The sequence below is a fragment of the Enterobacter sp. 04-C-12-SI-ECC genome, from assembly GCF_047530715.1.
Taxonomy (GTDB): domain Bacteria; phylum Pseudomonadota; class Gammaproteobacteria; order Enterobacterales; family Enterobacteriaceae; genus Enterobacter; species Enterobacter bugandensis.
In genome coordinates, this window is sequence record NZ_JBLKDI010000001.1 from 340706 (window position 1) to 455238 (window position 114533).

At 55.3% G+C, this 114533-nt stretch carries 109 protein-coding genes and 2 pseudogenes (2 of these 111 running past the window's edge); 66 read left to right on the plus strand and 45 right to left on the minus strand.

The window, feature by feature from the left end:
* The 5 genes from pgpB to yciH form a co-directional block, all read left to right on the plus strand.
* Positions 1–282, plus strand: partial view of a phosphatidylglycerophosphatase B gene (pgpB, locus tag ACMWL8_RS01695; protein WP_028013400.1) — the end only. 486 nt of this gene lie to the left of the window's left edge; only the last 282 of its 768 coding nucleotides appear in the window; its start codon lies beyond the left edge, outside the window; the stop codon is at positions 280–282.
* Positions 283–430: 148 nt separating this feature from the next.
* Positions 431–739, plus strand: a complete 309-nt coding sequence (locus ACMWL8_RS01700; RefSeq protein WP_028013399.1) for a LapA family protein — start codon at positions 431–433, stop codon at positions 737–739.
* Between the two features lie 6 nt (positions 740–745).
* The gene (lapB, locus tag ACMWL8_RS01705) at positions 746–1915 is read left to right on the plus strand and encodes a lipopolysaccharide assembly protein LapB (RefSeq protein WP_041909646.1); all 1170 of its coding nucleotides are present in this window, start codon (positions 746–748) and stop codon (positions 1913–1915) included.
* Between the two features lie 186 nt (positions 1916–2101).
* Complete coding sequence (gene pyrF, locus ACMWL8_RS01710) at positions 2102–2842, plus strand: orotidine-5'-phosphate decarboxylase (protein WP_045260660.1); 741 nt, start codon at positions 2102–2104, stop codon at positions 2840–2842.
* Entirely contained in the window at positions 2839–3165 is a 327-nt protein-coding gene (gene yciH / locus ACMWL8_RS01715; RefSeq protein WP_045260659.1) for a stress response translation initiation inhibitor YciH, read from the plus strand. The genes pyrF and yciH overlap by 4 nt, the downstream gene beginning before the upstream one ends.
* A 104-nt stretch (positions 3166–3269) precedes the next feature.
* Here the strand turns inward: yciH and osmB are convergent, their stop codons facing one another.
* The 9 genes from osmB to ACMWL8_RS01760 form a co-directional block, all read right to left on the minus strand.
* Positions 3270–3488: an osmotically-inducible lipoprotein OsmB gene (gene osmB / locus ACMWL8_RS01720; protein WP_008501216.1), complete on the minus strand. Its 219-nt coding sequence runs from the start codon at positions 3486–3488 to the stop codon at positions 3270–3272.
* Between the two features lie 261 nt (positions 3489–3749).
* Positions 3750–4502, minus strand: a complete 753-nt coding sequence (locus ACMWL8_RS01725) for a DNA-binding transcriptional regulator YciT (RefSeq protein WP_041909650.1) — start codon at positions 4500–4502, stop codon at positions 3750–3752.
* A 43-nt stretch (positions 4503–4545) separates the two neighbouring features.
* Positions 4546–4728, minus strand: coding sequence for a hypothetical protein (locus ACMWL8_RS01730; RefSeq protein WP_045260688.1), 183 nt, complete (start codon positions 4726–4728; stop codon positions 4546–4548).
* A gap of 118 nt (positions 4729–4846) precedes the next feature.
* Positions 4847–6838, minus strand: a complete 1992-nt coding sequence (gene pdeR / locus ACMWL8_RS01735; protein ID WP_045260658.1) for a cyclic di-GMP phosphodiesterase — start codon at positions 6836–6838, stop codon at positions 4847–4849.
* A gap of 320 nt (positions 6839–7158) precedes the next feature.
* Positions 7159–9093 (minus strand): exoribonuclease II, encoded by a 1935-nt coding sequence (locus ACMWL8_RS01740; protein ID WP_045260657.1) that lies wholly within the window; start codon positions 9091–9093, stop codon positions 7159–7161.
* 88 nt (positions 9094–9181) lie between these two features.
* A complete protein-coding gene (locus ACMWL8_RS01745) occupies positions 9182–10168 on the minus strand; it encodes a CMD domain-containing protein (protein ID WP_414751539.1) in 987 nt (328 codons plus the stop codon).
* A 154-nt stretch (positions 10169–10322) separates the two neighbouring features.
* Complete coding sequence (gene fabI, locus ACMWL8_RS01750) at positions 10323–11111, minus strand: enoyl-ACP reductase FabI (RefSeq protein ID WP_003856831.1); 789 nt, start codon at positions 11109–11111, stop codon at positions 10323–10325.
* A 270-nt stretch (positions 11112–11381) separates the two neighbouring features.
* Positions 11382–14477, minus strand: coding sequence for a multidrug efflux RND transporter permease subunit (locus tag ACMWL8_RS01755; protein WP_045260655.1), 3096 nt, complete (start codon positions 14475–14477; stop codon positions 11382–11384).
* Between the two features lie 136 nt (positions 14478–14613).
* A complete protein-coding gene (locus tag ACMWL8_RS01760; protein ID WP_045260687.1) occupies positions 14614–15000 on the minus strand; it encodes a hypothetical protein in 387 nt (128 codons plus the stop codon).
* Between the two features lie 271 nt (positions 15001–15271).
* Here ACMWL8_RS01760 and ACMWL8_RS01765 point away from each other — a divergent pair, with 271 nt between their 5' ends.
* Both ACMWL8_RS01765 and ACMWL8_RS01770 read left to right on the plus strand, forming a co-directional pair.
* Positions 15272–15976, plus strand: a complete 705-nt coding sequence (locus tag ACMWL8_RS01765; protein WP_028013388.1) for a response regulator — start codon at positions 15272–15274, stop codon at positions 15974–15976.
* The gene (locus ACMWL8_RS01770) at positions 15973–17037 is read left to right on the plus strand and encodes an ATP-binding protein (RefSeq protein WP_045260654.1); all 1065 of its coding nucleotides are present in this window, start codon (positions 15973–15975) and stop codon (positions 17035–17037) included. Before ACMWL8_RS01765 ends, ACMWL8_RS01770 begins: the two co-directional genes overlap by 4 nt.
* A 14-nt stretch (positions 17038–17051) precedes the next feature.
* On the opposite strand, the gene ACMWL8_RS01775 is transcribed toward ACMWL8_RS01770, so the two are convergent.
* From ACMWL8_RS01775 to pspF, 7 genes are all read right to left on the minus strand, one after another.
* Positions 17052–17966 carry an ATP-grasp fold amidoligase family protein gene (locus ACMWL8_RS01775; RefSeq protein WP_045260653.1) on the minus strand — a complete coding sequence of 305 codons (915 nt, stop codon included), beginning with the start codon at positions 17964–17966 and terminating at the stop codon, positions 17052–17054.
* Positions 17967–18127: 161 nt separating this feature from the next.
* The gene (gene sapF / locus ACMWL8_RS01780; RefSeq protein WP_028013385.1) at positions 18128–18934 is read right to left on the minus strand and encodes a putrescine export ABC transporter ATP-binding protein SapF; all 807 of its coding nucleotides are present in this window, start codon (positions 18932–18934) and stop codon (positions 18128–18130) included.
* A gap of 1 nt (position 18935) precedes the next feature.
* Positions 18936–19928: a putrescine export ABC transporter ATP-binding protein SapD gene (gene sapD, locus ACMWL8_RS01785; RefSeq protein WP_028013384.1), complete on the minus strand. Its 993-nt coding sequence runs from the start codon at positions 19926–19928 to the stop codon at positions 18936–18938.
* Entirely contained in the window at positions 19928–20818 is an 891-nt protein-coding gene (sapC, locus tag ACMWL8_RS01790; RefSeq protein ID WP_028013383.1) for a putrescine export ABC transporter permease SapC, read from the minus strand. Before sapC ends, sapD begins: the two co-directional genes overlap by 1 nt.
* Positions 20805–21770, minus strand: a complete 966-nt coding sequence (gene sapB, locus ACMWL8_RS01795; protein WP_028013382.1) for a putrescine export ABC transporter permease SapB — start codon at positions 21768–21770, stop codon at positions 20805–20807. The genes sapC and sapB overlap by 14 nt, the downstream gene beginning before the upstream one ends.
* Positions 21767–23407, minus strand: a complete 1641-nt coding sequence (sapA, locus tag ACMWL8_RS01800; protein WP_028013381.1) for an ABC transporter substrate-binding protein SapA — start codon at positions 23405–23407, stop codon at positions 21767–21769. The genes sapB and sapA overlap by 4 nt, the downstream gene beginning before the upstream one ends.
* An 88-nt stretch (positions 23408–23495) precedes the next feature.
* A complete protein-coding gene (pspF, locus tag ACMWL8_RS01805; protein WP_162196521.1) occupies positions 23496–24488 on the minus strand; it encodes a phage shock protein operon transcriptional activator in 993 nt (330 codons plus the stop codon).
* 151 nt (positions 24489–24639) lie between these two features.
* On the opposite strand from pspF, the gene pspA reads away from it, so the two are divergent.
* The 15 genes from pspA (at position 24640) to ACMWL8_RS01880 (ending at position 39067) form a co-directional block, all read left to right on the plus strand.
* Positions 24640–25308 carry a phage shock protein PspA gene (gene pspA, locus ACMWL8_RS01810; RefSeq protein ID WP_028013379.1) on the plus strand — a complete coding sequence of 223 codons (669 nt, stop codon included), beginning with the start codon at positions 24640–24642 and terminating at the stop codon, positions 25306–25308.
* Positions 25309–25361: 53 nt separating this feature from the next.
* On the plus strand, positions 25362–25586 hold the full coding sequence (gene pspB, locus ACMWL8_RS01815) for an envelope stress response membrane protein PspB (RefSeq protein WP_028013378.1): 225 nt from the start codon (positions 25362–25364) through the stop codon (positions 25584–25586).
* On the plus strand, positions 25586–25945 hold the full coding sequence (gene pspC / locus ACMWL8_RS01820; RefSeq protein ID WP_028013377.1) for an envelope stress response membrane protein PspC: 360 nt from the start codon (positions 25586–25588) through the stop codon (positions 25943–25945). Before pspB ends, pspC begins: the two co-directional genes overlap by 1 nt.
* A gap of 12 nt (positions 25946–25957) precedes the next feature.
* Positions 25958–26182, plus strand: coding sequence for a phage shock protein PspD (gene pspD / locus ACMWL8_RS01825; protein ID WP_028013376.1), 225 nt, complete (start codon positions 25958–25960; stop codon positions 26180–26182).
* A 184-nt stretch (positions 26183–26366) separates the two neighbouring features.
* Positions 26367–28064, plus strand: a complete 1698-nt coding sequence (locus tag ACMWL8_RS01830; RefSeq protein ID WP_045260652.1) for a sugar phosphorylase — start codon at positions 26367–26369, stop codon at positions 28062–28064.
* Between the two features lie 13 nt (positions 28065–28077).
* The gene (locus ACMWL8_RS01835; RefSeq protein WP_045260651.1) at positions 28078–29370 is read left to right on the plus strand and encodes an ABC transporter substrate-binding protein; all 1293 of its coding nucleotides are present in this window, start codon (positions 28078–28080) and stop codon (positions 29368–29370) included.
* 22 nt (positions 29371–29392) lie between these two features.
* Positions 29393–30274 carry a carbohydrate ABC transporter permease gene (locus ACMWL8_RS01840; RefSeq protein ID WP_028013373.1) on the plus strand — a complete coding sequence of 294 codons (882 nt, stop codon included), beginning with the start codon at positions 29393–29395 and terminating at the stop codon, positions 30272–30274.
* Entirely contained in the window at positions 30261–31103 is an 843-nt protein-coding gene (locus ACMWL8_RS01845; protein ID WP_028013372.1) for a carbohydrate ABC transporter permease, read from the plus strand. The genes ACMWL8_RS01840 and ACMWL8_RS01845 overlap by 14 nt, the downstream gene beginning before the upstream one ends.
* Positions 31104–31132: 29 nt before the next feature.
* A complete protein-coding gene (locus ACMWL8_RS01850; RefSeq protein ID WP_041909681.1) occupies positions 31133–32185 on the plus strand; it encodes a zinc-dependent alcohol dehydrogenase in 1053 nt (350 codons plus the stop codon).
* A 17-nt stretch (positions 32186–32202) separates the two neighbouring features.
* Positions 32203–32991, plus strand: coding sequence for a sugar phosphate isomerase/epimerase family protein (locus tag ACMWL8_RS01855; protein ID WP_045260650.1), 789 nt, complete (start codon positions 32203–32205; stop codon positions 32989–32991).
* An 11-nt stretch (positions 32992–33002) separates the two neighbouring features.
* Entirely contained in the window at positions 33003–34061 is a 1059-nt protein-coding gene (locus tag ACMWL8_RS01860; protein WP_028013369.1) for a Gfo/Idh/MocA family protein, read from the plus strand.
* Entirely contained in the window at positions 34055–36334 is a 2280-nt protein-coding gene (locus ACMWL8_RS01865; RefSeq protein WP_045260649.1) for a glycoside hydrolase family 65 protein, read from the plus strand. Before ACMWL8_RS01860 ends, ACMWL8_RS01865 begins: the two co-directional genes overlap by 7 nt.
* A complete protein-coding gene (gene pgmB / locus ACMWL8_RS01870) occupies positions 36324–36989 on the plus strand; it encodes a beta-phosphoglucomutase (protein WP_045260648.1) in 666 nt (221 codons plus the stop codon). The genes ACMWL8_RS01865 and pgmB overlap by 11 nt, the downstream gene beginning before the upstream one ends.
* Positions 36990–37002: 13 nt before the next feature.
* A complete protein-coding gene (locus ACMWL8_RS01875) occupies positions 37003–38085 on the plus strand; it encodes an ABC transporter ATP-binding protein (RefSeq protein ID WP_041909689.1) in 1083 nt (360 codons plus the stop codon).
* A 67-nt stretch (positions 38086–38152) separates the two neighbouring features.
* A complete protein-coding gene (locus ACMWL8_RS01880) occupies positions 38153–39067 on the plus strand; it encodes an OmpG family monomeric porin (RefSeq protein WP_028013365.1) in 915 nt (304 codons plus the stop codon).
* A 33-nt stretch (positions 39068–39100) separates the two neighbouring features.
* Here ACMWL8_RS01880 and ACMWL8_RS01885 read toward each other — a convergent pair whose 3' ends face one another.
* Positions 39101–40111, minus strand: coding sequence for a LacI family DNA-binding transcriptional regulator (locus ACMWL8_RS01885; RefSeq protein ID WP_045260647.1), 1011 nt, complete (start codon positions 40109–40111; stop codon positions 39101–39103).
* A gap of 155 nt (positions 40112–40266) precedes the next feature.
* Here ACMWL8_RS01885 and ACMWL8_RS01890 point away from each other — a divergent pair, with 155 nt between their 5' ends.
* From ACMWL8_RS01890 to tyrR, 3 genes are all read left to right on the plus strand, one after another.
* Entirely contained in the window at positions 40267–41664 is a 1398-nt protein-coding gene (locus ACMWL8_RS01890) for a YcjX family protein (protein WP_045260646.1), read from the plus strand.
* On the plus strand, positions 41661–42713 hold the full coding sequence (locus ACMWL8_RS01895; RefSeq protein ID WP_045260645.1) for a YcjF family protein: 1053 nt from the start codon (positions 41661–41663) through the stop codon (positions 42711–42713). Before ACMWL8_RS01890 ends, ACMWL8_RS01895 begins: the two co-directional genes overlap by 4 nt.
* A gap of 112 nt (positions 42714–42825) precedes the next feature.
* Complete coding sequence (gene tyrR / locus ACMWL8_RS01900; protein ID WP_028013361.1) at positions 42826–44367, plus strand: transcriptional regulator TyrR; 1542 nt, start codon at positions 42826–42828, stop codon at positions 44365–44367.
* A 33-nt stretch (positions 44368–44400) separates the two neighbouring features.
* Here the strand turns inward: tyrR and ACMWL8_RS01905 are convergent, their stop codons facing one another.
* Both ACMWL8_RS01905 and tpx read right to left on the minus strand, forming a co-directional pair.
* The gene (locus ACMWL8_RS01905; RefSeq protein ID WP_045260643.1) at positions 44401–45609 is read right to left on the minus strand and encodes an aldose 1-epimerase family protein; all 1209 of its coding nucleotides are present in this window, start codon (positions 45607–45609) and stop codon (positions 44401–44403) included.
* Between the two features lie 275 nt (positions 45610–45884).
* Entirely contained in the window at positions 45885–46391 is a 507-nt protein-coding gene (gene tpx / locus ACMWL8_RS01910) for a thiol peroxidase (RefSeq protein WP_041909703.1), read from the minus strand.
* Between the two features lie 108 nt (positions 46392–46499).
* On the opposite strand from tpx, the gene ycjG reads away from it, so the two are divergent.
* Positions 46500–47465 carry an L-Ala-D/L-Glu epimerase gene (gene ycjG / locus ACMWL8_RS01915; protein ID WP_045260642.1) on the plus strand — a complete coding sequence of 322 codons (966 nt, stop codon included), beginning with the start codon at positions 46500–46502 and terminating at the stop codon, positions 47463–47465.
* Here the strand turns inward: ycjG and mpaA are convergent.
* Entirely contained in the window at positions 47456–48169 is a 714-nt protein-coding gene (gene mpaA / locus ACMWL8_RS01920; protein WP_028013357.1) for a murein tripeptide amidase MpaA, read from the minus strand. The genes ycjG and mpaA overlap by 10 nt on opposite strands.
* 185 nt (positions 48170–48354) lie before the next feature.
* Between mpaA and ACMWL8_RS01925 the strand changes: the two genes are divergently transcribed.
* Entirely contained in the window at positions 48355–49971 is a 1617-nt protein-coding gene (locus tag ACMWL8_RS01925; RefSeq protein WP_028013356.1) for a peptide ABC transporter substrate-binding protein, read from the plus strand.
* A 100-nt stretch (positions 49972–50071) separates the two neighbouring features.
* Here ACMWL8_RS01925 and ACMWL8_RS01930 read toward each other — a convergent pair whose 3' ends face one another.
* Positions 50072–51001 (minus strand): aromatic alcohol reductase, encoded by a 930-nt coding sequence (locus ACMWL8_RS01930; RefSeq protein ID WP_045260641.1) that lies wholly within the window; start codon positions 50999–51001, stop codon positions 50072–50074.
* Between the two features lie 142 nt (positions 51002–51143).
* Between ACMWL8_RS01930 and ACMWL8_RS01935 the strand changes: the two genes are divergently transcribed.
* Positions 51144–52043 (plus strand): LysR family transcriptional regulator, encoded by a 900-nt coding sequence (locus tag ACMWL8_RS01935; protein ID WP_028013354.1) that lies wholly within the window; start codon positions 51144–51146, stop codon positions 52041–52043.
* A gap of 190 nt (positions 52044–52233) precedes the next feature.
* Here ACMWL8_RS01935 and ACMWL8_RS01940 read toward each other — a convergent pair whose 3' ends face one another.
* The 3 genes from ACMWL8_RS01940 to ACMWL8_RS01950 form a co-directional block, all read right to left on the minus strand.
* Entirely contained in the window at positions 52234–52374 is a 141-nt protein-coding gene (locus tag ACMWL8_RS01940; protein WP_032644880.1) for an Ecr family regulatory small membrane protein, read from the minus strand.
* A gap of 74 nt (positions 52375–52448) precedes the next feature.
* On the minus strand, positions 52449–53681 hold the full coding sequence (locus ACMWL8_RS01945) for a sensor domain-containing diguanylate cyclase (RefSeq protein WP_045260640.1): 1233 nt from the start codon (positions 53679–53681) through the stop codon (positions 52449–52451).
* A gap of 92 nt (positions 53682–53773) precedes the next feature.
* Positions 53774–55903: a putative bifunctional diguanylate cyclase/phosphodiesterase gene (locus ACMWL8_RS01950; protein ID WP_045260639.1), complete on the minus strand. Its 2130-nt coding sequence runs from the start codon at positions 55901–55903 to the stop codon at positions 53774–53776.
* Positions 55904–56357: 454 nt separating this feature from the next.
* On the opposite strand from ACMWL8_RS01950, the gene ACMWL8_RS01955 reads away from it, so the two are divergent.
* From ACMWL8_RS01955 to dbpA, 4 genes are all read left to right on the plus strand, one after another.
* Positions 56358–57500 carry a methyl-accepting chemotaxis protein gene (locus ACMWL8_RS01955; protein WP_063437906.1) on the plus strand — a complete coding sequence of 381 codons (1143 nt, stop codon included), beginning with the start codon at positions 56358–56360 and terminating at the stop codon, positions 57498–57500.
* A gap of 142 nt (positions 57501–57642) precedes the next feature.
* Positions 57643–58626: a zinc transporter ZntB gene (zntB, locus tag ACMWL8_RS01960; RefSeq protein ID WP_028013350.1), complete on the plus strand. Its 984-nt coding sequence runs from the start codon at positions 57643–57645 to the stop codon at positions 58624–58626.
* A 291-nt stretch (positions 58627–58917) separates the two neighbouring features.
* A complete protein-coding gene (locus ACMWL8_RS01965; protein ID WP_305143948.1) occupies positions 58918–59082 on the plus strand; it encodes a hypothetical protein in 165 nt (54 codons plus the stop codon).
* A gap of 27 nt (positions 59083–59109) precedes the next feature.
* The gene (gene dbpA / locus ACMWL8_RS01970) at positions 59110–60483 is read left to right on the plus strand and encodes an ATP-dependent RNA helicase DbpA (RefSeq protein WP_045260637.1); all 1374 of its coding nucleotides are present in this window, start codon (positions 59110–59112) and stop codon (positions 60481–60483) included.
* A 42-nt stretch (positions 60484–60525) separates the two neighbouring features.
* On the opposite strand, the gene ttcA is transcribed toward dbpA, so the two are convergent.
* Complete coding sequence (ttcA, locus tag ACMWL8_RS01975; RefSeq protein ID WP_045260636.1) at positions 60526–61461, minus strand: tRNA 2-thiocytidine(32) synthetase TtcA; 936 nt, start codon at positions 61459–61461, stop codon at positions 60526–60528.
* Between the two features lie 20 nt (positions 61462–61481).
* Positions 61482–61655: pseudogene (locus ACMWL8_RS01980) on the minus strand (site-specific integrase); the annotation flags it as partial.
* 214 nt (positions 61656–61869) lie between these two features.
* Here ACMWL8_RS01980 and ACMWL8_RS01985 point away from each other — a divergent pair.
* The 5 genes from ACMWL8_RS01985 (at position 61870) to ACMWL8_RS02005 (ending at position 63572) form a co-directional block, all read left to right on the plus strand.
* Positions 61870–62214 (plus strand): DUF1294 domain-containing protein, encoded by a 345-nt coding sequence (locus ACMWL8_RS01985; RefSeq protein WP_045260635.1) that lies wholly within the window; start codon positions 61870–61872, stop codon positions 62212–62214.
* 95 nt (positions 62215–62309) lie between these two features.
* Positions 62310–62738 carry a VOC family protein gene (locus ACMWL8_RS01990; protein WP_028013318.1) on the plus strand — a complete coding sequence of 143 codons (429 nt, stop codon included), beginning with the start codon at positions 62310–62312 and terminating at the stop codon, positions 62736–62738.
* 64 nt (positions 62739–62802) lie between these two features.
* Positions 62803–63000 (plus strand): hypothetical protein, encoded by a 198-nt coding sequence (locus ACMWL8_RS01995; RefSeq protein ID WP_028013317.1) that lies wholly within the window; start codon positions 62803–62805, stop codon positions 62998–63000.
* Between the two features lie 3 nt (positions 63001–63003).
* A complete protein-coding gene (locus ACMWL8_RS02000) occupies positions 63004–63426 on the plus strand; it encodes a GFA family protein (protein WP_041909734.1) in 423 nt (140 codons plus the stop codon).
* Positions 63427–63494: 68 nt separating this feature from the next.
* Positions 63495–63572 (plus strand): hypothetical protein, encoded by a 78-nt coding sequence (locus tag ACMWL8_RS02005; RefSeq protein ID WP_120266872.1) that lies wholly within the window; start codon positions 63495–63497, stop codon positions 63570–63572.
* 331 nt (positions 63573–63903) lie between these two features.
* On the opposite strand, the gene ompC is transcribed toward ACMWL8_RS02005, so the two are convergent.
* Both ompC and nifJ read right to left on the minus strand, forming a co-directional pair.
* On the minus strand, positions 63904–65043 hold the full coding sequence (gene ompC, locus ACMWL8_RS02010) for a porin OmpC (protein WP_028013315.1): 1140 nt from the start codon (positions 65041–65043) through the stop codon (positions 63904–63906).
* A gap of 389 nt (positions 65044–65432) precedes the next feature.
* Complete coding sequence (gene nifJ, locus ACMWL8_RS02015; protein WP_045260634.1) at positions 65433–68957, minus strand: pyruvate:ferredoxin (flavodoxin) oxidoreductase; 3525 nt, start codon at positions 68955–68957, stop codon at positions 65433–65435.
* 271 nt (positions 68958–69228) lie between these two features.
* Between nifJ and ACMWL8_RS02020 the strand changes: the two genes are divergently transcribed.
* On the plus strand, positions 69229–69495 hold the full coding sequence (locus ACMWL8_RS02020; protein WP_028013313.1) for a DUF333 domain-containing protein: 267 nt from the start codon (positions 69229–69231) through the stop codon (positions 69493–69495).
* Here the strand turns inward: ACMWL8_RS02020 and hslJ are convergent, their stop codons facing one another.
* The 4 genes from hslJ to ACMWL8_RS02040 form a co-directional block, all read right to left on the minus strand.
* Positions 69496–69933, minus strand: coding sequence for a heat shock protein HslJ (gene hslJ / locus ACMWL8_RS02025; RefSeq protein ID WP_045260633.1), 438 nt, complete (start codon positions 69931–69933; stop codon positions 69496–69498).
* A 126-nt stretch (positions 69934–70059) separates the two neighbouring features.
* Positions 70060–70188 carry a DUF2474 domain-containing protein gene (locus tag ACMWL8_RS02030; RefSeq protein WP_008501283.1) on the minus strand — a complete coding sequence of 43 codons (129 nt, stop codon included), beginning with the start codon at positions 70186–70188 and terminating at the stop codon, positions 70060–70062.
* The gene (gene cydB, locus ACMWL8_RS02035; protein WP_045260632.1) at positions 70188–71198 is read right to left on the minus strand and encodes a cytochrome d ubiquinol oxidase subunit II; all 1011 of its coding nucleotides are present in this window, start codon (positions 71196–71198) and stop codon (positions 70188–70190) included. Before cydB ends, ACMWL8_RS02030 begins: the two co-directional genes overlap by 1 nt.
* Entirely contained in the window at positions 71198–72598 is a 1401-nt protein-coding gene (locus tag ACMWL8_RS02040) for a cytochrome ubiquinol oxidase subunit I (RefSeq protein ID WP_028013310.1), read from the minus strand. The genes cydB and ACMWL8_RS02040 overlap by 1 nt, the downstream gene beginning before the upstream one ends.
* A 393-nt stretch (positions 72599–72991) precedes the next feature.
* Here ACMWL8_RS02040 and ACMWL8_RS02045 point away from each other — a divergent pair, with 393 nt between their 5' ends.
* From ACMWL8_RS02045 to patD, 7 genes are all read left to right on the plus strand, one after another.
* Positions 72992–73180: a hypothetical protein gene (locus ACMWL8_RS02045; RefSeq protein WP_028013309.1), complete on the plus strand. Its 189-nt coding sequence runs from the start codon at positions 72992–72994 to the stop codon at positions 73178–73180.
* 81 nt (positions 73181–73261) lie between these two features.
* Complete coding sequence (locus ACMWL8_RS02050; protein WP_045260631.1) at positions 73262–74671, plus strand: PLP-dependent aminotransferase family protein; 1410 nt, start codon at positions 73262–73264, stop codon at positions 74669–74671.
* Positions 74672–74941: 270 nt separating this feature from the next.
* The gene (gene ydcS, locus ACMWL8_RS02055; RefSeq protein ID WP_028013307.1) at positions 74942–76087 is read left to right on the plus strand and encodes a putative ABC transporter substrate-binding protein YdcS; all 1146 of its coding nucleotides are present in this window, start codon (positions 74942–74944) and stop codon (positions 76085–76087) included.
* A 17-nt stretch (positions 76088–76104) separates the two neighbouring features.
* Positions 76105–77118: an ABC transporter ATP-binding protein gene (locus tag ACMWL8_RS02060; protein WP_241276878.1), complete on the plus strand. Its 1014-nt coding sequence runs from the start codon at positions 76105–76107 to the stop codon at positions 77116–77118.
* 1 nt (position 77119) lies between these two features.
* Entirely contained in the window at positions 77120–78064 is a 945-nt protein-coding gene (locus tag ACMWL8_RS02065) for an ABC transporter permease (RefSeq protein ID WP_041909766.1), read from the plus strand.
* Complete coding sequence (locus tag ACMWL8_RS02070) at positions 78054–78860, plus strand: ABC transporter permease (RefSeq protein ID WP_041909768.1); 807 nt, start codon at positions 78054–78056, stop codon at positions 78858–78860. The genes ACMWL8_RS02065 and ACMWL8_RS02070 overlap by 11 nt, the downstream gene beginning before the upstream one ends.
* Positions 78861–78884: 24 nt before the next feature.
* Positions 78885–80309 (plus strand): aminobutyraldehyde dehydrogenase, encoded by a 1425-nt coding sequence (gene patD / locus ACMWL8_RS02075; protein ID WP_045260630.1) that lies wholly within the window; start codon positions 78885–78887, stop codon positions 80307–80309.
* A gap of 39 nt (positions 80310–80348) precedes the next feature.
* Here patD and ACMWL8_RS02080 read toward each other — a convergent pair whose 3' ends face one another.
* The 3 genes from ACMWL8_RS02080 to ACMWL8_RS02090 are packed head-to-tail and all read right to left on the minus strand — an operon-like array spanning position 80349 to position 81243.
* Positions 80349–80531, minus strand: coding sequence for a DUF1869 domain-containing protein (locus ACMWL8_RS02080; protein ID WP_003856955.1), 183 nt, complete (start codon positions 80529–80531; stop codon positions 80349–80351).
* Between the two features lie 4 nt (positions 80532–80535).
* A complete protein-coding gene (locus tag ACMWL8_RS02085) occupies positions 80536–80889 on the minus strand; it encodes a DUF1971 domain-containing protein (RefSeq protein ID WP_045260629.1) in 354 nt (117 codons plus the stop codon).
* Between the two features lie 27 nt (positions 80890–80916).
* Positions 80917–81243: a DUF1971 domain-containing protein gene (locus ACMWL8_RS02090; protein WP_045260685.1), complete on the minus strand. Its 327-nt coding sequence runs from the start codon at positions 81241–81243 to the stop codon at positions 80917–80919.
* A gap of 244 nt (positions 81244–81487) precedes the next feature.
* On the opposite strand from ACMWL8_RS02090, the gene ACMWL8_RS02095 reads away from it, so the two are divergent.
* Positions 81488–81661 (plus strand): GhoT/OrtT family toxin, encoded by a 174-nt coding sequence (locus ACMWL8_RS02095; RefSeq protein ID WP_014883956.1) that lies wholly within the window; start codon positions 81488–81490, stop codon positions 81659–81661.
* Between the two features lie 86 nt (positions 81662–81747).
* Positions 81748–82503, plus strand: a complete 756-nt coding sequence (locus ACMWL8_RS02100) for an alpha/beta fold hydrolase (protein ID WP_045260628.1) — start codon at positions 81748–81750, stop codon at positions 82501–82503.
* Positions 82504–82559: 56 nt separating this feature from the next.
* Here the strand turns inward: ACMWL8_RS02100 and ACMWL8_RS02105 are convergent, their stop codons facing one another.
* Genes ACMWL8_RS02105 through ACMWL8_RS02115 form a run of 3 tightly spaced genes read right to left on the minus strand, consistent with a single transcriptional unit; the run spans position 82560 to position 89057 of the window.
* Complete coding sequence (locus ACMWL8_RS02105; RefSeq protein WP_045260627.1) at positions 82560–84734, minus strand: virulence factor SrfC family protein; 2175 nt, start codon at positions 84732–84734, stop codon at positions 82560–82562.
* A complete protein-coding gene (locus ACMWL8_RS02110; RefSeq protein ID WP_045260626.1) occupies positions 84731–87712 on the minus strand; it encodes a virulence factor SrfB in 2982 nt (993 codons plus the stop codon). Before ACMWL8_RS02110 ends, ACMWL8_RS02105 begins: the two co-directional genes overlap by 4 nt.
* Positions 87713–87716: 4 nt before the next feature.
* Positions 87717–89057: an SrfA family protein gene (locus tag ACMWL8_RS02115; RefSeq protein WP_045260625.1), complete on the minus strand. Its 1341-nt coding sequence runs from the start codon at positions 89055–89057 to the stop codon at positions 87717–87719.
* 283 nt (positions 89058–89340) lie between these two features.
* Here ACMWL8_RS02115 and ACMWL8_RS02120 point away from each other — a divergent pair, with 283 nt between their 5' ends.
* Together ACMWL8_RS02120 and ACMWL8_RS02125 are read left to right on the plus strand one after the other, a co-directional pair.
* Positions 89341–90939, plus strand: coding sequence for an ABC transporter substrate-binding protein (locus ACMWL8_RS02120; protein WP_028013296.1), 1599 nt, complete (start codon positions 89341–89343; stop codon positions 90937–90939).
* 56 nt (positions 90940–90995) lie between these two features.
* Positions 90996–91229: a YdcY family protein gene (locus ACMWL8_RS02125; protein ID WP_041909781.1), complete on the plus strand. Its 234-nt coding sequence runs from the start codon at positions 90996–90998 to the stop codon at positions 91227–91229.
* Here ACMWL8_RS02125 and ACMWL8_RS02130 read toward each other — a convergent pair whose 3' ends face one another.
* Positions 91230–91679: a DMT family transporter gene (locus ACMWL8_RS02130; RefSeq protein ID WP_028013294.1), complete on the minus strand. Its 450-nt coding sequence runs from the start codon at positions 91677–91679 to the stop codon at positions 91230–91232.
* Complete coding sequence (locus ACMWL8_RS02135; RefSeq protein ID WP_414751540.1) at positions 91676–92194, minus strand: N-acetyltransferase family protein; 519 nt, start codon at positions 92192–92194, stop codon at positions 91676–91678. Before ACMWL8_RS02135 ends, ACMWL8_RS02130 begins: the two co-directional genes overlap by 4 nt.
* 135 nt (positions 92195–92329) lie before the next feature.
* Between ACMWL8_RS02135 and ACMWL8_RS02140 the strand changes: the two genes are divergently transcribed.
* The 3 genes from ACMWL8_RS02140 (at position 92330) to ACMWL8_RS02150 (ending at position 94935) form a co-directional block, all read left to right on the plus strand.
* Entirely contained in the window at positions 92330–92905 is a 576-nt protein-coding gene (locus ACMWL8_RS02140; RefSeq protein WP_045260623.1) for a helix-turn-helix domain-containing protein, read from the plus strand.
* Positions 92906–92970: 65 nt separating this feature from the next.
* The gene (locus tag ACMWL8_RS02145; protein WP_028013291.1) at positions 92971–94011 is read left to right on the plus strand and encodes an NADP-dependent oxidoreductase; all 1041 of its coding nucleotides are present in this window, start codon (positions 92971–92973) and stop codon (positions 94009–94011) included.
* 255 nt (positions 94012–94266) lie between these two features.
* Complete coding sequence (locus ACMWL8_RS02150) at positions 94267–94935, plus strand: GntR family transcriptional regulator (protein WP_045260622.1); 669 nt, start codon at positions 94267–94269, stop codon at positions 94933–94935.
* 119 nt (positions 94936–95054) lie between these two features.
* Here ACMWL8_RS02150 and pqqU read toward each other — a convergent pair whose 3' ends face one another.
* Positions 95055–97169: a TonB-dependent receptor PqqU gene (pqqU, locus tag ACMWL8_RS02155; protein ID WP_241276880.1), complete on the minus strand. Its 2115-nt coding sequence runs from the start codon at positions 97167–97169 to the stop codon at positions 95055–95057.
* A gap of 243 nt (positions 97170–97412) precedes the next feature.
* On the opposite strand from pqqU, the gene ACMWL8_RS02160 reads away from it, so the two are divergent.
* The gene (locus tag ACMWL8_RS02160; protein ID WP_045260621.1) at positions 97413–98474 is read left to right on the plus strand and encodes a YncE family protein; all 1062 of its coding nucleotides are present in this window, start codon (positions 97413–97415) and stop codon (positions 98472–98474) included.
* A 51-nt stretch (positions 98475–98525) separates the two neighbouring features.
* On the opposite strand, the gene ansP is transcribed toward ACMWL8_RS02160, so the two are convergent.
* Positions 98526–100022 carry an L-asparagine permease gene (gene ansP / locus ACMWL8_RS02165; protein WP_028013287.1) on the minus strand — a complete coding sequence of 499 codons (1497 nt, stop codon included), beginning with the start codon at positions 100020–100022 and terminating at the stop codon, positions 98526–98528.
* A gap of 331 nt (positions 100023–100353) precedes the next feature.
* Positions 100354–101241 carry a LysR family transcriptional regulator gene (locus tag ACMWL8_RS02170; protein ID WP_045260620.1) on the minus strand — a complete coding sequence of 296 codons (888 nt, stop codon included), beginning with the start codon at positions 101239–101241 and terminating at the stop codon, positions 100354–100356.
* A 108-nt stretch (positions 101242–101349) separates the two neighbouring features.
* Here ACMWL8_RS02170 and ACMWL8_RS02175 point away from each other — a divergent pair, with 108 nt between their 5' ends.
* The gene (locus tag ACMWL8_RS02175; RefSeq protein ID WP_045260619.1) at positions 101350–101748 is read left to right on the plus strand and encodes a cupin domain-containing protein; all 399 of its coding nucleotides are present in this window, start codon (positions 101350–101352) and stop codon (positions 101746–101748) included.
* Here ACMWL8_RS02175 and ACMWL8_RS02180 read toward each other — a convergent pair.
* A complete protein-coding gene (locus ACMWL8_RS02180) occupies positions 101745–101888 on the minus strand; it encodes a hypothetical protein (protein ID WP_154818592.1) in 144 nt (47 codons plus the stop codon). The two genes, ACMWL8_RS02175 and ACMWL8_RS02180, sit on opposite strands and share 4 nt — an antisense overlap.
* Before the next feature lie 62 nt (positions 101889–101950).
* On the opposite strand from ACMWL8_RS02180, the gene ACMWL8_RS02185 reads away from it, so the two are divergent.
* The 11 genes and pseudogenes from ACMWL8_RS02185 (at position 101951) to ACMWL8_RS02235 (ending at position 112230) form a co-directional block, all read left to right on the plus strand.
* The gene (locus ACMWL8_RS02185; RefSeq protein ID WP_028013284.1) at positions 101951–102490 is read left to right on the plus strand and encodes an AAA family ATPase; all 540 of its coding nucleotides are present in this window, start codon (positions 101951–101953) and stop codon (positions 102488–102490) included.
* A 110-nt stretch (positions 102491–102600) separates the two neighbouring features.
* A complete protein-coding gene (locus tag ACMWL8_RS02190) occupies positions 102601–103602 on the plus strand; it encodes an MsnO8 family LLM class oxidoreductase (protein WP_045260618.1) in 1002 nt (333 codons plus the stop codon).
* A complete protein-coding gene (locus tag ACMWL8_RS02195; RefSeq protein WP_045260617.1) occupies positions 103599–104720 on the plus strand; it encodes an amidohydrolase in 1122 nt (373 codons plus the stop codon). Before ACMWL8_RS02190 ends, ACMWL8_RS02195 begins: the two co-directional genes overlap by 4 nt.
* A gap of 16 nt (positions 104721–104736) precedes the next feature.
* Positions 104737–107000 (plus strand): annotated as a pseudogene (locus ACMWL8_RS02200) (NtaA/DmoA family FMN-dependent monooxygenase).
* A 9-nt stretch (positions 107001–107009) separates the two neighbouring features.
* A complete protein-coding gene (locus ACMWL8_RS02205) occupies positions 107010–107519 on the plus strand; it encodes a GNAT family N-acetyltransferase (protein WP_045260614.1) in 510 nt (169 codons plus the stop codon).
* A 9-nt stretch (positions 107520–107528) separates the two neighbouring features.
* Positions 107529–108455, plus strand: coding sequence for an amino acid ABC transporter permease (locus tag ACMWL8_RS02210; protein ID WP_028013278.1), 927 nt, complete (start codon positions 107529–107531; stop codon positions 108453–108455).
* Positions 108439–109212, plus strand: a complete 774-nt coding sequence (locus tag ACMWL8_RS02215) for an amino acid ABC transporter ATP-binding protein (protein WP_045260613.1) — start codon at positions 108439–108441, stop codon at positions 109210–109212. The genes ACMWL8_RS02210 and ACMWL8_RS02215 overlap by 17 nt, the downstream gene beginning before the upstream one ends.
* Positions 109213–109221: 9 nt before the next feature.
* Positions 109222–110109, plus strand: a complete 888-nt coding sequence (locus ACMWL8_RS02220) for an ABC transporter substrate-binding protein (protein ID WP_045260612.1) — start codon at positions 109222–109224, stop codon at positions 110107–110109.
* 41 nt (positions 110110–110150) lie between these two features.
* Positions 110151–110768 (plus strand): glutathione S-transferase family protein, encoded by a 618-nt coding sequence (locus ACMWL8_RS02225; RefSeq protein WP_045260611.1) that lies wholly within the window; start codon positions 110151–110153, stop codon positions 110766–110768.
* Between the two features lie 37 nt (positions 110769–110805).
* A complete protein-coding gene (gene pptA, locus ACMWL8_RS02230) occupies positions 110806–111036 on the plus strand; it encodes a tautomerase PptA (protein WP_414751541.1) in 231 nt (76 codons plus the stop codon).
* A gap of 192 nt (positions 111037–111228) precedes the next feature.
* On the plus strand, positions 111229–112230 hold the full coding sequence (locus ACMWL8_RS02235) for a Kdo(2)-lipid IV(A) acyltransferase (protein WP_045260610.1): 1002 nt from the start codon (positions 111229–111231) through the stop codon (positions 112228–112230).
* A gap of 25 nt (positions 112231–112255) precedes the next feature.
* Here ACMWL8_RS02235 and ACMWL8_RS02240 read toward each other — a convergent pair whose 3' ends face one another.
* On the minus strand, positions 112256–112570 hold the full coding sequence (locus ACMWL8_RS02240) for an ArsR/SmtB family transcription factor (RefSeq protein WP_045260609.1): 315 nt from the start codon (positions 112568–112570) through the stop codon (positions 112256–112258).
* Positions 112571–112730: 160 nt separating this feature from the next.
* Between ACMWL8_RS02240 and fusA the strand changes: the two genes are divergently transcribed.
* On the plus strand, positions 112731–114533 hold the 5' portion of the coding sequence (gene fusA, locus ACMWL8_RS02245; RefSeq protein WP_045260608.1) for an elongation factor G. 297 nt of this gene lie beyond the right edge of the window; 1803 of the gene's 2100 nt are visible here — the first part of the coding sequence; it begins with the start codon at positions 112731–112733; its stop codon lies beyond the right edge, outside the window.

Sequence of the window (114533 nt, forward strand, 5' to 3'; positions counted from 1 at the left end):
CATACGATGTTTGCAGCCAGCTGGGCGTTGCTGGGCGTTGGGCTGCTTTGGCCTCGACGTCGCACCATGACCATCGCGATTTTACTGGTTTGGGCGACAGGGGTGATGGGCAGCCGCTTGCTGCTGGGGATGCACTGGCCGCGGGATCTGGTGGTCGCTACGCTGATCTCCTGGATGCTAGTGACGCTGGCAACCTGGCTTGCAGAACGGTTCTGCGGCCCGCTCACGCCACCGCCTGAAGAGAAAGAAGAGATCGCCGAAAGGGAGCAAAGCGACGCCTGACGGTTGATATTGTGCATTTTGCCCATAAATCCATGACGTGCGCGTTACTTTTTCCGTTTCGCGCCCGTCGCTAAAATGGTAGTTTATAAGGCTGATTGCGGTGAGTTGAACACACTTTATTCGCTTGAACCACATAACGGGAAGTAATGTGAAATATTTACTCATTTTCTTACTGGTATTGGCGATTTTTGTCATTTCAGTCACATTGGGTGCACAAAACGATCAACAGGTGACGTTTAACTATCTGCTGGCGCAGGGTGAGTATCGGGTCTCCAGCCTGCTGGCGGTCTTATTTGCTGCAGGCTTTGCCATCGGCTGGCTGGTTTGCGGTCTTTTCTGGTTGAAAGTTCGTGTTTCTCTTGCGCGCGCTGAACGTAAAATTAAACGACTTGAACAGCACATTGCGCCTGCGTCCGACATGCCGGAAAGTTCAGGTGTGCCGGTCGTGAAGGAATAATCGACTATGCTGGAGTTGTTGTTTCTGCTTTTGCCTGTAGCCGCAGCCTATGGCTGGTATATGGGCCGCAGAAGTGCGCAACAAACGAAACAGGATGAGGCTAACCGACTCTCCCGCGACTACGTTGCGGGGGTGAACTTCCTCCTGAGCAATCAGCAGGACAAAGCGGTAGACCTGTTCCTCGATATGCTGAAAGAGGATACGGGGACCGTCGAAGCCCACCTCACTCTCGGCAACCTGTTCCGCTCGCGCGGCGAGGTTGACCGCGCTATCCGTATCCACCAGACCCTGATGGAAAGCGCCTCCCTGACCTACGAACAACGTCTCCTGGCGGTACAACAGCTGGGCCGAGACTATATGGCCGCGGGGCTGTACGATCGCGCTGAAGATATGTTCACACAGCTGGTGGATGAGACGGATTTCCGTATCGGCGCGTTGCAGCAGTTACTGCAGATTTACCAGGCCACCAGCGACTGGCAGAAAGCCATTGATACGGCCGAACGTCTGGTGAAGCTGGGCAAAGACAAGCAGCGCGTTGAAATTGCGCATTTCTACTGCGAGCTTGCCCTTCAGCAGATGGGCAACGACGACATGGATAAAGCCATGGCGTTGCTCAAGAAAGGCGCCGCCGCAGACCGCAATAGCGCGCGTATCTCTATCATGATGGGGCGCGTTTTTATGGCCAGCGGCGACTACGCTAAAGCCGTTGAAAGCCTGATGCGGGTGATTGACCAGGACAAAGAGCTGGTCAGCGAAACGCTTGAAATGCTGCAAACCTGCTATCAGCAGCTGGACAAGCAGGAAGAGTGGGTGGCATTTCTGCGCCGTTGCGTGGAAGAGAATACCGGCGCGACCGCTGAGCTGATGCTCTCTGACGTGGTTGAGCAGTATGAGGGGAGCGACACCGCACAGGTTTATATTACCCGTCAGCTGCAGCGTCATCCCACGATGCGCGTATTCCACAAGCTGATGGACTACCATCTGAACGATGCGGAAGAAGGGCGCGCGAAAGAGAGTCTGATGGTACTGCGCGACATGGTTGGCGAGCAGGTGCGCAGCAAGCCGCGCTACCGTTGCCAGAAGTGTGGTTTTACCGCCTACACGCTCTACTGGCATTGTCCGTCCTGCCGGGCCTGGTCCACCATCAAGCCAATTCGCGGCCTGGATGGGCAGTAATTTTTTTAAAAGCCTTCATTTTAGTTACAACATACTGATGGCTTTTACCGCTTTCTCAACAGCGTGCGGCTTGCTGGCCTGGCAGGGGCATAAATGGATTCTGTCAATTTGCGGCGACGGCAGGTAGAATGCAGGCCGTTTATCTGTTCCGCGCCGCTGCGCGCCCATAGACGAAAAGGGCTGGTCATGACGTCTGTTACTTCCTCCACTTCCCGCGTTATTACGGATTCTCCTGTTGTTGTTGCGCTTGATTACAATAAGCGTGACGCAGCGCTGGCCTTTGTCGACGGTATCGATCCTCGCGATTGTCGTCTGAAAGTTGGTAAAGAGATGTTCACGCTGTTTGGACCGCAAATCGTCCGCGATCTGCAGCAGCGCGGTTTCGATGTCTTCCTCGATCTCAAATTCCATGATATCCCGAACACCACGGCGCACGCGGTTGCCGCCGCTGCGGAACTGGGTGTATGGATGGTCAACGTCCACGCGTCGGGCGGGGCGAGAATGATGACAGCCGCTCGCGAAGCACTCCTGCCGTTCGGCAACGATGCGCCATTACTGATTGCGGTTACCGTGCTGACCAGCATGGACGACAGCGACTTGCGCGACCTTGGTGTGACGTTGTCACCTGCCGGGCACGCCGAGCGTCTCGCGCGTCTGACGCAGAGCTGTGGTCTTGATGGCGTCGTTTGCTCCGCGCAGGAAGCGGTACGCTTTAAGTCAGAGTTGGGCAAAGATTTTAAACTGGTCACGCCAGGCATTCGTCCTGCTGGCAGCGACGTGGGCGATCAGCGACGCATTATGACGCCTGAGCAGGCGCTGGCAGCAGGCGTTGACTACATGGTTATCGGCCGGCCGGTGACGCAGTCTGCGAACCCGGCAGAGACGCTTAAGGCTATCAACGCATCACTGAAAAAGGGGGCGCAATGACTGATTCCAACAGTCGGCTGGTCTACTCGACGGAAAGCGGGCGCATAGACGAACCGAAAACGAAAGCAGAACGTCCGAAAGGTGACGGTATTGTTCGTATCCAGCGTCAGACCAGCGGGCGAAAAGGAAAGGGGGTCTGCCTGATCTCCGGGATTGATCTGGATGATGCGGAGCTGAACAAGCTGGCAGCAGAGTTGAAGAAAAAATGTGGCTGCGGCGGCGCCGTGAAGGACGGCATTATCGAAATTCAGGGTGATAAACGCGATTTTATTAAATCGCTGCTTGAAGCCAAAGGCATGAAAGTTAAACTGGCAGGCGGCTAAAATAAATAAGCCACGGCAAATGCCGTGGCTCGTGTTATATACGTGCGTTAGTCAGACCTGAAATGCGATGCTAAATCGCCTTAACGGGAAGGCTGATAGAATAATTATTTGCCAACCTGGTGACCGATAATACCACCGACAGCAGCGCCGCCTAATGTACCCAGCGTACTACCATCCGTTAATACTGCACCACCGAGCGCACCAGCACCGGCGCCAATTGCGGTGTTACGGTCACGTTTAGACCAGTTAGAGCACGCGCTCAGGGACATTGCTACAGTGATTGCCAGAACAGCGGCGGCTAATTTTTTGCTGGTTAAGGTCATAATACTTTCTCCTGAATTATCGATTCACGGAAAGATGTACACATTAAGTATAGTCAAAATGAATACTCAATTCTTTTTTCCGTGAAAGCTGGTCGCGCAGGCGTTACGTAATCACGCAGGTGATAGTCACTTCCTGTTATATCGCTAACATTAATTTTACGACTTTACGCCAGGTTAAACAGGTAAAAACTCTTAAAGGATGGATAGGAATCCTCTCAGACGAAGGGGGCATATGCGCCCGGAATACGGGCGCAAATGGACTCAGGCGGGCGTTTTAATAATATCGACAATGAGACCGTCATCTTCCAGTTTATTACGATGTTCGTCGCTTAACCTTTCGTCGGTAATTACGCGGCTAAAGCGTGAGGCTGGACCCATGGTGTAAGGATGGACGGCGCCAAATTTAGAGCTGTCGGTCAGCACAATGGCTTCACACTCTTTTTCCAGAACGGCATTCACAACGTCAGATCGCATCATATCCCGGCCGGTGAAGCCTGTCTCCGGCTGCCAGCCGTCAATACCGATAAACGCCTTACTGAAATGAACCTGCTGGACATACTGCCGGGTTAGCGGGCCTACCATGCTCTCACTTTTTTTCTGGTAAATGCCGCCCAGCAAAATCACCTCACAGCGCGTCTCTTTGAGCAAATGGGCGATATAGCTACTGACGGTGATGATGGTAACGTCTTTTTGTTCGGCGAGCGTACGTGCCAGAAGAGCGTTGCTGCTGCCGTTTTCAATAAAGACCGTCTCGCCAGGGTTTACCAGCGATGCAGCAAATTCTGCCAGTTCTCGTTTAAGCGCGTAGTTATTCATCATGCGCGTCTCAACGTCGTCGCTGTCCAGCGGCACGGCATAGCCATGCGCACGGCGCAGGTAGCTCTGTTTTTCCAGCAGATTAAGATCCTGACGGATGGTCACTTCTGAAACGCCGGTGGTTTTAGCCAGCTCAACGACGCTTACGCGCCCCTGATCGATGACCATCTGCAAAATGAGTTGTTGTCGGGAATTCATAGCATCCAATTAATAAAGCGAAACGAGGTCTGAGACAGTGGGTTTAGACTTCCCACGGCGCTTTAGGCTGTCGGTTTTCGGGGGCATTGTCAGCGCCATCCTGAGCGAGAAGTTCAGACTTCAGGATCTCGAGATTACGGATTGCAGAGTGATAATCACCCGCCACCAGGATATCCAGCACGGTATCAATACGTTGTGCTATAGCTTGTGGATCAATAGTAGACATCATCTCTCCCCAGGAGCGAAAAGTTAATAATTTCAATGATGCAGAAAATAGGTTCAAAAGAGAAGGGAAAAAACGCCATAACGAAATTACCTATACGAAAGTGAACCTCTGTATGACGTTAACGTTGTTGTCGCGCTTGATATCGTTTTAGCCAGCGCTCGAATGCGGCAGCGGGCATCGGCTTAGCGAAAAGAAAACCCTGCCGTTCGTTGACGCCGTTTTTGGTCAGAAAGGCATCTTCTTTTGCGTTCTCCACCCCTTCGGCAATCACCTGCAGGTTTAACGCCTGCGCCACTGCGACAATGGCGCGTACCAAAGACTGGGAGACAGAGTGCTTATGAATATCTCTGACAAAAGCCTGATCGAGTTTAATGGCATCAATAGGAAAACGCGCCAGCTGGGAAAGGGAAGAGTAGCCGGTACCGAAATCGTCCAGATGAATTTGTGCCCCGAGCCGACTGAATTGCTGGATCACCGAGAGCGCCAGCTCTTCGTTTTCGATAAGACAGCTTTCGGTTAACTCAACGTCGATAGGGCAGTACTCAAAATGCAGATCCTTAAGCGCCTGCTTTAGCTCGCTGAAAATCGTCTGGTCGGCCAACTGACGTGCAGAGACGTTCACGGCCACGCGCAGGTTAATTCCCTTGTCACGCCATTTTGCCACCTGGCGAACCACATCAAGCATCACCCAGCGACCCAGCGGCACAATCAAACCGGACTCCTCGGCATAAGAGATAAATTCCAGAGGGGGGATCAGCCCGCGCTCGGGCGACTGCCAGCGGACCAGCGCTTCAAGGCTTCGGACTTCGCCGCGCCAGGTCATTTTCGGCTGGTAGTGGATCAGGAGCTGATCGTTATCCAGCGCTTTACGCAGGTTGGTGTCCAGCCACAGGTACTCAAACACGCGCTGGTTCATCTCGGGGGAGAAGACGCAGAATTTGCCACGGCCATTCTCCTTGGCGGTGTACATGGCGATGTCGGCATTGCGAATCACGCTTTCCCGATCGTTCCCATGCTGCGGCGCGAGGGCGATTCCCAGGGAGCAACCGGTGTAAACCTCAATGAGACCGATTCTGAACGGCTGGCGCAGGCGGGTCAGAATACGCGACGCCATCGCTTCCAGCGAGCCCTGAGAGGTATTGGTGGCCATAACGATAAACTCATCGCCGCCGAGCCGCGCTAAAACCTGCTCCTCATCCAGACAACTCAGAAGGGCAAGTGCAACCGCCTGCAGGAGCTGATCGCCGAACATATGCCCGTAGGCATCGTTAACCTTTTTGAAGTTATCGAGGTCGAGGTACACCACGCCAACCTGCGTGTCGCCGCGGCTATTGATGGCGTCTGAAATCAGCTCATGGATCGCATTGCGGTTGGGCAGGCCGGTGATGGTATCGGTATTGGCCAGCACGCGCAGGCGCTCCTGTGCACGCCGTTCTTCGGTAATGTCGGTCCCGGAGCAGATAAGGAAAATTTCATTTTTACCGCTGCCGCTGTGAACGAATTTATTTCTGAACAGAAACAAGCGTTGCCCTTTTCGCGTTTTAATCCAGCGTTCGACTTCGTAGGAGCTGCCGTTGCGAAAGAAACCCGCAATGTTGCGCTTCGAGGCTGCCGCTTCGCTGCGGCTCATGAACAGTTCAAACACGTTTTGACCAATGACTTCATGTTCTTTCAGACCGGTATACTCTTCGCTCAGACGGTTAAAGCGCTGAATATTGCCGTTTTGATCGAGAATGACAATGACGGAATTCGCTTCAGAAACAACCTGTTCCGCAAAGGAGAGTCCCTGAGCCAGATCGCGTGCCACGGAGGGCGTATCGTTCCAGGCGGAAGCCGTTCCGGCCCACTCGTTTCGGGTGATTTTGCGTCCGACAAGATGGACGGGAACTTGCTCGCCGTAAAGAGAGAGGTTCAGGGAAATGCTGGTGGTCATTACCGTTAGCTGACGGATCTGTGCGGCCTGTTCATCATCCAGTACGATCTCCTGAGTCACGTCAGCATTTTCGCTGGCGGCAAGGTGCAGAGCGTTGCTGTCAGCCGACAATCGCCACCACGGGCTGTGAGTACCCATGTAACGAAACAGCAAATTTTGCTCAAGTTCGTCGATCATGATTTCTCCCGCCGCGACGCATTAGCGAACAAATTATTCATTAGTCGTCGACTTTTCCGTTGAAAATAGCGGCAAAGCCGCAGTGAAGGTATTGTTTTTCAGAGCTTTTTTATAATAAAACGCATCAGGCAGATAAAAATGCTGAGCGTATAAAATCCACGTGCCCGAACAGGGCAACACTCTTTAACTGTAGATAATTATGGCTGTTTTGGGCGGGCTGGGGCGGAAAAAGTAAGAAAAATGATGCTTTTGCGAGGGGAAAGACAGGGAGAAAATTGTCGGCCTTTCTGAACGGAAATGACCGACAATTGAGCAGGTTATCAGGCGACAGGGCGCGCAATAATACTGCGGGTTTCCATGCGAACTTCAGCGATAGTTACATCAATCACGTCAGTGACTTTGTAAACCGTCTCGCCTTTAATTTGCACGGTGCCGCTTTCCTGACTGCAGACCAGTTCGTCACGAACGGCGTGCAGGAACGGGGCAGGGATAAAGGCGACCGCACCGTTATCCACCAGACGTACGCGCATTCCCCCGCGGCTGATATCAATAATTTCTGCCGCGAAGCGGGTATCGGTACCGGCTTTATCCTGCAGGAAGCGCGCGTATAGCCAGTCTCCAACGTCACGTTCCGCCATGCGGTTCAGACGGCGACGCTCGGCCATCTGTAGGGTGGTGTCGTCCTGTGGACGGGCAATGGTTTCGCCCTTAATAATCGCTTTCAGCAGGCGATGGTTAACCATATCGCCATACTTACGGATCGGGGAGGTCCAGGTGGCGTAGGCTTCCAGACCGAGGCCAAAGTGCGGGCCTGGCTCGGTGCTGATTTCCGCGAAGGACTGGAAGCGGCGAATACGGCTATCCAGGAAACCGGACGGCTGAGCGTCCAGCTCGCGGCGAAGCTTGCAGAAGCCCGGCAGTGTCAGCACTTCTTCCGGATCAACATGCACATCGTGATTCTTCAGCAGGGCCGCGAGCGCTTCGGTATTGGCCGGATCGAATCCGGTATGAACGTTGTAAATACCGAAGCCCAGCCTGTCGCGCAGCACGCGCGCGGCACAGATGTTGGCGGAAATCATCGCTTCTTCGACGATGCGGTTAGCAATGCGTCGCGGCTCGGCCACGATATCCAGCACTTCGCCTTTTTCACCGAGAACAAAACGATAATCCGGACGATCCTTGAAGACCAGGGCGTGAGTCTTACGCCACTCGCCGCGGTTCAGGCAGATGCGGTGCAGCAGACGAATCTGTGCTGCGATAGCATCGGATTCAGGTTTCCAGCTGCCGGTGTTTTCCAGCCAGTCGGAGACATTGTCATAGGCCAGCTTGGCTTTGGATTCGATGGTGGCGGCAAAGAATTCGATATCGTCTTCAATCGTGCCATCTGCGGCAATGGTCATGCGGCAGGCGAGAACCGGGCGCACCTCATTTGGACGCAGCGAGCAGAGGTCGTCAGACAGTTCGCGCGGCAGCATCGGGATGTTAAAGCCCGGCAGGTAGTTGGTGAACGCGCGGATTTTCGCCGTTTCGTCCAGCTTGCTGCCTTCCACAATCCAGGCGGTTGGATCGGCAATGGCGACGGTCAAATGCAGTTTGCCATCGGCGCTCTCTTCAGCGTAGAGCGCATCGTCCATATCTTCTGTGCTGGCGCTGTCGATGGTGACAAACTCCAGCGCGGTAAGATCGCGGCGCGCCAGGCCTTCATCCTGCATCTCAGTTGCCACGCCGTTCGGCGCTTCTTTTTCAAGATTATGGCGCGCCAGCGTGACCCACCACGGGACGAAATGGTCGTCGCCAAAGGTGATGAACTGAGTCAGTTCAGCATAGAAACCGCGGTCGCCTTTCAGAGGATGACGGCGCATTTCTGCTACGGCCCAGTCACCTTCTTTAAAATCATGCTCAACGCCGCGGGCGGCGCGGCAGGGAATGGCATCTTTCAGCAGGGGGTGATCCGGCACGACAGAAAGACGATCGTCCTTTCTCTGCACTTTGCCCACAAAGCGGGTCAGGAACGGCTCGATCAGTTCTTCCGGCTCGGCGGATTCACGTTCCTTCTCGGTATGGATGACGGCCATGACGCGATCGCCATGCATCACTTTCTTCATCTGCGGTGGCGGAATGAAGTAGCTTTTCTGCGCGTCAACTTCAAGGAAGCCAAAGCCCTTTTCCGTGGCTTTCACGACCCCTTCTGCACGCGGCGTCTGGGAATGCAGTTGCTGTTTAAGCTGCGCTAGCAGCGGGTTGTCCTGAAACATAATGTTCTATTTTCGTAGCCATTGAGCGGCTGACAGTTTTACGCGATTCTCACTGCTACAGCAAGCGCTCTTTGGGGAAAGAGTGTGGTTATTCCGCTTTGCCGGACGCGACTTTTAGTCGATTGATCCAGCCCTCCAGCGCGCATTGGCTGAGCAGGTTGATCGCCTGAACGGCAGTAAGTCCTTCTTCCGTGAGCGGGGTAAATTGTGCGGCGCTGAAGCGGTCCGGCGAGCGTGTCAGCAATTCGGCTGCTGCCGAAAGCGCCGGAGGAGGCAGCGAAACCGTTTCCCGGCTGTTTATCAGGATCTCCCCCATCAGATCGAGCAAGGTCGGTTCATGGCACAGGACCGGCGTCAGCGCGTCAAGCGCGGGCTCTGCCTGCCAGCGGGAGAGGGACTCAAGCTGATGCGCACTGGCATAGCGAAGCTCGACCACGGGCAGAAGCGAGATCCACGCGTCGGAGGACGTTGGCAGGGTGTGCGGCTGAATATGATGGCCCGGCAGCCTGCGGACGGGATGGCCGAGCAGTGCCTGAAAGACGGCGACCACGCGCGCCTGAAAACCGATAAAGCCGATTATCTGGTTAATCACCACAACGTCATAGATAGACAGACCTACCTCATCAAGCTGGTTTCGCGCCTTATCATCAATGACGTCAGGTGAGCTGGCGAGCTGGCGGGCGTACTGCGTGATTTGCGCCAGCCGTCGGTTACTTTCGCGGGAGGAGTCAGGGCCCGGCAGCGGGGCGAGGAGGGCGGCGTAGTGATTGCACAGCCGCTGAACGCCACAGGCCTGCGCCACCGTCAGCGCGGTACTTAACCGATCGTAGGCGCTAAGCGTTCGCAGGCGGTTTACGGGAAGTGAGAGCGGGAACAGCTGGTGACATAAGGATCTGGCAGGAGCGAGCCAGCCGGTACAGGCGGCGACAATCTCATCTGGCAGGGCTAAATCGAGCAAAAAACGATCGTCGACGTTAGCGGCTTCGGGCACCAGGGGCAGCACATCCGGCTGCGCGTGATTTGACTGGGTTTCGTGATACCAGTGGCCTTTGCCGGAAAAACGGCGTTGTTCCATGGGCGTTCCTTGATCTCAAAATGGCGATCAATATCCTGGCGTAAGGCAGATAAAGGGAAAAATATTGTTAGGTGATAACAAATAGCAGAACGGAATAACGAAGGGGAGTGCGGAGGGGGAAAGCTCTCTTCCCGTGCGGGAAGAGAGCCACAGCTTATTTAATTTCCAGCTCGTTCATTGCAGCGATGTTGAAGCCGCCGTCAACGTGAACCACTTCGCCGGAGATACCTGCGGAAAGGTCAGAGCACAGGAATGCAGCAGAGTTACCCACATCTTCAATGGTAACGGTACGACGAATCGGGGTAACCGCTTCGCAGTGTGCCAGCATTTTACGGAAATCTTTGATGCCGGACGCCGCCAGGGTGCGAATAGGGCCAGCAGAGATGGCGTTAACGCGCACGCCTTCTGGACCCATTGCGTTCGCCATGTAGCGCACGTTGGCTTCCAGAGATGCTTTCGCCAGGCCCATAACGTTGTAGTTAGGGATAGCACGCTCTGCGCCCAGGTAGGACAGGGTCAGCAGCGCTGCGCCCGGGTTCAGCATTGCGCGACAAGATTTCGCCATTGCAACGAAGCTGTAGGAGCTGATGTCGTGCGCGATTTTAAAGCCATCACGGGTTACCGCGTTCACGTAGTCGCCGTCCAGCTGGTCGCCAGGAGCGAAGCCGATGGAGTGAACGAAACCGTCGAATTTCGGCCATGCTTTTGCCAGTTCAGCAAACATGCCGTCGATGCTTTCGTCTTGTGCAACGTCACATTCCAGAACAATGCTGGAACCCAGCTGCGCGGCAAACTCTTCAACACGGCCTTTCAGCTTGTCGTTCTGGTAGGTGAACGCCAGCTCAGCGCCTTCGCGATGCATTGCCTGTGCGATGCCGTATGCGATGGACAGTTTGCTGGCAACGCCAGTCACCAGAATGCGCTTACCGGAAAGAAAACCCATAGCTTTAATCCTTATATTCATTGCTAATTTTGCCTTGTAATTCATAGCGTTACAGGCAGTATTTCAAAATCATTCGAAATTAGCTCGAAATTATAGCCCACTCACGGCCCCTTGTGTCACGATATTTCTCGTCGATCTCCGAAGAGGAATGCCCCAAAAGGTGAGGCGCGGGCTGGCGGGGGCTCAAAATTTCAGCATTCGTCCAGTATATCACCCGGCAGCAGCTTCGCCTCATCCAACCAGCAAGGTTCCGCGATCCATCAGCGGTATTCACACTTTCCTGGCGTTTTCAACGAAACGCGCAACGACAATAAAGAATACCGGGACGAAAAAGATCGCGAGAAGCGTGCCGCTGATCATGCCGCCAAACACCCCGGTGCCGATAGCGTGCTGCGTGCTGTCACTCGCGCCACGCGCCAGCATCAATGGCACCACGCCTAACGTAAAGGCTAACGATGTCATCAGAATAGGGCGCAGACGCTGGCTTGCGGCCTGTATCGTAGCCGCCAGCAGGGGTTGTCCTTCCCGGTGGAGCTGCCTTGCAAACTCGACAATCAGAATGGCGTTCTTGGCGGAAAGGCCTATCAGGGTGATAAGACCGACCTTAAAGAAAACATCATTCGTCATGCCCGCAACGGAGACGGCAACCACCGCACCGATAAGCCCCAGGGGAACGACCAGCATGACCGCAAAGGGAATTGACCAGCTCTCATACAGGGCGGCGAGCACCATGAACACGACCAGTATCGACAGAACGATCAGACCCGGGAGCTGAGATTCGGATTTTCTCTCCTGCAATGAGCTCCCGGCCCACTCGCCGGCCATCCCCTGCGGTAAATCCCGTGACAACGTCTCCATGGCCTTCATTGCAGTGCCGCTGGATTTGCCTGGGGCCGCACTGCCGGTAATGCGGATAGCAGAATATCCCTGATAACGCGTCAACTGCTGCGGCGCAACGTTCCAGGAAAGCGTCGTAAACGTAGATACTGGCACCATCTGCCCCATACGGTTTTTTACCGATAATTTCAGGATCTGCTCAGGCTGCATGCGGTAAGGGGCGTCGGCCTGAATAATGACCTGCTGAACACGGCCCTTGTTCGTGTAGTCATTAACGTAGTTCGACCCCATGGTGACCGAGAGCGTCTGGTTGATTTCATCAAATGAAACGCCCAGCGCTTCCGCTTTTTCCCGGTCAATCTGAAGGGCCAGGCTTGTTCCTTCCGGCAGACCGTCTATATACACGTCACTCAGTTCAGGACGTTGATTAGCTTTCACAACCAGCGCATCGGCCGCTCTCTTTAACGCCTCGTAGCCCAGTCCCGCCCTGTCCTGCACGTACCAGGTGAAGCCCGAGGAGGTGCCCATATCCGAAATGGCCGGCGGGAGAAGGCTCATCGTGACGGCATCAGAGACGTTAGCCATGCTGGCCTGTATATGGTCGGCTTCATTCTGTGCGGTCGTACCCTGCCGATCTTTCCAGTCCTTCAGCGTGGTGAAGGCCATGGCCGAATTCGGTCCCGAGCCTGAAAACCCAAATCCCAGAATCATAATGTTGCTTTCAATATCCGGCCGGGCCGCAATTTCCTCTTCAAATTTTTTAACCACTCTCAGGGTGCGCTGCATTGTGGCATCGGAAGGCAGCTGAATTGAGGACATAAAATAGCCCTGATCTTCATCCGGAAGAAAGGACGAGGGCAGCGAAGAAAGCCCCAAACATAGGGCAGCACATAGCGCAACGTACAACAGCAGCATCCGCCCGGTACGTCTCAGCACCGCGCCCAGCCCGGATTCGTACCACGTCGTGAGGGTACGAAAGCGGGCGTTAAACCCTGCTGCGAACCTGCCACCAACGTGCTTTGCTGCGCTGTGAGGCTTAAGTAGCGTCGCGCATAGCGCGGGGGTAAGCGTGAGGGCAAGAAATGCCGACAACAGTATGGAGACCGCCATGGAAATACAAAATTGTCGATAAATAATCCCGACGGATCCTTCGGCGAAACCCATGGGAATAAAGACGGCGGTAAGCACCAGCGTGATCCCGATAATTGCCGGCGTGATTTCATTCATGGCCTCCCGGGTCGCGTCGCGCGGAGAGCGTTGTTTTTCTTCCATCAGGCGCTCGACGTTCTCCACGACCACAATAGCGTCATCTACGATAATCCCTATCGCCAGAACCATGCCGAACATGGTCAGAATATTGATGGAGTATCCACTCAATAGCATCACCGTGAAGGTGCCAAGCAGTGCGACGGGGGCAACAATCGCCGGGATAAGCGTACAGCGTATCTTATGCAGAAACAGCAGCATTACGAGGAAGACCAGAACCATCGCTTCCACAAATGTCTGCACCACCTTCATGATGGAGAGCTTCACAAAAGGCGCGGTATCGAAGGGAACCGTAAACGTCATTCCTTCCGGCAACACCTGAGAAAGTTCGTCGATGCGTGCGCGTACGCCTGCAGCCGTGCTCATCGCATTGGCGCCAGGCGATAGCTGGACTGCCGCAGCCGTTGCGGGAACCCCATTTTCGCGGATACCGAAAGCGTAGCTTTGCAGGCCGGACTCAATGCGCGCGACGTCGGACAGCTTCAGCCTTGCGCCGGACGCCTCTGATTTCAGAGTTATATTACTGAAAGCCTCTACGGAAGTGAGTTGCCCCTTCACGGTGATCGGATACGTTACGCCTTGCCCTTCAGATGCTGGTTCATCTCCCGTTTTGCCGGGCGAAACCAGGGCATTTTGCTGGCCAACGGCGGTAAGCACCTCGCTCACCGAAAGTCCGTAGCTATGAAGCTTCATCGGGTCCAGCCAGATGCGCAACGCTTTTTCGCCACCAAACAGCTGAATTTTCCCTACTCCAGGTACGCGGCGAAGCTCGTCGCTGACATGCCGGGCAAAGTAATCGCTTAAATCGGCTTCCTCAAATTTACCGGTTGCGGACTTCAGCCCCACCATCATTAAAAAACCGGAATTGGCCGCCTCGACGTTGATGCCATTTTGCCTGACCGCCTGTGGCAAACGCGGCTCCACAATTTTAATCTGGTTCTGAAGGTCCATCTGCGCCAGCTTGATGTCCGTGCCGGGCTTAAACGTCACGGTAATAGACGCAGAACCGGTTGTGTCACTGGATGATTCGAAGTAAAGCAAATTATCGACGCCAGATATTTCGCGCTCAAGTAACGACACCACCGACGTATTCATAATATCGGGGCTGGCGCCCGGGTAGGTAACAGAAATAATAATCCCAGGCGGTGCCACCGCCGGATACTGCGCAACCGGCAGCCGCGGGATAGACAATACGCCCGCCAGGACGATAAAAAGCGCCACGACCCAGGCGAAAATGGGACGTTCAATAAAGAAATGAGGCATTAATTTAACTTCCAGATACGTGACTATTTCAGTGAGTTATTTTGTACAAGATGGTGTGATGGAGAGTCTACAACTCGCCTGTTTAGCGGACATGGGCGGTTTATGGAGAGAGTGTGGAGCGAAACAACACGGTTGTTTAAATCATTCTCACGATGAGGTACAACGGTGAACCGCCAAAAAAGAGAATTAAATAACACTCATAGTAAAACACCAAATCGTTAAAATCTGGCGTAGCGTTCAGCAGCACAGTGAACGTAATAATGAGATAAACAAAAATCACCATTAGCCAGAAGGCGATGAGAAGTAATTCAGTGAACGCGCCTGCTTTGTTTTGTATTATCAGAGAGAAAACCGACAAGGCGATGCAGCCATAGATCATGGGGGAGGAGAGTAGCGTTGCGGCGACTTTCTCATCCATTATATGCATCAATACCAGCCAGGTATAAAGTAATCCCCACGATAGCAGCAGGAAGAGAGAAAATATGCCGATTTTTTTAGGAGAGAAGTATTTCGAAAGTTCCATGTTCATTATCTCAGCCAAATTCAGAAAGCCTTTAAGCGACAGGGGTATTTACCACGTTAAACGAAAGACGGTTTAACTCCGAATAACTATTGTGGACTGACATTGTCGAGTCTTTATTGACTGAATGTGTAGGCTGTATGGAGAAATTGCCGGGCACTTAAATTAATCCAGGAAATTTTCGCGGCCACGGCACTTTTTCCCGGAGCCTGTGTCTTATTGTGCTAAAGATATCTGATAGCGTGCTCAAAGGGATTTCACCCGCGGAGATAAAATGAACAAAAATACTCTAATCCTTGTTGTTGAAGATGAAAACGAAATTGCCGATATACTGATGAGTTACTTAGAGCGTTCTGGGATGAAAACGCTGAGAGCCCGGCAGGGCGAGCAGGCGATAGCGCTTAATCGGCTCCATAAACCGGATCTTATATTGCTGGATATCCATCTGCCCGTATGCGATGGCTGGAGCGTACTCACGACGCTCCGTCAGGAAAGTTCTGTGCCCGTCATTATGGTGTCCGCACTCGATCAGGACGTGGATAAGCTGATGGGGCTGAGGCTTGGCGCGGATGATTACGTCATCAAACCTTTCAACCCTTCCGAAGTGGTCGCGCGAGTTGAAGCCGTGCTGCGCAGAACCAGACCCGCTCTCCAGCAGGCGGGTGCCGTGCCTCTCAGGACGCCTTTTATTACGGTCTACCCGGACGATTTCTACGTTGAGGTCACCGTGGGCGAAGAGGTAGTCTCCCCAGTATTAACGACGACGGAATTTAAACTTCTTACTTACCTGGTGAGATACCCGCGAAAGGTCTGTTCCCGGGAAGAGTTACTTAACGCGTGTCTGCCGGAAGGCGATACGCTCGACAGAACGGTAGACAGCCATATGAGCAAGCTGCGTAAAAAGCTGGAGCTTGCAGGCCTTTATGGCGTTCCTGAGAGCATCAGGGGGATGGGCTATCGACTCGGGGAGAAAAAATGAACAGAGATTCTGTCCTGAGTCGGCAAATCTTAACGTATATGCTGCTGCTGACGTTTATGATCGTTGCCATTGCGGTACTGGGCTCATGGTTTTTTTACTCTTTTATTCTCGATCACCTCCCCGGCGGTGCCGTTGCGGGCGATGACGAGCAAATGACGATGTGGGACTGGGTGTGGATCGGGACCGCGACAACAATCAGTCTGATAATCGCGATATTTTTAACGATAAAACTTTCTTCACGAATACTCACCCCGTTAAACGCGGTAGCGTCCAGCCTGAGAAAAATTTCTCAGGGCCAGCTGGATGCCCGTGCTTATTGCGCCAGCTCCCGTCTGGGAGAGGTCAATCATCTGGTCACGGATTTCAATGAAATGGCGGAAAAACTCCAGACGCTGGATATTCAGAGGAAATCCTGGAACGCCGCCATTGCCCATGAGCTGAGAACCCCGGTCACGATTTTACGCGGGCGGCTTCAGGGGCTGGTTGACGGCGTTTTTGAGCCGGATCCGCTGCTTTTTAATAATCTTCTCAAGCAGACTGAGGGGTTAACCCGTTTGATTGAAGATCTTCGGGTGATCAGCTCTGACGGCGGGGCGGGTTATACGCTGTATAAATCCAGAACGGACCTCAAAGGCACAATCCAGGATGCGCTTGATACTTTCATGCCCGAGTTCAAGCACAATCAGTTTGTGATTAAAACAGAGTTGAGGGAACAGCGATGCGTGTTCGATCCGTTGCGCATCAATCAGTGTCTGGCCGTTCTGTTTGACAACGCATTACATTATTCAACTTCGCGAAAACTCATCGTAAAAAATGGCGTCTCTGATAAAGGCAATTATATCCTTATTGAGGATGGCGGGCCGGGCATCCCCAGGGAATTTCATGATTTCTTATTTCAACCTTTCCAGCGGGATAAAGGTGCCAGAGATGTGAATCCCGAAGGATGTGGTTTAGGGTTATCGGTGGTAAAAGCCATCATGCTGGCTCATGGTGGCGATGTAACGTATACCTTATCGAAGCAAAACCACTCCCTATTCAAACTGACCTGGCCCGATGCCTGAGCCCTGGCGGCAGGTCAGCCTGGCCTGCCCGCCGATAGCGGCAACTGCCATATATCGCCTAACTTTGTATCCCATTCCAGTGGGGTAATTCGCAGTTTGCCCCGTTTTGGGCTTAAGGTTATTTCACTGAAGTAAATTTCATCGCTTTTCAACATGAGGTCAACGCGGCAGTAGTCAAGGCCCTTCGCCAGCTCCTGAGCGGCCAGCAGAGCCTCACGGAACAATTTCGGTTCGCCGGGCGCGACCGGCGTATTAGGATATTCCATCTGGAAGGGTTGTAAATTCCAGTGTCGGTCGTAAACGTTGATAAACTCTCTGCCGAGGTCATCCGTAAAATCGGCCTCAACATAGTGTGCGACCCCGTGAAAACAGTGAATTCTCAGCATTTCCGGCGTGCTGTTCCTGTCCGCATTATTGAAAAGATCGACATAGGGCTCACACAGTATAACGGGTGTAATATTTTTGTACTGCCACTCGCGCGTGGTGTAATACAAATTCTTCTTTAATGCGAGAGTGAGCTTTTTACGGGCCTGTCGGTAATTGAACTGGTTTTTGTTTGTACAGATTATTGTGCTTCCACTGTCATGATTGCACTTAAGGACGAATTGATCGGGCAGTGTTGAAAAATCGATATGCGAAAACCTGCGGTATACCCCAATCAAAGGCACCGCTTTTACTCGCGTTGTTCTGGACGCAACGTATTCGCGGACGGCGAGTTTATCGGCAAGCATTGTGTAGAGATTATTATGGTCATAGACCAGGCGATGACATATTTTTTCACTCAACGTAGTGGGTGATTTAATGTCAGGGGTTATGCCTGATGTCTTTTTGAGTTTTGCAGTATGAAAATTGAGGTCCGTCATGAAATATGAACGGCATTTTCTGATGAGATACTCCGTATATTTTAGAACATATGTGGTGGTGTTCATTTCTTCTCCTCCGTAATGTCCCGGTATTCTGGAGAAGAACTATTGATGGATATTGCTTAAAATATGGAGCAGGGATGGAGACAAAAAATAAAAGGATTAAATAGCGCACGCAGGCTATTTAATCCTTATTTGAGCGGAGCAATCCGTGTTCACCGCCGCGCTTAACGGTCTTTTCTCCACGCATCGGCGGTCAATGCTTCACCGAAATGCCCGGCAATTAGCCTTTTCGTCAGCTCATGAAGCGGGGAGGCCATCACATCCGCCGTGCTGCCGCGCTCGACGACTTCCCCCTGGTGCATGACCATTACCTGATCGCTGATGTGCTTCATCATCCCCAGATGCTGGGTGACGTAGATGTAGGAGATACCCTGCTTTTCCTGTAATTCGAGCATCAGGTTAATCAGCTGCGAACGCATCGACATATCCAGCGAGGCAAGCGCTTCGTCTGCAACGATCACTTTCGGGCGCAGAATCAACGCGCGGGCCAGACCCAGACGCTGTTTCTGACCGGGAGCCAGCATATGCGGGTAGTAGCTTTCGTGATCCGGTAACAACCCAACCATACGCAGCGTTTCGAAGATACGCTTGCGGCGCGCCTCTGGCTCCAGTTCGGTATTCAGACGCAGAGGGAAATCAAGGATCTGCGAAATGCGCTGGCGTGGATTAAGCGAGGTAGACGGATCCTGGAAGATCATGCGGATGCGCTGGCTGCGAAAAGAGTAATCGCCAAACTGCAGGGGGTGATCGTCAATCAACACTTCTCCAGCAGTGGGCTCGACCATGCCGGCAAGCATTTTCGCCAGCGTGGATTTACCGGAGCCGTTTTCGCCGATGATCGCCAGCGTCTGTTTTTCACGCAGGGTAAAACTCAGCGGTTTAACCGCTTCGACAGTCTGACGATGAAACAGCCCCGTGCGATAGCGAAAGGTCTTACTCAGATTGCGGACTTCCAGCAAGGTTTCGACCATTTCACTCTCTCTCCATGTTCAGCGGGAAATGACAGGCGTAAAGATGATTTTTGGCGCCGGTCAGGCGCGGCGTTTCGATACATTTACGCTGAGCATACGGACAACGCGGCCCCAGACGACAGCCTATCGGCAACGATTCCAGCAGAGGAATCGCTCCGGGCAGGGTATTCAGACGGCTCTTGTGCGGCATGGCGCTGCCAAAATCAGGAATGGCGCGGATAAGCGCCTGCGTATATGGATGGTGCGGCGCGGCGATCAGCTCCTCACTCGGGGCAGTTTCGACCGTTTGCCCGCAGTACATCACGTCAATTTTATCCGCCCATTTGCTGAGCATTTGCAGGTCATGGCTGATCAGCAAAATGGTGGTGTTATTGTTCTGGTTCAGGCGCGACAGCAGGCGGAAAATTTGTGCCTGGGTGGTCGGCTCCATCGCGTTGGTGGGTTCATCCGCAATCAGCAAACGCGGCTGATTAGCCAGGGCGATGGCAATCATCACCTTCTGGCATTCACCGTCGGTCAGCTCATACGGGAAGCTGCGCATCGCGTCTTTATGGTCTTTGATCCCGACGCGGTGTAATAGCTCAATGGCGCGGCGCTTGCGCCAGCCGAAACGCTGCCACCAGCGGCCTTTATAAGTCCAGCCGGGAATGTTCTGCATCAGCTGTTTGCCTACGCGCTCGGACGGATCGAGGCAGGACTGTGGCTCCTGGAAAATCATCGAGACGTTATGGCCGACCAGCTTGCGACGCTCGCGCGGGGAGAGGCGCAGCAGGTCTATATCGTCGAACCGCATGCGGTCGGCGGTCACGCGCCAGTTGTCTTTCGCCACGCCGCAGATCGCTTTGGCGATCAGGCTTTTTCCCGAACCAGATTCACCCACCAGCCCGCGAATCTCGCCCTCGGCCAGAGTAATGCTGATGCGATCGACGGCTTTAACCCAGCCTTCACCGGTTTTGAATTCAATGGTGAGGTTGCGAATATCAAGAAGCGGCATTATTGCACCCCCGCGTTAATTGCACGGCGAATACCATCGCCCAGCAGGTTGATCAGCAACACGCTTACCATAATCGCCGCCCCCGGCAGCATAACCGTCCACGGCGCCACGTAGATTAGCTCCAGCGCGTCACCGAGCATCGCACCCCATTCAGGGGACGGCAGCTGCGCACCGAGGTCGAGGAACCCGAGCGCAGCGATGTCCAGAATCGCCATCGACAGCGCGCGGGTGATCTCGGTGACCAGCCCGGCGGCGATGTTTGGCAGAACGGCAAACCACAGAATATTGAAGGTCGTCGCGCCGTCCAGACGGGCCGCAACGACATACTCTTTTTCCAGCTCGTCATGCACCATGCTGTAAACCGAGCGCACGATGCGGGGGAGGATAGCCAGCCAGACGGCGAACATGGCATGCGACAGATGCGGACCGGCAAAGGCAACCACAATGATTGCCAGCAGCAGAGACGGAATCGACAGCAGCGTGTCCAGAATGTGGTTCAGCACCGCCGAGCGCAGGCCATGCGTGGAGCCCGCGAAAATACCGAGCGCCAGTCCACAGAGCGTCGCCGCGAGCGTCACGACAAACGCGCCGCCCACCGTCGGGGCTGCCCCGCTTAACAGACGGCTCAATACGTCGCGTCCGAGATCGTCAGTGCCGAGGAAGAATGAGACTTCGCCGTAGCGTGACCAGGAAGGCGGCAGCAGCTGATAGCCAAGGAACTGCTGATCAATGCCATAAGGCGCAAACCACGAACCGAAGAGGCAAAGCAATACCAGACCGGCGCAGCCATAAAGGCCGATCATTGCCGTGGTGTCACCATAGAACTTTCGCCACACGGTACGCAGCGCACCGGGCGTGCGCTTTTCACTGTAAACGTTATCGTAAGGCATACCATTCCTTATGCTTCAATGGGTTAGCCATCGCACCCAAAATATCGGACAACACGTTAACAATAATGACCAGCGAACCAATCACCATCACACCCGCTGAGATAGCAGCATAATCCTGCTGACGGATGGCGTTAATCAGCCAGCGTCCCAGCCCGGGCCAGCTAAAGACCATCTCGGTGATCATGGCCAGCGTAAGCATGGTGGAAAACTGCAGCCCCAGGCGCGGAATTACCGGCGGCAGAGCGTTGTGCAGGACGTTGCGGCGCAATATGGTCAAGCGCGACAATCCGCGCGTGGCGGCAGCTTTGACATAGTTCTGCTCAAACACCTCGATGGTGCTCAGGCGCATCAGGCGGATCACCTCGGTTGTCGGCGCAACCGCCAGCGTCAGCACCGGCAGTACCATATGACGCAGGGCGCTGACGATCATCTCATGGCGCCAGACGGAATCGGACAGCCAGGCGTCAATGATGGCAAAACCCGTTACCGTTTTAACCGTATAGAGCAGGTCAAAACGGCCAGAGACCGGTAGCCAACCCATCGTCAGCGAGAAGAACAGCGTCAGCAGCAGCGCCAGCCAGAATACCGGGATAGAGAAGCCGAGCAGGGCAAGGGCGCTGATAAACTTATCCTGCCATTTGTTGCGGTAGATCCCGGCCAGCATGCCCACGGGGATACCTACCATCAGGGCAAAGCCGAAGGCCAGAATGCACAGCTCCATCGTGGCCGGGAACACCTCCTTCAACTGATCGGAGATAAGCTGCCCGTTGATACTCGACACGCCGAAATCCCAGTGCAGCAGACCGTTAAACCAGAACAGCCAGGCATCCCACAGCGATGAGCCCTGTAGCGGGGCATGCGGCGTGAAATAGCTCAGGCTGAAGCCGACAAAGTTCAGGAAAAAGAGCGTCACCAGCAGTAAAAGGAGCCGACGCAAGGTAAAAATAATCATGGTTTTTTCACCTCTTGTTCTTTTTCACGCGATACGCCGGCGAACGAAGCGTTGCCGAACGGGCTCAGCACCAGGCCTTTAATATCATAGCGGTAGGCCTGAAGGCGCAGGGAAGAGGCCAGCGGCAGCACGGGCAGTTCCTGAGCGAGTATCTTTTGTGCTTCATCGTAAGCGTCAATGCGCGAGGCCAGCTGTTGGGAAGAGAGCGCTTTTTGCAGCACGGCGTCGAACTCCCGGTTACACCAGTGGGCGTAGTTGGTCTGCGAATTTATCGCAGCACAGCTCAGCAGCGGCCGGAAGAAGCTGTCTGGATCGTTACTGTCGGTAGCCCAGCCTGTCAGGGTGAGGTCGTGATTCATATCCATCAGGCGCGCCTCCTGGAAACGGCCCTCAACCGGTACGATGATCACCTTGACGCCCACCTGCGCCATATCCGCCTGCAGCAGTTCAGCGGTTTTCAGCGGGCTCGGGTTCCACGCCTGGGAGCTGGTGGGCACCCAAAGCTGGAGCGTCAGGTTTTCCGCGCCCAGCGCTTTCAGTTGTTCACGCGCTTTTGCCGGATTGTATTCCGTAATTTTAGCCTCACCGTCGTAGGCCCACGAGGCGCGCGGTAAAATTGAGGCGGCGGTTTCCGCCGTGCCGTAGTAGATCGACTGCATCAGACGCTGGTTGTTGATCGCCAGCGCCAGAGCGTGACGTACGGCAGGGTTGTTCAGCGGCGGCTTATCGGTGTTAAAGGCCAGATAAGCGATGTTCATCCCCGGGCGTAACGTCAGACGCAGACGCGGATCGTCGCGCAAAATGGTGAGCTGGCTGGCAGCGGGCCAGGCGAGCACGTCGCATTCCCCAGTGAGCAGTTTCGAGAGTCGTCCCGTTCCGCCAGACCCGAGATCGACCACCACCTGCGGCATCAGCGGCGTACCGCGCCAGAAATGTTCGTGGCGCTGCAGGCGAATATATTGCCCCGCGCGGTATTCGGCCAGCTGGAATGGACCGGTACCGACCGGCTGGCGGTCGAGCAACTCCTGACGATCTTTTTTCGTCAGCTTCGCCGCGTATTCGGCGGACATAACGGACGCATAGTGGGTCGCCAGGTGCCAGAGGAAGGAGGCATCCGGGCGCGTCAGCGTAAATTCAACCGTCCGGCTGTCCAGCTTGCGCACGCTTTTAACGGTGTCGGCAAACTGCAGGCTGTCGAAATAGGGGAAATTATCCCCGTTAACGTTATGCCACGGGTGGTTACGGTTAAAGATACGCTGGAAGGTGAAGACCACGTCATCCGCGTTCAGCTTGCGCGTAGGGGTAAACCACGGCGTACGCTGAAACGCGACATCATCGCGCAGGCGAAAACGGTAGGTTGCACCGTTATCCAGGACTTCCCAGCTTTCCGCAAGTTCAGGCACCAGGCGGTAGGTGTACGGGTCGACATCAAGCAGACGGTCGTACAGCTGCGCGGCGAGCGTATCCACAATCAGGCCGCTGCCCGCTTTTTGCGGGTTGAAGGTGTCCACCTGGCCACTTACGCAATAGACGAAGCCGCTGTCACGAATGTCAGGCTGCGTAGACTGCCCGGGCGCAGCAAACGCCAGGCCGCTGAACAGACCGAGTGCAAAAAAGGACGATAAAACCAGACGCATAATTTTTAAGGTTTTTAGGTTCGATCTGCAAAGTGTATCGCACTTACGCCTGCTTCGTAAAAATGTCTGCGGGTAAGTGCTGATATTGTCAGCGCATTTGATGCTTTTTAAGCAATGCCCGTAACTGATGGTAGGTCAGGCCCAGGAGTTCGGCCGCGCGTTTCTGGTTATATTTCGCCGCCTTCAGGCTTTGCTCCAGCAGCTGTTGCTCCTGCTCGTGCTGGAACTGGCGCAAATCAAGGGGCAGCGCGGGAGTATCGCCTGACGATGACGGGGAGGAAACCGGCGGCGCATTGCGCTGAAAAGGATCGATAATGATATTGTCCAGCTCCGTCTCGCTGCTGCCGTGGCGGTAAACAGAACGCTCCACAACGTTCTTCAGTTCGCGGATATTTCCCGGCCAGCGGTAGGTCAGAAGCGTCTCCCGCGCATGATCGCTGAAGCCGGGGAAAAGAGGGAGACCGAGCTCGCGGCACATCTGAATCGCAAATTGTTGAGCAAGCAGCATGATGTCGCTTCTCCTGTCGCGCAGGGGCGGAAGCTGAACGACGTCAAAGGCCAGGCGGTCAAGCAGATCGGCACGGAATTTCTCCTCCGCGACCATATCCGGCAGATTGGCGTTGGTGGCGCAGACCAGGCGCACGTTAACCTGCAGCGGCTGGCTGCCGCCGACGCGCTCCAGTTCACCATACTCAATCACGCGCAGCAGCTTTTCCTGCACCAGCATCGGCGCGGTGGCGAGTTCATCAAGGAACAGGGTGCCGCCGTCGGCGCGCTCAAAACGTCCCGGATGGCGCTTCTGAGCGCCGGTAAACGCGCCCGCCTCGTGGCCGAACAGCTCGGTGTCGAGCAGATTTTCATTAAGCGCCGCACAGTTTAGAGAAATGAAGGGGCCGTCCCAGCGTCCGGATAAATAGTGCAGACGGTTGGCAATCAGTTCCTTACCCGTGCCGCGCTCGCCGATAATCAGCACCGGTTTGTTGAGCGGCGCAAGGCGAGAAACCTGTTCCAGCACCTCAAGAAAGCTGTTGGCTTCGCCGAGTAAGTTATCTTTGTATTGAGCCATGATGAAATTAACCACTCCTTAGCGATATTCACCAGGTCAGCATAGTTCTGTGATGAATAAAAATCAATCACGTCGTGTAAAATCAATAAGATAAAAAACTGGCACGGAAATTGTATTATCAGTTCAGCAGGGCATAGCCCGATAACAGAACTATGAGGATTTGATTATGGGTATTTTTTCTCGTTTTGCCGACATCGTGAACGCCAACATCAACTCACTGCTGGAGAAAGCAGAAGATCCGCAGAAGCTGGTGCGCCTGATGATTCAGGAGATGGAAGACACGCTGGTTGAAGTGCGTTCTACCTCCGCCCGTGCGCTGGCTGAGAAAAAGCAGTTAACGCGCCGTATCGAGCAGGCCACCGCTCAGCTCAATGAATGGCAGGAAAAGGCGGAACTCGCCCTGCGCAAAGATAAAGAAGATCTTGCTCGCGCAGCGTTAATTGAAAAGCAGAAGCTGGCGGACATGATCGCTACGCTGGAGCATGAAGTCACGCTGGTGGAAGACACGCTCACCCGCATGAAAAAAGAGATTGGTGAGCTCGAAAATAAACTGAGCGAAACCCGCGCGCGTCAGCAGGCGCTGACCCTGCGTCATCAGGCGGCAAGCTCTTCCCGCGACGTGCGTCGTCAGCTGGACAGTGGCAAGCTGGATGAGGCCATGGCGCGTTTTGAGTCATTCGAGCGTCGTATCGACCAGATGGAAGCGGAAGCAGAGAGCCACGGCATCGGTAAGCAAAAGTCGCTGGATCAACAGTTTGCCGATCTGAAAGCGGACGATGAAATCAGCGAGCAGCTGGCGGCATTGAAAGCCAAAATGAAGCAAGATAACCAATAATAATGTTGCGGCACCTGAGCGTGCCGCTAAGCATCCGACGACAAGGAGTACACATGAGCGCGCTTTTCCTGGCCATTCCCCTGACGATTTTCGTGCTGTTTGTTTTGCCGATTTGGCTATGGCTGCACTACAGCAACCGTTCTTCAGGGAACGATTTATCCCAGAGCGAACAACAACGTCTTGCGCAGCTTACCGACCAGGCTAACAAGATGCGCGATCGCATTCAGGCGCTGGAAGCAATCCTGGATGCAGAACATCCTAACTGGAGGGACCGTTAATGTCAGGACTGAATCTGAATAAAAAATTGTGGCGAATTCCACAGCAGGGCATGGTGCGCGGCGTTTGCGCCGGGCTGGCCCATTATCTCGACGTTCCGGTAAAGCTGGTTCGTGTGGTCACGGTGCTGTCAATATTTTTCGGCCTGGCGTTTATCACTTTCGTGGCCTACATCGTGCTGTCGTTTGTACTTGACCCGATGCCGGAAGGCGAACTGGCTGCGGAAGGCGCGCCTACCAGTAACGATCTTCTCAATGCGGTTGACGATCGGCTGGCTGAAGGGGAGAAGCGGTTACGTGAAATGGAACGCTATGTCACATCCGATACCTTTACGCTGAGAAGTCGTTTTCGTCAGCTTTAAGAGAGAATATACATGAAGAAAAACTGGCAACAGGCCGGTCAGAAGGTAAAACCCGGCCTGAAAATCGCAGGTAAACTGGTTCTGATGACGGCGTTACGTTACGGCCCGGCAGGTGTGGCGGGCTGGGCGATCAAATCTGTTGCCCGCAAGCCGGTCAGAATGTTGCTGGCCGTGGCGCTTGAACCTCTGTTGCAAAAAGCGGCAAAGCGGCTGTCACGCCGCTACTTATCCCGCTAATTCACGCTCGCGTTAGCCCTTTCTCTCCCCGGAAGGGCTAACGACATTTCATCCCTTTCCCTCACTTTCTTTGCGGCAGCTCACATTACTGCACAGAGCTGCTTTGTAATTGCGTTTTTCAGCCTTCCGGTTCGTTGACAGATATTTTTCAGGGGAGTAGATTGCCCTTCGTGGGACCGCTACCATGGAGAATAATGTGAACGCAAAAATTAAAAAACTTATCAATCATATTTACGGTGAATCATTTTCTGAAGCACATTTTAAAGTGTTATTAACAAAGCTTGAACAAGCTGCTGTTGATATTACAGAAAAGCGTAAATCAGGCTGGGATGAAAAAGACGTTGTTCTAATCACCTACGCCGATCAGTTCTCCGCGAAAGGGGAGAAAGCGTTGCCGGTATTTACCCGCTTTTATAATGAGTGGCTTGCTCGCACGTTTTCCCATGTCCACCTTTTACCTTTTTATCCGTGGTCCTCTGATGACGGATTTTCCGTTATTGATTACCACAACGTTGCGCCTGAAACCGGGACCTGGCAAGACGTTGCTGATCTAAAACAGTCTGCCAGCTTAATGTTTGATTTCGTCTGCAACCATATGTCAGCAAAAAGTGAATGGTTTGCTAATTATCTTGCGCAGAAACCTGGCTACGAAGATTTCTTTATTGCTGTCGATCCAGAAACTGATTTATCTGCGGTGACGCGTCCTCGCGCATTACCGTTGCTGACGCCGTTTACGCTGCATGATGGCAGCGTGCGTCATCTTTGGACCACCTTCAGCGATGACCAGATCGATCTTAACTTCGCCTCGCCTCAGGTGCTGATTGCGATGGTTGACGTGCTGCTCCATTACCTGGCGGAAGGGGCGCGTTATATCCGTCTGGACGCCGTCGGGTTTATGTGGAAGATCCCTGGAACAAGCTGCATCCATCTGGAACAGACTCACTGCCTTATCCAGCTTTTCCGTGCTATTACCGAGGCCGTGGCGCCGGGTACCGTGATCATTACTGAGACGAACGTCCCGCATAAGGACAATATCTCTTATTTCGGTGACGGTGAAAATGAAGCCCAGATGGTCTACCAGTTCTCCTTGCCGCCGCTGGTGCTGCATGCAGTGCACCGTCAGGATGTTAACGCTCTCTGTCAGTGGGCGGGATCGCTGGCGCTGCCTTCAACAAAAACGACCTGGTTCAATTTCCTGGCGTCTCATGACGGTATCGGTCTGAACCCACTGCGCGGCATTCTGCCGGAATCAGAAATCCTCGCACTGGTTGAGAAACTTCAGCAGGAAGGGGCGCTGGTCAACTGGAAAAATAATCCTGACGGTACGCGCAGTCCTTACGAAATTAATGTGACCTATCTTGACGCGTTAAGCGCGCAAAACAGTTCAGATGATGAACGCATTGCGCGCTTTATTCTGGCGCATGCGGTGCTGTTAAGTTTCCCAGGTGTACCTGCCGTGTATATTCAAAGTATTCTTGGCTCCCGTAACGATTATGAAGGGGTCGAGCGCCTCGGCTATAACCGCGCGATAAACCGCAAGAAATATACCGCCGGTCAGGTTGATCTCGAACTTAATAATAAAAATAGCATTCGTCATAAAATTTATTCCCGTTTAAGCGAGTTTATTGCGATTCGTCGTGGGGAAAGTGCGTTTCACCCTGATGCCCAGGCATTTTTTGAATCAATGGATGAACAAATTCTTAAAATTGTACGCGTGGCTGAAAACGGTGAGAGAATTACAGCCCTGTTTAATTTTAGTAATAACGTTCATACCGTTTATGGGGACACGCTTACTGGTATGGAATTACTATCAGGACAAGCTGTTAGCGGTAAAGAGCTGACCCTCAATCCATGGCAGGTTATGTGGATTAAAGAAAACTAAAAAGGACCCTAAAATGAAAATGCCCAAAATTGTGCTGTTATCAGCACTGGTTTCGTGCGCCCTGTTATCAGGCTGTAAAGATGATAAAGCGTCTGCTGTGACCATTGAGTTCATGCACTCGTCAGTAGAGCAGGAGCGCCAGGCGATTATTACGAAACTGATCGAAAAATTCGAGAAAGAAAACCCCGGCATTACGGTGAAGCAGGTGCCGGTGGAAGAAGATGCCTACAACACCAAAGTGATTACGCTCGCCAGAACGGGCGCGCTGCCTGAAGTGATTGAAGTCAGCCATGATTACGCGAAAGTCATGGATAAGGAACAACTGCTGGATCGCAAGGCTATCGGTGAAGCCATTAAAGCGGTAGGCGAAAAGACCTTCTATGACGGGATCCTGCGCGTTGTGCGTACTGAAGACGGCACAGCCTGGACGGGGGTGCCGATGAGCGCCTGGTTGTCCGGCATCTGGTATCACAAAGATGTGCTTGCCGCTGCGGGTATTCAGGAACCGCATAACTGGGAACAGCTGCTGAAAGCCAGCCAGAAGCTTAACGACCCGGCCAACAAACATTACGGTATTGCGCTGCCCACCGCGGAAAGCGTCATGACCGAGCAGGCGTTCTCCCAGTTTGCGCTTTCCGGCGGCGCGAACGTTTTTGATGCCAACGGAAACGTTGAAATTGACACCCCTGAAATGGCGAAAGCACTGGCGTTCTATAAAGCGCTGGCCGCAACCACCATGCCGGGCTCGAACGACGTCATGGAGATCAAAGATGCCTTCATGAACGGTTCTGCACCGATGGCCGTCTATTCCACCTACATCCTGCCGGCGGTATTCCAGGATGGTAATCCTGCCAACCTTGGCTTCGTTGTCCCGACAGAAAAGTCCTCTGCCGTTTATGGCATGGTCACCTCGTTGACGATCACCAGCGGACAAACCGAAGAAGAAACGCAAGCGGCTGAAAAGTTTGTGACGTGGATGGAGCAGGCTCAAAACGCAACTGACTGGGTCATGATGTCGCCGGGCGCGGCGCTGCCGGTGAACACGCTGGTCGTAGGAACGGATACCTGGAAAAACAACGAGGTGATTAAAGCGTTTGGGCAACTGCCTTATGAACTGATCGCCCAATTCCCGAACGTACAGGTGTTTGGTGCTGTCGGCGACAAAAACTTCACGCGCATGGGCGATGTGACAGGGTCCGGCATTATCAGCTCCATGGTGCATAACGTCACCGTGGGTAAACAAGATCTCAGCGCAACGCTTAGCAAGAGCCAGACGCGACTGACTGACCTGATTTCACAACGATAGGAGCGCTCTGCGGAAGGAAATTATGAAGACGTTGTTTTCTGGTCGTTCAGATATGCCTTTCGCCATGCTGCTGTTGGCCCCCAGCCTGATTTTGCTGGGGGGCCTGGTGGCCTGGCCAATGATTTCCAATATTGAAATCAGTTTCTTACGCCTGCCGCTTAACCCGCGTATTGATGCGGTGTTTGTTGGCCTGGATAATTATATCCGTATTCTGGGGGATGCTGCGTTCTGGCACTCGCTGTGGATGACGTTCTGGTATACGGCGCTGGTCGTGCTCGGCAGCACCGGGCTGGGTCTTGCCGTCGCCATCTTCTTTAACCGTGAGTTTCGTCTCCGGAAGACGGCGCGTTCGCTGGTGATTTTATCCTACGTGACGCCCTCTATTTCCCTGGTATTTGCCTGGAAATACATGTTCAACAACGGCTACGGCATTGTGAACTATCTGGGCGTCGATCTGCTGCATCTGTATGACCAGGCGCCGCTCTGGTTCGACAACCCTGGCAGCAGCTTCGTGCTGGTGGTGCTGTTCGCCATCTGGCGCTACTTCCCGTATGCCTTTATCTCATTCCTGGCAATTTTGCAGACCATTGATAAATCGCTGTATGAAGCGGCAGAGATGGACGGAGCCAACGCCTGGCAGCGTTTCCGTATCGTCACGTTGCCCGCCATCATGCCTGTACTGGCAACGGTGGTGACGCTACGAACCATCTGGATGTTCTACATGTTTGCGGATGTTTATCTGCTGACCACGAAGGTCGATATTCTGGGCGTGTATCTCTATAAAACTGCCTTTGCATTCAACGATCTGGGCAAAGCAGCCGCCATTTCTGTTGTGCTGTTTGTGATCATCTTCGCCGTCATTCTGCTGACCAGAAAAAGGGTAAACCTCAATGGCAACAAATAAACGCATACTGGGCCGTATTGGTTTCTATCTGGGGCTGGCGGTATTTCTGATTATCACGCTGTTCCCGTTCTTCGTGATGCTGATGACGTCATTCAAGAGCGCGAAAGAGGCCATATCGCTGAATCCGACTATTCTGCCGCAGGCGTGGACGCTTCAGCATTACGTTGACATCTTTAACCCGCTAATTTTCCCGTTCGTGGATTACTTCCGCAACAGCATGGTGGTGTCGCTGACGTCATCGGTAATTGCGGTGTTTCTCGGCACGCTGGGCGCTTACGCCTTGTCCAAGCTGCGCTTTAAGGGGCGCGCGACGATCAACGCGAGCTTCTACACCGTCTATATGTTCTCCGGGATTTTGCTGGTGGTGCCGCTGTTCAAAATCATCACCGCGCTCGGCATTTACGACACTGAACTGGCGCTGATTATCACCATGGTGACCCAGACGTTGCCTACGGCGGTATTCATGCTGCGCAGCTATTTCGACACCATCCCGGACGAAATAGAAGAGGCCGCGATGATGGATGGTCTGAACCGCCTGCAAATCATCTTCCGCATTACCGTGCCGCTGGCCATTTCCGGTCTCGTGTCGGTGTTTGTTTACTGCTTCATGGTGGCATGGAACGACTACCTGTTTGCCTCCATTTTCCTGTCCAGTGCCAGCAACTTTACCCTGCCGGTCGGGCTGAACACGCTCTTTAGTACGCCAGATTATATCTGGGGTCGCATGATGGCGGCATCGCTGGTGACGGCGCTTCCGGTGGTCATCATGTACGCACTCTCTGAACGTTTTATTAAAAGTGGTTTGACCGCCGGTGGCGTCAAGGGCTAAGGCGGCCAATTTTTTATCAGGAGCAAGTTATGAAGAAGTTAGTTGCGACAGCGCCACGCGTAGCGGCGCTGGTGGAGTATGAAGACCGTGCTGTAGAAGCACATGAAGTGAAAATTCGCGCCCGCTTTGGCGCCCCGAAGCACGGAACGGAAGTCGTGGATTTCCGCGCGGCAAGCCCGTTTATTGATGAAGAGTTCAACGCAGAGTGGCAGATGTTCACGCCGCGTGAAGAGGGCGCTGCGCGCGGTATCGAATTCGGTAAGTTCCAGCTGGGCAACATGATCGTTGGCGACATTATTGAATGCGGTGCAGACGTAACGGAATACCAGATCGGCGACAGCGTCTGCTGCTACGGCCCGCTGCAGGAGACGGTCATCGTTAACGCGGTGAACAACTATAAGCTGCGTAAAATGCCGCAGGGCGCGTCCTGGAAGAATGCCGTTTGCTACGATCCGGCGCAGTTCGCCATGAGCGGCGTGCGTGATGCCAACGTCCGTGTGGGTGACTTTGTTGTCGTGGTCGGTCTGGGAGCCATCGGACAGATTGCGATTCAGCTGGCGAAAAAAGCCGGTGCGTCAGTGGTTATCGGCGTTGATCCGATTGAACACCGCTGTGAGATCGCTCGCCGTCACGGCGCGGACCACTGCCTGAATCCAATCGGTACCGATGTCGGTCTGGAAATTAAAAAGCTGACCGGGAAGCAGGGCGCGGACGTGATCATCGAAACCAGCGGCTTTGCGGATGCGCTGCAGTCCGCGCTGCGCGGGCTCGCCTACGGCGGCACCATCTCCTACGTGGCCTTCGCCAAACCGTTTGCGGCAGGCTTCAACCTGGGCCGCGAAGCGCACTTCAACAACGCTAAGATTGTCTTCTCCCGCGCCTGCAGTGAACCGAACCCGGACTATCCGCGCTGGAGCCGCAAGCGTATCGAAGAGACCTGCTGGGAATTGCTGATGAACGGTTATCTGAACTGTGAAGATTTGATCGACCCGGTCGTGACCTTCACCACCAGCCCGGAAAGCTATATGAAGTATGTCGATCAGCATCCGGAACTCAGTATCAAAATGGGCGTCACTTTTTAAGCTAAGGACAGCAAATCATGAAGATCGCAACACAAAACCAAGCCTTTTTCCCGACCAACATCATGGAAAAATTCGAGTACATCAAAGCGATGGGTTTTGATGGCTACGAAATTGACGGACGTCTGCTGGTGGAAAATCTCGACGAAGTGAAAGCCGCTATCAAAGCCACGGGCCTGCCGGTGACGACAGCATGTGGCGGGTACGATGGCTGGATCGGTGATTTCATCGAAGAACGCCGTCTGAACGGATTACAGCAGATCGAACGCATTCTGGAAGCGCTGGCGGAAGTCGGCGGAAAGGGCATTATCGTGCCTGCGGCCTGGGGCATGTTTACCTTCCGTCTGCCGCCAATGACCTCTCCACGCAGCCTGGACGGTGACCGCAAAGCCGTAAGCGCCTCGCTGCGCTGGCTGGATGAGGTGGCCGCGCGCACCGGCACCACCGTCTACCTGGAGCCGCTGAACCGCTACCAGGATCATATGATCAACACCCTGGCAGACGCGCGTCGTTATATCGAAGAGAACGGCCTGAAGCACGTGCAGATCATCGGTGATTTCTATCACATGAACATTGAAGAAGACTCGCTGACAGACGCGCTGCATCAGAACCGCGATCTGCTGGGTCATGTTCACATTGCAGATAATCATCGCTATCAGCCGGGCAGCGGCAGCCTCGATTTCGCCAGCCTGTTCGATCAGCTGCGTGCCGATAACTATCAGGGATACGTGGTGTATGAATGCCGTGTTCGCGCCGAGGATCCGGCTAAGGCTTATCAGGACTCTCTCACTTATTTGCGTGAATGCTAAGGATGACGAGCGTGATGAGTGCTTCTACACCTTCGCCTCTGCGCGTCGCCATTATTGGCGCCGGGCAGGTCGCGGACAAAGTGCATGCCTCGTATTACGCCACGCGCAGTGATGTTCAAATGGTGGCTGTCATGGACAGCCGCCTTGAGCAGGCACAGGCGTTCGCGGAACGTTATGCTATTCCATCGGCATGGCAGGACGCTCACGAGATGTTGCAGGCAGTAAAACCGGATGTGGTGAGCGTCTGTTCGCCCAACCGATTCCATTTTGAACACGTGATGGCGGCGCTCGAGGCGGGTTGCCATGTGATGTGCGAAAAGCCCCCGGCGATGACGCCGCAGCAGGCTGATGAGATGCGCATCGCGGCGCGCAAGGCAGGAAAAGTCCTGGCCTATGATTTTCACCATCGCTTTGCCCTGGATACCCAACTCCTGCGCGATGCGGTAATGAACGGAACGCTCGGTGAGGTTTACTTTACCTCAGCGCAGGCGCTGCGTCGCTGCGGTGTGCCGGGGTGGGGCGTTTTTACCAACAAATCGCTACAGGGCGGTGGACCGCTAATTGATATCGGCATTCATATGCTCGACGCCGCAATGTATGTCCTGGGTTTCCCGGCGGTAAAACGGGTGACTGCGCACAGCTTCCAGAGGCTGGGAAACCGTAAAAGCACCGGTCAGTTTGGCGAGTGGGATCCTGCGCAATTTACCGTGGAAGATGCGCTGTTTGGCACGATTGAATTCTGCAACGGCGGCATTTTGCGTCTGGACACCTCCTTTGCGCTTAACATTCGCGAGCAGTCGATCATGAACGTCTCTTTCTGCGGTGAAAAGGCGGGTGCAACGCTGTTCCCGGCGCACATCTACAACGACGAAGCCGGTGTTTTAGAAACCCTTACCCAGCGCGAAGAGGCGGACGATCAGCGCCATCTGCGCAGCATGGATGCCTTTGTACGTCACGTGCTGGGAGAGCCCGTGATGATTGCCGATGCAGAACAGGGACTGGTGATTCAGCAGCTTGTTGGCGCGCTTTATGAATCCGCAGAAACAGGGGAAAGCGTAACACTATGCTGAACGTCTCTGTATTAACCGATCCGGGCTTTTGTCCACACAGCCTGAATAAATACGCCTCCATCATGGCATGCGGCAATGGCTACATGGGCATTCGCGCCGCGCATGAAGAAGAGTACACCCAGCAGACCAGAGGCATGTATCTCGCTGGGCTGTATCATCGCGCGGGGCGCAACGAGACCACCGAGCTGGTCAATCTGCCGGATATCACCGGTATTGATGTAGAGCTGGACGGCGTCAATTTCACCCTCCTTGCCGGGGAAATTCTTGAGTGGCAGCGCGAGCTGGCATTCGCTAACGGCGAACTGCATCGTAACGTTGTCTGGCGTTCGCCCGACGGCAAGCGCTATCGGCTGGAGAGCCGTCGTTTTGTGTCGCTGGACCAGTTGCCATTAGTGGCTATGCAGCTCGCGATCACGCCTCTTGATGCCGCCACGCATGCCGTGCTGAAAACCGGCATCGACGCAACGCAAACGAACAGCGGCAGACAGCATCTGGATGAACTCTCGGTCAGAGTCTTTGATCAGCACTATATGCAGGGGGTGTATGAAACGCAGGATCGGGCGTCGGAGGTTGTTGTTTCGGCGTTTTGTCAGCTCTCGACGAAGAGCGACAGCTGCTTCACCGCCAAAAATCGTCGACTCAGCGTGCATCATTCGCTGACGATTGCTCAGGGTGACACTGTCACGCTTGAGAAGATCGTCTGGGTAACGCATCGCAGCGATAAAGCGCTGTCGCAGGAAACTTTCGCACGTAACGCGCTGGCCGATCTCAAAGTCAGTGCGGCAAGAGGTTACGAGGCGCTGCGTGAGAGCTCTGCGTATGCCTGGAAAGAGGTCTGGCGCGACGCCCGTGTGGAAGTGACTTCCACGGAGCAACAGGATCAGCTGGCGCTGGATTATGCGGTCTGGCACCTGACCACGATGACGCCAGCCCATGATGAGCGAAGCAGTATCGCCGCAAAAGGGCTGACGGGTGAGGGGTACAAGGGGCACGTCTTCTGGGATACCGAAATTTTCCTGCTGCCTTTCCATCTGTTTACCCGCCCGCAGGTTGCCCGCAGCCTGCTGCGCTATCGCTGGCTTAATCTGGCTGGCGCACGGGAAAAAGCCCGTCGTAACGGCTGGCCGGGCGCGTTGTTCCCATGGGAAAGCGCCGCAAGCGGAGAGGAAGAGACGCCGGAGTTCGCGGCAATCAACATCCGCACCGGGGTACGCCAGAAGGTGGCTTCCGCATTTGCTGAGCATCACATCGTGGCTGATATTGCCTGGGCCGTCGTTGCGTACTGGCAGGCGACGCATGATGACGCCTTTATGCGTAACGAAGGCCTGACGCTGCTGATGGAAACGGCTTTGTTCTGGATGGGACGCGCAACGGACGTCAATGGTCGTCTGGAAATCCATGATGTCATCGGACCGGACGAATACACCGAGCACGTGAACAACAACGCTTACACCAACTATCTGGCCTGGCACAACGTGGCCTGTGCGCGCCAGTTTATGGCGATGTTTGGGCGTGAGGATGAGCGTTTTACGGAGAATGCCGCGCAGTTCCTGGCGCGCTTATGGCTACCGGAGGCCGATGCAGACGGTGTGATCCCGCAGGATGATTCCTTCATGGCAAAACCTGCCATCGATCTGAGCCGCTACAAAGCCAAAGCGGGTAAACAGACGATTCTGCTCGATTATTCCCGCGCGGAAGTGAACGAGATGCAGATCCTGAAGCAGGCCGATGTGGTGATGCTTAACTACCTGCTGCCAGAACGGTTTACGCCACAGCAATGCGCCGCCAATCTGGCGTTCTATGAGCCACGCACGATCCATGATTCGTCCCTGAGCAAGGCCATTCACGGGATTGTGCTCGCGCGCTGCGGTGACACGCAGGGGGCCTATGCCTTCTGGCGCGATGGCATCGCCATTGATTTGGGCGAGGATCCGCACAGCAGCGATGAGGGCATTCATGCTGCGGCAACCGGTGCGATCTGGTCTGGCGCAATTCAGGGATTTGCTGGCCTGCAAATCATTGAAGGGGAACTGCATCTCGCGCCAAAACTGCCTGCTCACTGGCAGAAACTCGCTTTCCCGCTGCGGTGGCGGAACGCAGCAATGCACTTCACGTATGAGAACGAGGTGTTAACCATTGAAACCACGGCGCCTGCCACGCTGACGCTGTGGGGCAAAACGCTCCATATCCCGGAGCGAGAAGTGTTCGCGTATAAGGATTTTCTTGCGTCCGTGAATGGGACCGCTACCACGGAGGGGCAACATGACGCTTAAGGCTGTTGTATTCGATTTGGACGGTGTGATCACCGATACCGCGCATCTTCACTTTCTGGCCTGGCGTGCCGTGGCGGAGGAAATTGGCATTACCTTCGACGAAGTGTTTAACGAACAGCTCAAGGGAATAAGCCGCATGGATTCCCTCCAGCGCATTCTGAAGCACGGCGGAAAAGAGGGGATGTTTAGTGAGGAGCAGTGCCTGGCGCTTGCGACGAAAAAAAATGCGCTTTACGTCCAGTCGCTGGCATCACTGACGCAGGATTCTCTGCTGCCGGGGATCCGCGACGTGCTGGCGGAGATCCGTGCCGCGAAGGTCAAGATTGGGCTGGCGTCCGTATCGCTCAATGCCCCAGGGATTTTGCACGCGCTGGGCATTCATCAGGCCTTCGATTTTTGCGCTGATGCTTCCCGCATTTGCCGTTCAAAGCCGGACCCGGAGATCTTCCTTGCGGCCTGTGCGGGGCTGAACGTGCGTCCTGCAGAGGCGATTGGCATTGAAGATGCCGCTGCGGGTGTTGAAGCAATCAACGCCGCAGGAATGCTGTCGGTCGGGATTGGGCCTGGCCTTAACCATGCGGGATTACAACTTCATTCAACGCGGGAACTGACCTGGAAATGCCTGACAGAATTCTGGGCGTCCCGGGCGTATTGATAAGGAATAAATTATGGCTCAACTTTCTCTGAAACATATTCAGAAAATCTATGATAACCAGGTCCACGTGGTTAAGGATTTCAACCTCGAAATTGAAGACAAAGAGTTTATTGTTTTCGTCGGTCCGTCGGGCTGCGGTAAATCCACGACGCTGCGAATGATTGCCGGTCTTGAGGAGATCAGCGCGGGTGAACTGATTATCGACGGCGTATGCATGAATGACGTGCCTGCCAAATCGCGTGATATCGCGATGGTATTCCAGAACTATGCGCTTTATCCGCATATGACGGTCTACGACAACATGGCGTTTGGCCTGAAAATGCAAAAAATAGCGCCCGCGGTGATTGAAGAACGCGTGAACTGGGCGGCGCAGATTTTAGGGCTACGCGAATACCTGAAGCGTAAACCAGGCGCTTTATCGGGTGGTCAGCGCCAGCGCGTGGCGCTGGGCAGGGCGATCGTGCGCGAGGCGGGCGTCTTCCTGATGGATGAGCCGTTATCCAACCTCGATGCCAAGCTTCGCGTGCAGATGCGTGCCGAAATCAGCAAGCTGCACCAGAAGCTTAACACCACCATGATCTATGTTACGCACGACCAGACGGAAGCCATGACGATGGCGACCCGCATCGTGATCCTGAAAGACGGCATCATTCAGCAGGTGGGTGCGCCGAAGCAGGTATACAACGAGCCGGCCAATATGTTTGTCGCAGGGTTCATTGGCTCTCCGGCAATGAACTTCATTCGTGGCGCTATCGACGATCGCTATTTCGTAACGGAAACGCTGCGTCTGGAGATCCCTGAGGACAAGCTGGCCGAGTTGAATGCGCAAGGTTACCAGCGTAAAGCGGTCGTCTTCGGGATCCGTCCGGAAGACATTCTTACCCTGCAGAGCAGCGGAGAAGATATCGCGGCGAAAGTCAGTGTCGCTGAGCTTACCGGTGCCGAATTTATGCTTTATGCCACCGTGGGCGGACATGAACTGGTTGTCCGCGCAGGCGCGGCCAATGACTACGTAGCCGGAGATACTATCGGCATTCAGTTCGATATGAATAAGTGCCATTTCTTCGACGCCGATACCGAAGCGGCTATTAGATAAGAAAGGTGTTTGCCGGAAATGCAAATTTCCGGTTTTTTTTGTTTGTTAATTATAAAGGGAATATTTAATGAGTACTCTACTAAGAAGTGCTGCGCTCGTTCTGTGCGCAGGGGTTAGCTGCGCGCAAGCAACAGAACCCGCAAAGCAGTGGGCGTTTAATATCGGTGCCATGTATGAAATTGAAAACGTCGAAGGTCAGAGCGACGATAAAGATGGATTATATGAACCCTCCGTATGGTTTAATGCAACATGGGATGCCTGGACAATCTCTCTGGCAATGTATCAGGAAGGGCCGGTTGATTATAGCAGCATGACGCGTGGCACCTATTTCGATCGCCCGGAATTTGAATTGCGCTATCGCTTTATCGGCACCGATGATTTTACGTTCGGTCTGACCGGTGGCTTCCGCAATTATGGTTATCACTTTAAAGATGAACACGGTGCCAAAGACGGCAGCGCTAATATGCAGCGTTACAAAGTTCAGCCTGACTGGGATATTAAATTAACCGACGACTGGCGCTTTGGCGGCTGGTTTGCCATGTATCAGTTTGCCAACGATCTGGATAAAACCGGTTATTCTGACAGCCGCGTCGAGACCGAAACCGGTTTTACCTGGACCATCAACGAAACGTTCTCTGCGAAAGTAAATTATTATTTAGAGCGCGGCTTCAATATGGACAGCTCACGTAATAACGGCGAGTTTTCTACCCAGGAAATTCGTGCCTACCTGCCGATTTCGTTAGGCCAGACGACGTTAACGCCTTATACCCGTCTGGGACTCGATCGCTGGTCAAACTGGGACTGGCAGGACGATCCGACGCGTGAAGGACATGATTTCAACCGTCTGGGTATGCTGTACGCCTATGATTTTAACAACGGTTTATCCATGACGCTGGAATATGCCTACGAATGGGAAAACCATGATGAAGGTGAGAGCGATCGCTTCCACTACGCAGGTGTCGGCGTGAACTACGCGTTCTGATCATGATTTACCAGGGGCGATTGCCCCTGGTTTTTAGCGCAAGGACGCCGCATCCGAAAAATGGGTATCAACCAAAATCTTATGCGGCGCAGGTTTACCCGCAATACGCTTAAACAACACGTTGCAGCTCTCTTCGCCGAGCTTTCTCGTCGGAATATCAAACCCGCCTGGCGCAGGGGTTAAAACGAGAGACAGCATCGGATCGCTGTAGCCTGCCATAGCAACCTGCTCGGGAACCATCAAATTTAACTCATCCGCTGCACGATAAAGACCCAACAATTTCATACTGTCAGTAGCAAAAACGGCATTGGGCGGGTTGTCAGACGAGAGTAATTTGCAGGCTGCCTGGAGCGCGCTTTCATGGGTATATCCGCCATCAATGACCCAGTCCGGGTTAATGGCGATACCCTGCTTCTCAAGGCTGGATTTATAACCCGCAAGGCGATCGATAGAAACGTGATAATCGAGCGGGGCATGCAGACAGGCAATTTTTGTTCGCCCATGTTTAATAAACGAATCGACCAGAATAGCGCTGTCGTGAAAATTGTCCGTATCAACAGAATAAATATTCTGGAACTTTCCTTCTACTTTTCCAATAACCACTACGGGCACACCGTATTCGTCCAGCGTGGTGAAAAAAGATTCGTTTGCGGGTGAACTCAGCATGATGATCCCTTTGATCATCTTCTGCTTTATTTTTCCCACGCACTTCTGCAGATCGTCCTCACTGCTTTTCGAGGTTTGTAAAATAACGTCAAACCCTTCCTCTTCCGCTTTTGCCGTAATGGCGTGAAGAACATCGGAGAAAAAAGGGTTACCGGCAGTAGTTTTGGTCGAGCGGGTCGAAATAACCATAATGGCATCAAAGCCAGAAGAGGTCAGGGCGCGTGCCAGTTTGTTGGGTTGATAATTTAATTCGTCTATCGCCTTAAGCACTTTGTCTCGCGCTTCAGGGGAAATATTCGTTTGTTTATTCAGAACGCGGGAAACGGTTGATTTCGATACGCCCGCAACCCGTGCGATATCATAGATGGTGGGTGACATACACCTTACTCACTCCGGACTGACAGCAATGTCGTTCATCTTACTGGAGAGAAAACGGCAATAGCAATAAATAAGAATTGATAATCAACGATCTGCCCCCATTTATTGTATTCTGAAGCCATACATTCCTGGCTTCCGGGCAATGAAGGATGGCGATGAAGCGATTTAAGAACGAACTCAATTCACTGGTGAACCGCGGCGTTGATCGACATCTGCGTCTGGCCGTTACCGGCCTGAGCCGCAGCGGTAAGACGGCGTTCATCACCGCGATGGTAAACCAGTTGCTGAACCTGCACGCCGGTGCGCGGCTGCCGTTGCTCAGCGCCGTGCGGGAAGAGCGTCTGCTGGGCGTTAAGCGCGTCCCTCAGCGTGATTTTGGCATACCGCGTTTTACCTACGACGAAGGGCTGGCGCAGCTTTACGGCGATCCGCCCGCGTGGCCGACGCCAACGCGAGGCGTCAGTGAAATTCGCCTTGCGCTGCGCTTTCGTTCTAATGAATCGCTGATACGTCACTTTAAGGATACCTCAACCCTGTATCTGGAAATCGTCGATTATCCCGGCGAATGGCTGCTCGACCTGCCGATGCTGGCGCAGGACTACCTCAGCTGGTCCCGCCAGATGACGGGCTTGTTGCAAGGGCAACGCGCAGAGTGGTCAACGAAATGGCGACAGCTGTGCGAGGGCCTTGATCCGCTGGCGCCTGCGGATGAAAACCGTCTGGCGACCATTGCTGAAGCCTGGACGGACTATCTGCATCAGTGCAAACAGGAAGGGCTGCACTTCATCCAGCCGGGCCGTTTTGTCTTGCCGGGTGATTTAGCAGGCGCGCCCGCGCTGCAGTTCTTCCCGTGGCCGGATGTGGACGGCGCAGGCGAGTCGAAGCTGGCACAGGCCGACAAACACACGAATGCCGGCATGCTGCGCGAGCGTTACAATTACTACTGCGAAAAGGTGGTCAAAGGTTTTTATAAAAACCACTTTTTACGTTTCGACCGCCAGATTGTGCTGGTGGATTGCCTGCAGCCGCTCAACAGCGGGCCGCAGGCATTTAACGATATGCGCCTCGCGCTGACGCAGCTGATGCAGAGTTTCCACTACGGGCAGCGGACGCTGTTTCGTCGTCTGTTCTCACCGGTGATCGACAAGCTACTGTTTGCGGCCACAAAAGCCGATCACGTTACGGTCGATCAGCATGCCAACATGGTTTCTCTGCTGCAGCAGCTGGTGCAGGACGCCTGGCAAAACGCCGCGTTTGAAGGCATCAGTATGGATTGTCTTGGGCTCGCATCGGTGCAGGCGACCCAAAGCGGCCTGATTGACCTTAACGGCGAGAAAATACCAGCATTACGCGGGAATCGACTCAGTGACGGCGAGCCGCTTACCGTCTATCCCGGCGAAGTCCCCGCGCGGCTGCCGGGTCAGGCCTTCTGGCAGAGTCAGGGCTTCCAGTTTGAAGCCTTCCGCCCTCAGACCATGAGCGTCGATCGGCCGTTACCGCACATCCGTCTGGATGCGGCGCTGGAGTTTTTGATTGGAGATAAATTGCGATGACGGAACCGTTAAAACCGCGCATAGACTTTACCGGAACGCTTGAGCCCGAGCGTCAGGACGCCTTTAAAACGGCCCAGACGTTCAGCGGCGCGCAGGCGGAGAACTTTGCCCCGGCGCTGCCGGACGATCCCGCCGTCGAGGAAGGTCCGGCGGAGGCGGCCGTGGAAGCCGCTCTGCGTCCTAAACGCAGCCTGTGGCGCAAGATGGTCACCGCCGGTCTGGCGCTGTTTGGCATCAGCGTGGTCGGGCAGGGCGTGCAGTGGGCGATGAACGCCTGGCAAACCCAGGACTGGGTTGCGCTGGGAGGATGTGCCGCGGGCGCGCTCATCGTGGGGGCGGGCGTCGGGTCGGTTGCCACCGAGTGGCGCCGCCTCTGGCGTTTGCGACAGCGCGCGCACGAGCGCGATGAAGCGCGGGATCTCCTCCACAGCCACGGCACCGGCAAAGGCCGCGCCTTCTGTGAAAAACTGGCCAGCCAGGCCGGTATCGATCAGTCGCATCCGGCGCTCCAGCGCTGGTACGCCGCCATCCATGAAACCCAGAACGACCGGGAGGTGGTCACGCTCTATTCCCATCAGGTTCAGCCGGTGCTGGATGCCCAGGCGCGGCGTGAGATTAGCCGCTCGGCGGCGGAATCCACGCTGATGATTGCCGTCAGCCCGCTGGCGCTGGTGGATATGGCCTTTATCGCCTGGCGTAACCTGCGCCTCATCAACCGTATCGCGAACCTTTACGGCATAGAGCTGGGTTACTACAGCCGGCTCAGGCTGTTCAAACTGGTCCTGCTAAATATCGCGTTTGCGGGCGCGAGCGAGCTGGTGCGCGAAGTGGGAATGGACTGGATGTCGCAGGATCTGGCGGCGCGTCTTTCAGCCCGTGCAGCTCAGGGCATTGGCGCGGGCTTGCTGACGGCGCGTTTGGGTATCAAAGCGATGGAGGTGTGCCGTCCGCTGCCGTGGATTGATGGCGATAAGCCGCGGCTGGGGGATTTCAGGCGTGAACTGATCGGTCAGCTGAAAGAAACGCTCAATAAAAAACCGTCTCCTTAAGGCTTTGTTTACTAATCGTGCTGGCTGTCAATATTTGTTGACAGCCATCTTCCGGTTCACCGAGTTCTGACATATCATTTTAACGTTATTGGCTTAAAACGGTGAATTTCCCATGCGTCTTGAAGTCTTCTGTGAAGACCGTCTCGGTCTGACCCGCGAATTACTCGATCTTCTTGTTTTACGTAGCATTGATTTACGTGGCATTGAGATCGATCCTGTCGGGCGAATTTACCTCAATTTTGCCGAAATTGAATTTAACACCTTCAGCAGCCTGATGGCGGAAATCCGCCGTATCGCTGGCGTTACGGATGTACGCACCATACCCTGGATGCCCTCCGAACGTGAGCACCTCGCCCTGAGCGCGCTGCTTGAAGCGATGCCCGAGCCGTTCCTCTCTTTGGATCTGAAAAGTAAAGTCGAGCGCGTTAACCACGCGAGCTGCCAGCTTTTCGCGCAGAGCCAGGAGAAGCTCAGCAGCCACCACGCCGCGCAGCTGATCCCCGGTTTTAACTTCCAGCGCTGGCTGGACAGCAACCCGCAGAATACGCACAGCGAGCATGTGGTCATTAACGGGCAGAATTTCCTGATGGAGATCACACCGGTCTATCTGAAAGGAGAAGGAAATAGTCGCGTATTGACCGGGGCGGTGATCATGCTGCGCTCGACGCTACGCATGGGGCGCCAGCTGCAAAATCTCTCCAGCCAGGACGTTGGCGCATTCAGCCAGATTATTGCCGTCAGCCCGAAAATGCGCCACGTGGTTGACCAGGCGCGCAAGCTTGCCAGCCTTACCGCGCCGCTGCTGATTACCGGCGATACCGGTACCGGGAAAGATCTGCTGGCGCACGCCGTGCACCTGGCAAGCCCGCGTGCGGCAAAACCGTATCTGGCGCTTAACTGCGCTTCAATTCCAGAAGATGCCGTCGAAAGCGAGCTGTTTGGACACGCACCGGAAGGCAAGAAAGGGTTCTTCGAGCAGGCCAACGGCGGCTCCGTGCTGCTGGACGAGATCGGCGAAATGTCGCCGCGTATGCAGGCTAAACTGCTGCGTTTCCTGAACGACGGCACCTTCCGCCGCGTCGGTGAGGATCACGAAGTGCATGTGGACGTGCGCGTCATTTGCGCCACCCAGAAGAACCTGGTGGAGCTGGTGCAAAAGGGGATTTTCCGCGAAGATCTCTATTACCGCCTCAACGTCCTGACGCTGAACATTCCACCGCTGCGCGATTGTCCGCAGGACATCATGCCGCTAACGGAACTGTTTGTGGCCCGCTTTGCCGACGAGCAGGGCGTTCCACGTCCGAAACTGTCTGCAGATCTCGGCACGGTGTTAATGCGCTACGGCTGGCCGGGCAACATTCGTCAGCTTAAAAACGCCGTTTATCGCGCGCTGACCCAGCTGGAAGGGTATGAACTGCGCCCTCAGGACATTCTGTTGCCGGATTACGACGCCGGGACGGTATCGGTAGGCGAAGAAGCGATGGAAGGCTCGCTGGATGATATCACCAGCCGCTTCGAGCGCTCCGTGCTGACGCAGCTGTACCGCAGCTACCCCAGCACCCGCAAACTGGCAAAACGGCTTGGCGTCTCGCATACCGCGATTGCGAATAAGCTACGTGAGTATGGATTGAATCATAAGAAAGGTGACGAATAACAAAAAGCCTCTGTAAAGAGGCTTTTTTAATGCTTATTCCTTCGCCAGCGGCGTGGTCACGATCTCTGTTTTTGTCTCGCCTTGAATCGACGCAATCCTGCTTTCCACGTCCTTCACCTGCTGCGCGCTGTGTAGCAGGGTATAGGTCAGGTCAAACTGAGCGCTGGCGCCTGGCTGCAGCTGCTTAACCCGCTTCTGCTCGCGTTCAATGGTGACGGGGTAGGCATAGCTGGTGCCTGGCTCAATCCCCGTGACATAGCCTTGTTTTGGCGTATCGGTATTTTTCCACAGGGTCAGCACGGGCAGCTGGCGGGTATCAAACTGAATTGACGCGCCTTTGTCACCGGCTTTATTCACCACCGCCGCGAGGGTTTCATGGTTGCTGTCCGCAAGCGGTTTGATGTTAAAGACCATCTCATCAAAGCCTTTTGTCGGCCCGGCGTAGGTTTGCCAGTCGTTAACGCCCGCTTTCGCGTAATCATTGAACGGGCTCACGCTTGCCGCCGGGGCAAGGAAGCGCGCGCCTTCTTCGAGGACAGGCGCCCCGAAGTTGCTGTGGTAGATGATCTGATAGTCATGAGGGTAATCGGCATGGTTCGTCAGAACGTCATGCAGGCTGAACTGGTTGGTTCCTGGAACGTAACGCAGTTCGGTCATGGTTTGCAGATCCGCTTTTTTAAAAGTGCTTTCTTTGATGAGACCGCGAATACGAATTTCATGCGGGGCAGCATCCGCAATTTCTACCTCCACCTGAGATGCCGGTGTATTCCCCGCCTTGCCATGTAGGGTGTAAATCTGGCCGTCAGCGGTGACCGGATGACCCGTCCATTCGTAGCCACAGCGGACCATCATCTCGTTGAAACCTTCCAGCCAGCCAAGTCCGTTTCGGCTTTCCAGATTGATATACGCCGGATTAACGACCTCTTTAACGGGGGAGTTCCAGCCCAGCCTGGTGCCAAAGCCCTCCACATGCAGAAGGTTCATCCCGCGCGTCGGGCTTAAGGTGATGGTCAGGCCGTTTTTACTGCTAATAACGATCGCTTTACTGCCTTCCTGCTTGCCGCCGTGCAACACTTTTTGCTCGATGCTGAACGTTCGATCGTTAATTTTCAGCTCATCGCTGGAAATCTTCCAGTTTCCTTTTTCCACGCTGCTTTCAGCACTTGTCAGCACCCAGGTTTTTGCTGCGGCCTGGCCCGAAACCAGTACCGAAAGGAGCGTTAAAGCCAGTTTTATTTTCATATTTATCCCTTTTTGCTGAAACGATTATTTAACTTCGTAAGCAAATCTAATGTTTTGGCGATAAGGGAAATGTGATGCGCCTCACTGAGGGTAAATTCAGGGTTGTTTAACGATCAATATGCGGGTCTGATCGCTATTTTGCTGAATTCCTGAAACTTATTTGCGTTAATTTTGTGACGCAAGCTCATTATTGCTTTAACGATTCAGCGTGTAACTAATAAAAAACCCCGCCATAGCGAGGTTTTGAAAAAGCGGTATAGAATGCTAAGTAGTGATTATGCTTTCAGCTTTTCCAGCGCGGCGGTGTAATCCGGCTCGGTAGTGATTTCATTAACCAGTTCGCTGAAGACGACAGTGTCGTTTTCATCAAGAACCAGTACCGCGCGTGCTGCCAGGCCTTTCAGAGGGCCTTCGGCGATGCTGACGCCGTAGTTTTCGAGGAAATCCGGGCTGCGCAGGGTGGAGAGGGTGATAACGTTGCTCAGGCCTTCAGCACCGCAGAAGCGAGACTGGGCGAACGGCAGGTCAGCAGAAATGCACAGCACAACGGTGTTGTCCATTTCAGTTGCCAGCTGGTTGAACTTACGCACGGATGCGGCGCAAACACCGGTATCAATGCTCGGGAAAATGTTCAGCACTTTGCGTTTGCCCGCAAACTGAGCCAGTGTGACGTCAGACAGATCTTTAGCCACCAGAGTAAAAGCCTGCGCTTTGCTGCCAGCCTGCGGAATGGAACCTGCAACAGCAACCGGGTTGCCCTGGAAATGAACGAGTTGTGACATAGATATCTTCCTGTTTACATATAGTTAACGTCGGGGCTAGTGTATGCCATCCGCGGATAACACGGCAAACCAAATTTTTTCGCCTTTCCGGGCTGCAAGGAGTCAGTGATGAGAAGCGTTAAGGTCTATGAAGAAGCCTGGCCATTGCATACCCCGTTTGTGATCTCCCGCGGCAGCCGAAGCGAAGCCAGCGTGGTGGTCGTTGAAATCGAAGAGGGCGGTTTTAAAGGCGTAGGGGAGTGTACGCCTTACCCGCGCTATGGTGAAAGCCTCGCGTCAGTGATGGCGCATATCATGACGCTGGTGCCAGACCTGCAAACCGGGCTCACGCGCGAGGCATTACAGCATCGTTTGCCCGCCGGGGCCGCACGTAACGCCATTGATAGTGCGCTCTGGAGTCTCGAGGCGGCGAAACAGCAGCAACCCCTGACAGCATTGCTGGGCGTGGCGCTGCCGGAATCGGTCGCTACCGCGCAAACGGTAGTGATTGGCGAGCCGGAACAGATGGCCGCCAGCGCCAAAGCGCTTTATGACGCCGGGGCCCGGCTGCTGAAGGTGAAGCTCGACGACCGTCTGATTAGCGAGCGGATGGTCGCCATTCGCGCGGCGGTACCCTCAGCCACGCTGATTGTTGATGCCAATGAATCATGGCATCCAGAAGGGCTGGCCGCCCGCTGTCAGCTGCTGGCCGACCTGGGGGTGGCCATGCTGGAGCAGCCTCTGCCAGCAAAAGATGACGCGGCGCTGAAGAACTTTATCCATCCGTTGCCCGTTTGTGCGGATGAAAGCTGTCACACCCGCGCGAGCTTGAGCGAGCTGCAGGGCCGCTACGAGATGATTAATATTAAGCTCGACAAGACCGGCGGGCTGACAGAGGCGCTGGCCCTGGCGGCAGAAGCCCGGGCGCAAGGTTTTTCACTGATGCTGGGCTGTATGCTCTGTACATCCCGGGCAATCGGCGCGGCGCTACCGCTTGTCAATCAGGTCCGTTTCGCCGATCTGGATGGCCCGACGTGGCTGGCGGTTGACGTCTCTCCCGCGCTCCATTTTACCAGCGGCGTGCTTCATCTCTGAGGCTGCCAGCGTAAAAGATCCACCATGGCTTTTAAGTATTTTTCGCTGGCCTCGTCGGAGGAGATCGGCGGGAATTCAGCGGTTATGCAGGGCAGGCTCAAATCGGCGCACCAGCTACCGAACGAGCCTGGCGTTTCATAGCCCACGCTGGTCACGAGCGGCAGGGCGAATGCGTCTGCCAGCCACGCGCCAAGCTCGGAGTGACGCGGATCTTCAATACAGGCCAGCGGGTCGTGGAAGGAGACCACCCACGCGGGATGGATCTTATGGATTAGCTGGCACAGCGCCTGGGTTTCCGGCTCTGAGCCCGGCTTATCTCCCGTTAGCAGAACCACATCACGCTCCTCGGCGGAGCTGTTCCAGCGATACACCGTTTCCCCGGCGCGCCAGTTTGCTGATGGAAAATTACGGTTTAAGTCAACGCCTCGCGCATTGGCGCGAAGACCCAGCTGGCAGCCGTCCGGGTTAACCGCCAGAATCACGTGATGACGTCGCAATGACGGCGTCAGCGTCCGCAGCGCGCAGGAAAGCGTCACGATGGAGGAGTTTTCATCCCCGTGCGTGCCGGCAAGAATCAAGCCGCTTTCGCGGTCTGCATCGGGGGCGGGGAACCAGATCAGCGATGCGCCTAAAAAGGAGCGGCCATATTGCTCAGCGCCCGGCGGAAAGGCGCCGCGTTCCGCTCTCGGTCGGGTGGTTGCCATACGAAATCCTGATAAAGAAGTCACTACTGGCAGTGTTGTGCAAAACCCGCTGTTAATCAAATAGTTTCCGTAATGGCTAAGAATTGCCTTAAATCACTATTCAGGCGTAAGTTATTTGCATTTCTTTTTGTCGAAACAAATAATTACGCATCTGCTTAATACCTGAATTCATTAAAGGGGATCTTATGAAGCATCCTGTTTCGCGTCTTTTTGCCGTACTGTGCCTGTGCGGGCTCTCTTCACTTTCTTTCGCAGCTGACGTGCCGCAGGGCACTGCGCTGGCGCAAAAACAGGAGCTGGTCAGGCATATTAAAGACGAGCCGGCTTCGCTGGATCCGGCGAAAGCCGTGGGGTTGCCAGAGATTCAGGTGATTCGCGATCTCTTTGAAGGCCTGGTTAATCAGAATGAGAAAGGGGAGCTGACGCCGGGCGTGGCGACACGCTGGCAGAGCAACGATAACCGCGTCTGGATGTTTACCTTACGCGATGACGCGAAATGGTCCGACGGCTCCCCTGTCACCGCCCAGGATTTTGTCTACAGCTGGCAGCGTCTGGTTGACCCGAAAACCACCTCTCCGTTTGCCTGGTTTGCCGCGCTGGCGGGAATTAATAACGCGCAGGCCATTATTGACGGCAAAGCCGCGCCCGATACGCTGGGTGTGACGGCGGTGGACGCCAGAACGTTACGCGTTCAGCTGGACAAACCGCTGCCGTGGTTCAGCAACCTGACGGCGAACTTTGCTTTTTATCCAGTACAAAAAGCTAACGTCGAAAGCGGTAAAGAGTGGACGCGACCGGGCGCGCTGGTGGGGAACGGGGCTTACGTTCTGAAGGACCGCGTGGTGAATGAAAAACTGGTTGTGGTGCCCAATACGCACTACTGGGACAATGCCAAAACGGTACTGCAGAAGGTGACCTTCGTGCCGATTAATCAGGAATCGTCGGCGACCAAACGCTACCTGGCAGGGGATATTGATATTACCGAATCGTTCCCAAAAAACATGTATCAGAAGCTCATGAAGGACATTCCGGGGCAGGTTTATACGCCGCCTCAGTTGGGAACGTATTACTATGCCTTTAACACCCAAAAAGGCCCGACGGCGGATGCACGGGTTCGTCTGGCGCTGAGTATGAGCATCGACCGTCGTATCATGGCAGAAAAGGTGTTAGGGACGGGGGAGAAGCCCGCCTGGCACTTCACCCCAGACGTGACGGCAGGGTTCACTCCGGACGCCTCGCCGTTTGAGCAGATGTCGCAGCAGGAGCTGAACGCCCAGGCCAAAACCTTGCTGCAGGCTGCAGGATACGGTCCTCAGCGTCCGCTAAAGCTGAACCTGCTGTATAACACTTCGGAAAACCACCAGAAAATCGCGATTGCGGTGGCCTCCATGTGGAAGAAAAATCTCGGTGTGGATGTCAAACTGCAAAACCAGGAGTGGAAAACCTACATTGATAGCCGTAACACCGGCAACTTTGATGTGATCCGCGCCTCATGGGTGGGCGATTACAACGAACCATCAACGTTCCTGTCATTGTTGACCTCCACTCACAGCGGCAATATCTCCCGCTTTAATGACCCTGCCTACGATAAGATCGTCCAGCAGGCGACGCTGGAAACCACCGCGAAGGCGCGCAATGCGGACTACAACATGGCGGAGAAAATCCTTATGGAGAAGGCGCCCATCGCGCCAATTTATCAGTACACTAACGGTCGCCTGATTAAGCCCTGGGTGAAGGGTTACCCCATCAATAACCCGGAAGACGTGGCATATAGCCGGACGATATATATTGAAAAGCACTAATCAGTACCGGTTGCCTGTTAACGCAAGGTAGCCACGGCTAAACCAGAGCTGGCGCGGCTGACAGCGCCAGTTTTCATTAGCGTCCTGAAAAGAGATGTCCTCAAATGACGGTTTTTAGCCATGACGCTATATCCTGGGTCGGCAGGTTATTCTGTACATTCCAGGTATCTTTCATCGGCCACCATACACCGTCTTCCCTGGCGAAGGCCGTACGATAGCCTGTCATCGTATCATCCGGTTTCAAACGCAGCTCATCCAGTAGCGCAGAGAGGGGTAATACGTCTTTAGTGAACGTTTGGCCGGTCACACGTTCAACGGTTTCTGCCAGTTTTCCGTATGAGGTTGTTTCACCTGCGACAAATATCACTTCATTTACGATCCGCGGCTGATGCAAATAAATTTCGGTGGTGAGTCGGCCAATATCCGCAGGTGATGTCACGGTAACCTGTGTTTCCCATCCTCCGAGCGCATTAATGGTTTTTTCGGATAAATTCACCACATCAAATGCCGGTTCGAAGAGAAAACTGGTAAACATGCCGGTTGAAACAATCACCCATTCCGTCGCGTTCTGTTCCCGCAGTAGCGTCCTGACATCATACTGCTCGTCCCAGACGGGCTGACCGCTCCCTTTGCCTACCACATCGTAATTCACGCCAAACTGCCAGGGAAAATAGCGTTTAACGCCAGCCTCCAGTACCGCGCGAGTAATCTTTATCTGTGTTCCCGCGCCAGCGACAAACCCCATGCAGTTGATAACAGTATCAAAATCCGCGAAGTGGTTTTTTAACGCGTCAATCGTGCTGGCAGCGACATCGACAGAGATAAATTTGGCCCCTGCATCAGCCAGTTTTTGATGCGTTTCGGACTGAAGCTTACCCCGGCTGTCCCTGGAGCCGGGCGATACGATCACGGAGACAGCGCCGTCGCGCTGCGTGACTGCCGGAACCAGATACTCCAGCACGGCAGCGCCCAATTGTCCTGCACCAAGCACTAATACTTTTTCGCCTGTCGTGATATCACGTTCTTTCATACTGAGCCTCTCTTTGTTAAATCGCTTGATTACTTCAACTTGAGCAAGGTTATGTCAGATGGCTGCATTCGATAAGACGACAAGCATAAGTTAGACTGTTCGTAAAAATGGGATAATCGATCTTTTCAGGCGCGGTGGGAATATGGATAAACTGGAATCAATGCGGGTATACGTTTGTGTGGTCGAGACCCACAGCTTCGCCAGGGCGGCAGAAGTGCTGGGGCTACCGCGCTCAACCGTATCGCGGGTTGTTAAGGAGCTGGAGACATACCTGGGCATTCAGCTTTTACAGCGCACCACCCGGAAACTCAGCGTGACCGCAGAAGGCCGACGCTACTATGACGAGAGCAAACGGCTGCTGACGGATATTGCGACAATGGAGTCTTCCTTTCCCGGCAGATCCGCGCAGCCAAGAGGCCGTTTTAAAGTCGGGATGCCGCAGTCTCTCGCCCGACATTGCATCCTTCCCAGTCTCCCTGAATTTCTCCACCAGTATCCCGAGCTGGAGCTGATACTCTGTTCCAGCGATAACGTGGAGGACATTATTCAGGAAGGGTATGACTGCGTGATCCGCACCGGGAGGATAGAAGATTCAACGACGCTGGTCGCGCGCCCTCTGGCGAACTTCAGATGGGTTGTTCTGGCTTCTCCGGGCTATATAGCCGCCTGTGGTAAACCGGAAAATCTCGACCAACTGGAAAAGCATTACGCAGTCGGCTACCTGAACCACCGCACCGGGCGTACCATTGACTGGTTTTTTACGCGTGATGACGGCGATTGTGCAATCCGCATGAAAGAGACGCTGATCGTCGATGACACCGACGCCTATATCCAGGCTGGAATTCAAGGGCTCGGATTAATTCGCGTGGCCAGCTATCTGGCTGAACCGTATCTGAAGAGCGGGGCGTTGGTCCGCTGTATGGAGGACGTCTCTTTCGATTTACCGCTTTCGCTTGTCTATCCACAAAACCGCTATCTCCCACCTTCGGTACGCGCCTTTTATGACTGGAGCAGAGCGGTGCTACACCAACATGGTGACTGACGGGCGAAAAACCTGATTTTGCTTAATAGCCGGAAATAAAAAAAGCCCGTCAGAGAACGGGCGAAATAAGCAAATGATTTAGTGATTCGTTATCAACATTGTTGGAGGATAACGCCGCGTATCTTACGTGGCTGAGGGCAATGCAGATACCTGACAAATTCGGTAGGTGAAACAATAAATTAAACGTGCACTACAGTGCGTCAAAAGTGGGGTAGAGACTGTTTTCCAGATATTCAACGAAAAACCAAATCTCACCGCTGAAAATAAACCATAAGCCAAATATAATAAGCAATAAAATAATTAAGGTGAGTATTATTTCTGTCTTTCCCATTGTTGCCACAACCCACCCGTCGTTAATTTACTTAAGCTGGGCATTGTAGCGGGGCTTTTCACGATACTCCAGTTTCATGCCGCAAGGACTTTATTACGCCCATCGTTTTTGGCGCGATAGAGCGCATCGTCGACACGTTTAAACAGCGCGTCAATACTCTCTTCCGGGTCATGCCGAGCCACGCCAATACTGACGGTAAAGCGCGGTAAGCCTGGGAGGGTAATATGGGCGACCGCCGCACGGACGGATTCGGCAATCTTCAGCGCCGTTTCGAGAGACGTACGCGGCAACAGGATGACAAACTCTTCACCGCCCCAGCGGAACACCAGGTCATCTTGTCTGCTGCAGGCTTCAAGCGTTCGGGAGAGGGCGATGAGCACCTCATCACCCTTCAGGTGACCAAAGAGGTCATTGATGTTTTTAAAATGATCGGTATCCACCAGCAGCAGGCTAAATTGCTGCTGGGCGGAGAGGTGGCTCAGGTTGGTTTGGTCGATAACGTTATAAAACTGACGTCGGTTGAGTAACCCCGTCATCGAGTCACGTAATGCAGCATTTTCCAGCTCCTGCTCAAGCCTCTTTTGCTCAGTAATATCATGGATTATGCACAGCATCAGTTTGTCGCCGTAGATCTCAATGGGCCCCGCGTAGGTCTGGACGTGGCGGGTGGTGCCATCGGCAAGGCGGTGAATAAAATTGAGCGGCTTATGTCCGCCGGGCAGCGCGGCGATCTCCGTCATGATGGGCATGACGCCTCTGCCAAGCGTGTTAATTTCCCAGGTGTGCTTCCGGCACATCTCATCATGTGAATAACCATAAAAGCTGAGCGCGGCCAGGTTTGCATCGACAATTTGCCCGTCACGGGCAGGATCGATTAGCAACATTGGTGCGCTGTTGGTCAGGAAAAAGCGGGCGTAAAACCCCTGTTTTTTGCGTTGATAGGTTGCGGAACGGCTGGCCTTCAGGCCTGAGGGGGCGTGCGAAGAGATCCCTTCGAAAACGATAACATCACCATCCGGCGTGACGTGGGTGAGGGAGAGGCGACAGCTTATCGGTACGTCCTGCCCGCCCCGGCTAACTGTCCAGATCTCGACAATATCGTGATCGTTCTTCAGTTCGGGAACATACATCGACAGTACGGTTTGCGCACTTGCAGAACAGGAACCTTTACGCAGGTCATTCAGCGTTTTATCACCCGTTAGCTGTATTGCGGCCACATTTGCAAAAATAATCTGTTCCGAAACAGGAGAAATGAGCCACACGGGCGTTTTAATTGCATTAAGCGCATCAAAACTATTTTGCGACATAGTATTTTCCTGTTCATCGGCACGATACGTCTGGTAATCATGGCAGAACTGACCCGCATGGACTCCCTTGAAACATACTCTACTCAATCCCGTCAGGCATGATTTTTTTGTGAAATAAATTCGGGGTCCGTTTGAATTTTACTTATGGGTATAATTTGTTTGTCTGAGTTTTTTTGTAGCAGCAGCCACGGAACCTGTTCAGCGGGCAAGGGGCGGGAGAAAAGGTAGCCCTGGAGATAGTCACAGCCGAGGCTGGTCAGTATTGCCTGCTGTTCGTCCGTTTCAATCCCCTCGGCAACGACAGTCATCTCCATGGTGCGGGCAATATTTATAATGGTTTCCACCAGCTTGCGGCTTTTTTCATTTCCCAGCATAGAGGACACAAAGCTCTTGTCGATTTTAAGCTCTTTTGCCGGAAGAACGCTCAGCATCAGCAGATTGGAATAGCCCGTGCCAAAATCATCAATAGAGACGGTAATCCCCGCATGGTTAAAGGCGTTGAGCAGCTCGATGCTGCGGTCGAGATTTTTTAGCGCGGTACTCTCCGTTACCTCCAGGATCAGCCTTGAGGGCGACAGATTATATTTATCCAGCATGGACGACACGATGTGAAAGATATCCGGCTGTTCGAACTGAATGGGAGATAAATTGAGCGACAACGTCCACTGGCTGAAACCTTGTTCAGTCCAGAAATGAAGCTGCCGACAAGCGGCTTCAATAGCCCAGTTGCCAACCGGAATAATCAAACCCGTTTGTTCCAGAGTGGGTAAAAACAGACCTGGCAGCAAAACGCCTTGCTCCGGATGCCGCCAGCGCAGAAGAGCCTCAAAACCGTGGATCGTCTTATCTTTAGCATGCCAGGTTGGCTGATACCACAGTTCAAACCGATCGCTTTCCAGCGCCTGATAAAGTTCCTGCAGAAAACCCGGCTGCGCCGGAACCGCCGTTGACATCTCAGGGCGGTAAAACGCCCAGCCGTTACGACCATCTTGCTTAACGTGGTGTAAGGCGGCATCCGCCTTAAACTTCAGTTCATGCAGCGTTTCTCCATCCTGAGGATAAAGGCTTACACCCGCGCTGAGGGTGGTACTCAGCGTATGTCCGCAAAGCGAAAGCGGGCGGCGCATATCCGCAAGCAGCGTCGTGAGCAGGGTAGTGAGCTTTTCTTCGTCGTATTCGGGAACCAGCAGGATAAAGGCATCCCCACCCAGCCTGGCCAGCGTCATCTCACGGGTAAGCAGGGAGGTGATGCGCTGGGCAATGGTAATTAATAACTCATCACCGACGCTGTGACCCCAGGTATCATTCACGCGTCTGAAGCGATCGACATTCAGAAAAATCACGGCAAATTGTTTGTTACTCAACAAGGCGCTGTGCAGACAATCCTGCATTCGGATATCCATCTGCTGGCGATTTGCGAGGCCGGTGAGAGCGTCAAAGCGAACCTGTAGCTCAAGCTGACGGTTGAGTTGGCGCAGATTGTCCGTCAGCCGGCTGGTCCGCCAGTGCGAATCGATAAGCGAAATAATTAACATCATGCCGAGCAGGGCGAGCGTGGTGACGGAAACCCAGATGGATAACCCCAACTCGCTGACCCCGCCGGGGAGCGTATGCGCCATCTCATGGAAATGCGCGGCGCTCATGCCCGTATAGTGCATCGCGCAAATGGCGGCGCCCATGACTAACGCGGCGAGAATGCGAGTAACAAAGACCCCTTTGTGCTTATCTCTAAGGCGAAAAGCCAGCCACAGCGCCACGCCGGAAGCGACCACGGCAATCATCACGGACACACCCACAATGCGCCGATCCCAGAGGATGCTTCCTTCCAGCATCAACGCGGCCATGCCGATATAGTGCATAGCGACCACGCCAGCGCTGAGGATAACCGTGGCGAAGAACAGCCGAAAGGGAGAGAGGTGTTTGCCCGTAACGGCAATATTTATTGCTATCGTGGAGGCAACGATCGCCACGCCGAGAGACGCAAGGGTTAGCCATAGGTCATAGCTCATCATCATCGGCATTTGCATCGACAGCATACCGATGAAGTGCATTGACCAGATCCCGATGCCCAGCGTGATCCCGCCGGCAATGCGCCAGAACAGAGCCGCTTTACGGCTGGAAAGGGGAATTTTCCCGGCGCTGTCCAGGGCCACAAAGGAGGCGATAAACGCCACCAGATAAGAGACAGCGATTAACACAGGGTCCCACGATATATTGAGCATTATGCAATCCCACGCCTGAGAGGGTTACCGATTTTGCCGGCCGGCACGTCTTTATCTGGCAACGAACATGCGCATTCAAACCATATTAGTTATTTATCGTGGAAAATAGCCACTTATATCAAAGGTCAAACTTACCCGAAATATAAAATATATTCTTTATGTTAATGCATTAAGTACTGCTAAACATAGTCGATAGATTGTAGTAAAGCGTCTTAAATATGTGTGCATATGGACCGTTGTACCGCAGATAATGGTATCGCTTCAGGAGGCTTTGGACCAGCAATACAGCATATGGTGCATGACATTTCTACTAAAACCTCTTTTTTATCTGACTTAAGTTAAATGCAGGGTGGGTAACGGCGAAACGAGAAACCAGCGTATTATGTGAGGACAAACGCAAAAGTGAATGCTATAAATCTAAATGCCGACCAAAATATAAGTTGTGGGTAAAATCATGCTAAGAAATATTAGTGTCAGGACCTTCATTGCCTGGTTCCTGCTGTGCCTGTTTTTAGTGAATGCAGGTATCGTTGCTCTATTTTCCAGCAATCTTCCTCTTTTCGTTTCGATTAATCTGGTCAATTTCGTTGGATTATTTTTGCTCTGGAGTTATATGACGAAGTTTCTTGTGACGCCGATCAATACTGTGAAAAAAAGTATTGAAGAAGTGACCGCAGGCAACTTAGGCGTCTCTATCCCCGAGTTTGGCAATAACTGCGCGGGGCGATTAATTCCCGGGATTAATACTCTTTCCAGCAACATCGCTACGCTGGTGCGTGAGATCAGGGCATCATCACAAAACGCCATGGCCTTGTCGGATCAGCTCTCTTCCCGCAGTGCTCAGCTCTCGGTGAAAACAGAGCAACAGTCTGCATCTCTGGTACAAACTGCGGCAAGTATGGAGCAGATGGCGGCAAGTACCCGAAACAATGCCGATAATACTCGGCTGGCGAGCGAGCAGGCGAATGCCGCGACCCTGCAGGCGCGCAAGGGCGGAGATCTGATGGAACAGGTTGCCAGCAATATGCAATCCATTACCGAGTGCGCGCAGCAGATGACGGAAATTATCTCCCTGATCGACGGGATTGCATTCCAGACGAATATTCTGGCGCTTAACGCGGCCGTCGAGGCCGCGCGGGCGGGCGATCACGGGAAAGGGTTCTCCGTGGTCGCAGAGGAAGTCCGAAACCTGGCTCACCGCAGCGCCGAGGCGGCGAAAAACATCAAAACGCTGATTGACGTTACCAGCAGTAATGTCACCCAGGGTGCCAGCGTAGTGTCGGAAGCGGAGAAGAATATGCGTGACATCGTGACCGGCTCCGGCAACGTCAGCCGGTTAATGGACGAAATTTCTACCTCAACCGCAGAGCAGGAGAAGGGCATTTCCCAGATCACGCTGGCGCTGTCCGAACTGGAGCGGGTCACGCAAAGCAACGTAGCGATGGCGGAGGAGCTCAACGGTTCCTCTGATGTGCTGCGTAATCAGGTGATCGAACTGCAGACGCGGACCCGAAATTTCAGGCTGGACCAGGGGCACCCCCCGTCACCAGTAGCCAGCCCTGTTTCGTACCATCAGCTCCCCGAGCACTCTCATTGACAGCTTCCCGAAGCCTGGCATGCCAGGCTTTTTTATTCGTGTACAATTCCTGAGCGATTTCAGCGCGATGCGAAACATAGTTGTTGCTTAACCCCTGATGGAAGCTAGACTGACATCGAAAGAGCCAAACAGGGGAGGCGCTGTGGAGAGCATTAAAGGATCCGAACTTAACGTTCCTGACGCAGTTTTTGCGTGGGTGCTGGACGGTCGCGGCGGCGCCCGACCGCTGGAAGATGATGATGTCATTGATAAAGAGCATCCCTGCTGGCTACATCTGAACTATACCCACCCGGACAGCGCTGACTGGCTGGCCTCGACTCCGCTGCTGCCTAACAACGTACGTGATGCGCTTGCGGGGGAAAGCCTGCGGCCTCGCGTAAGCAGGATGGGTGACGGGACGCTTATCACCCTGCGCTGTATAAACGGCAGCACGGATGAACGTCCCGATCAGCTGGTTGCGATGCGCGTCTATATGGACGATGGGCTAATTGTTTCCACACGTCAGCGTAAGGTTTTGGCGCTGGATGACATTGTGAACGACCTCAAAGAGGGGACCGGACCGGTTGACTGCGGCAGCTGGCTGGTGGACGTCTGTGACGCCCTGACCGATCATGCGAGCGAATTTATTGAAGAGCTGCACGATAAAATCATCGACCTGGAAGATAATCTGCTCGATCAGCAGATACCGCCGCGCGGCTTTCTGGCGCTATTGCGCAAGCAGCTGATCGTGATGCGTCGGTATATGACGCCACAACGGGATGTGTATGCCCGTCTGGCCAGTGAAAGACTCAACTGGATGAATGACGATCAGCGCCGCCGGATGCAGGACATTGCTGACAGGCTGGGCCGCGGGCTGGATGAGATCGATTCCTGTATTGCCCGAACGGCGGTGATGGCGGATGAAATCGCGCAGGTGATGCAGGAGTCGCTGGCGAGAAGAACCTACACGATGTCCCTGATGGCGATGGTCTTTTTACCCAGCACATTTCTGACAGGGCTTTTTGGCGTCAATCTGGGCGGTATACCCGGCGGCGAATATCGGTACGGCTTTACCGCGTTTTGCGTCATGTTAGTTGTTTTGATTGGTGGTGTTGCATGGTGGTTGCATCGTAGTAAATGGCTGTAAATTTACGATTTTTTCACCTTTTTCGAGGATTAAAACGCTCTTTTAATTGAGCGAAGTCAATAAACATCACCCCCGTAAGGTGCAATATTACTCCCGCAGGTGAATGCAACGTCAAGCGATGGGCGTTGCGCTCCATATTGTCTTACTTCCTTTTTTGAATTACTGCATAGCACAATTGATTCGTACGACGCCGACTTTATAGTCGGCTTTTTTTTGCCTCCTGTTTCTCAGCGTCTACCCTAAAAGGGACGACAGCAAATCCTGGAGGGAAAGATGAGCATTTTACTCGCTCTGCTACTGCAACACGCGCGTCAGTCCGATCCTGTCCCCACCGATCCCGTGCCGATGCCCGATCCCATTCCGCGTCCGCAGCCGATGCCAGACCCGCCGCCGGACGAAGAACCGATTAAATTGTCGCATCGAACCCCGAGATCTGCGAGGATACGCGCCATCTGACCGTAAAGATGACCACGAGAGATTATTGTGACCGCTTTTTCTACCCTGAATGTTCTGCCTGCCGCCCAACTCGACAACCTCAACGAGTTGGGATACCTAACGATGACGCCTGTTCAGGCGGCCGCGCTGCCCGCTATCCTTGAAGGCCGGGACGTGCGTGTGCAGGCGAAAACGGGCAGTGGGAAAACGGCCGCTTTCGGTCTTGGTCTGCTGCAGCATATTGACGCGTCGCTGTTTCAGACCCAGTCACTGGTCCTGTGCCCGACCCGCGAGCTGGCAGACCAGGTCGCGGGTGAACTGCGTCGCCTGGCGCGCTTCCTGCCCAATACCAAGATCTTAACCCTCTGCGGTGGGCAGCCGTTTGGCGCACAGCGCGATTCGCTCCAGCACGCGCCGCACATTATTGTCGCCACGCCCGGCCGCCTGCTTGATCACCTGCAAAAAGGCACCGTTTCGCTCGATGCCTTAAGCACGCTGGTGATGGACGAGGCGGACAGGATGCTGGATATGGGCTTCAGCGATGCCATTGATGAAGTGATCCGCTTCGCGCCGGCCGATCGTCAGACGCTGCTGTTCTCTGCGACCTGGCCTGAAGCCATCGCCGCGATCAGCGGTCGCGTGCAGAATAATCCGCTCACCATTGAGATCGACAGCGTCGATGCTCTGCCGGCCATCGAACAGCAGTTCTTTGAAACCTCGCAGCAGGGAAAAATCCCTCTCCTGCAGAAACTGCTGAGCCAGCACCAGCCTGCGTCATGCGTGGTGTTCTGTAATACCAAAAAAGACTGCCAGGCGGTTTGTGATGCCCTGAATGCGGCGGGGCAGAGCGCGCTGTCGCTGCACGGCGACCTTGAACAGCGCGATCGCGATCGGACGCTGGTGCGCTTTGCTAACGGCAGCGCGCGCGTGCTGGTGGCGACCGACGTGGCCGCACGCGGCCTGGATATCAAATCCCTTGAACTGGTGGTGAACTATGAGCTGGCATGGGATCCCGAAGTGCACGTCCACCGTATTGGTCGCACTGCTCGCGCCGGAAACAGCGGGCTGGCCATCAGCTTCTGCGCGCCGGAAGAGGCGCAGCGCGCCAATATTCTCTCAGAAATGTTGCAGATCAAACTGAACTGGGTGAACGCGCCGGGGAACGTCAGGCTCGTGCCGCTGGAGGCCGAAATGGCGACGCTGTGCATTGATGGCGGCAAAAAGGCCAAGATGCGACCGGGGGATGTGCTGGGCGCACTCACCGGAGATGTGGGGCTGGAAGGGGCGGATATAGGGAAAATTGCCGTTCATCCGGCACACGTGTACGTGGCGGTTCGCCAGGCGGTTGCGCATAAGGCGTGGAAGCAGCTGCAAAACGGCAAGATTAAAGGCAAAACCTGCCGCGTACATCTGCTGAAATAAGGCATAAAGCGTCTCAGAAGGTTTTTCTGAGACGCCCATCGCTTATTTCACTTCAAGCACGTTCAGACGCAACTCTTCGAACTGATTGTCATCATCTTCCGGCTGCCAGCCCGCAGGCTGCATTGGGATCTCTTCCCGGTCAAACGCCAAATCGCCACCATTCACCACCTCCGAGCCGTGGTTGATACCTTTGAAGTCGAACAGCTCTACGTCAGCGAGGTGGGAAGGAACCACGTTCTGCATCGCGCTGAACATGGTCTCAATGCGGCCCGGATAACGTTTGTCCCAGTCGCGCAGCATGTCGCCGATCACCTGACGCTGCAGGTTCGGCTGTGAGCCGCACAGATTGCATGGAATGATCGGGAACCCTTTCGCCTGAGAAAAACGCTCAATGTCTTTTTCCCGGCAGTAGGCAAGAGGACGGATCACAATATGCTTGCCATCATCGCTCATCAGCTTAGGCGGCATGCCTTTCATCTTGCCGCCGTAGAACATGTTCAGGAACAGCGTTTGCAGAATATCGTCGCGGTGATGGCCCAGCGCAATTTTGGTCGCGCCCAGTTCCGTTGCGGTACGATAGAGAATGCCGCGGCGCAGACGAGAGCAAAGCGAGCAGGTGGTTTTCCCTTCCGGAATCTTCTCTTTCACGATGCCGTAGGTGTTTTCTTCGACGATTTTGTACTCAACGCCCAGCTGCTCCAGATATTCCGGCAGAATGTGCTCCGGGAAACCCGGCTGTTTCTGGTCAAGGTTGACCGCCACCAGGGAAAAATTCACCGGCGCGCTTTGCTGAAGATTACGCAGGATCTCCAGCATGGTGTAGCTGTCTTTACCCCCTGACAGGCAAACCATGATGCGGTCGCCTTCTTCAATCATGTTGAAGTCCGCAATGGCCTCGCCCACGTTACGGCGCAGGCGCTTTTGCAGTTTATTCAGGTTGTATTGCTCTTTCTTTGTATTTGATTGATTTTCTTGCATTTATTACTACCTTCGGAGCCAGTAGCGGCGAAAGACGGGTTAGCGCCGGCAGATAATAGCCAGCAGGCAAAAGTATGCCGCGTATGGTACGGATTCCGGCGGCGAATGCCAGCACGTTTTACACTCTGCGCAATAGCTAATAAAGCGTAGTCGGCTTTCTGTTCGCCATCCGGGAGAGGGGGGACCAAAACAAACTGGCGTTATCGTTGAACGCGCAAGCCATAAGGTACTGCTTGCTCATGATGGCGCGTATGCGAAGCTTCACAAAAGGCGATTCGGTGCGTCGAAGAGGACATTCATTTTGTGGCCCGCATGCAAAAGCGGGCTGATAGAACCTGACCGGATACATGCGTAAGATAGCGTATAATGCTTTCCCGACATACGCTTACATATTCCTTGACTGACCCTATGACATTGAATCGCTTTTGTTTTGTTCTGCTGATCTTCGCTGCGATCGGCAGCTTTTTTTCCTCGTATCCTTTTGCCATGTGGTTTCTGCTGATTAATATGCTGACGATAGCGATTTATGGTGTCGACAAAACGGCGGCACGAAAAGCGATGCGCAGGATACCGGAAGTCACTTTATTGACGTTTGGTACTGTGGGAGGGTGGCCAGGCGCCATATTGGGCCAACAGCTCTTTCGCCATAAAACGCAGAAGCAGCCCTTCAAAACCTGGTTTTTGCTGAGCATCGTCGTGAATATTTCAGCCACGGCGGCGCTTTATCATTTCTGTCCCTTTATTCTTTTTTGAACATCATCAGGACCGCACAAATTCACCGTTGACCTCAAGTTAACTTGAGCTTTTAAGATGGCTACGACATGTTAATACAGGAGTAACATCTTAAAATGAAAGACATTGATGTAGGATTCACTCATGTTGCGTTTATGGTCAGGGATCTGGAGAAGAGCCTTGCTTTCTATCGCCGATATGCCGGGATGGACGTCATCCATTCGCGTGAGCCCGATCTTCCAACTGCCCGTAAAGTGGCGTGGCTAACTGACCATACGCGTCCTTTTGCGCTGGTTCTGGTACAGGCGGACACCGTGACCGATACGCCGCTGGGGCATTTTGGCCACCTTGGGATTGCCTGCGCAACGCGCGAAGAAATTGATAGAAAAACTGCGATGGCCGCTAAAGAAGGGGTGTTGAGGAAAGCGCCGGAAGATCTGGGTGACCCCGTCGGTTATTATGTATTTTTTGCCGATCCTGACGGTAATACCTTAGAGCTCTCATACGGCCAGCGTGTCGGAATAACAGCGATCCAGGCGAAATAGTAAAACGCCTGAAAACGGTCTGAAAAATCCTGCTACGCTTGTTTGTTGTATCAGGAGCATGAGTATGAAGAACAAAGACGAACAAACAGGATTAGTGGGGCTGGCGATTGGGGCTGCCGTTATAGGGCTAGTTTCATCGCAAAAAACGATCGATCGTGACAGCATTGTCAACGAACTTGTCAGGCTGGGCAGGCAGAAAGGCGATGGTGTAGAAGATGAGGTTTTTCTCAAAGCTGCCGAACTGGTAAGAAAAGGGGTATAGCCAATGGCTGACATTCGTCATGCACAGTGCCACTGTGGTGCGGTGGCTTTTACCGTCGAACTGACTGACGGCTTGAATACCGCGCGGCGCTGCAGCTGCTCTTTTTGCCGTATGCGGGGCGCGGTTGTGGTCTCTGCACCGCTGTCGGGTATCACCGTGACCAGAGGTGAGGATAAGCTGACGGAGTATCGGTTCAACACGGGGACGGCGCGCCATTTCTTCTGCTCGGTCTGCGGGATTTACACGTTCCATCAGCGTCGCTCTAACCCAAATGAATACGGCGTCAATGTGGCCTGTTTTAAAAATGTGTCGCCGTTTGATTTCCCAGAAGTGACGGTGATGGATGGCGTAAACCATCCGAGCGACGGCGAAAGCGGCGTTTTTGGCTATCTCTCGTTTCGCAAAAAAGAGACCAATCAAGATTAATTACCGCCTGGCCTTTTTTTTATCAGCCTGGCTATAGTGGGAAGTGGGTTTCTAAAACAGGAGAAATTATGTTCTGTGTAGAAAAAGACGATCCGCGTGAGGCCCCGGAATCAGGGGATAAAAAACCTCAACCCGTGAAAAAATAACGCTCGAAATGCGTATGACCGCCACCGGCACTGCTGGTGGCTTTTTTCTGGAATCACTGTTAATGGTGATCCAGATGGTTTAGCAGCGTGCCGAGATGCCCAACAATATCTCGAAAATCAAAGATTAACGCCATCCACAAGCATGCTAAAAGTGTCAGAATGGTAACGGATATACGACCAAACAACGCAGGTATCCTTAATGAAGAGGGGGATATCGGCGCAGTCTAACCCGCTTTCTTTCAACTTATCCTCAACAATATCGCGATAAAGCGCTGTTGTGAGACAAACATCAAAAAAAGGAGAGCCCGCATGACGCTGCGGGCTCTGACCATCAGAACTGGTAAACCAGGCCTAATGCAACGACATCGTCGGTGCTGATACCGTTGTTTTTGTAGAAGCTGTCATCTTCATCCAGCAGGTTGATTTTATAATCAACGTAGGTAGACATGTTCTTGTTGAAATAGTAGGTCGCGCCTACGTCCGCATATTTAACCAGGTCCTGATCGCCCTGACCGTTGCCCAGGTCTTTCCCTTTAGACTGCAGGTAAGAAATGGCCGGACGCAGACCGAAATCGAACTGGTACTGTGCGGTCACTTCGAAGTTCTGAGTTTTGTTGGCAATACCGCCGCCTGATTTACTATCACCAGAACCGTACGGCGTCATATTACGGGTTTCAGAATACATCGCCGCCAGGTAGATATTATTTGCGTCATATTTGAGGCCAGCAGTCCAGGCATCCGCTTTATCACCACCCGCATATTGAGATGCAGCGCCAGTACCTGCGCTTACCTGGTCATTTGTACGGTCAGATGAGGCGTAGGCTGCACCGGCACTGAACCCCATGCCGAAATCATAGGTGGTTGAAATACCGAAGCCGTCACCATTCTCATAACGCATGTCGCGGCCGTTGTTGGTGCCTTCCTGATTGTTGCTGGCATCTTCATTGTTGCCCTGATACTGCAGCGCGAAGTTCAGACCCTGCACCAGACCATAGAAGTCAGTGTTGCGGTAGGTTGCCACGCCGTTGGCGCGGCCGGTCATAAAGTTATCCGCATAGGTGTAAGAGTCGCCACCGAACTCAGGCAGCATATCGGTCCAGCCTTCCACGTCGTACAGCACGCCATAGTTACGACCATAATCGAAGGAACCGTAGTCACCCACTTTGACACCCGCGAAGGCCAGACGCGTCCAGGACTGATTATCAGATCCTTCGGTGTTATTCGCCTGAATGTTATATTCCCACTGCGCGTAGCCGGTCATCATGTCGTTAATCTGCGTTTCACCTTTGAAACCCAGACGCATGTAGGTTTGATCGCCGTCTTTAGAGGCATCGTCGGAGAAATAGTGCAGACCATCAACTTTTCCGTACAGATCTAATTTGTTGCCGTCTTTATTATAAATTTCTGCCGCATGCGCGGCGCCAGCCATTAACAGAGCTGGAATCATCAGAGCCAGTACTTTTCTTTGCATCGTGATATTCCTTTGCAGTTGTTTTTATTTGATTACCTGTTGAACTTTCTGAAACCGAAAGTTGTCCCATGCTAAATCACTCCTGCGAAAGAGTAATAAAATATAATTGTTACTAATTGAGTAAAATCTCAAAAGAATAAATCCGCGGAAATGATCATTGTTGTGGTGAATGATTGAAAATGATTCATATTAAATAAAAATTATTAATTGGTGATTAAATCAGGTAATCTCTGCGGCGTTATATGCCTTTAAGATTATTTATCCATAATTATCGTGAATGTCATTTGGGAAACTAAAGAGAGATTCATTAATTATCTGGATTAGCCCGGTGTGAAGACATCGGGCTTTTTTTATGGCAAAAAAATGCCCGGACAAGCCGGGCAGTGGAGTTAGTCGCTGGTTGATTTTTCGGCTTTACCCGCCATTTGTGCCAGGAAGTCATACCGTTTTTGCAGATCTTCGGCGGCGTCTTTCCAGAGCTGTTCTGCCACCTCAGGCTGTTGCGCATTCAGACGGCGGAAGCGCTGTTCCTGCATCAGCGTCTCTGCCAGGGCATCTGACGGCGGACGTGAATCTAGCGCCAGCGGTAATTTGCCCTCGTCCGCACGGCGCGGATCGAACCGGTAGAGCGGCCAGAAGCCGGTGGCCGTCAGCTGACGCATCTGATCGTGGCTTAGGGCCAGGTCGTAGCCATGCTCTTCGCACGGGCTGTAGGCAATGATCAGCGACGGCCCCGGATACGCTTCAGCCTCCTGAATGGCTTTCACCGTCTGGTTAAGCTGCGCCCCCAGCGAGATTTGCGCGACGTAAACGTGGCCGTACATCATCATGCTCACGCCGAGATCCTTACGTGCCTTGCGTTTACCGTGTTCACCAAATTTCGTGACGGCGCCCAGCGGCGTGGCTTTCGATGCCTGCCCACCGGTATTGGAATAACATTGCGTATCCAGAACCAGAATGTTGACGTTTTCGGTCAGGCTTAACACATGATCCAGCCCGCCAAAGCCGATGTCGTAAGCCCAGCCGTCACCGCCAATCAGCCAGATCGATTTTTCGACCAGGGCGTCAGCGTCGGTCAGAAGCTGTTCAGCGCCGTCAATTCCCTTGAGTGCGCTGCGAAGTGCAGCTACCTGCTCGCGACGAACCTCTGGCGTGGCTTCTGCGTGTAGCGCCGCGTTAAGTTCAGCCGGGATCTTATCGGCAAATTGTTCAAGCAGGCGCATCACGCGCGCGCGGTGCTGGTCAACGGTGAGTCGGAAGCCCAGGCCAAATTCGGCGTTATCCTCGAATAACGAGTTAGCCCATGCCGGACCGCGCCCATTCGCATCGGTGGTGTACGGCGTGGAGGGCAGGTTACCGCCATAGATAGACGAGCAGCCGGTGGCGTTGGCAATCAGCATCCTGTCACCATACAGCTGGGTAAGCAGTTTGATGTACGGCGTTTCACCGCAGCCGGAGCATGCGCCGGAGTACTCGAACAGCGGCGTGATCAGCTGCGAGGTACGAATATCAATGCGTTCCAGCTTGCTGCGATCGATTTCCGGCAGGTTCAGGAAGAAGTCATAATTCACTTTTTCTTCTTCAACGTGTTCAAGGCGCGACATCATATTGATGGCTTTGATGTCCGGGTTCTGCCTGTCCTTCGCCGGGCAGACCTCAACGCACAGGTTACACCCGGTGCAGTCTTCCGGTGCGACCTGCAGAACGTATTTCTGGCCGCGCATGTCGCGGGATTTTACATCCAGGGAGTGCAGGCTGGCTGGGGCATCTTCCATTGCTTCCGGTGACACCACTTTGGCGCGAATGGCCGAGTGCGGGCAGGCCGCGACGCAGTGGTTACACTGGGTACAGAGTTCTTCTTTCCAGATGGGGATCGCTTCTGCGATGTTGCGTTTTTCCCAGCGGGTGGTGCCCATCGGCCAGGTTCCGTCCGGCGGCAACGCAGAGACGGGCAGGGTGTCACCCAGCCCGGCCAGCATGGCGGCCGTGACGGTCTTCACGAAATCAGGTGCGGAATCCGAGACCACCGGAGGGCGATTCGGGCTGGCGTCATTGACCGGCTGCAGCGGCACCTCGAACAGCGACTCGCGCGCCAGCGCCAGCGCCTGCCAGTTTCGCTCTACCAGCTCCTGCCCCTTGCTGCTGTAGCTTTTGGCGATGGCGCCCTGAAGTTCCACCAGCGCGCTGTCGCCCGGCAGGATATTGGTCAGATGGAAGAAGGCCATTTGCATGACGGTATTAATACGCGCGGCCAGGCCACATTCGCGGGCAATTTTCGCCGCGTTAACCACATAGAATCGGGCTTTTTTCTGATTCAGCACCGTCTGTACTTCCTGCGGCAGGCGCGCCCAGACCTCATCCGCATTGTATGGCGTATTGAGGAGGAAAATACCGCCGGGCTTCAGGCGCTCAGCCATCTGGTACTTGTCGATAAACTGCAGCTGATGGCAGCCAACAAAGTCGGCCTGAGAAATAAGGTAGGCCGAGCGGATGGGCTGCTCGCTGACGCGCAGGTGAGAAACGGTCAGACCGCCAGCTTTTTTGGAGTCGTAGACGAAGTAACCCTGCGCGTACCACGGGGTTGAATTGCCGATGATCTTGATGTTGTTTTTGGTGGCCGAGACGCTGCCGTCGCTGCCCAGGCCGTAGAACAGCGCTTCAAGTTTGGCCGTCGCAGGCAGGGTATTTTCCGGTAAAGGCAGGGAAAGATTCGTTACGTCATCATAAATGCCGACCGTGAAACGCGGCTTGGGTTTCGCTTCCCTTAGCTCGTTAAACACGGCCAGCACGCAGTCCGGGCCAAACTCTTTGGAAGACAGGCCATAGCGACCGCCGATAACGCGCGGTAGCGTTTCACGTTCGCCGTTATTAAAGGCTTCAGCGAGGGCGGTCATCACGTCAAGATACAGCGGTTCCGCGTGTGCGCCCGGCTCTTTGGTTCGATCGAGCACCGCCACGGTACGCGCGCTTTCCGGCAGGGCAGAGAGCAGATGTTTAGCCGAGAACGGGCGGTAAAGACGCACTTTAAGCACGCCGACCTTTTCGCCGCGGGTCAGCAGCTCGTCAACGACTTCTTCACAGGTGCCGATAGCAGATCCCATCAGCACAATCACGCGCTCGGCCTGCGGATGGCCGTAGTATTCGAACGGCTTGTACTCGCGTCCGGTTGCGGCGGCAAAGTCATTCATTGCCTGCTCGACGTGGTCATAAACCGCGTTGTACCACGGGTTTGTGGCCTCGCGTGACTGGAAATAAGTATCCGGGTTTGCCGATGTCCCTCGAATTACCGGATGTTCCGGGTTAAGGGCGCGGGCGCGATGCGCGTCGATTTCCGCCTGCGGCAGAAGCTCAAGGATAGTCTCGTCCGCCAGCGGGACGATTTTGTTGATTTCGTGAGAGGTGCGGAAACCATCAAAGAAGTGAATAAACGGCACGCGACTTTTAAGCGTGGCGATATGCGAAATTAAGGCAAAGTCCTGCGCTTCCTGAACGCTACTGGCGCACAGCATCGCGCACCCGGTCTGGCGCACGGCCATCACGTCTGAGTGATCGCCAAAAATTGAGAGTGCGTGGGTGGCCACGGTACGCGCCGCGACGTGCAGGACGAAGGGGGTCAGTTGTCCCGCGAGTTTGTACAGCGTTGGGATCATCAACAGCAATCCCTGAGAGGAGGTGAACGACGTGGAAAGCGCGCCAGTCTGCAGCGCACCGTGGACCGTAGCAATCGCACCCGCTTCAGACTGCATTTCAACCACTCTCGGGACATCGCCCCAGACGTTTTTTAACCCGTTTCCCGCCCAGGCATCCGCCTGCTCGGCCATAGTTGAACTTGGCGTGATCGGATAGATGGCGATAACTTCACTGGTGCGAAACGCGACTGAGGCAACTGCACCATTACCGTCAATAGTTTGCATAGGACGACACCCTTACATTGCGCAAAAAATAGGGGGCTGTCATAAGGCGACAAACCCTGAATATTATCTGTGTAGTCTAGCAAACAGGGGGTTTTACGATTTTCGCTTTTGTGTCCTCGGTATTCCCACCATCAATGGTTAGATCAAACTTAGGGCGAAAAAATTGCGAGAAATTGTTTCAGCGGCGCATAAATACGCACTTCCGCTCTCGACGACACGGGATGTGATGCCTATTATGCTTAGGTTTCGCACTAATTACGGGGAAGAGAGCATGCGTTCAGCATTTTGGGTAGGGTGTGCCGCGTTGTTGTTGTCGGCATGTAGCAGTGAACCTGTACAGCAGGCCACGGCGGCCCACGTGGCGCCGGGAATGAAAGCGGCAATGTCCAGTTCAGGCCAGGCCAACTGCGCCATGATTGGCGGCTCGCTGTCTGTTGCCCGCCAGCTTGACGGTTCGGCTATTGGGATGTGCGCCTTGCCAAACGGCAAACGCTGCAGTGAACAGTCGCTTGCCGTTGGAAGCTGCGGTAGCTACTGATTATTCTGCTCGCTTAAACATCAGCGTCTTTTCGGCCGTCGCCAGCGTCAGCTGGTCTTCAGTCAGGTCGACCTGCGCCCCTTTGCGCAGCATGTCGCCGATGGCCTGATCCAGCTCGTTAAGCTGTGGTTCGGTACAAAGTTTGCGGGTCATCGCCAGCGTTTTCACTTTCAGCTCACCTTCGGACAGCTTCCCCTGCCCGTTGAAGCGGTTACACATCTGGCCCGAAACGCTAATGTTATCAATGAGGCTAATGTCGGGAAGCGCGTTAAAAGCGATCTCAGGCTGCGTTGTCATGCCCTTCACGGATTTGCCGTCCACGTTTTCCAGAACAAAACGGTGGCTCTTCAGCTGATCCGGCTGAACGGATGCTTTGCCCGGATTAACGCAGCCGCTGAGGACAAGGCTGATAACACTTAACGCGATGAGCTTTTTCATTTTTCTTCTCAAATAATAAATTCTGTGAATCTTTTACCAGTGTAACGATACTCTGCGCTGCGTTAATGGGGTTTATCTGAAAGTGCGGGGTGGTGCCGGGCAGCGCAGGGCTGCCCGGAATGGAGTTTAATGCGATTTAAACCCGGCAGCCGTCATCAGCATGCGAAAGAGCATGCTGACTGCTGCCAGCGCAAGAACGCTGCCGCCCCAGATAATGGCCAGCCACAGCAATCTTTTCCAGACAGGTTGTTGCATCAGTGATAGCCCTCCCCAGGCTGAACTTTGCCGCGAAATACATAGTAGCTCCAGAAGGTGTAGACCAGAATAACGGGAATGATCAACAGCGCGCCCACCAGCATAAAGCCCTGGCTTTGCGTCGGCGCGGCGGCCTGCCACAGGGTGATCGACGGCGGTATGATATGCGGCCAGATGCTGATCCCAAGCCCGCTAAAGCCGAGAAATATTAGCCCCAGCGTCAGAATAAACGGCCGGGCATGGCTGTCAGGATTACTCAGGCAGCGCCACTGGTAGAAGCTAAACATGACGACCAGGGCAGGGACGGGCAGCAGATAAAACAGATTCGGCAGCGTAAACCAGCGCGCCGCGATGGCCGGGTGCGCCAGCGGCGTCCAGAGGCTGATCGCTGCGATAAACGCCAGCAGCACGATTAACAGCGTTTTCGACACCTCACGCATCCGCTGCTGCAGCGCATTTTCGCTTTTCATCACCAGCCAGGTTGAGCCTAACAGCGCGTAGGCCACCACCAGACCCGCGCCGCAGAACAGGTTAAACGCGGTAAACCAGTCAAACGGACCGCCGGTATACGTTCTACCAGTGACGCTAAAGCCGTTAATGACGGCGCCTACCGTCACGCCCTGGGTAAAGGTCGCCAGAACGGAACCGCCAATAAACGCCTTATCCCAGAAAGGACGGTGGGCCGGGGTGGCTTTAAAGCGAAATTCAAACGCCACGCCGCGGAATATAAGTCCGATCAGCATTAACGTCAGCGGAATGGTCAGAGCATCAATAATCACCGCATAGGCCAGTGGGAATGCACCGAACAGGGCGGCACCACCCAGCACCAACCAGGTCTCATTGCCGTCCCAGACCGGTGCGACGCTGTTGACCATCACGTCGCGATCGTCGGCGTTTTGTGTTGCCGGGAACAGAATACCGATTCCCAGATCAAACCCGTCCATGACGATATACATCAGCGTGGCAAAGACGATGATGACAAACCAGATAATGGAAAGATCGATACCCATTATGGCTGCTCCTTATGTTCAGCTGTGACGGCAGAAAGCGGGCGCGCCGGGCGTCCATCGGACTCGGTGGCGAACGATTCATGCGACTGCGGGCCTTTTCGGATGAGGCGCACCATATAGCTGTAGCCCACGCCGAATACCGAGGTATAGACGACGAAGAAGGCCAGCAGGCTCACGCTCATATGCAGGTCACCATGGGCTGAAACCGCATCCTTCGTTCGCTGGAGTCCGTAGACCACCCACGGCTGGCGGCCGACTTCGGTGGTGACCCATCCGGCCAGAATGGCAATCAGCCCGGATGGCCCCATCAGCAGCGCAAACCACAGGAACGGACGCGAAGAATAAACCCGCTTTTTATAACGCAGCCAAAGCGCCACTACTCCAAGCAGCAGCATCAGCATCCCTAAACCCGCCATAATGCGGAACGACCAGAAGACGATGGTGGAATTAGGACGGTCTTCCTTTGGAAACTCTTTTAGCGCAGGGACCTGTTTATCCAGGCTGTGCGTCAGTATGAGGCTACCCAGAGCCGGGATCGCCACTCCAAAGCGGGTGCGTTCCTGCTCCATGTCAGGCCAGCCAAACAGCAGCAGTGGGGTAGGCTCGCCCGGCGGATTTTCCCAATGGCCTTCAATAGCGGCAATCTTGGCCGGCTGATGCTTTAAGGTGTTCAACCCGTGCATATCGCCAACCAGGGCCTGGATGGGGGCAACAATCAGCGTCATCCACAGCGCCATCGAAAACATCGCCCGAATGGCAGGGGTATTATTCCCGCGCAGCAGATGCCATGCCGCGGATGCACCGACAAACAGGGCGCTACTCAGGAATGCCGCAATCGACATATGCAGCAGGCGGTAGGGGAAGGAGGGGTTAAATACCACGGCGAACCAGTCCACCGGTACCACCTGTCCGTTGACGATCTCGTAGCCTTGCGGGGTCTGCATCCAGCTGTTCGAGGAGAGGATCCAGAAGGTTGAGATAATGGTGCCCAGCGCCACCATGCAGGTGGAGAAGAAGTGCAGCCCTGGCCCCACTTTATTCCAGCCGAACAGCATCACGCCGAGGAACCCGGCTTCGAGGAAGAAGGCGGTAAGCACTTCATAGGTCAGCAGCGGGCCGGTAATGCTGCCTGCAAACTGCGAAAAGCCGCTCCAGTTGGTGCCAAACTGGTAGGCCATCACCAGCCCGGAGACCACGCCCATGCCAAAGTTGACGGCAAAAATCTTCGACCAGAAATGGTACAGCGAGCGCCAGACAGGATTTTTTGTTTTCAGCCACAGCCCTTCGAGCACGGCCAGATAGCTGGCCAGGCCGATAGTGATGGCCGGGAAAATAATGTGAAAGGATACGGTAAAGGCAAACTGTATCCGCGCAAGGTGAAAAGCATCTAAACCAAACATGCACAGCCTCAATGTCAAACGGTGTACTGTTATGCTATAGGGGCAACGTTCGGACTTTCAGACGCAGAAAAGTGATTTTTAACCATAACAGTTGGCATAAAACGCATGCTTTAGCTATCAGATATACCTCGCCAACGAGGAATAAAAACACTATTTTTATGAATTTTAGGCATTAAACCGCTTGCTTTGTCGTCATCGCCGTGCGTTAATGGTCTTCTGGTTTTGAGTCCAAAAAAATATCTGACGTAGTTTCATAAAGCAGTTCTCATCACGTTGTGCCTCTCCGCAGCCTCTCTTGGGTCTTTATCTACATTCCGATTAGTTTTGTTTAAAACCATTATTGCCTGATCGGCTCATGAGTAATTTACGTTTTTACGTTCACAGGAGAATCCTATGACTTCTTATATCCATTTCCGCTGCCCATGCTGTCATGGCTCGCAGTACCGTACCTCAGTCTTTGATGTATCTGAGAAAAACCCGCTCGGTGCGAAATGCATCTTTTGCAAATCGTCAATGATCACGCTCGATCACCTGGCCGCTGCGCGTCAGGCGCAAAGCCACGTTACCGAGTACCGTAAGTAATTTTTACTTAAACTATAACAGTTAGCAAAATCTTCTCTTTTTCTCCTGCTGATATACACTGTCGGCAATAAGGAGAATCTGATGAAAAAATACCAGCGTCTGGCGCAACAAATTATCTCGCAGATTGAGCTTGGCGTTTGGCTGCCGGGCGATAAGCTGCCTTCCCTGCGAGAGCAGGTAGCAAGCAGCGGCATGAGCTTTATGACCGTTGGCCACGCGTATCAGATGCTGGAAAGTCAGGGGCGCATTGTCGCCAGGCCGCAGTCGGGCTATTACGTTGCCTCGCGCCCGACCGCACAACAGCCTGCGCCGCCTGCTCAGGTGATGCGTGATGAAGCGGTAGATATCAATACCTATATCTTCGAGGTCTTACAGGCCAGCCGCGATCCGTCCGTTGTTCCTTTCGCCTCCGCGTTTCCCGACCCCCGGCTTTTCCCGCTTCAGCAGCTCAACCGCTCGCTGGCAAACGTCAGTAAAACCGCTACCGCAATGAGCGTGATTGAGAACCTGCCGCCCGGTAACGCTGAACTCCGTCACGCCATTGCGCGCCGTTATGCGCAGCAGGGGATGAACATCTCGCCGGACGAGATCGTCATTACCGCAGGCGCCCTTGAGGCCCTCAACCTGAGTTTGCAGGCGGTGACGGAGCCAGGAGACTGGGTGATTGTTGAAAACCCGTGTTTTTACGGCGCGCTGCAGGCGCTGGAGCGTCTGAAGCTAAAAGCGCTGTCGGTCGCCACAGACGTCCGGGAGGGTATCGATCTGAATGCGCTGGAGCAGGCGCTGAACGACTACCCCGTAAAAGCCTGCTGGCTCATGACCAACGGCCAAAACCCGCTTGGCTTCACGCTGAGTGCGGAAAAAAAAGCGCGTCTGGTGTCGCTCCTGACGGAGCACAACGTCACCTTGATCGAGGACGATGTCTACAGCGAGCTCTATTTTGGTCGCGAAAAACCGCTTCCGGCCAAAGCCTGGGACCGGGTAGATATGACGCTTCACTGCTCTTCCTTTTCAAAATGCCTGGTGGCGGGGTTTCGCATCGGCTGGGTGGCGGCAGGAAAACACGCGCGCCGCATTCAGCAGCTGCAGCTGATGAGCACGCTTTCAACCAGTTCCCCCATGCAGCTGGCGCTGGTGGACTACCTGGCGACAAAACGCTACGACGCCCATCTGCGCCGCCTGCGACGAACCCTCGCCGAGCGAAAACAGCAGGCGTGGCAGTCGCTTCTGCGCCATATGCCCGCTGGCGTCAAAATCCATCACAGCGAAAGCGGCTACTTTTTATGGCTGGAGCTGCCTGCGCAGCTGGACGCGGGGCTGCTGAGCGAAAAGGCCTTAACGCACCATATCAGCATTGCGCCAGGAAAGATGTTTTCCACCTCTGACGCGTGGACGCCGTTCTTCCGGTTTAATACGTCCTGGGCGTGGGGCGAGCGGGAAGAGCAGGCGGTCATTCAGTTAGGTAAATTAATTAGCACAATGATGGAATAACTTTTCCCCTTTATTTAAATAATCATTTCTTATCCTGACGACGGCACGGCAAATATTTGGCGGTGCCGTATCATATGAAATCTGCATACCGGCTTTCGCGGCTAACTCCTTGTCTATAATCCAGTTAACGGGGAATGCGTCCTCGGTCACACCTTGATGAAATTTCCTTAAGCCGAACGGTGCGGCGCATTTGCGCGGTCTACGTTTAATAAGGGAGATATTTTTACGGCACGGCTGCCGCTAAATTTCATTGCGACAGGAGTAACTCTTATGAGCAAAAAATTTGCCCGCAGCAGCCTATGCGCGCTCGGCATGACTATCATGACCGCGCAAGCCGCAGAACCACCAAAGGCCATTGGCGACGGGGAAGGCCGACTGGATATTATCGCCTGGCCGGGGTACATCGAACGCGGACAGACGGATAAAAATTATGACTGGGTTACCCAGTTTGAAAAAGAGACCGGCTGCGCGGTCAACGTTAAAACGGCGGCCACGTCCGATGAAATGGTCAGCCTGATGGCGAAGGGAGGTTACGACCTTGTCACCGCGTCAGGTGATGCCTCGCTCCGCCTGATTATGGGAAAACGCGTTCAGCCGATTAACCCGGAACTGATCCCCAACTGGAAAACTCTTGACCCGCGCATCGTGAAGGGCGAGTGGTTTAACGTGGGCGGCAAGGTCTACGGCACGCCGTATCAGTGGGGGCCCAATCTGTTGATGTACAACACCAAAACCTTCCCGACGCCGCCGGACAGCTGGAGCGTGGTCTTTACGAAGCAGGATCTGCCGGACGGCAAAACCAATCAGGGACGCGTGCAGGCGTACGACGGTCCGATTTATATCGCCGATGCGGCGCTGTTCGTCAAAGCCACGCAGCCGCAGCTGGGTATTAGCGACCCGTATCAGCTCACTGAAGAACAGTATGCCGCCGTGCTCAAGGTACTTCGCGACCAGCATGCCCTGATCCACCGCTACTGGCATGACACCACCGTCCAGATGAGCGACTTCAAAAATGAAGGCGTCGTGGCCTCCAGCGCCTGGCCGTATCAGGCGAATGCCCTGAAGGGCGAGAACCAGCCCGTTGCCACCGTCTTCCCGAAAGAGGGGGTGACCGGCTGGGCGGATACCACCATGCTGCATGCACAGGCAAAACACCCGATGTGCGCCTACAAGTGGATGAACTGGTCGCTCACGCCGAAAGTGCAGGGCGATCTGGCGGCATGGTTTGGCTCGCTGCCCGTCGTGCCTGAAGGGTGTAAGGCCAGCACGCTGCTGGGTGACAAGGGCTGTGAAACCAACGGTTATAACTATTTTGACAAAATCATGTTCTGGAAAACCCCCATCGCAGAAGGCGGAAAATATGTGCCTTACAGCCGCTGGACGCAGGATTACATCGCCATCATGGGTGGCCGTTGATCATCCGGGAGCAGAACATGACGTACGCGGTAGAGTTTAATGACGTTTCCCGTCTGTACGGCGACGTGCGGGCGGTGGAGGGGGTCACCATTGCCGTTCGTGACGGAGAATTCTTCTCCATGCTGGGGCCTTCGGGCTCCGGCAAAACCACCTGCCTGCGTCTGATTGCCGGCTTTGAGCAGCTGTCAGGCGGCACGATATCTATCTTTGGCAAAGAGGCGAGCGCGCTGCCGCCGTGGGAGCGGGACGTGAACACCGTATTCCAGGATTACGCGCTGTTCCCGCATATGTCGATCCTCGATAACGTCGCCTACGGGCTGATGGTGAAAGGCGTCGACAAGAAAAAACGCCACGCGCAGGCTCGCGACGCGCTGGAAAAAGTGGGCTTAAGCTTTGCCGTCGCCCGCAAGCCTTCGGAGCTTTCCGGAGGCCAGCGCCAGCGTGTGGCCATCGCGCGGGCGCTGGTGAATGAACCGCGCGTCCTGCTGCTCGACGAGCCGTTAGGCGCGCTCGATCTAAAGCTGCGGGAGCAGATGCAGTTCGAGCTGAAGAAACTTCAGCAGGAACTCGGCATCACCTTTATTTTCGTCACCCACGATCAGGGTGAAGCCCTCTCCATGTCGGACCGGGTGGCGGTGTTCAATAATGGGCGCATCGAGCAGGTCGATACCCCGCGCGATCTCTACATGCGCCCGCGCACGCCGTTTGTCGCCGGTTTTGTCGGCACCTCGAACGTCTTCGATGCAGGCCTTGCGCATAAAGTCTGCGGCATGGAGGGCAGCTATTCCCTGCGTCCGGAACATATCCGCCTGAATGAGGGGGGTGAGGTTCAGGTGCAGGGCGTCGTGCAGGCCGTTCAGTATCAGGGGGCCGCCACGCGGCTGGAGCTGAAGCTCGCCGACGGTGCCAAACTGCTGGTAAGCCAGGCCAACCTCAGTGAAACCTCGCCGCTGAGGGGCATTGCGCCGGGGCAGGCGGTCACGGCGTCGTGGTCACGCGAGGCGATGATTCGCCTGCAGGAGGAGAGGTGAAATGGCTATGAGTGTCGCGCACCCTCCCGCCCCGCGCGGCCGCATAAGCCGCATTACGTCACTGTTCTGGCGTAAACCCTCGCTCGGACTGTTCCTGCTTCTTCTTGCACCGCTGATGTGGTTTGGCATTGTCTATTTAGGATCGCTGCTGACCCTTTTGTGGCAGGGTTTTTACACCTTTGACGATTTCACCATGGCGGTCACGCCGGATCTGACCCTGGCGAACATACTGGCGCTCTTCAATCCGGCAAACTACGACATCATCCTGCGCACGTTAACGATGGCGATTGCGGTGACGATTGCCAGCGCAATTCTGGCGTTCCCGATGGCCTGGTACATGGCGCGATACACCCGCGGCAAGTGGAAAGCGTTTTTCTATATCGCCGTGATGCTGCCAATGTGGGCGAGCTACATCGTCAAAGCCTACGCCTGGACGCTGCTGCTGGCGAAGGACGGCGTGGCACAATGGTTCCTCAACCACCTGGGGCTGGAGCCGCTCCTGACCTCGATCCTTACGCTACCCGCGGTAGGCGGCAACACCTTATCCACCTCTGGGCTGGGACGGTTTCTGGTCTTCGTCTATATCTGGCTGCCGTTTATGATCCTGCCCGTACAGGCGGCGCTGGAACGTCTGCCGGCTTCGCTGCTGCAGGCCTCAGCCGATCTCGGCGCGCGCCCGCGCCAGACCTTCCGCTATGTCGTTTTGCCGCTGGCTATCCCGGGTATTGCCGCGGGCTCAATCTTCACCTTTTCCCTGACGCTGGGGGATTTCATCGTACCGCAGCTGGTCGGGCCGCCGGGGTTTTTCATCGGTAACATGGTCTACTCCCAGCAGGGGGCGATCGGCAATATGCCCATGGCCGCCGCGTTCACGCTGGTTCCCATCGTGCTGATTTCACTTTATCTGGCGTTCGTGAAGCGTCTGGGAGCATTCGATGCACTCTGAACGCGCACCGCTGTTCCTGAAAGTGGCAGCGTGGGGAGGCGTCATCTTCCTGCACTTCCCGCTGCTGATTATCGCAGTCTATGCCTTTAATACCGAAGATGCTGCCTACAGCTTTCCGCCTCAGGGGCTGACGCTGAAGTGGTTTACTGCGGCGGCGGGGCGCGGCGATATCATCGAATCGGTGACGTTGTCACTTCAGGTTGCCGCGCTATCCACCGCGATAGCCCTTGTGCTTGGCACGCTTGCTGCAGCGGCGCTCTGGCGAAGCGAGTTTTTTGGCAAGAACGCGATCTCGCTATTGCTGCTGCTGCCGATTGCGTTGCCGGGGATCATCACCGGCCTGGCGCTGCTGACAGCGTTCAAAACAATCAACCTTGAGCCGGGGTTTTTCACCATCGTGGTTGGGCACGCGACGTTCTGCGTGGTGGTGGTCTTCAATAACGTGATTGCCCGGTTCAGACGCACCTCCTGGAGTCTGGTGGAAGCGTCAATGGATCTCGGGGCCGACGGATGGCAAACCTTCCGCTATGTGGTGCTGCCCAACCTGGGCTCCGCGCTGCTGGCCGGGGGAATGCTGGCGTTTGCCCTGTCGTTTGACGAAATTATCGTCACAACCTTTACGGCGGGACACGAACGCACGTTACCGCTGTGGTTGCTCAATCAGCTAGGCCGTCCGCGCGACGTGCCGGTCACCAACGTCGTTGCACTGCTGGTGATGCTGGTAACAACCATCCCCATTCTGGGAGCCTGGTGGCTAACCCGCGACGGCGAAAACATTGCCGGCGGCGGGAAATAACATTGATTTGAACAGGACAATGCTATGCAAACACATCTGCTGATAAAGGGTGAACTGGTTGCCGGAGAGGGAGAGAAACAGCCTGTCTATAACCCGGCCACCGGAGAGGTGCTGCTGGAGATTGCTGAAGCGTCAGCGGCACAGGTCGACGCGGCGGTTCAGGCCGCCGACCGTGCTTTTGCTGAGTGGGGACAAACGACACCGAAAACGCGCGCCGAGTGCCTGCTGAAGCTCGCGGATGCGATTGAAGCGCATGGCGAAGAGTTTGCCCGGCTCGAATCCCTCAACTGCGGCAAGCCGCTGCACTGTGCGCTGGGCGATGAAATTCCGGCAGTGGTCGACGTTTTCCGTTTCTTCGCCGGGGCGGCCCGCTGCCTGAACGGGCTGGCCGCGGGTGAGTATCTTGACGGCCACACGTCGATGATCCGCCGCGACCCGGTGGGCGTGGTTGCCTCTATCGCACCGTGGAACTACCCGCTGATGATGGCGGCATGGAAGCTGGCGCCTGCGCTGGCGGCCGGTAACTGTGTGGTCATCAAGCCGTCTGAAATCACGCCGCTAACGGCGTTAAAGCTGGCGGAGCTGGCGAAAGATATCTTCCCGGCTGGCGTTCTCAACGTGCTGTTTGGCCGAGGAAAAACGGTGGGCGACCCGCTCACCGGACATGAAAAAGTGCGCATGGTGTCGCTGACCGGTTCGATTGCTACCGGGGAGCATATCATCGGCCACACGGCGTCCTCCATTAAGCGCACCCACATGGAGCTGGGCGGTAAAGCGCCGGTTATCGTGTTCGATGACGCCGACCTGGATGCGGTTGTAGAAGGCGTGCGGACGTTTGGTTTCTACAATGCCGGGCAGGACTGTACGGCGGCCTGCCGTATCTATGCCCAGAAGGGGATCTATACCCGGCTGGTGGAAAAGCTCGGTGCCGCGGTCGCCAGCCTCAAAATGGGTGCCCCGGAGGATGAATCTACTGAACTCGGTCCGCTTAGCTCGGCTGCCCATCTTTCACGCGTCTGTCAGGCGGTTGACGAGGCGAAAGCCCTTGGCCATATCCGCGTGGTGACGGGCGGGAGCAAAAAAGAGGGGGCGGGCTACTACTTCCAGCCAACGTTGCTGGCCGGGGCGAAACAGGAGGATGCCATCGTTCAGCGAGAAGTGTTTGGACCTGTGGTGAGCGTCACCGAATTCGACGATGAAGCGCAGGTCCTGGCCTGGGCGAACGATTCGCAGTACGGCCTGGCGTCGTCGGTCTGGACGAAAGACGTGGGACGCGCCCATCGCCTGAGCGCGCGCCTGCAGTACGGCTGCACCTGGGTCAATACCCACTTTATGCTGGTGAGCGAAATGCCGCACGGCGGCATGAAATTGTCTGGCTATGGAAAGGATATGTCGGTGTACGGGCTTGAGGATTATACGGTTGTCCGGCATGTGATGATTAAACACTAGAAAATCATGCCCGGCGGTCTGCATCGCCGGGCGTTTGCTTTACCAGCCACACACCTCGTGCTCATTTTCCGTGTCGTAAGCGCGGACGGTATTCACCAGATCTTTTACCACGTCTGCGGCGACGTCGGGGATGAGCAACTCCATGGGGGCCTCTGTTTCATAATCCACCGAGACGCCGTTGCTGTTGTTGGTCACGGTCACTGTGTACGTTGCTTTACCCACGCGGTTACTCCTTATGTGTATTGACCACTTTGCCGATGCCTGCACCCTGAAGCGTAACAGCAGGATCGGCAAAAAAGTCGATATTGAAATAGGTATCGTCGGTCAATAGCTCGATGCGGTGCCATTTCTCCGGCGGCGAGATGCCAAACGATCCGGCTTCAATCACCAGCTCCAGATCCGGTTCGGTCGCGTCAGCGTTCGGGAAACCAAAATAGCGCACCGCACCCTGCATCACCGACAAACGGCCATATACGCTGGCTTTCGTATTATGGTGGGTGAAAAGCGCTTTTGGCGCGGTGTCTTTGTTCCAGAATGGCGTGGAGCGGGTATGAACAAAATTCTTAGGGATACGTAGCATAAGGGTTACCTCGTAAATAAAAGCCGCTTAAAGCGACTTCAACACCTCTGGTTCGACGAAAAATTCAATATTGAACAGCGTGTCGTCGCTCATCACCTCGATGTGATGCCATTTCTCAGGGGGAAAAACACCGAAGTGGCCGGCCCTGATAATCAGTGTGCTGTCAGGCTCAGGGACATGTTCATCAGCATAACCCAGGTAACGGACGGCACCCTGCATAACGGACAGGCGGGGATAAACGCCCGGACGGGTACCCGTATCGAGATGACGCTGAAAGATCCCGGCGGGGGCGGTTTCTTTATTCCAGAAAGGGGTAGAGCGGGTATGAATACAGCTTTGCGGAATGCGTAGCATATTGCCTCCCATGTATGTCTGCCTTTATTAGACGCCTTTGCGGAAGAGAGAATTTATCAAAAAGTGCATTTAATTTGCATGTTATCAATAAAGATAATGGGTGGCTCCCCCTGTTTGTAATACAAAATACTCAGTTGTTATTAGCCTTAATATTTAAGTGGTTATTATGTAATGAAAAAACTTGATCTGTATCAACATATGACGCATATTGCGTGCGGTTATTTTTTCGGCTCTGGTATACAGAATGACGTTGTATCAAAAGATGTTGGTTTTTTACGCAGTGATGGCTTCCATCTGTGCATTAATTACCTGGTTCCTTTCTAAAGACCGCAAGCGCATCCGCCTGCTTAGCGCGTTTCTGGTCGGGTCGACCTGGCCGATGAGTTTCCCCGTTGCGCTGCTGATTTCTCTTTTCTGAAGCATCCTTCCAAGTTCGAAAGATGAACATAGCATTCCAGTTACGATAGCTGTATAAATACACAGTGCATCGTAAAAGGAGTGCTTATGAACAGTTTTTACTCGCAGCATGCGGGTTGCACCGTGCGCTGGCATGATTTGCCCGGCTCTGGCGATCCCGTAGTCTTTATCCACGGATTGGGCTGCGCCTCTTCCTATGAATATCCTCGCGTCGTCCGAGACCCTCAGTTTGGCGGGCGCAGAGCTATTCTCATCGATTTACCCGGCAGCGGTTACAGCGATAAGCCTGAAAATTACAGCTATAAAACGACTGAACAGGCGCGCGTTGTGGCGGAGTTGATTGACCATCTTCAGCTGGATGCCTTCTGGTTATACGGTCACAGCATGGGCGGCAGCATTGCTATAGAAACGGCGGGGCTGCTGGCACCGCGCGTGAAGGGACTGATGGTGTCGGAGCCCAATTTTCACGCCGGTGGGGGGATGTTTAGCCGCGCTATTGCGGCGCAAACCGAACACCAGTTTGTGGCGCAGGGCTATAATGCCATGCTCCGTAAAGAGACCACCGCCTGGGCCGGGTGCCTGCAAAGCAATGCACCCTATGCCGTCTGGCGCGGCGCATCAAGCCTGGTCGCCGGTGTTGAGCCGGACTGGGAAGCGCAATTTCTGTCGCTGCCTTGCCCGGTGACGTTGATTTTTGGTGAGCTCTCACTGCCGGATGACGATGTGGATAATCTGAAGCTGAAGGGCGTTGAGGTCAAAATCATCCCTGCGGCGGGGCACTCCATGTCGTGGGAAAACCCGTCGGCACTGGCGCAGGCGTTAGCGGAGTGTATGGCGGCGTGATTATCGTTGCGGAATACAGGCCGGGTAAGCGCAGCGCTACCCGGCAAGAAAGGCCGCTACAGAATTAAAGCCCGCAGTGCCCGACGTGCGTCAGGCTGAACATCATGCGGGTGCTGATAATCAATGTTTTCGATTGCCCGGCTATAGAGGGCAACCAGCCAGTCGTAAACGTACGCGGTGGCCGCATGAACAGGCTGCTCCCCCAGACGCGTCAGGCGTGGTGCGGCACTGCTGACGACGGGCGTCACAAAGATTGCCTGACCTTTGCGGATGCGGCTTGCAGGACGCTCTGCGGCAGGAGACTGGTCGTAACCCAGCCAGCCAACGAAATTGCCCATCACCGCATGCAGCTGCGCCGCGCTGCTTTTATCCGCATCGACAATTCGCTGAAGCTGTTGCGGCAGATTAAGCCGGTAGCTGGTTACCACCAGCACATCCGCGATTTGCTGCAGCACCGCGGGTTCCAGACCAAGACGGGCGGCGGTAGCTTCATTGCGGCTCCACTGGCGCAGATGATTTATCCATACTCTGTGCGCCAGGCGCGCTTTGTCTTTTGTCTGGAATCGTCCTGCGCTTTCCTGGGCGTTATCGGCGAACAGATCGATGGTGTCCGTGAACAGCCCGTTCACCTGCTCCTCGCGCGGCTGCTGAACGGCGAGCAGCGTTTCAAAGGCTTTCAGCGGCGGCAGCAGGCCCTCAAGCAGTTCGCCGTGACGGGCGGCGCTGCTTTGCAGCGTGCGCACCATGTTTTCGGCCTGAGCACGTCGCGTACCCGGTTCCTCAACCAGCGGCGCCAGATAGCTTTGCATCAGCGACGCGATCTCCTGCCGCAGCAGGTTTTTCAGCGTGCCGAGACGCTTCTGCCGCTGTGCCGGGAGCGTCGCCTGAGACAACCACTCAATGACGCGCTGCATGCTGTGGCTGTCCAGCGCCTGCAGAGTTCCCCAGCGCAGGCCTGGCTTGCCCAGCAGATGCTGTACGGCTTCATCGAGATTCTGTCGGGTAGTGAAACGAGCGTCATGCGGGGTGATCGCCCACACCAGCCCCGGCAGGGCAGACTCCTCGGCAGGCTGGGTCTCTTTAATCCAGTTAATTAACACTTTTGCTTTTTGGGCCGTCTGCTCGTGCCGCGCTGTCGCGTTGCAGATAACCAGCACATCCGGCTGGAGCTGCTGGCGGTAATGTTCAAGCAGCCACTGGCATTTAGCCTGTACTAAAGGATCGGCACTGCCGTCTTCATAGACCGGAATATCAATGATATCAACGTTATCCAGCGCGCCATTCTCAACCGGCAAGACCAGTTCGCGGGTAAGGAAAGCAAGCACGTCGACCGGGATGCTGATGGCGTTGAGCATTTCACCGTTGTTCAGCGGATGAAGCAGCGTCTCCTGAGTTTCCTGCTGGGTTAAGGTACCGTGCGTCAGGAACCCTTCACCAGGCAGACCAAAGCTGTCCACCAGCAGGCTCAGCGGCGCAGCCAGCTCGCTCGCATGGCTGGTCTGATGCAGCACGTGGGCAAGCTTCAGCCACTGCTGGGTTAACTCCTGTTGCTCGCCCCACAGCAGCGACCAGACGCTGGCGCGGGTGCTGAGATCGAGCGATGGCACCAGCTGGGCAAACTCATGCCACAGGGCGTCATCAATTTGCTGTCTCGCGGCGGGTACCGTGCTTTGCCAGAAACGCGAAATCGCACCCACATCCTGCGCCGTGATGCCGGGCACGCTCTGCGGCTGGCGAAGGCCGCGCCATTTCTCCAGACGCGTCTCAATGACCGCCTTATCCACCGCACGCATCTGCGGGTGCAGCGTCGTGCGGGCAATAAACAGCTGTACCAGCTCGGCCTCGGTGACCAGGCTCAGACGCAGCGGAAACGCCTCATCCGCTACCTCCGGGGTGTCTCGGGTGAAGCGCACGGCCATGTTGGTCAGGGCATGCCCTGGGTTAATATGCGAAAAATAGTCAAAGGTGCGCTGGCCCGGCATCACGTTCAGGCGCCCGTTACCGCTGCCGCACAGCGACAGCAGCAGGTGCGCTTTGGCGCTCTGAGAATGGCCGTAAAGCCCAATGCTGCTCCGGCGGGTCAGGGCGCGTTGAATAGCATGCTCCCGCGCCTGCGCCGCGTTGATGCGAGCAAGCAGGGCATCAGCATCGTTATCCAGCACAGGGGCGTTCAGGCGCGTCTCATTAATCCACCCGATTAAGGCCTGAGTGGTGGTCGTGGTCGCTGTCATTTCAGGTATACGCTCCCGCTGTCGATCCAGTAGTGGCTGCCGCTGTGTCGGCGATCGGCCAGGGTATTCAGTTTGAAGGTTAACGCGTCAGGCGCAACCGGCGTGCCGTCCTGTAGCCAGGCATCGCTGAGCTCGAAGGACTCAGGGCCCTCTAATTTGCTGCCGCCGCAGAGCTTAAGCCGCACATTCAGCACGCCGTCGCCGGCAATCGCTTTTGCCAGTTCAGCCGAGTTGATGCTGAGTGTATAAAGCGGCGTGGCGGGCCAGCGCGCGTTCGCCAGCTGGCGGAAACCGAGGGTAACGTTACCGCGCAGCGGGAAGTGCAGCCGCGCATCTAGCTTCGCGCCCGGCTTATCCAGGTCTATATCCTGATACCAGACGTTCTCCTCGCGCAGGGTATTGACGGTGTTATCCAGCACGCCCAGATAACGCACGGTTGAATACGCGCCAATGTCCGCGGCCTTAAAGTTAAAGCGCGGCAGACGCAGATCGAGCGCCAGGCTGCAGAGCATGGCCCCCACCGCGGCGGTCGATTTCGGATTGCCTATGCGCCCCTGCTGGCTGAAGGGATACCACTCGTGAACCTGATATTTATCCAGCCAGACGATGCGGTTGACCGGCACCGGCTGCAGATGCCGAATCAGCGCCTGAACGCCCGGCAGGCAGCCCGGGCGCCCGGTGATGAGCAGAATATCGCAGCTGTAATGGGAAATCGCTTCACACACCGCGTGGAGCGGCGAGGTCAGCGTAAACTGACCGGCCAGCATTGCATCCTGCATTTCGCGGAAGTTCACGTGCAGCGGCACGGCGAACAGGTCGAACGCCTCTGAGCCCGCCGGCAGGGCATGATCGATTGCCTGCTGAAGATAGTTCATCACGTTGCGGGTTGGTTTCTGCGCAAGGAGCTCGCCAAAGGTGGCATGCAGGCCCGCCAGCGGATCGTCAATATCGCTGGCTTCCCACGCGGAAAGAATGGCGTGGCCAATCGGCATAAAGAGCTGAAGCGCCGTTTGCTGGCGCAGTACCGCCTGGGTATCAATACGCCCGGAGTCGCCGAACAGCGACGCCATCAGCAGTGAGGCGTCCGCAATGCCGGATTTCTGCAGCTGCGTTTGCAGGGCGGGCAGGACATAGCGCTGAATCACGTCCAGCAGGGTATCGTCGCCTGCCACCTTGAACCCTTCGCGGAACAGCAGCTGCGGGGTGATTTTGACGTTATTACCGGAGCCGTCATCAAGCTGGTAGTGGGTTATTGCCATATCCGTGGTGCCACCGCCGATGTCGATAGACGCGACGCGTAATGCGCGCCCCGGCTGCACGCCCGGCTCAGGTTCACGATCCGTGCGGGCGAGGGAGGCGAAAAAGGCTTCCGTCTGGCCGCCAAAACGGGAAATCGCTTCGTTATACAGCCAGACCAGCTGACCGCAGCTGGCTTCATCCCACTCCATCTGGATCTCAGGGACCGGCACCACGCTTTTTTCCTGCTGCTTGCGGGTGGCAAAATCTTCATCCTGCGGGTGCCAGCCCATCGCTTTCCAGACGATGGCAATGGCTTCAAACATGCGGCGACGGAAAATCTCGCGCTCCTGCTTCGGCATGGCCGAGGGCAGGGTCAGGATCAGGGTGCGCAGCTGGCGCGGCGAGGCCGGGAAGCCCAGGCGCAGGCGGGTGGCGACGCTGTTGATCTGGCCCAGCGCCTGCGCCAGCAGCTCGCACAGCATGTGCGTCATCAGCGTGCTGCGGCTGTACTGCGGCGAAAAGACCGGCAGCCGCTCGTCCTGCGGCAGCGTAAACAGCGGCTCACCGTCATCGTTCATCAGGTTCATCAGCGGAAACGCCGTGGCGAGCGGTTCACGCTGGGTTTTGCCGTTCATCTGGCTGAAGCGCCAGTCCTGCACGACAGGCGTTTCATCCCACAGGTAGCGGCGCGGGCTGGAGATGCCGCTGTTACCTTCGGTTCCCAGGCGCTGCATCGCCAGCTTGCGGGCTTCATCGCCCACGCGAACAATCGACGGCCAGACAAACGCATCTTCGCGACCGCTTTCCACCGAGAAGTGCTGTTTGCCAAAACGCGCTTCGGAGAATTCAAGACGGCTGGTAAAGAGAGGCTCGTTCAGGAACTGCGGCTCGCTTAACGAACGAACCTGCAGCTCGGCGGTCTGCCGAAGCCCGTCGTTTGCATCGCCGTGGTCTTCGATAATGACGCCGCAGGTGTGGGTGTTGCCCACGTCGAGGATCAGGTCGACCGGAATGGCAGGCGTGCTGAGCGTATGGGTGACAAATTTCACCTCCGGCACGGTTAGCTGTTCACCGAGCATGGTCAGTACATTGAGCCAGTGGGCCTGATATTCAAAACTGCGCATCGCCTGATGCAGGTCGCGTTCAGAGCGGTTTTCCACGCCGTCGGCATACTGGGTAAATGCCTCACGCAGCCAGCCGTCAATCCAGGTCTGGTCGAGGAAGCTTTCTACCTCACTATCGCGCCACGCCAGCGCAAAGCGGGTTCCATTCAGAATATCGTTTTCAACCGGCGACAGGGCGGAAGTGGCATGCTCCGCGATCTGGCTGTCGAGCGCGAGGGTGACGCGGTGCGAGTTGCCTGCCGTGTCGGGCTTCTCGAGCTTGCGCACCTGAACGCGCGCCCAGTTATCCGGTCCTTCCACAAAGGTTCGCGGTGGATTGAAGCGCAGGAACGGCACGGGAAGCCAGACGCCGTCCAGCACGGCAAGGGACTGATGCAGCGGAATGGTGGTTTCCGGTTTAACCACTTCAGGCTGACCGCCGTTCGTCCCCGGCAGGGTATAGCGCCCATTCACCAGGTCGAAATCGAGTCGCAAAAGGGGGCCGTTCGCGGTTTTACGTACGAAGCGCCCGTTGCTGGCGGTGTCCTGCGGCGTCAGGCCGAAATCCAGGAACTGCACGCCGCTGTTGGCAATAAGCGTGACGCTTTGTTTATAGTCGCAAAGATTTACCAGCATAGGATCAGGCACCTGCTTTCTTGAACGTCAGTGGGACGACGGTGTTGGCATCGTAGCGAGCGCGACATTCTGCGATATCGCTGGCCCCGGCTTTACAGGCGACTTCCGGCATCGGGTAGCGGGAACCGTCGGTGCAGCGGGCATTGCCGCGACTTTTAATCATCAGCTCGCCATTGCTGTGCAGCCCGGAGAAAATCTCCGCGCGGCAGACAATGTTGTCGCCGTGTACGACGCGGGCGAAACCTTTATTGTTCTGGATTTGATAGCGCATTGACGGCGGCTTGCCGGTGACCGGATCTTTCACGTCGAGAACCGCGCGCCAGGTACCGTTCAGGAAGCGCGTCGACCCGGCTTTCACCTGACCGGCTTCCATCACCATGGCATCTTTCGGGATCGGAACAATTACCACCGGTGCGGCTTCAGGTGCAGGAGCGGGTTCTTTTTCTTTACTGGCGACGACCTCAGCCTGATGCAGGGGGAGATTCATAGCCAGCGGCTCTACCGCTTTGATCGGCTGCGGTGCAATAGCCACGGGCTCTGGAGCCGGTGCCGGAGCGGGCTCTGCCGAAGGGGCCTGTTTTGGCCACAGCAGCGGCGCTGCAACGGCTGCCACAATCACGGCGGCAACCGGCAGGGTCCACAGGGGAACGCGACGTTTTTTCGTGACGGCAACAGGCGCAGGTTCCTGAGCGGGTTGCGCAACAACCGGCGCGGGCTCCGGCTCATACAGTTCTTCCGGCGTAATACGCACGGCAGCGACGGGCGCAATCAGCGGCTCGTCTGCTTTTTCAAAGGTGATGGCCGGTTCGGGCGCGGGTTCTGGCTCGGGCTCTTCAATCACAACGGGGGCTGGCTCGGGGATCAACGCTTCACGCAGGCAGTCGAGGACATCGTCGCGCGCATTTTCGTTCAGGTTTACAAAACCCCAGAAGCAAATAATCGGCTTTCCTGCGACCAGGAAAACAAAATTCTCGCCGGGAAACTGAAACGCTTTCGACAGCAGCGAGCCGAAAAGCTGCTGCGCGGTTTTGGGCGACTGGAGGCATTTCTTGCTTAACGACTCTACGCTGGCAAGCGTGTTTTCCAGATAGCGCAGGGCACGATAGCGGTCGTCTTCACTGGCCGCCTTCCAGCTGGTGACGCTTCCCTCAACGGGGGAATACCAGTCCACGCGATCGCCGCTGTCGTTGACCTGAGGAATAGCCAGACAGTCCACTATGGCCTGCTGTTTGCGCAATCGAAGCGCTTCCCGGATTTGTAACGCTGATTCAAAAACGGCCTGTCCGCCGCCGCCAACGGCCTGAAAATCATCCAGATTACCGCTGCGTAAAAGAGTTTTTGCCACGATTTGATCCCATATACTTCTTCACACCGTTACTTTAACGAAACGAGGAAGCAAACAAACGGAGGAAGAGACGCTAAAAGCGCCGATTTCTTGCGGCATAGATCGTAACGGTTGTGCTTGACGAATAACGTCACTTAAGGCAAATCACCTATTTTTGCACTGGCGGCAAAACCGGCAAAAAACGCGGCTTTAGAATAACCTGATAGTGTTTCGTTATTTGCCAGGTGATAAGGGCTGTGCTGTTATTACTGACCTATATAATAAAACTGTCAGGGTTATAACTATGTCTACAGGGAAAACGCTGCTCGCCCTTGCGCTGAGCGCTCTTTTACCAGCCGGTGCCGCATGGGCGGCAAATAACGACACCCTTATTTACTGCTCCGAGGCATCGCCAGAGTCGTTCAACCCGCAAATCGCCAGCTCCGGCCCGTCGTTCGTGGCCAGCTCTCAGGTTCTGTACAACCGCCTGATCAATTTCGACCCGGTGAAAAATACCCCGGTACCGTCACTGGCGGAATCCTGGACGATTTCACCGGACGGCAAGACCTATACCTTTACCCTGCGCAAAGGGGTGAAGTTCAACAGCAACAAATACTTCAAGCCGACGCGCGATTTTAACGCCGATGACGTTATTTTCTCGGTGATGCGTCAGAAAGACCCTAAACACCCGTACCATAATGTGTCCCAGGGCAACTACGAATACTTCAACGATGTCGGGCTCGATAAGCTGATTCAGGACGTTAAAAAGGTCGACGATTATCACGTCCAGTTCACCCTGAGTGAACCCAACGCCGCGTTCCTGGCCGACTGGGGAATGGATTTCGCATCGATCCTCTCCGCCGAATACGCCGATGTGATGCTGAAAAAAGGCACGCCTGAGAACGTAGATACCTGGCCGATCGGTACCGGGCCCTATGTGCTCCAGCAGTACAAGGTGGACTCGCTGATCCGCTACGTCGCTAATCCGAACTACTGGGATGGCGAGGTGCCGACCAAACATCTTATCTTCTCGATCACGCCAAACGTGGAAACCCGCCTGGCGAAATTACAGACCAACGAGTGTCAGATTATTCCTGCGCCGTCTCCGGTTCAGTTTGACGTGATTAAAAAGAACAAAGACCTGACGCTGCACTCTGTCGATGCGCTGAACGTCGGCTATCTGGCGTTTAACACCGAGAAAAAGCCGTTCGATAACGTGCTGGTGCGTCAGGCGCTGAACTACGCGACCGACAAGAAGGCTATCGTTAATGCGGTCTTTATGGGCTCCGGTACGGTGGCAAAATCGCCGATCCCGCCAAATATGCTGGGCTTTAATAAAGATCTGCAGGACTACAGCTACGATCCTGATAAAGCAAAAGCGCTGCTGAAGCAGGCCGGACTGGAGAAGGGCGCAGAAGTCACGCTGTGGTCAATGCCGGTTCAGCGTCCGTATAACCCTAACTCGCGTCGTATCGCGGAGATGATCCAGAGCGACTGGGCGAAAGTCGGCGTGAAGGCCAAAATCGTCTCTTACGAGTGGGGCGAATACCTCTCCGGGATGCGCAAAGGCGAGCACGACTCCGCGCTGTTCGGCTGGATGTCCGATAACGGCGACCCGGACAACTTCGCCGATGTGCTGCTGGGCTGCAACAGCATTAAAACCGGGTCAAACGCCGCGCGCTGGTGCGATAAGGGTTATGATGCCCTGGTGCAAAAAGCGAAGCTGACCAGCGATCCGGCCGAGCGTGCGAAACTGTACGGCCAGGCGCAGGAGATTTTCTACCAGCAGGCACCGTGGATCGCGCTGGCAAACGGCAAAACGTTCTTTGCAACCCGCAGCAACGTGACCGGATACAGCGTGAGCCTGATGGGTAGCGATTTCTCTAAAGCGAAGCTGAACTAAGCATTTATTGCCGGGTGAGGCGTAAGCCGACACCCGGCAAAAAACAAGGAGTGACAATGTCACATTTAAACGAAGTTATCGCCCGCGTGGATGCCGCCATCGAAGAGAGCGTCATCGCCCACATGAACGAACTGCTGATTGCATTGAGCGATGATGCCGATCTCAGCCGTGAAGACCGTTACGCCCAACAGCAGCGTCTGCGTACCGCGATTTCGCACCACGGTAAGCAGCACAAAGAGGAGATGGACGCGCGCCAGGAACAGCTGACCAAGGGCGGCACCATACTTTAATCAAAACTGGCGTCGCGCTACCAGCCAGGCCCCGACGACCAGCATCACCGCGCCGCATACCGGGCCGATCAGCGCGCGCAGGGGAATGCCATGGCTTCTCAGCACGTCAAGGACCAGCCCGCCAATCAACTGGCTTGCGACCAGCACCGCGATGGTCGTTGCCGCGCCCACGTTCTGGTAGCCGCTGATGCTGGCAAACACAAAAAACGACCCCAGGAGCCCCGGGATCAGCGTCCACCAGCGCACCGTTGCGGCCAGCTCGCTGAACCCGGCGAAGCCCTGCTTCAGCAGCAGAATGCTGACAAACAGCACAATGCCGACCAGGGAGTTCAGCAGCATTGCGATAAGAATGGTGGAGGAGGACTGGGTGATACGCACCATTAAGGTGTTTTGCACCACCAGACCGATCCCCGCCGCCACCAGGAACGCCAGCGTCAGCGACTGATTCATGGGATTGCGTCCGGGTCGCTGCGCTCGTCCAGCTGCAGCTGCATAAAGGTTAAGTCCAGCCAGCGGCCAAACTTGGTTCCCACCTGCGGCATCTGCCCCGTGGTCACAAAACCGAGCGTTTCGTGGAGGTGAATCGAGGCCTTATTTTGCGCTTCAATGCCGGCCACCATCACGTGTTTGCCGATGGCGCGGGCCTCGTTGATCAGCGCTTTCATTAACGTGCGGCCAATGCCTTTACCCTGATGCTCCGGATGGACATATACCGAATGCTCAACCGTGTGACGAAAGCCGTCGAAGGCGCGCCAGTCGCCGAAAGAGGCGTACCCGGTAACCACACCATTTTCCTCAGCCACCAGAACCGGGTAACCCGCGAACGTGCGGGCCTCGAACCAGGCGATTCGGTTATCGGTATCAACGGTTTTATCGTTCCAGATCGCGGCAGTATGCAGCACCGCATGGTTATAGATCTCTCCTATCGCAGCGCAGTCTTCTTTACAGGCGTGACGAACGATCATGATTAAACCTCTGTATGTTGTTTACTATAGTATTACGCTATAGATATGATATTACACAACTGTATCGTCAGAGCGCTACGTGAGAATGATTATGAGCCCCATTGAAACGGCGTTCATACGCTTTAGTATGACGTTATGAACACAATAACAGACACAATGAATCAGCGTATTAGCGCCAGAATTCGCCTCGAACGTGAATCACGCGGCTGGTCTCTTAGCGAGCTGGCCGAGCGGGCAGGCGTATCTCGCGCCATGATCCACAAGATAGAGCGCGGCGACAGCAGCCCGACGGCAACCTTGCTTGCCCGCCTGTCAGGCGCGTTTGGGATCAGCATGTCGACCCTGATTGCCAGAGCCGAGATGCAGGAGGGAAAACTCCTGCGCCTGTCGAACCAGCCCGTCTGGCGCGATCCGCAAACCCACTACCTTCGTCGCCACGTTTCTCCCCGTACCGATCTGCCTATCGACCTCGTTCAGATTGAGCTGCCCGCGGGGAGCGACGTCCCGATGCCGGCGTCCTCCTACGCGCTCGCGCGTCAGCTGATCTGGCTGCAGTCCGGCGAGCTGGTATTTCAGGAGGGCGATACTCGCCACGAGATGAAGGCCGGAGACTGTCTGGAGCTGGGGCCGCCAAACGACTGCCGTTTTATCAACGAAACGAACGAAACCTGCATCTATCTTGTGGTCCGGCTTAACCAGTCTGCCTCGTAATGTTAAGGCGATAATGCCGATCGTGAGCCAGGCTGTAATGACATTTGTACCAGAAGGAGAATCCGATGAATCAATCTGTTTCGCAAAACCGCCGCTGGGTGCTGGCCTCTCGCCCACAGGGCGCGCCGGTGGCGGAGAATTTTCGTCTGGAAGAGCAGCCCGTTCCTGCCCCTCAGGCGGGGCAGCTGCTGCTTCGCACCGTCTGGCTGTCGCTGGACCCTTACATGCGGGGCCGCATGAGCGATGCGCCATCCTATTCTCCGCCGGTTGAGATTGGTGCGGTGATGGTAGGGGGAACGGTTAGCCGCGTTGAGCAGTCAAACCACCCCGACTTTAAAGCGGGTGAATGGGTGCTGAGCTACAGCGGCTGGCAGGAGTACGCGCTTTCGGACGGCAGCGGCCTGGTCAAGCTGGGCGATAATCCCACACATCCCTCCTGGGCGCTGGGCATTCTTGGGATGCCGGGCTTTACCGCCTACATGGGGTTGCTGGATATCGGACAACCGAAAGCGGGTGAAACGCTGGTGGTCGCCGCCGCGACGGGTCCGGTTGGGGCGACCGTCGGGCAGATCGGTAAAATTAAAGGCTGCCGCGTGGTCGGGGTAGCCGGTGGGGCAGAAAAATGCCGCCACGCCGTTGAGGTTCTTGGATTTGACGTGTGTCTCGATCACCACGCGGCGGATTTCGCTGAGCAGCTGAAACGCGCCTGTCCGAAAGGCATTGATGTCTACTATGAAAACGTCGGAGGGAAAGTGTTTGACGCCGTGCTGCCGCTGCTGAATACCTCCGCGCGCGTGCCGGTGTGTGGCCTGGTGAGCGGCTACAATGCAACGGGGCTGCCTGACGGACCGGACCGTTTGCCGCTTCTGATGGGGACGATTCTGAAGAAACGCATCCGGATGCAGGGCTTTATCATTGCCCAGGACTACGGCCACCGCATTCATGAGTTTCAGGAAGAGATGGGGCGCTGGGTGCAGGAGGGCAAAATTCACTATCGTGAACAGGTGACGGACGGGCTGGAAAACGCGCCTGAAGCGCTGATTGGCCTGCTGGAAGGAAAAAACTTCGGTAAAGTCGTGATTCGCGTCGCGGGTGACAATAAATAAAAGGCACTATGGCGGGGTTTCCCGCCATATTTATTTGTGAAGATACGATATATTGTCTTTAATTAACGGACATGGCTTTTCGCGCCATCATCCCGGATGAGCCCGAAACCGATAAAAAAAACACATTTTGCATTTTTTGCTGTTTTACGTACTTCCCACCACCAGGCATGACGATACAGGATATATCGGACCAGCGTCGTTTTATTAAAACTGGCGTTTAAAAATAGCATTAAGTTTTAGCTACAGGAATTGAACATGCTTGATTTGGATCACTTAGAAAAAGCCCAAAGGATCAGTCTTACCATGCAAGTTGAACTCAGTTTGAAAGGAGCGTTAATTACAGGCTCCCTTAAACCGGGTGCACGACTGATTACGAAAGAGATCGCCGATAAATTAGGAACCAGCATTACCCCAGTGCGCGAGGCGCTACTGCGTCTGGTATCAGCAGGGGCATTACATGCCACGCCGGCACAGGCATTTCTGGTGCCGGAGGTGACGCTGGACCGTTATAACGAAATCAACGCTATTCGCAAGCAGCTTGAACCCATGGCGGTTGCCGCAGCCTGTCAGAATATGTCTGACCAAAAGATCGAGACGTTGCGCAAATTGTCGGAAGCGTTTCATGAGGCCATGCGCAACGGGAACGTTCAGCAGGCATTGCAGGCAAATCGCATCTTCCGCTTTACGCTTTATCAGTATGCGGAAATGCCCACGCTGAATGCATTAATTGAACAGCTTTGGGTGCGTATCGGGCCTTGCATTAACTATCTGCACCGGGAGCTTAATGACATTAAGGAAGCGACGTATCACTATGACGAACTGCTTTCAGCCCTGGAACGCCGGGATGTCGACGCCAGCCAGAAGGCGATTGAAAAATCGATTGATGAAGCGAATACGCTTTTACAGCGACAATATTTTAACTGAGAGATAATTTAACAGAGCGACTATATACCGCGTCTATTTATTTATCTGGTGAATAACTCCTGATGGCATTTTGCCATCAGGATCGTTATTTTCAGTATAAAATAAACTTTACTTATTTGTTACTCGAACCGATAAGACACCGACAGACCCACACCGTAGTTACGGCCAGGCGCTGGCTCGTAATAACGCCCGTTGGATTCGTTGACAATAACCGAGCCAACGTACTCTTTGTCGAACAGGTTATCTACGCGGCCAAAGACGTCCATGCCCCAGTTGCCGTAGTTGAATTTATACCCGGTATTCAGCCCGACCACCGTGTACGACGGCGCTTTCGCGGTGTTTTCATCGTCGGCCATGATATCGCTCATGTAGCGCACGTCCGTGCCCGCGTACCAGCCTTCCTCCGGCTGCCAGCCAAACGAGGCGAAGCCCATATTGCGCGCAATACCCGGCATACGGTTACCGTTACAGTCTGCGTCGCTGCAGACGTTAGTCCGGTAGGTGGCATCCAGGTAGGTCCACGCCATTTTCAGCTTCCAGTTTTCAGCGAACTGCTGATCGAGAGACACTTCGACTCCCTGACGGCGGGTCTTTCCGGCATTTTTATAGCTTGTGCGGCCACCAGAGCTGGCATCCACCACGATCTCGTCATCCGTATCGGTGCGGAACAGCGCTGCCGTCAGCAGGCCATTGCCAATGCGGGTTTTGCTGCCCACCTCATACGTGTTGTTCGTGGAAGGCTGCAGGCCGATATTCAGGCCGCCCTGGTTATCGGCGCGATACGAAAGCTCGTTGATGGTTGGCGTTTCGAACCCACGCCCTGCGGCAGCGTAGAGGTTCCACGCGTCCGTCACCGCATACTTCACGGAGCCCGCCGGGAGCCACTTGTGATAGCTCGCGTCACCGCTGTCGTCGCCGTTGCCCGGCGTAACGTAATGGTCGTTAGAATCAAACCAGACCGAGCTATAACGCACGCCCGCATCCACGGACAGTTTCTGCGTCAGCTGCCAGCTGGTCTGCAGGTAAGGGTCGACGTTCCACATCAGGTTACGTTCGTTCCGGCGTTTATCACCCTTCACGCCGTAATCCGGCACGCCGTTGTTCATCACGAAGTTCTCGTACCCGCGACGATCTTCACTCATGTTTTCATAGTTCAGACCGGTGGTGAAGGTGACCGGCACCAGCAGCTCGCCGCGGTGCGTCCAGCGGGTATCAACCCCCTGATAATGACGCTGCATATCGATCACGCCGCCGGAGTGAGAAGGCCTCAGCTGCGGCTGGTAGGGAATCGACTGGTACTGGGTCATTTCACGCTCGCCGGCGTACATCATCACGCTGAGATCGTCCTGAGCGCTAAGCTGGCGGTCGTAGCGCAGCCCCGCCTGAGTCTGCTTGATGGTCTTGCGCGTGTTGTACTGATCGCCGCGCGGGGACTGACGCGGGTTATCCTGCCACTCCTGATAGCTCAGCCCGCCCGGATCGTTTGCTTTCATGTCCACGCTGTTAAAAATCAGCGTCAGCTTGCTGGCATCGTCAATGCGTACGCCCAGTTTGGCATTAGCGAGATTCTTCCGCGCGCCGCTGTGGTCGCGGTAGCCTTTAGTGGTGAAGCGGGTGGTGGATACGGTGTAATCCACGTCCCCGGCATGGGTGCCATCGCCCATTGCGCCGGTGGCTTTCATGCCGTAGCGCCATGTCCCGTAACTGCCGTAATAGCTGCTGGCTTCAATGGTCGGCGGCTGCTGACCGGTCTGGGTGTTGATGTTGATTACGCCGCCAGAGGCGTTGCCATACAGGGCGGAGAAGGGACCGCGCAGCACCTCAACGCTGTCAATGCTGGAGAGATCGATGTTGGAGGTCTGGCCCTGTCCGTCCGGCATGGTGGCTGGAATACCGTCGACGTACATGCGAATGCCGCGCACGCCAAACGTTGAGCGGGCACCAAACCCGCGCATCGAAAGCTGGAGATCCTGAGCATAGTTCTGACGGTTCTGAATCTGTAGTCCCGGAACGCTGCCAAGCGATTCGGAGAGATTAATGCGCGGCGCAGCGTGGCGCATATCCTCGCCATTCACGACGCTGACCGCCGCCGGAGTATCAAGCTCTGATACGGTTTGGGGCGTGGCGCTGACGATCATGGTCTGTTCCTCTGCGCTCATCGCGCTTAGAGGCGCAAAAACAACGGGAACCAGCAGCAGCGGGAGAGATGCCTTACGGGCAGATATGATTTTCATGAGTAAAACCGGTTGTGATGTATAAACGAACCAAATGGAACATGTCCATACATGTTAAAGGTTTTGTAAATGTTTTGAAAACTATAACCGCACATTGCGTTAATGAAAGGCAATAGGGAAAAGAAAAACTCCACTTTTAACTTATTAATGATTACTATTCTCATTATCAAAACGGCAATGCCATGACGTTGCCAGCCGGAAGCGATGTCAGCAGTACCCCCAATTTTCAAAAAAGGAATTGTTATGTCTTTACGCCATCTGTGCTCGCCACGCCTGAGTACGTCTCTGCTGTCTGCCGCTTTACTGTTTGCCGGAACCTTCCAGGCGCATGCCGCCGAAGAGATGCTGCGTAAAGCGGTGGGTAAAGGTGCCTATGAAATGGCGGTCAGCCAGCAGGAGAACGCCCTGTGGGTTGCGACGTCGCAAAGCCGTAAACTCGACAAGGGTGGCGTTATCTATCGCCTCGATCCTGCTACGCTGGAGGTGACGCAGGCCATTCATAGCGATCTCAAACCGTTTGGTGCCACCCTCGACGGCGCGACGCAAACCCTGTGGCTGGGTAATACGATCAACGGCGCGGTGACGGCCATTGATGCGAAAACGGGCGACGTGAAAGGGCGACTGGTGCTTGATAGCCGCCAGCGCAGTGAAACCGTCAAGCCGCTGCAGCCGCGCCAGCTGGTGGCGGATGACGCGAGCAACACGATTTACATCACCGGTGTCGGCAAAGAGAGCGTGATTTGGGTCGTGGATGGCGCAACGCTGAAGCTGAAAGAGACCATTGCCAACACCGGCACATACAGTACCGGTCTGGCGCTGGATGCAAAGGCGAAACGCCTGTACACCACCAATGCTGACGGTGAGCTGGTCACCATTGATACCGCCACCAACAAAATCCTGAGCCGCAAAAAAGTGCAGGACGACGGAAAAGAGCACTTCTATCTGAACCTGAGCCTGGACTCCGCCGGTCAGCGCGCGTTCCTGACCGATTCAAAACAGCCGGAAGTGCTGGCGGTGAGCCTGAAAGACGGCAGCGTGATCGAGAAAATCGCCGCGCCTGAATCCCTGGCCGTTCTGTTTAACCCGGTTCGCAATGAAGCCTACGTGACGCACCGTGAGGCCGGCAAGGTGAGCGTGATTGACGCGAAGACCTACAAAGTGACGAAAACGTTCGATACGCCGGTCTACCCGAACAGCCTGGCGCTCTCTGCGGATGGCAAAACGCTTTACGTGACGGTGAAGCAGAAATCTACCCGCCAGCAGGAAGCGACCCAGCCTGACGATGTGATTCGTATCGCGCTGTAATATAAAAAAAGGGAAGGCATATGCCTTCCCTTTTTAATACCTGTTTGATGCTTAACGCGAGGTCTCTTCCACCAGCGGCGCGTCGTGTTTTTCATCGTCAGGATGAACCGGCGCGGTGCTGTGAATTTCGTGAACGCGCTTACGCACGCCGAACCAGCCAGCGATCAGCAGCACGGCCAGCAGCGGGATGGTGGCGATGGTATAGGTGCCGTTCGGGTAGTCGAACGCCATCAGCACCAGCACGCTGAACAGGAAGAGCAGGGTGAGCCAGGAGGTCACCGGCGCGCCCGGCAGCTTAAAGCTGATATCTGCGGCTTTGCCTTCTTTAATGGCTTTACGCAGACGCATCTGGCAGACCACGATAAAGGCCCAGGAAGCGATAATGCCGAGTGCGGCCACGTTCAGAACGATCTCAAAGACCTGAGACGGCACCAGATAGTTCAGGAATACGCCGAAGACGTACACCACCAGCGTGGCAAGAATGCCCGCGTAAGGCACGTGCTGCTTGCTCATCTTCGACATGAACTTCGGCGCTGAACCGCCCATCGACATGGAGCGCAGGATACGCCCGGTAGAGTACAGACCGGAGTTCAGGCTGGAGAGCGCCGCCGTCAGCACCACGATGTTCATGATACTGCCCACGTAAGGCACGCCGAGCTTCGAGAAGAAGGTGACGAACGGGCTCTGGCCGGCCTGATAGGCGTTCCACGGCAGCAGCAGAACCAGCAGCACCACGGAGCCGACGTAGAACAGACCGATACGCCAGATCACGCTGTTAATGGCTTTTGGCACCATCGTTTGTGGGTCTTTACATTCGCCCGCAGCGGTACCGACCAGCTCAATAGAGGCAAAGGCAAACACCACGCCCTGAACCAGCACCAGCGCAGGCAGCAGACCGTGCGGGAAGAAACCGCCGTTATCGGTTATCAGGTGGAAGCCGGTAGCATTGCCATCCAGCGGTTTGCCGCTGCCGAGGAAGACGGTACCGACCACCAGGAAAATCACAATGGCGAGCACTTTGACCAGCGCAAACCAGAACTCCATCTCGGCGAACCACTTCACGCCGATCATGTTCATGGTGCCGACGATCGCCAGCGCGCCAAGGGCAAAGACCCACTGCGGCACATCACCGAACGCGCCCCAGTAGTGCATATACAGCGCAACGGCGGTGATATCGACGATACCGGTCATCGCCCAGTTGACGAAGTACATCCAGCCTGCCACGTAGGCGGCTTTTTCACCGAGGAATTCTCGGGCGTAAGAGACGAAGCTTCCGCTGGAAGGGCGATGCAGTACCAGTTCACCCAGCGCGCGAAGAATGAAGAAAGAGAAGATCCCGCACACCAGATAGACCAGGGCGAGAGCCGGGCCCGCCATCTGCAGACGCGCGCCAGCACCTAAAAACAGACCCGTTCCGATAGCGCCGCCGATGGCGATCATTTGAACCTGACGGTTGCCCATCGCTTTGTGGTAGCCCTCTTCGTGGGAGTTCAACCAGCGACGTTTCGCAGCGTGATGATCGGCTGCGCTTTTATTGCTTGTTTTCATTGAGTTACCTGTTTGCCTGTCTGAACCATTATCGTGATAGTCCTGCCTGGCAGAGCGCAATACAAACGATTGCTTCTGCGCAAACACATGCCGCCTTCCCAGTCATTCTGCGTATGGATAAGGCGAAACATGGCGAGGCATCCTACCTGCAATTCATAAGCGACGCAAAATATAACCGTGCCGAAAGTGATGCACGTCGAAGGAAATCGTGTGGTCAGAGCAGAGGGGGATCACAACACGCTGAATCGTGATGAGTTTTTAGTCAAAACAATCGCGACGTTGTTTATTTAATCATCAGATTCCCTTAATTATTACCAGATGGTATAAATTTTTACTGCCGCAGGGCATCGAGAAGCAACCTGAACGCGGTTGTGTGCTGTCGACGGCTTGGATAATAGAGGTGATATCCTTCAAACGTGGGGCACCAGGACTCAAGGACCCTGACGAGCCGTCCGTACTGAAGGGCGTCCAGGACCGAGGACTCGGGCACGTAGGCTAATCCGAGGCCACTCTCCGCCGCGTCGATGCGCTGCGACAGATTACTCAGTGTAAGCTGTCCTTCAACCCGCACCCGAAGCTCGCGCCCGTCGCGCTCAAACTCCCAGTCATACACTGCCCCTCGGGTGGGCAGGCGGAGATTGATACAGCGGTGTTCACCCAGCTGCTCCGGCACGAGCGGCACGCCAAAACGAGCCAGGTAATCCGGGGAGCCGACGACCGCCATGCGCATGTCCGGCGCTATCCGCACCGCAATCATATCTTTTGCCACCTGTTCACCCAGGCGTACCCCCGCGTCGAAGCGGCCATCGACGATATCTGTCAGGCCGTTGTCGACCGTCACTTCGACGTTGATTTCAGGATACTGCAGCATAAAAGCCTTCAGTGCCGGCCAGAGCACGGCGTCCATCGCGTGCTCGCCGGCGACTATGCGGATAGCGCCTGCGGGTTTGTCGCGGGTGCTGCAAAGCGCCGTGAGTTCCTGTTCGATCTCCTGCAGATGCGGGCTGAGGCGCGAAAAGAGCTGCTCACCCGCGGGTGTCGGAACCACGCTGCGGGTTGTGCGGGTTAACAGGCGAACGTCTAATCGCGCTTCAAGCTTGCGCATCGCATGACTCAGTGCCGATTGCGAGACGCCCAGCTGCGCCGCTGCGCGCGTAAAGCTGCGCTCGCGGGCCACTACCATAAAGGAGAGCAGGTCGTTGAAATTATCTTTTAGCATTGCGGTTCTATTTATGAATTTCAGTCATGTGTTCTATCTCATTATGTACCCTAATGCTCCAGAATGCTTTGCGCTACTGTTAACGCAACAGTCAACAAGGAGCAAAAGATGAAAATTATCCGCAGCGGTTCATTACCTTCAGCAACAGGCCCGGAGGCCTGGTTTACCGGCGCTGTTCGCATTGACGCGCCCTTTCAGGCGAGCGAACCTGCCAGCGTCGGCGGGGCAACCGTGACCTTTGAGCCGGGGGCGCGCACGGCCTGGCATACGCATCCCCTGGGACAAACGCTGATTGTGACGCAGGGGCGCGGCTGGTTACAGGCGTGGGGCGAAGAGGCGGAAATCCTGAATCAGGGCGATATCGCCTGGATCCCACCCGGCGTGAAGCACTGGCACGGCGCAAGTGCGCAAACGGCGATGACGCATATCGCCATCGCCGAAGCGGTAAACGGCAGCCCGGTAACGTGGCTGGAAAAAGTGACCGACGAACAGTACCCGAACGGCTAACCGCCAAAAACGGCAATCGCCTGCTGCAGGCGCGGTTGATCAAACAGCAGCACCAGACTGGCCAGCTGCAGACGTTTCTCAGGGAATAAATAGACTGCCAGACAGGAGAGTAACACCGCCGCGGTAATACCAGGAAGCATTTCGTTAACAGAATGAAAACGTTATGATTCGGTCTCATTTTCGTAAATACAGGGAGGCTGAGGTGAAAATTAACGTCATCGGAACCAGCGGAAGTGGAAAAAGCACGCTGGCGAAGCAGATTGCGACCGAACTGGCTATTCCCTATATCGAGATGGACAGACTCTACTGGCGACCCGAATGGCAGGGAACGCCGGACGATGAGTTTCAGGAAAAGCTTGAGCAGGTGCTACAGGCGTCGCCAGACTGGGTACTCGACGGCAACTATAACCGCACGCGGCCCGTTAAATGGCGTAATGTAGACGTTGTCGTGTGGGTGGATTATGGGTTTGTCCGCACCCTCTGGCAGGCCGTCAACAGGGCAATCAAACGGGCCTGGCATAAACACGAGCTTTGGCCCGGAACCGGGAACAAAGAGAGTTTCCGGCGCGCGTTCTTCAGTAAAGAGTCGATTCTCATCTGGACGATGAAAACGTGGCGTAACAACCGCACGCGTTATGAAGCCGATCTGCAAAACCCGCAATATGGGCATATCCGCTTCGTCCATATTACCCGCCGCGGGCAGGCGGAAACGCTGATTGCCGCCTTAAAATCTTATTCTTAGTAGGGTTTTATATATCTGATTTCCGGCAAACCAAATGTAAATTAATTGTTTCTCAGTGGTGAAATACGCCTTTAATAATGTCGACATGTTAAGTCAAACGAGAACGCAACATGTCATGGCGAATCAGCATTCTGGATAAAAGCCCCATCGCTGAAAATGAAACGGCTGCCGATGCGCTGGCGCGGACGTTAGCGCTGGCGCAACAGGCGGAAAATCTGGGCTATCACCGCTTCTGGATTGCCGAACACCACAATACCCCGCAACTCGCCAGCCCCTCGCCGGAACTGCTGATTGCCTGGATCCTCGGGCAAACAAAGCGCATCCGTGTGGGCTCTGGCGGCGTCATGCTTCAACACTATAGCCCCTATAAAGTCGCTGAAAACTTTAACGTTCTGGCCGCGCTGGCGCCGGGTCGCGTGGATCTGGGCGTCGGGAAAGCCCCCGGTGGTTTGCCGCTCTCAACCCGCGCGCTTCAGCAGGGCCTGAATCAGCAGGAAAAGGGCAGCTTTGCCGAACAGCTGGACCAGCTCGATCGCTGGATCCGTCCTGAAAACCAGTCGGCGGAAGAGGCCGTTCGTGCCACGCCGTTGCCGCCGGTCCCTGCACAAGGTTTCCTGCTGGGGGCCAGCCCCGAAAGCGCGCTGCTCGCCGCATCGCTCGACTGGCACTTCGTCTTTGCCGCACACCTGAACGGCGATCCGGAGCTGCTGCGCGAGGTGGTATCGATCTGGCGGAAGAACAGCGCGCGGGAGGTGATTGTGGCGGTGCAGGCGGTTGTCGCGCCGACCCAGGCCGAAGCGGACGCGCTGGCGCAGAAGGTCGAAGTGTGGGGCGTTGAGCTGGCAAACGGCCAGCGCGTAACCGTCGCCAGTGAGGAGCAGGCCTACGCCTTTGCCCGTCAGGCGGGGAGCGAGCCGGTATGCATTGCCCGTCGGGCCCAGTCGCTGCTGGCGGGAACAGCTGAGTCGGTGCTGGAACAGCTTAACGCGCTGCACGAACAGTGGGGCATTGACGAATTTATCATCGACACGCCGGTCGCGGAGGGGGCAACGCGCGTCGCGTCTCTGCGTCTGCTGGCCGAGGCGCGTCTTAACAGGGAGGTCACCGTATGAGCTTCGGCGAACAACTGATTGCCTGGCGTCGTGAGCTGCACCGGAACCCGGAGCTGTCCGGCCAGGAAGTGGAGACCACCGCGCGCCTGCGCCAGTGGCTGACGAATGCCGGTATTCCCCCACAGCCTTACGATCTGCCGACCGGTCTGGTGGCGGAAATTGGAACCGGTAGCAAGCTGATTGCGCTGCGGGCAGACATTGATGCCCTGCCAATTGAAGAGCGCAGCGGCGTGCCGTTTAGCTCGCAGCATGCAGGCGTGATGCACGCCTGCGGACACGATATCCACACCAGCGTGATCCTCGGCGCCGCGTTAAAGCTCAAAGAGCGGGAAGCCTCACTTAACGGCAGGGTGCGTATCCTGTTTCAACCTGCCGAAGAGAACTTTGGCGGTGCGAAGAGCATGGTGCGTGCCGGTGCCCTGCGTGACGTCAGCGCCATTTTCGGTATGCACAACGAGCCGGGCCTGCTGGTCGGTGAGTTCGCCACCCGCGGCGGACCGTTTTATGCCAACGTCGATCGCTTCGTGATCCGCATCACCGGCAAGGGCGCACATGCGGCCCGCCCGCACGAAGGCAACGACGCCATTGTGCTGGCGAGCCAGCTGGTGACGGCGCTGCAAAGCGTCGCCAGCCGCAACGTCAACACGCTGGATTCGGTGGTGCTGAGCGTGACGCGCATCGCAGGGGGTAACACCTGGAACGTGCTGCCCGAAAGCGTCGAGCTGGAGGGCACGCTTCGCACCCACCGCACGGAGGTGCAGCAGAACGTGAAGGCCCGCGTGGGCGAAATTGCCGCCGGGTTTGCCAGCGCCTTCAGCGCGCAGATCGACATCACCTGGTATGCCGGGCCCACCGCGCTGGTGAACGACGAGCGCTGGGCCGACTTCGCCACCTCCGTTGCCAGAGAGGCAGGCTATGAAACCCGGTATGCGGAGCTACATATGGGCGGGGAAGATTTTGCGGTCTACCTGCAGTCTGTTCCCGGCGCGTTTGTCAGCATCGGCAGCAACAGCCCGTATGGTTTACACCACCCGGCGTTTAATCCTGACGAAGCCCTGATTGAACCCGCAGCCCGCTATTTTGCACAGCTGGCGGAAAAAGCCCTGCAACACGTTTAATTCTGGAGAGGTAAATATGTCTGCACATCGTCAACTGCGGCTTGGGACCATTTTGCATGGTGCATCGGGCAATATGTCCGCCTGGCGTCATCCGGCGGCGGTCGCGGATGCCAGCATTAATTTTGAATTCGTAAAAGAGACGGCGTTAAAAGCGGAGGAGGGCAAACTCGATTTTTTATTCGTTGCCGACGGTCTTTATATAAATGAGAAATCCATTCCGCATTTTTTAAACCGCTTTGAGCCGTTAACGGTATTATCCGCGCTGGCAAGCATCACCACGCGTCTGGGGCTGGTGGGAACATTATCCACCTCCTACAGCGAACCCTTTACCACGGCGCGCCAGTTCGCCAGCCTCGATCATCTGAGCAACGGACGTGCGGGCTGGAACGTAGTGACTTCGCCGCTGGAAGGGTCGGCAAAGAACTTCTCGCGCGAAAAACACCCCGAGCATGCGCTGCGCTATCGCATTGCGGATGAGTATCTCGACGTGGTGAAAGGGCTGTGGGACTCCTGGGAAGGCGACGCGTTTATACGCAACAAAGAGAGCGGTCAGTTTTTTGACCCGACCAGGCTGCATACCCTCGATCACCACGGTGACTTCTTCCAGGTCGCCGGTCCGCTGAATATTGGTCGCACCCCGCAAGGGCGTCCGATTGTTTTTCAGGCGGGCGCGTCGGACGACGGGAAAAAGCTAGCGGCAAAACATGCCGACGCCATTTTCACTCATCACGAAACGCTCGACGAGGCAAAAGCGTTTTACCGCGACGTGAAGCAGCAGCTGGAAACAAACGGCCGCCGCGCGTCAGATTTACATATCTTCCAGGGCGTCAGCGTGATTGTCGGTAAAGACGCCGATGACGTGGAAAACCAGTATCAAACCACGGCGGCGCTGGTGTCGGTTACCGATGCCCTCAATTACCTCGGGCGTTATTTTGAACATCACGATTTCAGCCAGTATCCGCTCGACGAGCCGTTCCCGGATATCGGTGACTTAGGCAAAAACAGCTTCCGCAGCACCACCGATGAAATTAAGCGAAATGCCCGCGAGCGCAACTTAACCCTGCGCCAGGTGGCGCTTGAGGCCGCATCGCCGCGCCCGCGCTTTTCCGGCACGCCGGAGGAGGTCGCCGACGGTCTGCAGGCCTGGTTTGAAGGCTATGCCGCAGACGGCTTCATCATCCAGGGCGGTACGCCGGATACCTTTCCGCGCTTTGTTGACCAGGTGGTGCCCGTTTTACAGGCCCGCGGCCTGTTCCGCACCGACTACCCGGGAACCACGCTGCGCGAAAGCCTTGGCTTAGACCAACCGAAAAACCAGTTCACACAACAATAAAAGAGAACTCCGCTATGCAGAAAACATCGCTTATTCTGGCGCTCGCGCTGGCCTTTACCCCTGCCGTCTGGGCAGAGAATGTGAACATTAACGGCACCGGCGTGAGCATCGAGGCCAATAAAACGCCGATCAATACCGCCAAAAACAGCGATGCAGTGGCGCAGCTGCCGAAAGATTATCGCTTCGCCGTGCCGGGGAAATTTACCGTGGCGGTGGCGGGCCTGAATCAACCGCCGCTGACGGTATTTTCCGACGACAACAAAACGCTGCTCGGGAGTGAAGTTGACGTCGCCCGTCTGGTGGCCGATAGCCTCGGACTTGAGTTGAACGTGGTGCCAACGTCGTGGGAAGACTGGCCGCTGGGCGTGGCGTCCGGGAAATACGATGCCGCCATCAGCAACATTACCGTTACCAAAGCGCGCAAAGAGAAGTTTGATTTCGCCACCTACCGTAAGGACTCCCTCGGTTTCTACGTGAAATCGACCAGCCCGATCGAATCGCTTCAGAAGGCTGAGGACATCGCCGGGCTGCGGATTATCGTTGGTTCCGGGACCAATCAGGAGGCCATCCTGCTGGCATGGAATGCTGAAAACCAGAAGAAGGGGCTGAAACCGTTTACCCCGATCTACACCAAAGACGATGCGGCGCAAACGCTGGCGCTCCAGTCCGGGCGCGCGGATGCCTACTTTGGCCCGAACGTGATTGGCGCATGGAAGGCGGCGCTGAACGGGAAAACTAAACTGGTCGGCAGCGTCGACGGCGGCTGGCCGAAGGCGGCGCACATTGCGGTGACGCTGAAGAAAGGCAGCGGGCTGGTTGAGCCAGTGCAAACCGCGCTGAACGGCGTAATTAAAAACGGCGATTACGACAAAGTGCTGAACCGCTGGGGGGAAGGCGTTGAGCGTATTCCGCAGTCAGAAGTGAATCCTGATGGCCTGGGTGATTAAGGAGGCGCTATGCGTGAACAATTTCGTGACGTTTCACCGGAAGATGCCGAACTTCAGCCCATTATCAAGGGGCTGTTCGGTGAATATGCTGCCCGCTACGGTGACTACTTCTCTAAAGACGCGGAAGTGGAACTCTCCGAGTGGTATTTAGCGCCGCAGGGGCTATTTATCGTCCTGGAGCGTGACGGAAAAATCATCGCCACCGGTGCGTACAAACCCTTTGACGAACGCACCGCGGAAATCAAGCGCATCTGGACGGACAAAACCCTGCGTCAGCAGGGGCTTGCCGGACGCGTAGTGCAGGAGCTGGAGCGCAGGGCGGTGCTGGCAGGTTACAGCCAGATCTACCTGACAACCGGTTTTCGCCAGCCGGAAGCGGTCAGGCTCTATCTCAGCCAGGGCTACCAGCCACAGTTCGATCTGAACCGGGATCCGGAAGAGTACAGCCAGCCGCCGTTTGACGGTCGGCTGCGCTTCACTAAAACGCTGGTACGCGAAGCGTTCAGTAAAACCGCATGAGGAACGACGATGAGCAACGTTGAAACCATTAAGGTGGTCCCGGCGCGTTATCCGCTGCGGACCGTCGGCGCCGCGGTGGCGCTGTTTGTGCTGGCGGTCGTGATCCAGTCCGTCGCTTTCAACCCGCGCTGGGAGTGGGCGGTGTTTGCCCGCTGGTTCTTTGACCCGGTTATTCTCGAAGGCGTAGGGCAGACTCTGCTGCTTACCCTGATCGGTACCGCGCTGAGCGTGGTGTTGGGCGGCATGCTGGCGCTGGCGAGACTCTCCTCGTCATGGCTGCTGAGCAGCCTGGCGTGGGGCTATATCTGGCTGTTTCGCTCGCTGCCGCTGATCGTGGTGCTGATCATTCTCTACAACTTTTCCTATCTCTACGACACGCTCTCCCTCGGCGTGCCGTTCACCGGCATCACCTGGGGCAGCTTTGAAACCATCAACGTGCTCGGGCAGTTCTCCACCGCCGTGGTGGGGCTGACGCTGGTGCAGAGCGCCTACACCGCAGAGATTATTCGCGGGGGGTTCCTCGGGGTGGATCACGGCCAGTATGAAGCGGCCGCCGCGCTTGGCCTGCCGGCCTGGCGACGTACGGTGCGGATAATCCTGCCTCAGGCGTTGCGCACCATTCTGCCGTCCGGGTTCAATGAAATTATCAGCCTCGCCAAGGGAACGGCGATGGTCTACGTCCTGGCAATGCCGGAGCTGTTCTATACCATCCAGATGATCTACAACCGTACCCAGGAGGTGATCCCGTTGCTGATGGTCGGTGCCGCCTGGTATCTGGTGATTACCACCGTCTTGTCCGCTATCCAGTACGGTGTTGAACGCGCACTCGCCCGCAGCGAACGCCGCTCTGCGGTTAATCAGAACCGTGCCGCCCGTCGCACCCGTTCCGTCACCACCACGCCAGCACAGGAGCCTATCCATGCAAGCCTCTCCTGAAGGACATATCTCGATTACCGGCGTCAGCAAGTATTTTGGTCGCCATAAGGCGCTCGACAACGTTTCGCTTGAGATCCCGCCCGGTTCCGTGACGGTCATTCTCGGGCCCTCAGGCTCGGGCAAATCGACGCTGCTGCGCACCATTAACCATCTGGAGCGCGTCGACGAAGGCTTTATTCAGATCGACGGGGACTACATTGGCTACCGTCGTCAGGGCGACAAGCTCTATGAGCTGAAGGAGAAAGAGATCCTCAGGCAGCGCGTCAACGTGGGCTACGTGTTTCAGAACTTCAATCTCTTTCCTCACCTCACGGTGCTGGAAAACCTGATTGAGGCGCCCATCGCGCATAAGAAGCTCAGCAAAAAAGAGGCGGTGGAAAGGGCATACAGCCTGCTGGATGTGGTTGGGCTGCGGGATAAAGCCGATGCCTGGTCTCGCCATCTCTCCGGCGGGCAGCAGCAGCGCATTGCGATCGCTCGCGCGCTGGCGCTACGCCCCCGCGTGATGCTGTTTGATGAACCTACCTCGGCGCTGGATCCGGAGCTGGTGGGAGAGGTGCTGGACGTGATCAAAAAACTGGCCCGGTCCGGCACTACGCTGGTGGTGGTCACCCACGAGATCGGCTTTGCCCGCGAGGTGGCGGATCAGGTGGTGTTTATGGTCGACGGGAAAATCGTGGAGCAGGGCAGCAGCGACGCGGTATTGAACCGTCCGTCGCACGCGCGAACGCGCCAGTTCCTGTCAAAAGTGCTGTAAGGAGCGCAGATGAAATACGGACTTCTGGCGGGGCTGGTCTTCACAACGGCAAGCCACGCCAGCATCGATCTGAAAGCCAACGAGCAGCCGCTGCCGGTGACGGTGGATCGGCAGGCCGTGGCGAAGATCCCTGCCGGTTATAAATTCGTTGAGCCGGGTACGCTGACGGTCGCCGTCTCGATGCTGAACTCCCCGCCGCTGGCGCTGCTGGCCAGCGATAACCGCACGCGGATTGGCAGCGACCCGGATATCGCCCGCCTGCTGGCGGGCAGCCTGGGGCTGAAGCTAAAGCTGGTGCCAACGGCGTGGGAAGACTGGCCGCTGGGCATCGCTTCCGGGCGCTACGACGTGGCGCTGGTGAACATTGCGGTGACCGAACAGCGTAAAGAGAAGTTTGATTTTGCGACCTACCGCGTCGATTCGCTGGCGTTTTCGGTGAAGTCCACCAGCGAGATTCAATCAATCAAAAGCGCGGAAGATCTGGCCGGAAAAAAGGTGATTGTCGGCTCGGGCACCAATCAGGAGCGCATCCTGCTGGGCTGGAACGAAGAGAATAAAAAGGCGGGGCGAGCGCCTGCGCTGCCGGTCTATCTCCACGACGATGCCTCGGGCACTCTCTATATCCAGTCCGGCAGGGCGGACGTGTTCTTTGGCCCTCAGTCGGTTTCAGCTTACAAAGCGGCGCTCACCGGCAAAACCCGCGTGGTCGGTTTAGGTCCGAAAAAAGCTTATGTCGCCACCACGACCAAAAAAGGCAATGGGCTGGTGTACGCGCTGCAGGCCGCGCTGAACGGGGCGATTGAGCGCGGCGATTACCAGAAGGTGCTGGCGCGCTGGGGCGAACAGGGCGAAGCGGTGGCGCAATCGGAGGTCAACCCGCCTGGGATAACCTACTAATGGTGCTCTACACTTAGGATTTTCACTCCTGAGGGGGCAACATGATGAAACTCTATGGCGTACCCGGCTGGGGCTCGGCAATCAGTGAAGTGATGCTGACCCTGGCCGATATCCCTTATCAATTTGTGAACGTTGACGGGTTTGACCAGCCCGGCCCGCAGCGTGAACTGCTGCAAAAACTCAACCCGCTGTGCCAGGTGCCCACGCTGGAGCTGGAAAATGGCGCCATCATGACCGAAACGGCGGCGATTGCCCTGATGGTTCTCGACAGATGTCCCGATCTCGCTCCACCCGTGGGGCAGGTTGAGCGTCAGCAGTTTCAGCGTCTGCTTATCTGGTTCGTGGCGAACGTCTATCCCACCTTTACCTATGCCGATTATCCCGAACGCTGGGTGCCTGATGCGCCGGAACAGCTGCAGAAAAACTGCATTGAGTACCGGAAATCCCTCTATCTGTGGTTTGAAAATCAGCTTAAGGCCGCGCCGTTTGCGCTGGGTGAACGGCTGACGCTGCTGGATGTGTATATTGCGGTGGCGCGCACCTGGGGGCCTCGCCATGAGTGGTTTGCGACAAATACGCCGAAGCTTACGGCGATTGCGGATACCGTGTGTCAGCTGCCGGAACTGCACAAGGTGTTAAAGGCAAACAACATTATCTGATAACGTGGAATGCTCACACATAACAGGAAGCCTGCATATGCCACACGTAGATATCAAATGTTTTCCCCGCGATCTTAACGACGAGCAAAAAACCGCGCTGGCGGCAGATATCGCCGAGGTGATTATTCGCCATTTCAACAGCAAAGACGGTTCAGTATCGGTGGCATTGGACCAGGTAAACCCGGAAGACTGGAAGGCGCAGGTCTGGGATACCGAAATCGGACCGAAGCTGGACGAGTTGATTAAAAAGCCCGGGTATTCAATGTAATCTTTCGCCGGGTGAGGTCATCGTCTTACCCGGTTTCTCCTGCCGCTTACGCCTTCTTTTCGCAAAAAACGTTAAAAATAAGTTTTATCTGATCCGTTACACTTAACGTTTACGACCGACATTTAATCAATCCTTAGGAAAGATCGACAACAGAATCAATTAAGGACAGTCACATTAAAGGATAATTTTCTCATGACAAAATTACCCCGGTTTTCACCTGCTTTTTTCCACCCGCGATACTGGCTAAGCTGGACAGGCATCGCCGCCCTGTGGCTTATCATGCTGCTGCCTTACCCGCTGTTGTTCAGACTCGGACACGCTCTGGGCCGGTTAGCCATGCGCCTTCTACCGCGCCGTGTCGAGATTGCCCGCCGTAATCTGGAACTGTGCTTCCCGCAGATGGAAGCAGAAGCGCGTGAATCTTTGCTGCAGCGAAATTTTGAATCCGTGGGAATGGGGGTTATCGAAACCGGCATGGCGTGGTTCTGGCCTGAATGGCGGGTGCGTAAATGCTTTACCGTGCGCGGTTACGAACATATGGAGCAGGCCAGGGCGCAGGGAAAGGGCGTGGTGCTGGTTGGCATGCATTTTCTGACGCTTGAGCTGGGCGCGCGGATATTTGGCATGCTTAACCCCGGTATTGGGGTTTATCGTCCCAACAATAATGCGCTCCTGGACTGGCTACAAACGCGCGGTCGTCTGCGTTCGAATAAAACCATGCTGGATCGTCATGATTTAAAAGGCATGATCCGTGCCCTGAAGCAGAATGAAATCCTCTGGTACGCGCCGGATCATGACTATGGCAAAGCCAACAGCGTGTTTGCGCCATTCTTCGCTGTCCCGGATGCCGCCACGACGGCGGGCAGCTATATGCTGGTCAAAAGCGCTAAGCCTGCCGTTATTCCGTTTGTGCCGCGCCGCAGAGAGGACGGTACAGGGTACGAGCTGATTATTCTTGAAGATATCAGCGCGTCATTGCAGGGTGCGGATAAAGAGTCTGTCGCAACCCAGATGAACCGGGCGATCGAGCGCGCGGTGCTGATGGCGCCGGAGCAGTATATGTGGCTGCACCGTCGCTTCAAGACGCGTCCTGAGGGCGTGCCGGACAGATATGCCCCTAAAAAAATCTCCGCGCCCCCTCGGGCTGGCTTAACCGACGATGAATTCTCGCAGCAGTCGGGCATGCAGCACTAAAACGCCACGCAAAAGGCTGCTGGAGCTAGTTTCCGGCAGCGCTTTTGGTCTTTAGCAGTATTTCCATCAGCCCGGGAAAACGGGCATCCAGATCCTCCCGACGCAGTGAAATCATATTTTCTCGTCCCTGCGGACGCTGCCAGATGACCCCACTGTCGCGTAACACGCGCCAGTGGTGGGTCATCGTGGACTTCACCACATCTTCCGGGCGCAGCGCGTTACAGCTGAGTTCGCTGCCATCGGCGAGCCGGCGAATAATCGATAGCCGGAGCGGGTTGCCGAGGGCAAACAGCACATTTTCCAGCAGTATTTGTTCAGTTTCAGGGTGGTTAGGGATCATCGTTTTCCTGCGCGTGATGTCAGATTGAGCTATATCAACAATAGGTCAACCCTTAAAAAATAGTTCGATAATACTCGTACAATAGGACTATTATAGCAAACGAACCAATGCACGACCATCCCGGTCGTCACAAACACGTCATAGTGACTAAGGAAATATCATGCCCCGACCCATTCCTCTCGAACGTTATCGCAACATCGGTATCTCCGCGCATATCGATGCCGGTAAAACCACCACCACTGAGCGCATCCTGTTTTATACCGGGATGAGCCACAAGCTGGGTGAAGTACACGATGGCGCGGCAACCACCGACTGGATGGCGCAGGAGCAAGAGCGCGGGATCACCATTACGTCCGCGGCGGTCAGCTGCTTCTGGCCAGGCATGGACAGAGGCTTTGAGCCGCACCGGATCAACATCATCGACACTCCGGGGCACGTGGACTTCACCATTGAGGTGGAGCGTTCCATGCGCGTGCTCGACGGCGCGGTGATGGTGTATGACTCCGTGGGTGGCGTGCAGCCGCAGTCGGAAACCGTCTGGCGTCAGGCCAATAAATATCACGTACCGCGTCTGGCCTTCGTCAACAAAATGGACCGTCCGGGTGCCGATTTCTTCCGCGTCGTGCGGATGATGCAGGAACGCCTGAAGGCCAATCCGGTGCCGATTGTCATCCCCGTGGGGGCCGAAGATCATTTCACCGGCGTAGTGGATCTCATCAAGATGCGCACCATTCTGTGGGACGATGCGACGCAGGGTATGGTGTTTACCTATGCCCCCGTGCCGGACGATATAGTCAGTACCGCCCAGGAGTGGCGGGAAAAAATGGTCTCCGCGGCGGCGGAAGCCAGCGATGAGCTGATGGACAAATACCTGGAAACGGGCGACCTGACGGAGGCGGAAATTATCCAGGGGCTGCGCATTCGCACCATCTCGGGCGAAATCCAGCCGATGCTGTGCGGCAGCGCCTTTAAAAACAAAGGTGTGCAGCGCATGCTGGATGCGGTCATCGAGCTCATGCCATCCCCGCTGGACGTGCCGGCCATTGACGGCGTGGATGAAAAAGGGCAGCACGCGGAGCGTCATCCGAGTGATGATGAGCCGTTCTCGGCGCTGGCGTTCAAGCTGATGAGCGACCCGTACGTCGGGCAGTTGACCTTTATCCGGGTCTACTCTGGCGTGCTGCGCAAAGGCGACGCGGTCTATAACCCGGTGAAAGAGAAGAAAGAGCGCATCGGGCGCATCGTGCTGATGCATGCCAACGATCGCCATGAGGTGGATGAACTGCGCGCCGGGGATATTGCGGCCTGTGTCGGGTTAAAAGACGTGACCACCGGCGACACGCTCACCGATCCGAACGCCGTCATTACGCTTGAGCGCATGGAGTTCCCGGATCCGGTGATCTCGCTGGCGATTGAGCCGAAAACCAAAGGCGATCAGGAGAAAATGGGCATTGCGCTGCAGCGTCTGGCGGCGGAAGACCCGTCTTTCCGCCTGCACACTGACGAGGAGTCCGGTCAGACCATTATCTCCGGGATGGGTGAGTTACACCTCGAGATTATCGTCGACCGCATGAAGCGTGAGTTTGGCGTCGAGGCGAATATCGGTCGTCCGCAGGTGACGTACCGCGAAACCCTGCGCAAAGCGGTGAAGGATATCGAAGGCAAATTTGTCCGGCAGTCCGGCGGTAAAGGGCAGTACGGTCATGTGGTGCTGAGCCTGGAGCCGCTGGAGCCCGGAAGTGGTTTTGTATTTGAAGATGCCACCAAGGGCGGCGTGGTGCCGCGTGAGTATATCCCGTCCGTGGAGAAAGGGCTGCGGGAAGCGATGAACAGCGGCGTGCTGGCGGGCTATCCGGTCGTAGATGTTAAGGCGACGCTGACGTTTGGCTCGTATCACGACGTCGACTCCTCGGAGATGGCGTTCCGCATGGCGGCGATCCTCGGCTTCAAGGAGGGCGCTCGC

What these genes read in the sequence shown, in the direction of transcription:
- ACMWL8_RS01950 (WP_045260639.1), bottom strand. Translation starts at nt 55,903, where the DNA reads ATGCTCAATATATCGTGGGACCCTGTGTTAATCGCTGTCTCTTATCTG.
- pgmB (WP_045260648.1), top strand. Translation starts at nt 36,324, where the DNA reads ATGACGCTTAAGGCTGTTGTATTCGATTTGGACGGTGTGATCACCGAT.
- ACMWL8_RS01935 (WP_028013354.1), top strand. Translation starts at nt 51,144, where the DNA reads ATGGATAAACTGGAATCAATGCGGGTATACGTTTGTGTGGTCGAGACC.
- ACMWL8_RS01880 (WP_028013365.1), top strand. Translation starts at nt 38,153, where the DNA reads ATGAGTACTCTACTAAGAAGTGCTGCGCTCGTTCTGTGCGCAGGGGTT.
- ycjG (WP_045260642.1), top strand. Translation starts at nt 46,500, where the DNA reads ATGAGAAGCGTTAAGGTCTATGAAGAAGCCTGGCCATTGCATACCCCG.
- ACMWL8_RS02085 (WP_045260629.1), bottom strand. Translation starts at nt 80,889, where the DNA reads ATGCTACGTATCCCTAAGAATTTTGTTCATACCCGCTCCACGCCATTC.
- sapF (WP_028013385.1), bottom strand. Translation starts at nt 18,934, where the DNA reads ATGGTCGAAACCTTGCTGGAAGTCCGCAATCTGAGTAAGACCTTTCGC.
- ompC (WP_028013315.1), bottom strand. Translation starts at nt 65,043, where the DNA reads ATGCAAAGAAAAGTACTGGCTCTGATGATTCCAGCTCTGTTAATGGCT.
- pspA (WP_028013379.1), top strand. Translation starts at nt 24,640, where the DNA reads ATGGGTATTTTTTCTCGTTTTGCCGACATCGTGAACGCCAACATCAAC.
- ACMWL8_RS02090 (WP_045260685.1), bottom strand. Translation starts at nt 81,243, where the DNA reads ATGCTACGCATTCCGCAAAGCTGTATTCATACCCGCTCTACCCCTTTC.
- ACMWL8_RS02125 (WP_041909781.1), top strand. Translation starts at nt 90,996, where the DNA reads ATGTCACATTTAAACGAAGTTATCGCCCGCGTGGATGCCGCCATCGAA.
- pqqU (WP_241276880.1), bottom strand. Translation starts at nt 97,169, where the DNA reads ATGAAAATCATATCTGCCCGTAAGGCATCTCTCCCGCTGCTGCTGGTT.
- ACMWL8_RS01730 (WP_045260688.1), bottom strand. Translation starts at nt 4,728, where the DNA reads ATGTCTACTATTGATCCACAAGCTATAGCACAACGTATTGATACCGTG.
- ACMWL8_RS02130 (WP_028013294.1), bottom strand. Translation starts at nt 91,679, where the DNA reads ATGAATCAGTCGCTGACGCTGGCGTTCCTGGTGGCGGCGGGGATCGGT.
- ACMWL8_RS01995 (WP_028013317.1), top strand. Translation starts at nt 62,803, where the DNA reads ATGAAGAACAAAGACGAACAAACAGGATTAGTGGGGCTGGCGATTGGG.
- ACMWL8_RS02100 (WP_045260628.1), top strand. Translation starts at nt 81,748, where the DNA reads ATGAACAGTTTTTACTCGCAGCATGCGGGTTGCACCGTGCGCTGGCAT.
- ACMWL8_RS01990 (WP_028013318.1), top strand. Translation starts at nt 62,310, where the DNA reads ATGAAAGACATTGATGTAGGATTCACTCATGTTGCGTTTATGGTCAGG.
- ACMWL8_RS01875 (WP_041909689.1), top strand. Translation starts at nt 37,003, where the DNA reads ATGGCTCAACTTTCTCTGAAACATATTCAGAAAATCTATGATAACCAG.
- fabI (WP_003856831.1), bottom strand. Translation starts at nt 11,111, where the DNA reads ATGGGTTTTCTTTCCGGTAAGCGCATTCTGGTGACTGGCGTTGCCAGC.
- pspB (WP_028013378.1), top strand. Translation starts at nt 25,362, where the DNA reads ATGAGCGCGCTTTTCCTGGCCATTCCCCTGACGATTTTCGTGCTGTTT.
- ansP (WP_028013287.1), bottom strand. Translation starts at nt 100,022, where the DNA reads ATGAAAACAAGCAATAAAAGCGCAGCCGATCATCACGCTGCGAAACGT.
- ACMWL8_RS01740 (WP_045260657.1), bottom strand. Translation starts at nt 9,093, where the DNA reads ATGTTTCAGGACAACCCGCTGCTAGCGCAGCTTAAACAGCAACTGCAT.
- ACMWL8_RS01835 (WP_045260651.1), top strand. Translation starts at nt 28,078, where the DNA reads ATGAAAATGCCCAAAATTGTGCTGTTATCAGCACTGGTTTCGTGCGCC.
- ACMWL8_RS02005 (WP_120266872.1), top strand. Translation starts at nt 63,495, where the DNA reads ATGTTCTGTGTAGAAAAAGACGATCCGCGTGAGGCCCCGGAATCAGGG.
- ACMWL8_RS02225 (WP_045260611.1), top strand. Translation starts at nt 110,151, where the DNA reads ATGATGAAACTCTATGGCGTACCCGGCTGGGGCTCGGCAATCAGTGAA.
- ACMWL8_RS01925 (WP_028013356.1), top strand. Translation starts at nt 48,355, where the DNA reads ATGAAGCATCCTGTTTCGCGTCTTTTTGCCGTACTGTGCCTGTGCGGG.
- ACMWL8_RS02105 (WP_045260627.1), bottom strand. Translation starts at nt 84,734, where the DNA reads ATGACAGCGACCACGACCACCACTCAGGCCTTAATCGGGTGGATTAAT.
- hslJ (WP_045260633.1), bottom strand. Translation starts at nt 69,933, where the DNA reads ATGAAAAAGCTCATCGCGTTAAGTGTTATCAGCCTTGTCCTCAGCGGC.
- ACMWL8_RS01945 (WP_045260640.1), bottom strand. Translation starts at nt 53,681, where the DNA reads ATGTCGCAAAATAGTTTTGATGCGCTTAATGCAATTAAAACGCCCGTG.
- pyrF (WP_045260660.1), top strand. Translation starts at nt 2,102, where the DNA reads ATGACGTCTGTTACTTCCTCCACTTCCCGCGTTATTACGGATTCTCCT.
- ACMWL8_RS02070 (WP_041909768.1), top strand. Translation starts at nt 78,054, where the DNA reads ATGCACTCTGAACGCGCACCGCTGTTCCTGAAAGTGGCAGCGTGGGGA.
- ACMWL8_RS02060 (WP_241276878.1), top strand. Translation starts at nt 76,105, where the DNA reads ATGACGTACGCGGTAGAGTTTAATGACGTTTCCCGTCTGTACGGCGAC.
- ACMWL8_RS02045 (WP_028013309.1), top strand. Translation starts at nt 72,992, where the DNA reads ATGACTTCTTATATCCATTTCCGCTGCCCATGCTGTCATGGCTCGCAG.
- ACMWL8_RS02095 (WP_014883956.1), top strand. Translation starts at nt 81,488, where the DNA reads ATGACGTTGTATCAAAAGATGTTGGTTTTTTACGCAGTGATGGCTTCC.
- ACMWL8_RS01840 (WP_028013373.1), top strand. Translation starts at nt 29,393, where the DNA reads ATGAAGACGTTGTTTTCTGGTCGTTCAGATATGCCTTTCGCCATGCTG.
- osmB (WP_008501216.1), bottom strand. Translation starts at nt 3,488, where the DNA reads ATGACCTTAACCAGCAAAAAATTAGCCGCCGCTGTTCTGGCAATCACT.
- sapC (WP_028013383.1), bottom strand. Translation starts at nt 20,818, where the DNA reads ATGCCTTACGATAACGTTTACAGTGAAAAGCGCACGCCCGGTGCGCTG.
- ACMWL8_RS02190 (WP_045260618.1), top strand. Translation starts at nt 102,601, where the DNA reads ATGTCATGGCGAATCAGCATTCTGGATAAAAGCCCCATCGCTGAAAAT.
- ACMWL8_RS01890 (WP_045260646.1), top strand. Translation starts at nt 40,267, where the DNA reads ATGAAGCGATTTAAGAACGAACTCAATTCACTGGTGAACCGCGGCGTT.
- ACMWL8_RS01930 (WP_045260641.1), bottom strand. Translation starts at nt 51,001, where the DNA reads ATGAAAGAACGTGATATCACGACAGGCGAAAAAGTATTAGTGCTTGGT.
- ACMWL8_RS01850 (WP_041909681.1), top strand. Translation starts at nt 31,133, where the DNA reads ATGAAGAAGTTAGTTGCGACAGCGCCACGCGTAGCGGCGCTGGTGGAG.
- ACMWL8_RS02180 (WP_154818592.1), bottom strand. Translation starts at nt 101,888, where the DNA reads ATGCTTCCTGGTATTACCGCGGCGGTGTTACTCTCCTGTCTGGCAGTC.
- ACMWL8_RS02210 (WP_028013278.1), top strand. Translation starts at nt 107,529, where the DNA reads ATGAGCAACGTTGAAACCATTAAGGTGGTCCCGGCGCGTTATCCGCTG.
- nifJ (WP_045260634.1), bottom strand. Translation starts at nt 68,957, where the DNA reads ATGCAAACTATTGACGGTAATGGTGCAGTTGCCTCAGTCGCGTTTCGC.
- ACMWL8_RS01775 (WP_045260653.1), bottom strand. Translation starts at nt 17,966, where the DNA reads ATGAACACCACCACATATGTTCTAAAATATACGGAGTATCTCATCAGA.
- patD (WP_045260630.1), top strand. Translation starts at nt 78,885, where the DNA reads ATGCAAACACATCTGCTGATAAAGGGTGAACTGGTTGCCGGAGAGGGA.
- ACMWL8_RS02000 (WP_041909734.1), top strand. Translation starts at nt 63,004, where the DNA reads ATGGCTGACATTCGTCATGCACAGTGCCACTGTGGTGCGGTGGCTTTT.
- ACMWL8_RS01855 (WP_045260650.1), top strand. Translation starts at nt 32,203, where the DNA reads ATGAAGATCGCAACACAAAACCAAGCCTTTTTCCCGACCAACATCATG.
- ACMWL8_RS02030 (WP_008501283.1), bottom strand. Translation starts at nt 70,188, where the DNA reads ATGCAACAACCTGTCTGGAAAAGATTGCTGTGGCTGGCCATTATCTGG.
- ACMWL8_RS01725 (WP_041909650.1), bottom strand. Translation starts at nt 4,502, where the DNA reads ATGAATTCCCGACAACAACTCATTTTGCAGATGGTCATCGATCAGGGG.
- ACMWL8_RS01765 (WP_028013388.1), top strand. Translation starts at nt 15,272, where the DNA reads ATGAACAAAAATACTCTAATCCTTGTTGTTGAAGATGAAAACGAAATT.
- ACMWL8_RS02240 (WP_045260609.1), bottom strand. Translation starts at nt 112,570, where the DNA reads ATGATCCCTAACCACCCTGAAACTGAACAAATACTGCTGGAAAATGTG.
- ACMWL8_RS02050 (WP_045260631.1), top strand. Translation starts at nt 73,262, where the DNA reads ATGAAAAAATACCAGCGTCTGGCGCAACAAATTATCTCGCAGATTGAG.
- sapA (WP_028013381.1), bottom strand. Translation starts at nt 23,407, where the DNA reads ATGCGTCTGGTTTTATCGTCCTTTTTTGCACTCGGTCTGTTCAGCGGC.
- cydB (WP_045260632.1), bottom strand. Translation starts at nt 71,198, where the DNA reads ATGGGTATCGATCTTTCCATTATCTGGTTTGTCATCATCGTCTTTGCC.
- ACMWL8_RS02135 (WP_414751540.1), bottom strand. Translation starts at nt 92,194, where the DNA reads ATGATCGTTCGTCACGCCTGTAAAGAAGACTGCGCTGCGATAGGAGAG.
- ACMWL8_RS02215 (WP_045260613.1), top strand. Translation starts at nt 108,439, where the DNA reads ATGCAAGCCTCTCCTGAAGGACATATCTCGATTACCGGCGTCAGCAAG.
- ACMWL8_RS02120 (WP_028013296.1), top strand. Translation starts at nt 89,341, where the DNA reads ATGTCTACAGGGAAAACGCTGCTCGCCCTTGCGCTGAGCGCTCTTTTA.
- tyrR (WP_028013361.1), top strand. Translation starts at nt 42,826, where the DNA reads ATGCGTCTTGAAGTCTTCTGTGAAGACCGTCTCGGTCTGACCCGCGAA.
- ACMWL8_RS02235 (WP_045260610.1), top strand. Translation starts at nt 111,229, where the DNA reads ATGACAAAATTACCCCGGTTTTCACCTGCTTTTTTCCACCCGCGATAC.
- ACMWL8_RS01745 (WP_414751539.1), bottom strand. Translation starts at nt 10,168, where the DNA reads ATGGAACAACGCCGTTTTTCCGGCAAAGGCCACTGGTATCACGAAACC.
- sapD (WP_028013384.1), bottom strand. Translation starts at nt 19,928, where the DNA reads ATGCCGCTTCTTGATATTCGCAACCTCACCATTGAATTCAAAACCGGT.
- sapB (WP_028013382.1), bottom strand. Translation starts at nt 21,770, where the DNA reads ATGATTATTTTTACCTTGCGTCGGCTCCTTTTACTGCTGGTGACGCTC.
- pspC (WP_028013377.1), top strand. Translation starts at nt 25,586, where the DNA reads ATGTCAGGACTGAATCTGAATAAAAAATTGTGGCGAATTCCACAGCAG.
- ACMWL8_RS02160 (WP_045260621.1), top strand. Translation starts at nt 97,413, where the DNA reads ATGTCTTTACGCCATCTGTGCTCGCCACGCCTGAGTACGTCTCTGCTG.
- ACMWL8_RS02170 (WP_045260620.1), bottom strand. Translation starts at nt 101,241, where the DNA reads ATGCTAAAAGATAATTTCAACGACCTGCTCTCCTTTATGGTAGTGGCC.
- ACMWL8_RS02195 (WP_045260617.1), top strand. Translation starts at nt 103,599, where the DNA reads ATGAGCTTCGGCGAACAACTGATTGCCTGGCGTCGTGAGCTGCACCGG.
- tpx (WP_041909703.1), bottom strand. Translation starts at nt 46,391, where the DNA reads ATGTCACAACTCGTTCATTTCCAGGGCAACCCGGTTGCTGTTGCAGGT.
- ACMWL8_RS02150 (WP_045260622.1), top strand. Translation starts at nt 94,267, where the DNA reads ATGCTTGATTTGGATCACTTAGAAAAAGCCCAAAGGATCAGTCTTACC.
- ACMWL8_RS01830 (WP_045260652.1), top strand. Translation starts at nt 26,367, where the DNA reads ATGGAGAATAATGTGAACGCAAAAATTAAAAAACTTATCAATCATATT.
- ACMWL8_RS01865 (WP_045260649.1), top strand. Translation starts at nt 34,055, where the DNA reads ATGCTGAACGTCTCTGTATTAACCGATCCGGGCTTTTGTCCACACAGC.
- ACMWL8_RS02110 (WP_045260626.1), bottom strand. Translation starts at nt 87,712, where the DNA reads ATGCTGGTAAATCTTTGCGACTATAAACAAAGCGTCACGCTTATTGCC.
- ACMWL8_RS01955 (WP_063437906.1), top strand. Translation starts at nt 56,358, where the DNA reads ATGCTAAGAAATATTAGTGTCAGGACCTTCATTGCCTGGTTCCTGCTG.
- ACMWL8_RS02065 (WP_041909766.1), top strand. Translation starts at nt 77,120, where the DNA reads ATGGCTATGAGTGTCGCGCACCCTCCCGCCCCGCGCGGCCGCATAAGC.
- yciH (WP_045260659.1), top strand. Translation starts at nt 2,839, where the DNA reads ATGACTGATTCCAACAGTCGGCTGGTCTACTCGACGGAAAGCGGGCGC.
- ACMWL8_RS01845 (WP_028013372.1), top strand. Translation starts at nt 30,261, where the DNA reads ATGGCAACAAATAAACGCATACTGGGCCGTATTGGTTTCTATCTGGGG.
- ACMWL8_RS02175 (WP_045260619.1), top strand. Translation starts at nt 101,350, where the DNA reads ATGAAAATTATCCGCAGCGGTTCATTACCTTCAGCAACAGGCCCGGAG.
- ACMWL8_RS02220 (WP_045260612.1), top strand. Translation starts at nt 109,222, where the DNA reads ATGAAATACGGACTTCTGGCGGGGCTGGTCTTCACAACGGCAAGCCAC.
- ACMWL8_RS01940 (WP_032644880.1), bottom strand. Translation starts at nt 52,374, where the DNA reads ATGGGAAAGACAGAAATAATACTCACCTTAATTATTTTATTGCTTATT.
- ACMWL8_RS01770 (WP_045260654.1), top strand. Translation starts at nt 15,973, where the DNA reads ATGAACAGAGATTCTGTCCTGAGTCGGCAAATCTTAACGTATATGCTG.
- lapB (WP_041909646.1), top strand. Translation starts at nt 746, where the DNA reads ATGCTGGAGTTGTTGTTTCTGCTTTTGCCTGTAGCCGCAGCCTATGGC.
- ACMWL8_RS01985 (WP_045260635.1), top strand. Translation starts at nt 61,870, where the DNA reads ATGACATTGAATCGCTTTTGTTTTGTTCTGCTGATCTTCGCTGCGATC.
- pdeR (WP_045260658.1), bottom strand. Translation starts at nt 6,838, where the DNA reads ATGATCGACGAACTTGAGCAAAATTTGCTGTTTCGTTACATGGGTACT.
- ACMWL8_RS01905 (WP_045260643.1), bottom strand. Translation starts at nt 45,609, where the DNA reads ATGAAAATAAAACTGGCTTTAACGCTCCTTTCGGTACTGGTTTCGGGC.
- ACMWL8_RS02205 (WP_045260614.1), top strand. Translation starts at nt 107,010, where the DNA reads ATGCGTGAACAATTTCGTGACGTTTCACCGGAAGATGCCGAACTTCAG.
- ydcS (WP_028013307.1), top strand. Translation starts at nt 74,942, where the DNA reads ATGAGCAAAAAATTTGCCCGCAGCAGCCTATGCGCGCTCGGCATGACT.
- ACMWL8_RS01755 (WP_045260655.1), bottom strand. Translation starts at nt 14,477, where the DNA reads ATGCCTCATTTCTTTATTGAACGTCCCATTTTCGCCTGGGTCGTGGCG.
- mpaA (WP_028013357.1), bottom strand. Translation starts at nt 48,169, where the DNA reads ATGGCAACCACCCGACCGAGAGCGGAACGCGGCGCCTTTCCGCCGGGC.
- ACMWL8_RS01895 (WP_045260645.1), top strand. Translation starts at nt 41,661, where the DNA reads ATGACGGAACCGTTAAAACCGCGCATAGACTTTACCGGAACGCTTGAG.
- pptA (WP_414751541.1), top strand. Translation starts at nt 110,806, where the DNA reads ATGCCACACGTAGATATCAAATGTTTTCCCCGCGATCTTAACGACGAG.
- ACMWL8_RS02145 (WP_028013291.1), top strand. Translation starts at nt 92,971, where the DNA reads ATGAATCAATCTGTTTCGCAAAACCGCCGCTGGGTGCTGGCCTCTCGC.
- pspD (WP_028013376.1), top strand. Translation starts at nt 25,958, where the DNA reads ATGAAGAAAAACTGGCAACAGGCCGGTCAGAAGGTAAAACCCGGCCTG.
- ACMWL8_RS02140 (WP_045260623.1), top strand. Translation starts at nt 92,330, where the DNA reads ATGAACACAATAACAGACACAATGAATCAGCGTATTAGCGCCAGAATT.
- ACMWL8_RS01760 (WP_045260687.1), bottom strand. Translation starts at nt 15,000, where the DNA reads ATGGAACTTTCGAAATACTTCTCTCCTAAAAAAATCGGCATATTTTCT.
- ACMWL8_RS02040 (WP_028013310.1), bottom strand. Translation starts at nt 72,598, where the DNA reads ATGTTTGGTTTAGATGCTTTTCACCTTGCGCGGATACAGTTTGCCTTT.
- ACMWL8_RS02020 (WP_028013313.1), top strand. Translation starts at nt 69,229, where the DNA reads ATGCGTTCAGCATTTTGGGTAGGGTGTGCCGCGTTGTTGTTGTCGGCA.
- ttcA (WP_045260636.1), bottom strand. Translation starts at nt 61,461, where the DNA reads ATGCAAGAAAATCAATCAAATACAAAGAAAGAGCAATACAACCTGAAT.
- ACMWL8_RS01885 (WP_045260647.1), bottom strand. Translation starts at nt 40,111, where the DNA reads ATGTCACCCACCATCTATGATATCGCACGGGTTGCGGGCGTATCGAAA.